Genomic DNA, 98,204 nt, shown 5'->3' with positions numbered 1-98,204 from the left:
TGCGCTTCCGATCTCTCGTTAGCGGGAGGCGAATTCTACAGCGTTACACGCTGCTGTCAACACCTCTTTTTCTCCGCTTTCGACCGAGAAGATCGAAACGTTAATAGGGCCAAACAACACTGCCTTACTAACTCCTTCTGGGCTTCGATGATCTGAAGCAACTCGCTGTCGAAACCTACATAACTCTTTGTTTGCCAAGGAGTTTTCCGTTTCGACTGCGCCGGAAGTGGGGCGAATTATAGACTTCCAGAATCTGCCGTCAACCCTTAATTCAGCTTTTCTATCAAATAGGCATTTCTGGCTAAAAACCGACCAACTTCCCTCTATATAGAGAGCCTCAACAACCCTCTATATAGAAGAGAAGCTTCAGATGACCCCGGCCTCCCTCAAAGCCGACACATTCGCTGGCGTCAAACCCAGCACTTGCTGCAGCACCTGATGGGTATGCTCACCCAACAGCGGAGGTGCGCTGCGGTATTCAACAGGCGTCTTGGACAGGCGCATAGGACTTGCCACCTGGGGCACAGTACCAGCCAACGCATGAGGCAACTGCATCGCCAACCCGCGCGCTTTTACCTGAGGATCGGCAAACACCTGCGCCAGGTCATTGATCGGGCCGCAAGGCACACCTACTCGCTCCAGCTGAGCTACCCATTCAGCCGTGCTCTTGAACACGGTAGCCTGACGGATCAACGGAATCAGCACCGCCCTGTTGGCCACTCGCAGCTTATTAGTTGCAAACCTAGGATCATCCGCCCACTGGGGCTGCCCAGCCACTTCGGCAAATTTGCGGAACTGCCCATCATTACCCACAGTAAGAATGAAGTCGCCATCCGCCGTAGGAAAATCCTGATAGGGAACGATATTCGGATGAGCGTTACCCAGGCGCTTTGGAGAGACGCCCGTCGTCAGGTAGTTCATCGCCTGATTAGCCAGACAAGCCACCTGCACATCCAGCAACGCCATATCGATATGCTGGCCGCCACCATCATGATCCCGGTGAGCCATGGCCGCCAGGATCGCAACTGTCGAGTAAAGCCCCGTAAGAATATCCGTCAGCGCCACGCCAACCTTAACCGGTCCGGCGCCGTCTTCACCCTCCGGGCGGCCAGTCAGGCTCATCAGCCCGCCAAGCCCCTGGATCATGAAGTCGTAGCCCGCCCGCTTCGCATAGGGCCCGGTTTGACCAAACCCGGTAATCGAGCAGTAGATCAACTCCGGATTGATCTCCTTGAGCGACTCATAGTCCAACCCATAGGCCGCCAAGCCGCCTACCTTGAAGTTCTCGATCAGAATGTCGGACTTCGCCGCCAGGTCACGCACCAGCTTCTGGCCCTCCGGCCGCGTGAAGTCGATCGTCACCGATTCCTTGTTGCGATTGGCAGACAGGTAATACGCCGCCTCAGTGGTGTTTTCCCCATACGCATCCTTGAGGAAGGGTGGCCCCCAGGCACGAGTGTCGTCGCCATTCCCGGGCCGCTCGACCTTGATCACTTCAGCGCCAAGGTCTGCAAGTATCTGCCCGGCCCAAGGGCCCGCCAGCACTCGCGACAAATCCAGTACCCGCAGGTGCGAAAGCGCGCCCATGGTCGTTCTCCTATTAATAGAACGCCTGAATACCGGTTTGCGCTCGCCCCAGGATCAATGCATGCACGTCGTGAGTACCCTCATAGGTATTCACCACTTCAAGGTTGACCAGGTGGCGGGCAATGCCGAACTCATCCGAGATGCCGTTACCACCGAGCATGTCACGCGCCATCCGGGCAATGTCGAGCGACTTGCCACACGAGTTACGCTTCATGATCGAGGTGATTTCCACAGCCGCAGTGCCCTCATCCTTCATACGACCCAACCGCAGGCATCCTTGCAGCGCCAGGGTGATTTCAGTCTGCATGTCTGCGAGCTTCTTCTGGATCAGTTGAGTAGCCGCCAAAGGCCGCCCGAACTGCTGGCGATCAAGGGTGTACTGACGCGCGGTATGCCAGCAGAACTCCGCGGCCCCCAAGGCACCCCACGAGATCCCGTAGCGTGCCGAGTTAAGGCAAGTGAACGGTCCTTTCAGGCCACGCACATCCGGGAAGATGTTCTCTTCAGGAACAAACACGTTATCCATGACGATTTCACCGGTGATCGAGGCGCGCAATCCGACCTTGCCGTGGATCGCCGGAGCACTCAGGCCTTTCCAACCCTTTTCCAGCACGAAGCCGCGAATGTCGCCCGCATCGTCCTTGCCCCACACCACGAACACATCCGCAATCGGGCTGTTGGTAATCCACATCTTGCTGCCAGTGAGGCTGTAGCCGCCATCCACTTTGCGCGCGCGGGTAATCATCGCGCCCGGGTCGGAACCATGGTTAGGCTCGGTCAGGCCAAAGCAGCCAATCCATTCACCAGAGGCCAGCTTCGGCAGGTATTTCTGCTTTTGCGCTTCGGTACCGAATTCATTGATAGGCACCATCACCAGTGAGGACTGCACACTCATCATCGAACGGTAGCCAGAGTCCACACGCTCTACTTCACGAGCGATCAGGCCATAGCTGACGTAGTTCAATCCACTGCCACCGTACTGCTCTGGAATCATCGCCCCCAGCAGGCCGGTCTCACCCATTTCGCGGAAGATCGCTGGGTCAGTCTTTTCATGGCGGAAGGCTTCGAGAACACGGGGCGCCAGCTTGTCCTGGGCGAACTGTTGGGCACTGTCGCGCACCATGCGTTCTTCTTCGGTGAGCTGTGAATCCAGCAGCAGTGGATCGATCCAGTTGAAGCTTGCCTTACCGCCCATGAGTGAGTCCTCGCGAAGTAAATCAAAAGTCGTGCATGGAGCCTAGGCCGGGCAGGCGAGGAGGGCAAACGAGGATTTTGCATAGCCTTGTGCTAATTTCTCACTCCGTAACATTCAAAAGCGGCATAGATGCTCTTTACTTGTGAGGTCACGGTACATGCGCAGAAAAATTCCCAGCACCACGGCGCTGGTCAGTTTCGAGGCTGCAGCCCGCCACGAGAGCTTTACCAAGGCGGCACAGGAGCTTTCGATCACCCAGGGCGCAATCTGCCGACAAATCGCCAGTCTTGAGGAGTTTTTAAGTGTCGAGCTGTTTCGACGCTCGCGCCGGGGCGTGAAACTGACAGAAGCAGGGCTTTCCTACAGTCGCCGGGTGGCTACGCAACTTGACGCCGTGGAACGCGACACCCTTTCGATCATGGGACAGCAGGGCACCAACGTTATTGAACTGGCGGTGGTCCCGACCTTCGGCACCCAATGGCTGATCCCACGCCTCAAGGACTTTCAGCACCAGCATCCCGAAGTCACCGTCAACCTGACCAACCGCACACGGCCTTTCCTGTTCGCCGATACCGAATTCGACGCGGCAATCTACTTTGGCGATGCCGACTGGTCCGGTACCGAATCCCACAAACTGATGGGAGAAAACCCGCTCCCGGTATGCAGCCCGCGCTTGCTGGGCGATCGCACGCACTTCACTGCACACGAAATCGCCGAACTGCCCCTGCTGCAACAAACCACTCGACCCTATGCCTGGCGCCAGTGGTTCAACGCGCAACAGCTGGACATACCCCGCGACATGACAGGCCCGCGTTACGAGCTATTCTCCATGTTGTCCCAGGCAGCCATGCACGATATGGGCATTGCACTGATACCGCCGTTCCTTATTCAAAGGGAACTGAGCGATGGGCACTTGGTGATTGCCAGCCCTCAGGTACTGGCGAGCTCAAAGGCTTACTACCTGATGATTCCCGAGAGAAAGGTCGAATCAGCTTCTCTGCATGCGTTCAGAGACTGGCTGATTGATCAGTCGCATCGTTACAACCCCAATATCTAAAGGGTCTTCGTCAATTTATTAACTTTGTAGTCAACAAAATAAAATACCTACATATGTATATATATGTCGCAATTTAGAAGACCGCATCTTTTGACCCTGAAATGGCCTTTAAGCCATGTAGGTATTGGCCTGTAGCCATAAAATTGCAGCGATGCCCAAGCATTCACGTCGGCGATGGAGAAGCGCTGATATTTCGGTAAAAACTCTTTAATCTCCTGTATTTAAACGACTTTAATCTATCCATTGCGACAATCGGTCACGGGGTGACTTGTAGTTAATTTTTCGTCACCCGTCATAATCTCTTGAAGGCCGTAAAGTTCGCCTGCAAAATGCCGCGCCCCGCTGTATTTCAGCGGGATCGTGCTGATCGGCCGCCCAGATTCGCCTGTCGTGGCGCACTGGCCTTTTACAAAAATCAAAGCAAAAAGATCATGCAGGAGATTTGACGTGCACATTGGTGTTCCTCTCGAAACCCAGACCGGTGAAACGCGGGTGGCTGCCACCCCGGAAACCATCAAGAAGCTGATCGGCCAGGGCCACAAGGTCACTGTGCAAAGCGGGGCAGGCATCAATGCCAGTGTCGTCGACAGTGCCTATGAAGCGGCAGGCGCAACCATTGGCAACGCCAGTGATGCATTCGGCGCCGAGCTGATCCTCAAGGTAGTAGCCCCCAATGACAGCGAACTGACGCTGATCAAAAGCGGCGCAGTGCTGGTGGGCATGCTCAATCCGTTCAGCAACGAAACCATCACTCGACTGGCCGAGCATGGCATCACGGCCTTTGCCCTTGAGGCCGCGCCGCGCACCTCCCGCGCGCAGAGCCTGGATGTGCTTTCTTCCCAGGCAAACATTGCCGGCTACAAGGCTGTACTGCTCGCCGCCCATCACTACCCACGCTTCATGCCAATGCTGATGACCGCCGCCGGTACGGTGAAAGCCGCTCGCGTGCTGATTCTTGGAGCTGGTGTAGCAGGGCTGCAGGCGATCGCTACCGCGAAACGCCTGGGTGCGGTCATCGAAGCGTCCGACGTGCGTCCGGCGGTAAAGGAACAGATCGAATCCCTCGGCGCCAAGTTCGTCGACGTGCCATACGAAACTGATGAAGAACGTGAATGCGCGGTTGGCGTGGGCGGTTACGCGCGCCCAATGCCAACAAGCTGGATGCAGCGCCAGGCCCTGGCCGTGCATGAACGTGCCAAGCAAGCCGACATCGTCATCACCACCGCATTGATTCCGGGTCGCAAGGCACCGACCCTGCTCAGCGCCGAGACCGTCGCACAGATGAAGCCAGGCTCGGTGGTCATCGACCTCGCCGCAGCCCAGGGCGGCAACTGCCCGCTGACCGTGGCAGACCAGGTGGTCGTGGAAAACGGTGTGACCATCTGCGGCCCGACCAACCTGGCCGGCGCCGTCGCCGCCGATGCCTCGGCGCTGTACGCACGCAACCTGCTGGACTTCCTGAAGCTGGTCTTCACCAAGGAAGGGCAGTTTGAAATCAACCTCGAAGACGACATCGTCGCCGCGTGCCTGATGTGCCGCGACGGCCAAGTCATCCGCAAAAACGCCTAAGCAGGGATTCAGACGATGGAAGAGCTTATTTCCCCCGGTATCTACAACCTGATCATCTTCGTGCTGGCGATTTATGTCGGCTATCACGTGGTCTGGAACGTCACCCCGGCCCTGCACACCCCGCTGATGGCCGTGACCAATGCGATTTCGGCGATCGTGATCGTCGGCGCCATGCTGGCAGCCGCACTCACCGTGACACCACTGGGCAAGACCATGGGCACCCTGGCCGTAGCCCTCGCGGCGGTCAACGTGTTCGGTGGCTTCCTGGTTACCCGCAGGATGCTTGAGATGTTCAAGAAGAAAGCCCCGAAAGCAAAAGAAGAGGCGCCATCGTCATGAGCATGAATCTGGTCACGACGCTCTACCTGATCGCGTCGATCTGCTTTATTCAGGCCCTTAAAGGCCTGTCACACCCGACGACGTCCCGGCGCGGCAACCTGTTCGGCATGCTCGGCATGGCGCTGGCAGTGCTCACCACCGTGGGCCTCATCTATAAGCTCGGCGCCGAGCTGGCCACTGCCGGAATTGGCTACGTCATCGTTGGCCTGCTGGTCGGCGGCACCGCCGGCTCGATCATGGCCAAGCGCGTGGAAATGACCAAGATGCCGGAGCTGGTGGCGTTCATGCACAGCATGATCGGCCTGGCTGCAGTGTTTATCGCCATCGCCGCAGTCGTGGAACCACAGTCGCTGGGTATCGTGAAACACCTGGGGGATTCGATCCCCGCCGGTAACCGCCTGGAGTTGTTCCTCGGTGCAGCCATCGGTGCAATTACGTTCTCCGGCTCGGTCATCGCCTTCGGCAAGCTGTCGGGTAAGTACAAGTTCCGCCTGTTTCAGGGCGCACCGGTACAGTTCGGCGGTCAGCACAAGCTGAACCTGGTGCTGGGGCTGTTGACACTGGGCCTGGGCCTGGCCTTCATGTTCACCGGCAACCTCAGCGCCTTCGCATTGATGCTGGCCCTGGCGTTCGTGCTGGGCGTGCTGATCATTATCCCGATTGGCGGCGCCGACATGCCGGTGGTCGTCTCGATGCTCAACAGCTACTCCGGCTGGGCTGCGGCGGGGATCGGCTTCTCGCTGAACAACTCGATGCTGATCATCGCCGGTTCGCTGGTGGGTTCAAGCGGTGCGATCCTGTCGTACATCATGTGCAAGGCGATGAACCGCTCCTTCTTTAATGTACTGCTCGGCGGTTTCGGCAACACGGCAGACGCCGCCGGCCCGGCCGGCTCGAAAGAAGCGCGCCCGGTGAAATCCGGCTCGGCTGACGATGCAACCTTCCTGCTGACCAACGCCGATACCGTAATCATCGTACCGGGCTACGGCCTGGCGGTGGCACGGGCACAACATGCACTGAAAGAGCTGACCGAGAAGCTGACCCACCGCGGCGTGACCGTGAAGTACGCGATCCACCCGGTTGCAGGCCGTATGCCTGGTCACATGAACGTATTGCTGGCCGAGGCAGAAGTGCCTTACGACCAGGTGTTCGAGATGGAAGACATCAACTCCGAGTTCGGCCAGGCCGACGTGGTGCTGGTGCTAGGCGCCAACGACGTGGTCAACCCGGCCGCCAAGAACGATCCCAAGTCGCCCATCGCGGGCATGCCGATCCTCGAAGCGTTCAAGGCCAAGACCATCATCGTCAACAAGCGCTCGATGGCCAGCGGCTATGCCGGCCTGGACAACGAACTGTTCTACCTGGACAAGACCATGATGGTCTTCGGCGACGCCAAGAAGGTCATCGAAGACATGGTCAAGGCCGTCGAATAAACACTGCGCCAGCGCAATACCCAAAACCCTGGCCTTTAGTAGGCTGGGGTTTTTTATTGCCGGTAAAAACCGACAAAAGGCTCTAAATCGCTGCCTGGCATTCGACCATGGTAGCGGGACGAAATTTTTTGAAATCACTAGACTGCGCATCTTGCTTCCGTAGCCCGAGATAACAATCCATGTACCGTGATCGTATCCGCTTGCCTTCGTTGTTGAACAAGGTCATGAGCGCGGCTGACGCTGCCGCACTGATCCAGGACGGCATGACCGTCGGCATGAGCGGCTTCACCCGCGCCGGTGAGGCCAAGGCCGTGCCCCACGCCTTGGCCGAACGCGCCAAGACATCACCGCTGAAAATTACCCTGATGACCGGCGCCAGCCTGGGCAACGACCTGGACAAGCAACTGACCGAAGCCGGTGTACTGTCGCGACGCATGCCATTCCAGGTAGATAGCACCCTGCGCAAGGCGATCAACGCCGGCGAGGTGATGTTTATCGACCAGCATTTGTCGGAAACCGTCGAGCAGCTGCGCAACAATCAGCTCAAGCTACCGGACATCGCGGTGATCGAAGCCGTAGCGATCACCGAGCAAGGCCACATTGTGCCAACCACTTCCGTGGGCAACTCCGCCAGTTTCGCGATTTTCGCCAAGCAGGTGATCGTCGAGATCAACATGGCGCATAACCCGAACCTGGAAGGCCTGCACGACATCTATATCCCGAGCTATCGCCCGACCCGCACGCCAATTCCGCTGGTGGCCGTGGACGACCGTATCGGCAGCACCGCGATTCCGATTCCGCCGGAAAAGATCGTCGCGATCGTCATCACCAATCAGGCGGATTCGGCCTCCACCGTGACGCCGCCCGACAGCGACACCCAGTCGATCGCCAATCACCTGATCAACTTCCTTAAAGAAGAAGTCGACGCCGGACGCATGACCAACAAGCTCGGCCCACTGCAGGCAGGCATCGGCAACATTGCCAACGCGGTGATGTGCGGTTTGATCGAGTCGCCCTTCGAAGACCTGACGATGTATTCGGAAGTCCTCCAGGATTCCACATTCGACCTGATCGACGCAGGCAAGCTGAGCTTTGCCTCAGGCAGTTCGATCACATTGTCGGAACGGCGCAACGCCGACGTGTTCGGCAACCTGGAGCGCTACAAAGACAAATTGGTGCTGCGGCCCCAGGAAATCTCCAATCACCCGGAAGTGGTGCGGCGCCTGGGCATCATCGGCATTAACACCGCGCTGGAGTTCGACATCTATGGCAACGTCAACTCCACCCACGTCTGCGGCACCCGGATGATGAACGGAATTGGCGGCTCGGGCGACTTTGCGCGCAACGCGCACCTGGCGATCTTTGTCACCAAGTCGATTGCCAAGGCCGGCGCGATTTCCAGCGTGGTGCCAATGGTCAGCCATGTGGACCATACCGAGCATGACGTCGACATCCTCGTGACCGAGGTCGGCCTGGCGGACCTGCGGGGCCTGGCGCCGCGGGAGCGGGCTCGGGTCATCATCGACAACTGTGTGCACCCGGCGTACCGCGATGCCCTGAACACCTACTTCACCCAAGCCTGTGTGCTGGGCGGGCACACCCCGCATATCCTGCGAGAAGCACTGAGTTGGCACATCAACCTGGAAGAAACCGGGCATATGCTGAAGGCGTGATTGATACAGATTCGGGCTGATGCAAACACAGTTTCATCAGCCCGAGCTTCCGAGCCCAACTTTTATAAAAAACTGTACTGCTGTACCGGTCATTTCCTACCGAAATATCCTACCTCGAACTCCATAAACGCCTAAAACGCACCATAAAAGTGCCGACAGGTACAGTTGCCCCAATTTCGTACAGTACAGCCCCTATAAACAGTTAACTGGCCCCTCACAATACAGGTGAACTGTATCTAGAGAGTCTTGCCTGGGAGGAGGATCATTGGCACCAGTTAAACCACTACCTAATCCCGCCACAAGCGGAAGGATGTCATCATGGAACGTACACTCAGTTCCGATCTGTTCTTCGAAGAAAAAGCTGTAAACACCCAGGCTTCCCTGCCTCTGCGCGTTCTCGCCAACCTGATGTTGTGGCAGCGCCGCATCTCCAGCCGCCATCAACTGGCTCGTCTGGATTCGCGTCTGCTGGCTGACGCCGGTATCAGCGAAGCACAACGCTACGAAGAGCTGAGCAAGCCGTTCTGGCGCTAATTAGCGTCCGCTGGCCCTGACCCACCGGGTCCACCGCCAGCACTCCGAATTGTTAAAACAGAACCCGCCCCGGGTAACCGGCGGCGGGTTCTGCTGTTTCTGGGGTTTGGATTTTCAATGGCGAAAACAGTCGGCTTTCTACAGACCGATACAGTTTAAAAAATATAACAATTAAGCAGTACAATTTAATCCGCGTGTATCTGTACCGGTAGCACCCTCCAGCCCAAGATGGTGTTCCAGGACCTCATGAAAGGCGCGCGTCATGAATACCAAAAACCAGCAACACCCTCGGTTGATACAGCTACTCAAGCGCACCGCTGCAGCACTCGTCTGCTGGGGGCAACGGGCCCGCACACGCAGGCTGCTGGCTCAACTGGATCCGCGGGAATTGTCCGATGCGGGTATCAGTCACGGCGACCGGGCATCTGAGCTGGCCAAATCGTTCTGGCGCGAGTAATCACCGCAGGAAGCTATCCGAACAGATAAGCGGCGGCTAATATCCGGCTACCACGTGGCGAACCCTGTAGAACGGGCGTCTGATGCCCATGGTCTCGCTGCTCAAGCAGTAGCTTTGTGCCACCCTTTCGTTCATTTACAGGAGTCACCCCATGTCCCGTCTTCACCTGCTGAGCGCTGCAGCCCTGCTGGCCCTGGTTGCCAATGCCAACGCCTCCAGCCTGATCGTGACCACGGATTCGATCGTCGGCGCACTGAAAGCCACCTCAGACGCCACCTCCGATGCCACTTCCTCCCTGCGTGACAACAAGGTCGTACGTGCCGCCCGTGACGACGCCGCCAGCTTCGTTGCCAGCGAAGGCGCCATCCGTGGCGTAAAACTGGAAAGCGCCCTGGCCCAGATCCGCCAACAGGCTCCACAACTGAATACCGCGACTGACGCGCAGCTGGCCCAGGCGATCCTGGCCATCTGACCGCAGGTGGGATAAGGGGGGCGCCAGGCGCTCCCCGAACCCTCCGCGCTGGCTCTCGCCCGGGCATTGCGCTAGCCTTGGCGCTCGTTTTCAGTTGTCGAGTCCCATGGCTTTTTCATACCGCCTGTTGATCGCTCCCGTAGTGTTTTGCACCTGCTGGTCCACGCAAGCTCCGGCCTTTGACCTGTCCACCCAGAGCCTCGTTGTCAGTGCGTATGCCACCAGCAAAGTGACCTCCGCACCGTTCGACCATAAACTGATACTGGCCGCCCAGGATGACGCTGCCGCTTTCATTGCCACTGACGGCCAATGGCGGGGAGCCCGACTGGAATCAGCGCTGGATTATCTGCGCCGTACCCAGCCAAAACTTAACGCCAGTGACCTTGAACTGGCGCAAGCAATTCTCGTCCAATAATCATCTTTGTATTTCGGAGTCATTCCATGCGTAGCCCGCTGATCGCCGCCGCTCTCGGCCTGCTGTTGTTGGCCGGTGTTGCCCAGGCACAAACCCTGAAGGCCACCAGTAACATCATCGTCCGAGCCTCGGCCCGTACCATCGATTTCACCTCGGACACCACCACGTCCATCCGCGACTCCAAAGTCGTACGCGAAGCCCACGACGATGCCGCCAGTTTCGTCGCCAGCGATGGCGAGATTCGTGGCGCTCAACTGGAAGCCGCCTTCGACACCCTGCGAACCCGCGTGCCGGAAGCCCGCGACGCCAGCGACCAGGTCCTCGCCGAAGCTATCCTCTCTCTGTGAGGCGCATTGCCGCCTGGCTACTGGCCGGCACCTTGCTGCTGGGCGCCAGCGCGGCTCAGGCCGCCCTGCAACTGCGGCTCAAGACCGATGGCTTGAGCCCGGCCCAGCAGCAGGCGAGCCAGGCATTGCTGGATGAAGCGATGCAGGCGTTGCCGCCGCGCTTCATCGAGCAACTGGACCGGACCATCGACGTCGGCTGGACCGACAAGATGCCCGAGAACGCCTATGGCCAGGCTTCGCTGGTGTCCGAACTGGACCTCAACAGCAACTTGCTGGAAAGCCTTACCGACGGCAGTGCCGCGACGCAAAAAACCAATCGCCCCCACGGCACCGTGCGCCGGGAAATGCTCGCCACCGTGCTGCATGAACTGACCCACATCTATGACCGTGCCCGCCTGTGGTCCAGCGCCGACCGCAAGCTGATCCAGCGTTGCAGCCGCCAGAACAACATCACCGGCCTGATCGGCCTGCCCGATCAATGCCGGGGCCAGAACGACCGCCGCTTTACCCTCAGCGATGACCCACGCCTGCTGGACCTCGCCGGGTGGCCGCAATACGTCGGCCGTCGCGGCGAACGTGAACAGAACAACCATCAGGTCGCCCGCAGCCCGGACATCTACGAAACCACCAGCCCGCTGGAATTCGTCGCCGTCAACATGGAGTACTTCCTCCTCGACCCGAGCTATGCCTGCCGCCGGCCTTCGCTGTACCGCTATTACAAGGAACACTTTGGCTGGGCGCCGCCCGCCAAGGACACCTGTGCCAAAACCTACGCCTTCCTCAACGCCGGCAACGACTTCGCCAAGACTCCACTGGGCCAGGTCGACCCCGAGCGGGTCTACGAAATCGACTACCTGCTGGCCGAAGCCAACCAGAACCTCGTGAGTCGCTGGGGCCACAGCATGCTGCGCCTGGTGATCTGCGCCCCCGGCCGGCCACGGGGCCCGGACTGCCGCCTGGACCTGGACCAGCACCTGGTGTTGTCCTACCGCGCGTTTGTCGGTGACGTACAACTGTCGAGCTGGGACGGCCTGATCGGCAAATACCCGTCGCGGCTGTTCGTGCTGCCGCTGTCTCAGGTCATTGACGAGTACACCAAGACCGAGCTGCGCGGCCTGGCGTCGGTGCCGTTGAAGCTCACGCGCCAGGAGATCAACGATACCGTCGAACACGCCGCCGAAATGCACTGGAGCTACGACGGCAACTACTTCTTCATCTCCAACAACTGCGCAGTCGAGAGCCTGAAACTGTTACGCAGCGGCAGCGCCAACCCGCAGCTGACCGGCCTGGACAACATCACGCCCAATGGCCTGCTGGAAGTCCTCAAGGGCCGAGGCCTGGCCGATACCAGTGTACTGGACGACAAAAAACGCGCGCTGCGCCTCGGCTATCACTTCGACTCCTTCCGCGAGCGCTACCAGGCGATGTTCGAGGTGTTGAAAAAGCGCCTGCCGATCAAACAGGCTGAAGTGGAGGATTGGTTGTCACTGAGTGCCGAAGAGCGCCGCCCATGGTTCGCCGAAGCCGACCTGCGCGCCAGCGCCGCCTTGTTGCTGCTGGAACAGGCGAGCTTCCGCAAGCAGCTCATGCTGGCCCAGGATGAAGTCAAGCAACGCTACCTTGGCGCCCGCGAGCTGAAGAACGGCGGCATGGAAAAGGCCAACGCGACGTTGCAGCAGATCCTCGCCAACAGTGGCTTCCTCAGTCGCCCGGCAGAGCTGCTGGGCACCAGCGGTTACGGCTTGCCACAACCAACAGAATCCAAACGCCTGGAATCAGAAAGCGCCGCGCGCCAGAAGCAGTTGCAGTCGCTGACCGGCGATCTGGACAAAGAGGTGAGGGCGCTGCTGGAACCGGCCCGCGCGGCGGAGATTGCCGCATGTGAAGCCAACCTCAAGCAGCTAGGCGAGCACTTGCGCGCACTGCACAAGGCCTCCGGCGGGTTCGAACTGCCCTAGAGCGCTTCTCCGGCTTCTTCCGGTAGTTGCTCATCCAGGTGTAACCACGGCAATCGGCTCTCTACCCAGATGTGCCGATCTGCCGGGGCCAGCTCCGGGTGATCCAGGGTTGCGATGGTCACATCGATACTCTCGGCACTCAGTTGCATTACCAGCGCCAAATGCGCCCCACAGTTAGAACAGAAATACCGCACGCATGTCGGCGAAGATTCGTACTGCGCCGGCGTTCCCGCCACCCAGGCGAACGCGGAACGGGGCAGGGTGATCCAGGTCGTCACCAAGCCGCCGCTGACCCGCCGGCAAATCGAACAGTGGCAGTGGGCAATATCCACCAACGCCCCGCTGAACTGATAACGCACCCGCCCGCAATGGCAGCCGCCTTGGTGTTGCTCATGCATGCTCTGTCTCCCACATCCTTATTTCACACAGGACCAGTCGTCCATTCAACGTAGCCCGTTTCTCAAGCGAAAGCTGGCTGAAAGCTTCCGGGACTAGGATCGCCCACCACTACCGGCAACAGACCGGTTGTTAACAACAACAATGGTGATTCCCGATGTCCGCTCGTACCCGCCTGTTTGCCCCGACTCCACCCGTACGCCTCGTGCCTTTCGTTCTGCGCTGACCCAACCGGTTCGCCATTCCCTAGCCGCGCTACGCCTGGAGTATTCCTATGCTGACTTTCCTTGGCTTTGCCATGGTCATCACGTTCATGTTCCTGATCATGACCAAGCGCCTGTCTGCGCTGATCGCCCTGATCATCGTACCGATCCTGTTCGCGCTGTTCGGCGGCTTTGCCCCGCAGATCGGCCCGATGATGCTCGCGGGCATCACCAAGCTTGCGCCGACCGGCGTAATGCTGATGTTTGCCATCCTCTATTTCGCCTTGATGATCGACTCCGGCCTGTTCGACCCGGCCGTGCGCAAGATCCTCAAGCTGGTCAAGGGCGACCCGCTGAAGGTCTCGGTCGGCACCGCCGTGCTGGCCCTGGTGGTATCACTGGACGGAGACGGCGCCACCACCTACATGATCTGCGTGGCCGCCATGCTGCCGCTTTACCAGCGCATCGGCATGAGCCCGCGGATCATGGCCGGCCTGATCATCCTCGCCGGTGGGGTGATGAACATGACCCCATGGGGTGGCCCGACCGCCCGCGCCGCCAGTGCATTGCACGTGGACCTATCGGATATTTTCGTACCGATGATTCCAGCCATGGCCGCCGGCGTCGTCGCCATCCTGGTGATTGCCTATATGTACGGCAAGCGCGAACGGGCACGCCTGGGCGAGTTGCACCTGCAAGGCGATGAAATCGACCACAGCGAAATCAGCGTCTCGCAATACCCGGACGCCCGCCGTCCGAAACTGATCTGGTTCAACGGCGCACTGACCTTCGCCCTGATGTGCACCTTGATCGCCGGCCTGTTGCCACTGCCAGTACTGTTCATGGTGGCCTTCAGTATCGCGATGATCGTCAACTACCCATGCCTGCAGATGCAGAAAGACCGGATCGCCGCCCATGCCGGCAGCGTCCTGGCAGTCACAGGCCTGATCTTCGCCGCCGGTATCTTCACCGGCATCCTGTCCGGTACCGGCATGGTCGATGCCATGTCCAAGAGCCTGCTGGCCGTCATCCCTGACGCGCTGGGGCCTTATCTGGCCGTGATCACCGCGCTGGTGAGCATGCCGTTTACCTTCTTCATGTCCAACGATGCCTTCTACTACGGCGTTCTGCCGGTACTGGCCGAAGCCGCCAGCCACTACGGCATCACTGCCGTGGAAATGGCCCGCGCCTCAATCGTTGGCCAGCCTGTGCACTTGTTGAGCCCACTGGTTCCATCGACCTACTTGCTGGTAGCCCTGGCGGGTATCGAATTTGGCGATCACCAGCGCTTCACCCTCAAGTGGGCGGTGCTGGTGTGCCTGTGCATAATGGTCGCCGCTTTGCTGATGGGGATTTTTCCGCTGTTCAGCACTCTATAATCGTACAACTCACTGCGCCGGCTCTTAAGGCTGGCGCGGTCTAACACTCGCTCAAAGGAATACACATGGAATGGCTGACCAATCCGGAAATCTGGATTGCCTTCTTCACCCTGACGGCCCTCGAGATCGTCCTGGGCATCGATAACATCATCATGATTTCGATCCTGGTCAGCCGCATGCCCAAGCACATGCAGGCGCGTACCCGGATCTTCGGCCTGGCGCTGGCGATGGTCACGCGGATCCTGTTGCTGCTGTCGATCACTTGGGTCATGCGCCTCACCGACGATCTGTTCGTGGTGTTCGGCCAAGGCATTTCCGGCCGCGACCTGATCCTGTTCTTCGGTGGCCTGTTCCTGCTGTGGAAAAGCTCCCAGGAGATGTACCACGCCCTGGAAGGTGAAGACGAAACCCACGACGAGCCGAAGGGCGCCGGTGGCAAGTTCATCTACACCATCATCCAGATCGCGATCATCGACATCGTGTTCTCCCTGGACTCGGTGATTACCGCCGTTGGTATGGTTTCCCACGTACCGGTGATGGTGGCCGCGATCATCGTCGCCGTACTGGTGATGATGCTGGCCGCCGGCACCATCAGCGATTTCATCGACAAACACCCGTCGCTGAAGATGCTGGCGCTGTCGTTCCTGCTGGTGGTGGGTACCGTGCTGATCGCCGAAGCCTTCGACGTTCACGTGCCAAAAGGCTACGTTTACTTCGCCATGGCGTTCTCCCTGGCGGTTGAAGCGGTGAACATCAAGATGCGTACCGCCATCGCGAAAAAGAAGAAACAGCAGGATCCTGTGAAACTGCGCAAGGACATTCCGGGTCAATAACCTGGACCCGCTGCTGAAAAAGGGGCTTTAGAGCCCCTTTTTTTCATCTGCAAAAAGCTGATTTCATGACAGTTTTGTTTCAATCCCGACTTTAGCTATGCGATGCTGGCGCCGAGCCCATTCGCCAACTACAGCTTAAGTACAAGACGTAGAACGGCACGCGGCACTATTCACTTGCTCCGATTGGAGCACGACTCAACACAGGGGGCCCAGCATGCTGACCCTGCTCAATCTGCTTTCCGCGGTAACCCTGCTGATCTGGGGCACGCACATCGTCCGTACCGGCATCCTGCGGGTCTACGGCTCCAACTTGCGCCAGGTCATCGGGCAGAACATGTCCAAGCGCTGGCTGGCGTTTATCGCCGGCATCCTGGTGACGGCCATGGTGCAAAGCAGCAACGCCACGGCGATGCTGGTGACTTCGTTTGTCGGCCAGGGCCTGATGGGCCTGATGCCCGCCCTGGCGACCATGCTCGGTGCCGATGTCGGTACCGCGCTGATGGCCCGGGTGCTGACCTTTGACCTGTCGTGGCTGTCGCCGCTGTTGATTTTCCTCGGGGTGATTTTCTTCCTGTCGCGCAAACAGACACGCGCCGGGCAGATGGGCCGTGTCGGGATCGGCCTCGGGCTGATCATCCTTGCGCTGCAACTGATCGTCGAAGCCGCGGGCCCGATCACCCACGCGCAGGGCGTCAAGGTCCTGTTCGCCTCGCTGACCGGCGACATCTTGCTCGATGCCCTGGTCGGCGCACTGTTCGCGATGATTTCCTACTCCAGCCTGGCCGCCGTCCTGCTGACCGCGACCCTCGCCGGTGCCGGCGTGATCGGCCTGCACGTGGCCATCGGCCTGGTGATCGGCGCCAACATCGGCAGCGGCGTGCTGGCCTTCCTCAGCACCAGCATGCAGAACGCCGCCGGGCGCCAGGTGGCCCTGGGCAGCCTGCTGTACAAGCTGATCGGCTTGCTGCTGATCATCCCGGTACTCGACCCGCTGGTCGGCTGGATGGATAACCTGGACTACAGCGCCCAAGGCATGGTGATCACCTTCCACCTGCTCTATAACGTTATTCGCTGCCTGATCTTGCTGCCCACCATCGGCCCGATGTCCCGCTTGTGCGCCTGGTTGCTCCCGGAACGCGAAGAGGTCAACGGCCTGGCCAAGCCGCGCCACCTGGACCTGGCAGCACTCGCCACCCCAAGCCTGGCACTGGCCAACGCCGCCCGCGAAACCCTGCGTCTGGGCGACCTGATCGACAACATGCTGACCTCGATGCTGGAGGTGCTGCGCGGCAAGCAAACCGCCATCACCCAGGAAATGCGCAGCCTGAGCGACGATGTCGAGGCGCTCTACAGCGCGATCAAGCTCTACCTCGCGCAAATGCCCCGGGAAGACCTCAGCGAACAGGACAGCCGACGCTGGGCCGAGATCATCGAACTGTCGATCAATCTGAAACTGGCCGGCGACCTGATCGAACGCATGCTGCGCAAGGTCCAGCAGCAAAAGACCTCCCAGCGCCGCTCATTCTCCGAAGTCGGCCTGGAAGAACTCGCGGGCCTGCAAACCCAACTGATCGCCAACCTGCGCCTGGGGCTCTCGGTGTTCCTCAGTGCCGACCCGGAAAGCGCCCGGCAACTGCTGCGGGAAAAGCGCCGCTTCCGCGCCCAGGAGCGTCGCCTGGCCCACGCCCACGTCAGCCGCTTGCAACGTAAAATCGTACAGAGCCTGGAGACCAGTTCCTTGCACCTGGAGCTGATTGCCGACATGAAGCGTCTCAACTCGCTGTTCTGCAGCAGCGCTTATGTGGTGCTGGAAACCACCGACACCGGCGCCCTCTCGGCGGACGATATTGCCGACATCACCCATTCGCCCTGAACGTACGACGGCGAGTGAAGTCAGTTAACAACGGACCTCACTCGCCAGGAAGCCTGTTATGCGTCGCCTGCTATTCGCCTGCCTGCTCATGGGTTCGGCACACACCTTTGCCTTTGACCGCCTGCAAGTCGAGGGCTACACCCTGCCCAACGGCCTGCAATTGCTGCTCAAGCCGGGCACCGAACGCGGCCACGTGGCAATCCGCCTGGTGGTGGGTGTGGGCCTGGATGACTTCAGTTGCGAAGACAAGGAACTGCCGCACCTGCTGGAGCATTTGCTGTTCAGCGGAATCGACGGTGGCGGCGAAGGTGAGCTGGAAGAACGCATGCAAGCCCTCGGCGGCGACTGGAACGCCTACACCAGCAATGCCGACACCACTTTCGTCATCGAGGCTCCGGCGCAGAACCAGCGCAAGGTGCTCGACCTGCTGCTGGCCATCATCACCCGCACCCAACTGACCGACGCCAACATCAATGCCGCCAAACAGGTGGTGGAGCGCGAAGACGGCGGCCATTACTCACACCTGCAACGGCTGCTGGACCGCCAGGACCTCGGCCACAAGGCCAGCAGTCAGCTTGCCGTCGAACTGGGGCTCAAATGCGCCGAGCGGGCCGAAGTCGAGCACCTGACCCGCGACCAGTTGGAAAAGCTGCGCAAGGCCTGGTACGCCCCCAACAACATGACCCTGATCATCGTCGGCGACCTCGACAAGCTGCTGCCGGCCTATCTCGAACGCACCTACGGCGCACTGGATCCGGTTGACCCCAGCGAACATCGCCCGTTGCCGGAGATTCAACACGCCGCCGCCGTCCGCCGCGACCTGATCCACGGCTGGGTCGGTGACAACGCCAAGCTGCACTGGTTATTCCCCGAGCCGGTGCTGGACGACCAGTACGATGAAACCTTCGACCTGCTCAAGGACTACCTGGATTGGGCGCTGTATCGTCAATTGCGCTTGCAGCACGGCTTGTCCTATGGCCCATGGAGCGAGCGCGAAGTGCTGGGCGGCGTCGGCTTCATGAGCCTCAACGCCGACCTTGAACGCGACAACCTGCCCGAAGCCGAGCACGTGCTGGAAACCCTCAGGGCCCAGTTGCTCAAGGACGGCCTCGACCCGGCCACCTTCGCCCGCCTGCAACAAGCCGCCATTGCCCGCCAGGCGTGGGCCGTTCAAGGCAACAGCGCGTTGGCCGACTATTACTGGAGTGCCTCGGGCGACTACGCCAAAGGGCATTTCAGCGACCCGGCCAAGCGCATCAAGGCTGTAAGCCTGGAGCAAGCCAACCAGGCCATGCGCGAGTTGTTCAAGCAGAACGGCTACTGGCGCATCGAGAAACCGTTGTTCAGCTACGATAGCCTCAACTGGATCGCCGCAGGCGCACTGGGGCTGATTGCGATTGTGTTACTAGGCGTGTGGCGTTATCGCAAAGGGATTGCGTAATCGGGCCCCGAGAAAACGGCTAAAACGTTATTCTGTCTGGGATTTTTCCTACAAAGACTGTGAACTGCCGAATGCCTATCCTGACCCACACCATCCAGCGCATCCTCGAGCTGATGAAGCGCTACCCAGGGGTGATTGCACTCGGCGGTTTCATCTCGGGTGTGGGCAGCTTCATCCTGGTGGATCGCCAGCAAGGCATGGCCAGCTGGATCGCGATCATCATGCTGGTGAGCTGGTTATGGCTGATGCTCGAAAACAGCCTCACCCAGCTGTTCAGCAAAGTCTTCAAACGGGAAATCCCCGAACCGCTGCTGCGCTACGCCACGCAGATGATCCATCAGGAAAGCCTGTTTTTTGTCCTGCCGTTCTTTTTTGTCACCACCACCTGGAACAGCGGCCAGTCGATCTTTACCGGCCTGCTGGGCGCGGCGGCGTTGGTCTCCATCACCGACCCGCTGTACTACAAGTGGCTGGCGCCCAAGCGCTCGCTGTTTCTCGCACTGCACACCCTGACCCTGTTTGCGGCCCTGCTGACCGCGCTGCCGATCATCCTGCACCTGACCACCGCCGAGAGTTACAAACTGGCCCTCGGCGTGGCGATGGCGCTCTCTATCCCGAGCCTGGCCGTGAGCCTGCCGCTGCGTAGCATCAAGGGCTGGGCGATGCTGTTGGGGGTTACCGCAGCGATTGGTTGCGCCGGCTGGTTCCTGCGCACTTGGGTGCCGCCCGCGACGCTGTGGATGACCGAAGTGGCCATCAGCACCCAATTGCAGGACCGCACGCCCGGCGATGACCTGAAAGAAGTCAGCGCCGCCCAACTGCGCAGCAGCGGGCTGTATGCCTACACCGCGATCAACGCGCCGCGCGGCCTGGATGAGCGGATCTACCATGTGTGGAAATTCAACGGCAAGGAAGTCGACCGCATCGCCCTGGACATCCATGGTGGGCGCAAGGAAGGCTATCGGGCCTGGACCCACAAGCAGAACTTCCCCCCCGACTCGGTAGGACGCTGGCAGGTACGGGTGCTGACCGAAGATGGCCAAGTGATCGGCGTGTTGCGCTTCAAGGTGACTGACCCCGGTCAGGGCGCTACAACGCCAGACGCGCCAAAGTAGGCAGGATCGTGCTATTACGTAGGAATTCTGGAATAGCCAAACAAGCTCGGAGCTTATGACCAGTAGCACAACGGCCGGTGCAGCCCATCTGGACACGTCCACCCAGCCTCCATTGCTGAGGATTACAGGGGATTGGACGCTTGCCCACTATGCCAACCTGAAGAAGCTGTCGGAAAAGCTCGACGGCCAGTACGACGCTGGCGCACGTATCGACCTTAACGGCCTCGGCGCCCTGGACACGGCCGGCGCCTCGCTGCTGGTGGAATTGCTCGGCCCCGAGCGCATCGAACAGTCCGCCGAACAGACCGACTGCAGCCTCTCGACCGCCGACCGCGCGTTACTGAAAACTGTCTACCGCTCTCTGAACGACTTCTGTGTGCCGGTCAAGGAACCCGAAGAAGCCGCCGGCATCATGTTGCTGGCGCGCATCGGCGGCGCGGTCTACACCGTCTGGCAAGACGGCATGAAACTGCTGGGCTTTATCGGCCTGATCCTCGAAACCTTCGCCCGTGGCGTATTCCGGCCCAAGCGCTGGCGCGTGACGCCCATGGTTGCGCATATCGAACAAACCGGCCTCGACGCGGCCCCCATCGTGGCCTTGCTGACCTTCCTGGTGGGCGCAGTGGTGGCGTTTCTCGGTGCCACGGTGCTGGCCAGTTTTGGCGCGAGCATCTTCACCGTGGACCTGGTGGCGTTCTCCTTCCTGCGGGAGTTCGGCGTGTTGCTCACCGCGATCCTGATGGCGGGCCGCACTGCCAGTGCCTTCACCGCACAGATCGGCTCGATGAAGGCCAACGAAGAGATCGATGCGATCCGCACCCTGGGCCTCGACCCGATGGAGTTGCTGGTGCTGCCCCGCGTACTGGCATTGCTGGTGGCGCTGCCGATGCTGACGTTCCTGGCAATGCTCTCGGGCATTATCGGCGGCGGTGTGGTGTGTGCCGTGGCCCTGGATATTTCGCCGGCAATGTTCCTGTCGCTGCTGCAATCGGACATTGGCGTGCAGCACTTCCTCGTCGGCATGGTCAAGGCGCCGATCTTCGCGTTCCTGATCGCGGCCATCGGCTGCCTCGAAGGTTTCAAGGTCAGCGGCAGCGCCGAGTCCGTCGGCGCCCACACCACCTCCAGTGTGGTGCAATCGATTTTCGTGGTGATCGTGCTGGATGCGGTCGCCGCACTGTTCTTCATGGAGATGGGCTGGTGAGTCGTCTGCGCCGTGCGCCCACTGAGGCGGTGATCGAAGTCCGCGGGCTGTGCAACCGCTTTGGTTCGCAAAGCGTGCACGAGAACCTCGACCTGGACTTGTACAAGGGTGAAATCCTCGCCGTCGTCGGTGGCTCCGGCAGCGGCAAGTCGGTGCTGCTGCGCAGCATCATCGGTTTGCGCCAGCCCAGCGAAGGCCAGGTGCGGGTGTTCGGGCAGAACTTGCCGAGCCTGTCGGAACACGAGCGGTCACTGGTGGAGCGGCGCTTCGGCGTGCTGTTCCAGAAGGGCGCGCTGTTTTCCTCGCTGACGGTCACCGAGAACGTTGCGTTGCCACTGATAGAGCATGCCGGCCTCAGCCGTCCCGATGCCGAGCACCTGGCGGCAGTGAAACTGGCATTGGCCGGGCTGCCGCTGTCGGCCGCCGACAAATACCCCTCGTCACTCTCCGGCGGCATGATCAAGCGCGCGGCCCTGGCCCGTGCCCTGGCGCTGGACCCGGACATCCTGTTTCTCGACGAACCCACCGCCGGCCTCGACCCGATCGGCGCCGCCGCCTTCGATCAACTGATCCTGACCCTGCGCGATGCGCTGGGCCTGAGCGTGTTCCTGGTCACCCACGACCTCGACACGCTGTACACCATCACCGACCGTGTAGCGGTGTTAGCGCAGAAAAAGGTACTGGTGGCGGATGCCATCGATGTCGTCTCGGAAACCGACGACGCCTGGATTCACGAATACTTCCATGGCCCACGGGGCCGCGCGGCATTGGATGCCGCTCAACTGCTCAACGAGGTATGACATGGAAACCCGAGCCCATCATGTGATGATCGGTCTGTTCAGCGTGATCGTCGTGGTCGGCGCCATGCTGTTTGGCCTGTGGCTGGCCAAGTCCAGCGTCGACAGCGCATTCCAGGATTACGAAGTGGTGTTCAACGAGGCGGTCAGCGGACTGTCCCAAGGCAGTGCCGTGCAGTACAGCGGGATCAAGGTGGGCGACGTCACCAGCCTGCGCCTCGACCCGAAAGACCCGCGCCGGGTGCTGGCGCGCATCCGCCTGGCCGGGCAGACGCCGATCAAGGAAGACACCCAGGCCAAGCTGGCCCTGACCGGCATTACTGGCACCTCGATCATCCAGCTCAGCGGCGGTACGCCCCAAAGCCCTGAGCTCAAGGGCAAGGACGGCAACCTGCCGGAAATCATTGCGTCGCCATCGCCGATCGCGCGACTGCTGAACAACAGCAATGACCTGATGACCAGCATCAACTTGCTGCTGCACAACGCCAATCACATGTTCTCCCGGGAGAACGTCGAGCGCCTCAGCAATACCCTGGACAACCTGCAACAGACCACCGGCGCGATTGCCGATCAGCGCGGCGACATCAAGGTGGTGATGCAGCAATTGATGCAGGTGAGCAAACAGGCCAGCGCCACCCTGGAGCAAACCACCGCGTTGATGCGCAACGCCAACGGTTTGCTCAACGACCAGGGCAAGCAGGTTTTCGGCAGTGCTGAAAAAGCCATGCAGTCCCTTCAACAGAGCACGGCCACGATCGACACCTTGCTGACCAACAACAAGGATTCCCTGAACAGCGGCATGCAGGGTCTCAACGAACTGGCGCCAGCGGTGCGCGAGCTGCGGGAAACCCTGGGTTCGTTGCGCGCCATTTCCCGCCGCCTGGAAGCCAACCCCAGCGGTTACCTGCTGGGCAGCGACAAGAACAAGGAGTTCACGCCATGAAGCGTGCGTACCAAATGATCGCCCCCGTTGCGCTGGTATTGGTCAGTGCGTGTTCCATCCTGCCGAAGGCGGATCCCTCGGACGTGTACCGGTTGCCATCGGCGCAGGCCGCCACGCAGGCCAGCCCGGTGGCCTGGTCGCTGCGGGTGGCGAAGCCGCAGACCAGCGAATTCCTCGACAGCCCGCGGATTGCCGTGGTGCCTAACGGTGACTTGATCAGCAGCTATGCGAATTCCCGCTGGAGCGATCCAGCTCCCGTGCTGTTGCGTAACCGGTTGCTGGACGGGTTCCAGCGGGATGGGCGGGTGACGTTGCTCAGTACCGATGAGACCAATCTGCAGGCGGACTTTGAGTTGGGCGGGCAGCTGCAGGCGTTTCAGAGTGAGTATCGCGGCAGCGCAGTTGAAGTGGTGATACGGCTGGACGCACGGTTGGTGCGCGGCAGTGATCAACGGATTATTGCCAGCAAGCGGTTCGAGGTGAGGCAGCCGGTGGGGGATACCAAGGTGCCGGCGGTGGTGGCCGGGTTTGGTCAGGCTGGGGATGTGCTGAACAGGCAGCTGGTGGATTGGGCCGTCGGCCTGGGAAGCCGCGCTTTTGTGGCGAGGGAGCTTGCTCCCGTTGGGCTGCGCAGCAGCCCCAAAACCAGTCAATGAGCTTTGACTGACACACCTGCGATAACTGACTGGGGCCGCTTCGCGGCCCAACGGGAGCAAGCTCCCTCGCAACAGGAATTCAGGTCTTAGCCGAAGAACCAGTAGCACACCGCAATCGCCGCCACCACACCAGCAAACTCCGCCAACAACGCACACCCCACCGCATGCCGTGCCCGCTGGATTCCCACCGAGCCAAAGTACACCGCCAACACATAGAACGTGGTCTCGGTGCTGCCCTGAATCGTCGCCGCCACCAGCGCCGGGAAGCTGTCCACGCCCTGGGTCTGCATGGTCTCAATCAACATCGCCCGCGCCGCACTGCCGGAGAACGGCTTGACCATCGCGGTCGGCAGCGCATCGACAAAGCGCGTGTCCATGCCGGTCCAGGCCACCACGTGGCGAATGCCTTCCAGGCCGAAATCCAGCGCGCCGGACGCCCGCAACACGCCCACTGCACACAGCATCGCCACCAGGTACGGCAGCAGGTTCTTGGCAACGTCGAAGCCCTCTTTGGCACCTTCGACAAACGCCTCGTAGACCTTGACCTTGCGCAGCGCGCCGATCACCAGGAACAACATGATCAGCCCGAACAGCGTGAGGTTGCCGAGGATCGACGACAGCCCCGCCAGCGCAGTGGCTGAGAGCGTCGCCAGCAAGGCCATGAAGCCACCCAGTACCAGCGCACCCGGAATCAGATACGCCAGCACCACCGGGTCCCACAGCCGCAGGCGTTGCATCACCGCCACCGACAACAGACCCACCAGGGTCGAGGCGCTGGTGGCCAGCAGGATCGGCAGGAACACCAGCGTCGGGTCCGCCGCACCTTGCTGGGCGCGGTACATGAAGATGGTGACCGGCAGCAGGGTCAGGGAAGACGCGTTGAGTACCAGGAACAGGATCTGCGCGTTGCTGGCGGTATTGGGGATAGGGTTGAGCTCTTGCAGCGCCTTCATGGCCTTGAGGCCGATGGGCGTAGCGGCGTTATCGAGGCCCAGTCCGTTGGCGGCGAAGTTGAGCGTGATCAAGCCGATGGCCGGGTGACCGGCAGGCACTTCCGGCATCAGGCGCCGGAACAGTGGCCCCAGGGCCTTGGCCAGCCAGTCGACGATCCCGGCTTTCTCGGCGATACGCAGGAAGCCCAGCCACAAGGTCAGGGTGCCGAACAGCAACACCATCACCTCGACCGACAGCTTGGCCATGGCGAAAATGCTTTCCACCATGGCCGCAAAGATCCCGGCATTCCCGCCGATCAGCCATTGCGCCAGCGCAGACACCATCGCCACGATAAAGAAGCCAAGCCACAGGCCATTGAGCATCAGTTGAATCCCCCGAAAGATGGGGCGAATGATAGCGGGGCTGGCAGAAACGACAAACCCCGGATTTTCCGGGGTTTGTGTAGGAGCCAGTTATGGCGGTCAGCCGCGAGTGGTCTCGCCGGCCGGCAGCACTTGCTTGGTGCGCCAGTGCGGCAGGGAGTTCCAGTAGCGCTCGCCCTTGGCATCGTCGTACATGCCTTCCCAGCGGGAGATGACCAGTACGGCCAGGGCGTTACCGATCACGTTCAGTGCGGTACGGGCCATGTCCATGATGCGGTCGACACCGGCGATGAACGCCAGGCCTTCCAGCGGAATGCCCACGCTGCCCAGGGTCGCCAGCAGCACCACGAAGGACACGCCCGGCACGCCGGCGATGCCTTTGGAGGTGACCATCAGGGTCAGCACCAGCATCAGTTGCTGGCCAATCGACAGGTCGATGCCATACAGCTGGGCGATGAAGATCGCCGCGATGCTCTGGTACAGGGTCGAACCGTCGAGGTTGAACGAGTAGCCGGTCGGTACCACGAAGCTGCAGATCGCCTTCGGCGCGCCGTAGGCTTCCATCTTCTCGATCACACGCGGCAGCACGGTTTCAGAGCTGGCAGTGGAGTAGGCCAGCACCAGCTCATCCTTGAAGATGCGCATCAGCTTGATCACCGAGAAACCGAACAGGCGGGCGATCAGGCCCAGCACCACAAAAGCAAAGAACAGGATGGCGACGTAAACCAGAATCACCAGCTTGGCCAGCGGCAGCAGCGAGGCGAAACCGAAGTTGGCGACGGTCACCGCGATCAGGGCAAATACACCGATCGGGGCGTATTTCATGATCATGTGGGTGACTTTGAACATGCTCTCGGACACGCCCTGGAACATGGTCACCAGGGGCTCGCGCAATTCAGGCTTGAGGCTCGACAAGCCGAGGCCGAACAACACCGAGAAGAAGATGATCGGCAGCATGTCGCCACGGGCCACGGCGGCGAAGATGTTCGACGGGATCAGGTTGAGGATCGTCTCGATGAACGCGTGCTCGTGCTGGACCTCGGCGGCAGTGGCCGTGTATTTGGAAATGTCGACGGTACCCAGGGTACTCATGTCGATGCCGGTACCCGGATGGAACAGGTTGGCCAGCAACAGGCCGACCACAATGGCAATGGTGGTGACCACTTCGAAGTAAAGGATGGTTTTAACGCCGATCCGGCCGAGCTTTTTCGCATCGCCAACACCGGCGATTCCGACAATCAGCGACGAAATCACGATCGGGATAACGATCATCTTGATCAGGCGGATAAAGATATCGCCAGCGGGCTGCAACACGTTGCTGATCCACCAGGCCTTTTCAGCACTGAAATGGTTAAGCACCGCACCGATTGCAATCCCCAGCACCAGACCGATGAGGATCTGCCAGGCGAGGCTTAGCTTTGCCTTCTTCATGTCATTACCCTTACTTCAAGTGGACTCAGGCAGATGCGCCAGCAGCTGGAACGCTCGAGAGCGAAAAAGTGTGTGCATCTGCCCCCGTAGAAGGTCACCGCAGTTGGCCGATATGGCTCACTGGCAGGCGAAAAAAGGCGCAACTATTCCGATGCAAGGAGGCGACGTCTAATGCCGTAAACGCCTACCCTATGCCGAATCGGCATGAGTTTTTTTGAGTTTTTCTGTCTGAACGGTCAGTTCGAATACGACATTTCGGCAGGCATAAATGCCGCGAACCGGCCATTTCAGGCTCGCGCAGGGTTTTTTGAAAATCTACGGTCGCGGTTGAAAACCCCTGAAAATTCCTACGCATACCATCGAAAAACTCGTCTGGCAGGAGACAAACTTTCTCGATAGATGGTCACGCGGAAACACCAAGAAATGGTTGGGCGGACGCAAAAAGGAGAATTGCCGCTATGGGCGGCATGACAGAAGCGGGCATAGGAGCCGCAAGCCCGTCGCAAGTTCCACAAACCATCGGCTTGGGAACTTGCGTCGCAGCTTTTCACCTGACCCGGCCCTTGCGCAGGCACTCCCTGTCCCCGTAGGTCACGCCGATCCAAACGATCAGAGCAACCCGGCCCCCTGGTCATGCACCACCCTTGTCGGGCGATGCAAACAGAAAGAAGCACGGCGCTTCTTTCTATGGACGTTAAGCCGGTAGACGACAGCGTCGTCAGACCGAACCTAGTACCAATTCGGATCTTTCTTGAGCTGTTCCATCAGCAGCTTTTGCATGCCTTCGTCCGGCTTGCCAAGAAAACGGTAGTCGGCGTGCCGCGTTGGCGATTTGTCCGCGGGCAAGCCCGCCGGGACTTCTACCAACATCGCGTAAGCATCTTCCTTGTCGAAGCTGAAAGCGACGATCAGGCGCTTGTTCAGGCATGTGTCTGCGGTTTCACAGAGCGGCCCGACCAAGTACTTGTCACCATCCTCTTCAACGGCATTCATCTGTTCAGCGCTACCCGACAGGTTCATCACCCATTCAGGCAGGCGCTCTTCCTTCTTGACCACGCTCTGCCAGGTCTCGCGGTACTGCGGGTCCGCACTCAGCAGTTCGTTGGCTCGGGACTGGCCATCATTGGCAGCCAGCACCAAGCCGCTGCCGCCCAACAACAGGGCGGCAGCCAGGACTTTAAGGGACGAGTTGAACATGCTTAGCCTCGACCACGACGGCCAAAGAAGAAGGAAGCGATGAACATCACCAGGAAGACCACAAACAGAATCTTGGCGATACCCGTGGCGGTGCCCGCGATACCACCGAAGCCCAGGACTGCAGCCACAATGGCGATGATCAGAAATGTGATTGCCCAACTCAACATGGTGATTCTCCTTACGCTTCTTTTAGGGGTAACAGCGGTAGTGCCTGCGGTCGCTCGATTCGAGGACCGTGTATTGCCTAGAACACCCAGCGTTCCTGCGATGGCAGGTCGCCGAGGGTGGAGTCCTGTTCAACCGCCGCCAATTGCGGGGTTGTCACATCGGCGGCAGTGCTGCCGACGGAGCGGAAATGGGTCTGGGTCATCATCGGACGTTCAAACTGCACGACTTGTTGCTGACTCTGCTGCCAATGCGCCAATTGCTGACCGCCAATCAAGGTCACCATCAGGGCCAGGCTGGCAAACAGCCCTTGTTGCAGGCGCAGTGGCGATACACGCAGTTGGGTCAGGCTTTGGCGAGTCATGCTGTATCTCTCCCGCATTCTGATTATTCGTAGATGAAACTCGTATGAGGTGTATTGCAGCCTGCGTGCCAGTTTTTTAACAAAATAAAACCCAATAAAATCAATAAGTTAAAAACAAAAGCGCTTTGACACCACGAGCATCCTGCACGATGCCCCTATCCTTGCCGTGCGAAATGCACGATGGTCACTGGTCGGATCAAGGGATAGGAAGGCAACGTTCGACTGCCGAAGTGGCAAGAGGGAGACAAAAACGCCTCTTGTGGGAGTCTTTGTAAGAAGAAGCGCAGATAGCTGCGCGGTGACGGCTTTAATCAATCAGAATAAACCATGCAACTTGCCCGATTATTCCGGGACTAAACAACATCATTCATTCTTAAGGGAGCGCGGGACAGATGGAATCAGCCAAGGAACTTCAAGGCCGCATTCTTTTAGTGGATGACGAATCCGCGATCCTTCGCACCTTCCGTTACTGCCTGGAAGATGAAGGCTACACCGTAGCCACCGCCAACAGCGCCGCCCAGGCCGATGCCTTGTTGCAACGCCAGGTGTTTGACCTGTGCTTCCTGGACCTGCGCCTGGGCGAAGACAACGGCCTGGACGTACTGGCGCAAATGCGTATCCAGGCGCCGTGGATGCGCGTGGTGATCGTCACGGCCCACTCGGCCGTCGACACCGCCGTGGATGCGATTCAGGCCGGCGCGGCCGACTACCTGGTAAAGCCTTGCAGCCCCGATCAATTGCGCCTGGCCACGGCCAAACAGCTGGAAGTGCGCCAGCTGTCGGCACGCCTGGAAGCCCTGGAAGGCGCAGTGCGCCAACCCAAGGACGGCCTCGACTCCCATAGCCCGGCGATGATGGTGGTGCTGGAAACCGCACGCCAGGTGGCGGGCACTGATGCCAACATCCTGATTCTCGGCGAGTCCGGCACCGGTAAAGGTGAACTGGCCCGGGCGATCCACGGTTGGAGCAAACGCGCGAAAAAATCCTGTGTCACCATCAACTGCCCGTCCCTGACGGCGGAACTGATGGAAAGCGAGTTGTTCGGTCATAGCCGTGGTGCGTTTACCGGCGCCAGCGAAAGCACCCTGGGCCGCGTCAACCAGGCCGATGGCGGCACCTTGTTTCTCGACGAGATCGGCGACTTTCCGCTTACTTTACAACCCAAGTTGCTGCGCTTTATCCAGGACAAGGAATACGAGCGCGTCGGCGACCCGGTGACTCGCCGTGCCGATGTGCGAATCCTCGCCGCTACCAACCTGAACCTGGAAGACATGGTTCGCGATGGTCGTTTCCGCGAAGACCTGCTGTATCGCCTGAATGTCATCACCTTGCACCTGCCGCCCCTGCGCGAACGCAGCGAAGACATCCTGACCCTGGCCGACCGCTTCCTGGCGCGTTTCGTGAAGGAATATGCGCGGCCGGCGCGCGGCTTCAGCGATGAAGCCCGTGAGGCACTGCTCAACTACCGCTGGCCGGGGAACATCCGCGAGCTGCGCAACGTGGTTGAGCGGGCCAGCATCATCTGCCCGCAGGAAAAAGTTGAGATCAGCCACCTCGGCATGGCCGAGCAGCCGACCAACAATGCCCCGCGTATCGGTGCGGCGTTGAGCCTGGATGAACTGGAAAAGGCGCATATCGGTGCCGTGCTGGCCACCAGCGACACCCTGGACCAGGCGGCCCGAACCCTTGGCATTGATGCGTCGACGCTGTACCGCAAACGCAAACAATACAACCTGTGAGCTGTAACCTATGAAGCTTGCGATGACCCTGCGCACTCGGTTGTTCCTGAGTATTTCCGCGCTGATCACCGTCGCCCTGTTGGGGTTGCTGCTGGGGTTGGTGAGCGTCATGCAAATGGCCAAGACCCAGGAATCGTTGATTCGCAGCAACTTCATCACATTGGACCTGGGGCTCAAGCTTCGGCAGACCCTCGGCGACCAGTTGATGATCATGCTCAATGAACAGCCGAATACCGCTGCGCTGGAAGACTCCAAGCAACGCTATTTCGCCCTGTTGCAGCAAGGTATCGACCACGAACAAAAGGACGCGGTAACCAGCGGTTTTACCCAGGCCAAGACCAATTACCTGAGCTTTCTCGAGGCGTTCGATGAAAAGGAGAATGCTCCGCCGCAACTGCGCAACAACGACGAGCTGACCAAACGCTTCAACATCCTGCGCAACGGCCTGATCGCCGAGCACAAGAAAGCCCTGGATAACATCAACGATACCGAACACAAGTCCCGTGAACGTGCGCTGCTGATTGCCGGCCTGCTGGGCCTGGTCGGCCTGGCGGTGCTGATCATCGGTTTCGTTACCGCCCACGGTATCGCCCGACGCTTCGGCGGGCCGATCGAAGCGCTGGCCAAGGCCGCCGACAAGATCGGCCAGGGCAACTTCGAAGTCACGCTGCCCATTTCATCCGCAGCGGAAATGAACCTGCTGACCCGACGCTTCGGCATCATGGCCGAGGCGTTGCGCCAGCATCAGGCAACCAATGTCGATGAGCTGCTGGCCGGGCAACAACGCCTGCAGGCGGTGCTCGACAGCATCGACGACGGCCTGCTGATGATCGACCGCCAGGGTCGCCTGGAACACCTTAACCCGGTGGCACAACGTCAACTCGGCTGGGACGAGAATCGCCTGGGCCAAGGCCTTGGCGACGCCCTGGGCCGCCCGGAACTGGATGAACAGCTGCAACTGGTACTGCGCGGCGGCAACCTGGAGCGCGCACCTGAAGACCTGGAAGTAGAGGTTGAGGGTGAGCTGCGCCTGCTGACGTACAGCCTGACGCCGGTCAGCCATACCCAGGGGCACATTCTGGGCGCGGTGATGGTGCTGCATGACGTTACCGAGCAGCGTGCCTTTGAACGAGTGCGCAGTGAGTTTGTATTGCGCGCGTCCCATGAATTACGCACGCCGGTGACGGGCATGCACATGGCCTTCGGCTTGTTCCGGGAACGGGCGAAGTTTCCTGCGGAGTCGCGCGAAGCGGACCTGCTGGATACGGTCAACGAGGAAATGCAGCGCCTGATGCAGTTGATCAACGACTTGCTCAACTTCTCGCGCTACCAGAATGGCTTGCAGAAACTCACCCTGGGCCCGTGTGACATCAGCGACCTGCTCGAACATGCCCGCGCCCGCTTCGCGGAGCAGGCGAATGCGCAGAACATCGAGCTGCTGGTTGAGGAACAATCCCCGCTACCGAGGTTGCATGCCGATCGAGCGCAGCTGGAAAGGGTGCTCGACAATTTGCTGGGCAATGCCCTGCGGCACACAGCCGACGGTGGGCAGATCCGCTTGCAGGCGCGTCGTCATGGCGAACGGGTGATTGTCAGCGTTGAAGACAACGGTGAAGGCATTGCCTACGGCCAGCAGGGACGAATCTTCGAACCGTTTGTGCAGGTAGGCCGCAAGAAAGGCGGCGCCGGGCTGGGCCTGGCGCTGTGCAAGGAGATCGTGCAATTGCACGGTGGCCGCATGGGGGTGTATTCGCGGCCGGGGCAGGGGACGCAGTTCTACATGGCGTTGCCCCTGTAGGACCAACGCGCCAACCGTTATTGGTGATTCAACGCCCGCAGGATCGCAGCACTTTCGGCATCCGGTGTCCCGTCAAAAAGCGACGCCCGGAAATGCATCTGGAACGCGGCCACCACATGCCGCGTCGCCACATCCAGCTCGCCCGTCTGCGGCGTCGGATAGCCCAGCTTCGCCAACTCTTCCTGGAACCAGGTAATGCTCGGCAGATCGGCTGCGTACTGCACCTGGTAACGGGCCACCGCCTTGGCGTCCGGCCACATGCCCAGCCCTTCATCCGCCAGGCGCTTCCAGGGGAACAACGGCCCCGGGTCCAGCTTGCGCAGCGGGGCAATGTCGCTATGGCCGATGATGTTTCGCGGGTCGATGCCGTTGCGTTTGCTGATGTCCTTGAGCAGCACCACCAGCGACTGCACCTGCGCTTCGGAATAGGGATACCAGACGCGGCCCGTCGGCAAATCCCGATAACCCGGGTTCACGATCTCGATCCCGATGGAGCTGGAGTTGAGCCAGGTGCGGCCCATCCATTCACTTTCTCCGGCATGCCAGGCGCGCTGGCTTTCATCCACGAGCTTATAGATGGTGGCCGAGGCGTCATCACCGATCAGGTAATGACTGCTGACCTGGCCATGGGTCAACAGCGCCAGGGAGCGCTCAAGGGACGCCGAGGTGTAGTGCACGACGACAAACTGCACACGATTGTCGTGGTTCACCGACGGATGACTGGTGTCCAGGCGAGGGCCGCTCGCGCAACCGGCGAGCAGGAGAAACAGAAAGGCAGAACACAGAAGTTTCATGGCAGCAAATAGTACGCTTAAGACGATAATGCAACAGTGTAACGTACCGTTTGCTGCCAGGCGGCCAAATGCGATGTTTTAAACAAAATGGAACATTTCCGGTCAGGCCGCCTGCACCTGGTTACGCCCCGCCGCCTTGGCACGATATAACGCCTCGTCAGCGCGCTTGAGCGCCAGGTCACTGCGTTCTCCCGGCTGAAACTGTGCCATGCCCATGGACACCGTAATCGTCACAGGCTCGCCCTTGAAGTGAAACGGGCAGGCTTGGATGGCTGCACGCAGGGTTTCGCCCACCGCCAACGCATCGGACAGCGACGAGTTGGGCATCAGCAGCACAAACTCTTCACCGCCAAAACGCGCGATGAAGTCGTTCGGCCGCAGGCGTTTGCGAAGCACCGTGGCGATGATCTTCAGCACCTTGTCGCCCGCCAGATGACCATAGCCGTCGTTGATGCGCTTGAAGTGATCGAGGTCCAGCATCGCCAGTGACAGGTTGTTTCCACGCTGGTGCCAGGCGTTGACCTCCTGCTCCAGGCGCTCGCTCCAGGCAGCGCGGTTGGGTAGTCCGGTGAGCGGATCGATCAGGGCTTTTTGCCGCTGAACCTCAAGGTGTTCACGGTAGCCCTGAGCCTCTTGCTCCATATTGGCGACCCGTTCGGCCAGGCCCTTGAGCCGTGCAGCCACTTCCTGTTCGCGCTGGTCACGCTGGTGGCGGTGTTCATCCATGGTGCCCAGCAACCCTTCGAGATGGCTCTCCAGCACGTGCTTGAGGCTGTCGAGGTCCGCGGCGTCCTGCATGCTGGTTTGCAAACCATCCACTTGTTCGCGGATCTGGGTATCCAGTTCCCTGGCCGCCGAGCGGCTGTCGGCGTGGCCGTCACTGGCGACCTGCAGGTGCCCCTGGAACGCCTCGAGACGATCGTTGAGTTGCTTGAGGTAGGCTTCAAACTCGTGCTGGCCGCTGTCGGTGATCGCCAGCATCAACACCGCCAGGTCATCGAGGATCGGCAGCAATTCGTACCAGTTCAATCCGTGGGCCAGGCGTTCACGCATGGCTTCGGCCTGGGGCCGATGGCGCTCGGGCAGCGAGAGGTCTTCCAGTAAGCCGAGCAGGGTATCTTCGATGTGCTTGGCCACCGAACTGTAAGACGGCTCGGGGGTGTCGGGCAGGGCGTAGGCTTGATCCGCTTGCAGCTCGTCTGGGTTCAGCTCTGCCTGCTCGGGCGATTCTTGCGGTTCATCGGCCAGGACCGGGGGCAGGGAAAGACTGCCGATCTCTGTCCGCTCCGGCTCACGGGCCTGCACCTCTGGCACCTCGACCATGGCGGCAAGAGCGCTCTCGAGCTCAACCTCCGCTTCGATCGGTTGCTCGGGTTCTGGCGTTTCGATAATCGTAGCGGGTGCCTCGACGACAGGCGCTGTGACCGCGACGGCCGGAACAACAGGCACTGCTTCGCTGACAGCGTCGGTAGCCTCTACTGGCGATACCGGCTCAGGGGGCGACCCGATGGGGGCCGGGACCTTCGGCTGCGGTGCAAAAGCCCGCAGCGCCTGGGCCAGTTCTGCCGATTGCGCCGGCGCTTCAACTTCACCCACCGGGCTGGGCTTTGGCGCAGCAGGCGCCGGAGAAGCCGGGCGGGATGGCGTGGGCGCTTCAACCTCCGGCGTGTCGATTGCGTCCTTGGTGCCAAACAGACGCTGCAACAGCCCCGGGCTCGAACGGCTGGTTTCGCCCTCCGGCTCCAGGTTACTCAACGCCTGCCCCTGGAGGCCGCTCAGCTCACTCAGCAACAGCGGGATCTCCCGCGCCTGGCCAACCCGACCGTCCAGCTGCTTGGCGAAAGCCTTCAGCGGGCGACTCACGTCCCGTGGCAAGGGCAGTTTCTGCAACTGAGTGACCAGGGCCGTCAACGCGCTGCCGATCTGGTCAACCCGGGTTTCGCGGCGCTGCTCCGAATCCAGCACGGCCTTTTCCAGGCGCGGCAGCAATGCAGCGAGGGCGGCGTCCATGTCGTCGGTGCGCACCACATCGCGCATTTCCTTCATGCATTGGTCAACCGCCCGGTCGGTCCCTTCTGCCGCCAGGGTGCTGCGCACCAGCCCACGGCGCAGCAGGTCGAGGCGGGCGGCCCAGCGACGCTCGAGCTTTTCTTGTTGCTCGACGCTTTTAAGGTATTTCTCTTTCCAACGCTGGGCGTCGTCGCTCATGCAAGGGGTCCGCGAGGGCCGGGGCTCAACGCGGGCAATGCATCAGCCGTGAGCGAACCCGGCAGACGAATCTCTACCGCGACGGGCAGGTGATCGGAGATGGGCTGCGCCAGTACCTGCACACTTTCGAGTGTCAGGGTCGGGCTGAGCAGGATGTGATCAAGACAACGCTGCGGACGCCAGCTGGGAAACGTGGCTTCGACTTGCGGCGCCAGCAACCCAAGGTCGCGCAACGGGGAATTCTGTAGCAGGTCTGTGGCATGGGTGTTCATGTCACCCATCAGCACCTGATGTTTGTAGCCGCCAATCAACTCACGGATGTAGGCCAACTGCATGGTTCGGGTTCGAGCGCCCAATGCGAGGTGCATCATCACCACGACCAATGCTTCCGGCCCTTCGCCGAACCGTACGAGAATTGCACCGCGGCCTTTCGGGCCAGGCAACGGGTGGTCCTCGATCGCCCACGGTTTCAGACGGCTGAGCACACCATTGCTGTGCTGGCCGAGTTTGCCGAGGTTGCGATTGAGTTGTTGATACCAGTAGGGAAAGGCACCGAGCTGGGCAAGGTGCTCGACCTGGTTGATGTAGCCGGAACGCAGGCTGCCACCATCGGCCTCCTGCAGGGCTACCAGGTCGAAGTCACCCAGCAGGTCGCCGATCTTTTGCAGATTGCCGGCACGCCCATTGTGGGGCAGCAGGTGCTGCCAGCCACGGGTCAGGTAATGCCGGTATTTCTCGGTACTGATACCCACCTGGATATTGAAACTGAGCAGGCGCAACCGACTGTCAGCCGGCAGGCCCGTGGATTCCAGGTGATGTTCGTTGACCTTCGGGTCATGCAGGCCAACGACACGTTCAGTACCCCAGCGACGCATGACGGGCCCCTTACTTGGCTGCGCGCTCTTTGGCGATCAATTGGTCGGCCACGTTCAGCGCCTGCTCTTCGCCGCCGGCACTGCCGATGTCAAAGCGGTATTTGCCGTTGACGATCAGCGTCGGTACGCCTTGCACGCCGTATTTCTGGGCCAGTTCCTTGTATTGGGCCATCTTGCCCTTCACAGCGAACGAGTTGAATGTCTCCAGGAACTTGGTTTTGTCGACGCCTTGAGTGGCGACGAAATCGGCCATGTCTTCAGGCTTCACAAGGCGCTTGCCTTCTTTCTGGATGGCATTGAACACAGCCGCGTGAACCTTGTGTTCTACACCCATGGTGTCCAGGGTAATGAACAGCTGGCCGTGGGCGTCCCATGGGCCGCCGAACAGGGCAGGAATACGTTTGAAGTTCACGTCCTGAGGCAGCTTATCGACCCACGGATTGATGACTGGCTCAAAAGCGTAGCAATGCGGGCAGCCATACCAGAACAGCTCCACCACTTCGATCTTGCCCGGTACGGAAACCGGCACAGGATTGGCCAGCTCAACGTAGGTTTTACCGGCTTCAAGCGGCACATTATCGGCAGCTTGTGCGGTCATGCCGAAAAGGCTGGCAGTGACGAGAGCGGCGCTGAGGATCAGATTACGCATGCTTTACTCCTGGACAAATAAAGTCGCCTCACGCGACCTTTGTTGTGACAGGTCTACGCGGGCATGAGTTCGTTAGTGTAACGGCACCGGCCACAAAAAAGGGCGGCCTGGGCCACCCTTTTTATGCTTGCATCGACGGATTAATCGAGCGTTAACGTAGCCGGGGCACTTAGTGCAGGCCCTGGATGTATTGGGACACGGCTTCGATGTCCTTGTTGCTGAGTTTCGCGGCGATGCTCTGCATGATCTTGGTATCGCCGTCGTTGGTGCGATTGCCTTCGCGGAAGTCTGTCAGCTGTTTGCCGATGTACTGGGCATGCTGCCCGCTCAAGTGCGGGAAGCCCGCAGCAGCAAGGCCTGCGCCGTTAGGCGAGTGGCAACCGATGCAGGAAGGCATGCCTTTTTCCAGGTTGCCGCCGCGGAACAATTCTTCACCGCGGGTCACCAGTTTCGCATCAGCAGCTCCCACACTGCCTTTCTGGCTGGCAAAATACGCCGCGATATCCGCCAGGTCCTGATCGCTGAGGTTGGTCAACAAGCCGGTCATTTCCAGGACCGTACGCTTGCCGTCCTTGATGTCGTGCATCTGCTTGGTCAGGTAACGCTCACCCTGGCCGGCCAGTTTTGGAAAGTTAGGCGCCGGGCTATTACCGTCCGGTCCATGGCAAGCACCACATACGGCGGCTTTCGCCTGGCCAGCAGTGGCGTCGCCTGCGGCATGGGCAACACCGGTGATGCCCAGGGTCAACAGCAGACTCACGATCAGTTTGTTCATCAGCTAATCCAACTACGGCTAAGGGTTAAAGAGTTATGGACCGGGTTCACTCACCATCAACTGAATGACGGCATGGTAATCCTCGGTACTGCAGTCCATGCACAAACCACGCGGCGGCATCGCCTTGAAACCCTGGGTCACGTGTTGCACCAGCGTGTCCATACCTTGAGCCAATCTTGGCTTCCAGGCTGCCTGGTCACCCCGTCCAGGGGCGTTGGGCAGCTGTCCGGCATGGCAGGCCCCGCAAAAGCGGTTGTACACAGCCTCCGGTTCCTGTGTAGCCTGCGCACTGTAAAGTGGCATCAAGAAACCGAAGGCCAGCAGCCACTTGGTCATACATCGACCTTTTCAGGGTTTGAGAGCGTTTTGCGTTCTAATGCGCAATAAAGGTCTATCGCTCCCGTGAACTTCATCCTTCGCTGGGACAAAGCACACACAAAATCTGCGGCATTATATACTGGCGCTACTGAAACGGAAACGACACCGCTTGCCGCACCTATTCCCGGCACCGCCCACATCGGAAAACTCATGCAACTCAAGAATCCCATCCTCGGCCTGTGCCAACAGTCCACCTTCATGCTCAGCGCCGCCAAAGTCGACCAATGCCCCGATGACGAAGGCTTCGAAGTCGCATTCGCCGGCCGTTCCAACGCCGGCAAATCCAGCGCGCTGAACACCCTGACCCACGCCAGCCTGGCCCGCACCTCGAAAACCCCGGGGCGCACACAGCTCCTCAACTTCTTCAAGCTAGACGATGATCGGCGTCTGGTCGACCTGCCGGGCTACGGTTATGCAAAAGTACCTATCCCGCTGAAGCTGCACTGGCAGCGTCACCTCGAAGCGTATCTGGGTGGCCGGGAGAGTTTGAAGGGTTTGATTCTGATGATGGACATCCGTCATCCAATGACCGACTTCGACCTGTTGATGCTCGATTGGGCCGTCGCCAGCGGCATGCCGATGCACGTCTTGCTGACCAAGGCCGACAAATTGACCTACGGCGCAGCGAAAAACACCCTGCTCAAAGTGCAGGCAGAAATCCGTAAGGGTTGGGGTGATGCGGTGACTATCCAGTTGTTCTCGGCGCCAAAACGCATGGGCCTGGAAGATGCCTACACTGTATTGGCAGGTTGGATGGAACTGGCTGACAAGGGTTCGGAAGCCGCCGAGTAAAAACTCGGGGCAAAAAAAACCCCGGACTTCGTATGGGGAGGGGAAGTTCGGGGTCCAAGTTCCGGACCGCTAGGGCGGGGTCCAGATATCTGCCAACACTTAACACAACATAGGAGCATTGAAGGGCTTCACCACCCATTCAGTAACTCTGAGTAGCAATTCACGGGTTAAGTTCCGGCACGTTCAAAAAACTATTGGAAATAACCCGCCGCGTTTTCCGATCTAAAGCGCTGCCGCGGCATGATGCCGCGGCCCAGGCCCCAGGCTTAGTGCGCTTCGTCCCAGTTGTCGCCCACGCCGACGTCTACCACCAGCGGCACATCCAGCTTTGCCGCCTCGCTCATGTGTTCACGAATCCTCGCGCTGACTTCAGCCACCAGGTCCTCACGCACCTCCAGCACCAATTCATCGTGCACCTGAAGGATGACCTTGGCGTCCAGGCCCGAGTCCGTCAGCCAGTTGTCGACCTTGACCATGGCCTTCTTGATGATATCGGCCGCAGTGCCCTGCATCGGCGCGTTGATTGCCGTACGCTCGGCGCCAGCACGCTCCTGAGGCTTGTTGGAATTGATCTCCGGCAGGTACAGGCGGCGCCCGAACAGGGTTTCCACATAACCCTGATCAGCCGCCTGGGCACGGGTGCGCTCCATGTACTCGCGCACCCCCGGGTAACGGGCGAAGTACACATCGATGTAAGCCTTGGCAGTCTTGGTGTCGACGCCGATGTCCTTGCCCAGCTTTTGGGCGCCCATGCCGTAGATCAGGCCAAAGTTGATCGCCTTGGCACTGCGACGCTGATTGGACGTGACCTCGGTCAACTCAACCTTGAACACTTCGGCCGCCGTGGCGGTGTGCACGTCCAGGTCGTCGCGGAACGCATTCAGCAAGCCTTCGTCCTTGGACAAATGCGCCATGATGCGCAGCTCGATCTGCGAGTAGTCCGCCGCCAGCAGCTTGTAGCCCTTGGGCGCGACAAATGCCTGGCGGATACGCCGGCCTTCAGCGGTACGCACCGGAATGTTCTGCAGGTTTGGATCGCTGGAGGACAGGCGCCCGGTTGCTGCTACGGCCTGGTGATAGGAGGTGTGCACGCGACCGGTGCGCGGATTGATCTGCTCCGGCAAACGGTCGGTGTAGGTGCTTTTCAACTTGCTCATGCTGCGGTACTGCATCAGCACTTTCGGCAGTGGGTAGTCATCTTCAGCCAATTTGGCCAAGACTTCCTCGGCCGTCGAGGCCTGGCCCTTGCCGGTCTTCTTCAACACCGGCAGCCCGAGTTTCTCGTAGAGAATCGCACCCAACTGCTTGGGCGAGCCCAGGTTGAATTCCTCGCCGGCGATTTCATACGCCTGGCGCTCGAGGTCTACCATCTTGTTGCCCAGCTCGATGCTCTGGATGCCCAGCAAGGCGGCATCCACCAGGGCGCCCTGACGCTCAATGCGCGCCAGCACGGGCACCAGCGGCATCTCGATGTCGGACAATACGCTGGCCAGGGAAGGAATAGCGGCAAGCTGCTTGTGCAGTTCCTGGTGCAAACGCAGGGTCACATCCGCGTCTTCCGCCGCGTAAGGGCCGGCTTGCTCCAGGGCAATCTGGTCAAAGGTCAGCTGCTTGGCGCCTTTGCCGGCGATGTCCTGGAAGCTGACGGTGTCGTGGTCCAGGTACTTCTTCGCCAGGCTGTCCATGTCGTGGCGCGTCGCCACGGAGTTCAGCACATAAGATTCAAGCATGGTGTCGAAGGCAATGCCGCGTACAGTGATGCCGTGTGCCGGGTCACCACCGATGGCGCAGTTGGCCAGGATGTTCATGTCGAACTTGGCGTGCTGGCCGACCTTGAGTTTTTCCGGGTCTTCGAGCAACGGCTTCAGGGCCAGCAGCACGGTGTCCCGATCCAGCTGTTCCGGCGCGCCGATGTAGGAGTGGGTCAGCGGAATGTAGGCTGCTTCATGGGCCTGCACGGCAAACGACACACCCACCAGTTGCGCTTTCTGGGCGTCGATCCCGGTGGTCTCGGTATCGAAGGCGAACAGCTTGGCGTCGTTGAGCTTCTTCAGCCAGACATCGAACTGGGCCTGGGTGAGGATGGTTTCGTACACCGGCTCCACAGAAACCGGCGCGACCACCTCAACCGCTTCCTCGGCGACCGCGGCCGAAGGAGCAGCGCTCAACTCGACGCGCTTGGCATCGCGTTGAATCTCGTCAATCCAGCTCTTGAACTCCAGCAGCGTATACAGCTCCAGCAGCTTCTCGCGATCCGGCTCGATCAGGTGCAAATCATCCAGGCCCACGTCCAGCGGCACGTCGATCTTGATCGTCGCCAGCTCGTAGGACAGGAACGCACTCGCCTTATGCTCTTCCAGTTTGGCAACCAGGGTCTTGGCACCACGAATCGGCAAGGTCGGCACGATATCGAGCTGCTCGTAGAGCTCTTTCAAACCGCCATTTACACCAACCAACAGGCCGGAAGCCGTCTTCGGACCAATGCCCGGAACGCCCGGGATGTTGTCGGACGAATCGCCCATCAACGCGAGGTAATCGATGATCTGCTCGGGAGCGACACCGAATTTCTCCTTCACGCCCTCAACGTCCATGGCGCTACCGGTCATGGTGTTGACCAAGGTAATGTGCCCGTCGACCAGCTGCGCCATGTCCTTGTCGCCGGTGGAAATCACCACCGGACGGTCGGCGGCCGCGCTGCTGCGGGCCAGGGTGCCGATCACGTCGTCCGCTTCGACGCCTTCGACGCACAGCAGCGGGAAGCCCAGGGCGATCACGCTCTGGTGCAGCGGCTCGATCTGCACGCGCATGTCATCGGGCATGCTCGCGCGGTTGGCCTTGTATTCGGCGTACAGCTCATCGCGAAATGTCCCGCCCTTGGCGTCGAACACTACCGCGAACGGGCTGTTCGGGTATTGCCTGCGCAGGCTTTTGAGCATGTTCAACACGCCCTTGACCGCGCCGGTAGGCAGGCCTTTGGAAGTGGTGAGCGGCGGCAGCGCGTGAAAGGCGCGGTACAGGTAAGAAGAACCGTCCACCAGGACGAGGGGGGCTTGGCTCATGAGCAGGATCAACCTTTTCGGCGGGTCAGGCGCTAGAATAGCCGGACCAATGACGACAAAGGGACAAGGTTATCATGCGTACAGTAAATCGCCTGTTGTTGACCGGCTTGATTGCACTCACTCCGATGGTGGCCATGGCGGCAGATACTGCCCCTTCGGGCGACCCGGAAGTCACCATTCGCACGGAAGGCGACAAGACCATTCAGGAATACCGCCAGAATGGTTTCCTGTACGCGATCAAGGTGACCCAGAAAGGCTTTCCGCCTTACTTCCTGGTGCGCGCGGACGGAACCGATGCGAACTTCATCCGCTCTGACCAGCCGGATATGCTGATCCCGTCATGGAAGATCTTCGAATGGAAATGATTTCTTAACTTTAATCGGCGCTGCTCCCCGCAGCGCCCGTAACGGCAGTTTTAACCATGTCTGTGTTCACCCCCCTGGCTCGGCCCGAGCTGGAAACCTTTCTTGCCCCTTACGGGCTCGGCCGCCTGCTTGATTTCCAGGGGATTGCCGCTGGTAGTGAAAACACCAATTTCTTTATCAGCCTGGAACAGGGCGAATTTGTCCTGACCCTGGTCGAGCGCGGCCCCGTGCAGGAAATGCCGTTCTTCATCGAACTGCTGGACGTGCTCCACGACGCTGATTTGCCAGTGCCTTACGCCCTGCGTACCACCGACGGCGTGGCCTTGCGCGAGTTGGCGGGCAAACCGGCGCTGCTGCAACCGCGCCTGGCGGGCAAGCACATCAAGGACGCCAACGCCCAGCATTGCGTGCAAGTGGGCGAATTGCTCGGCCACCTGCACCTCGCCACCCAAGGCGAGAAGGTGCTGGAACGCAAGACCGATCGCGGGCTGGACTGGATGCTCAGCGAAGGCGCGCAACTGATTTCGCACCTCGACACAGAACAACAGCGCCTGCTGCAAGCCGCGCTGGACGAGATCGAGGCGCACAAGGCGCAGATCCTCACGCTGCCCCGGGCAAACATCCACGCCGACCTGTTTCGCGACAACGCGATGTTCGAAGGCACGCACCTGACCGGGCTGATCGACTTCTACAACGCCTGCTCGGGGCCGATGCTGTACGACGTGGCGATCGCCCTGAACGACTGGTGCTCGGACGCCGACGGCGTGATCGACGGCCAACGGGCACGGGCGTTGCTGGGGGCTTATGCGGGCTTGCGGCCGTTCACCGCCAAGGAAGCAGAGCTGTGGCCGACCATGCTGCGTGTGGCCTGTGTGCGGTTCTGGCTGTCACGCCTGATTGCGGCTGAATCGTTCGCCGGGCAGGACGTGCTGATTCACGACCCGCGCGAGTTTCAGGTGCGCCTGGCGCAACGCCAGCAGGTCAAGACCCCGCTGCCGTTCGCGCTGTAAAGATCGTACGCGATCAAAATGTGAGAGCGGGCTTGCTCGCGAATGCGGAGTTTCAGTCACCAGATGCGCTGACTGATCCACCGCATTCGCGAGCAAGCCCGCTCCCACAGTGGTTATGCGGCGTCTGTCAGAGCGACTCCAGGCACCCAGCCAGGTCATTCCCCAGCTTCTCCAGCACCTGCTCATACCCCTGGGCGGAGGCCGGCGTGTAGCCGCCCAACGCATCCAGCTCCGCCAGCTTCACCGGCAAACCCGCCACCAGCGTTTCCGCAAGGCGCGGGCGCAACGGCGGCTCGCTGAACACACAAGTCTTGCCCACTTCCTGCAAACGCGTACGCATCGCTGCCACATGCTGGGCACCCGGCTGCACTTCTGCGGCCACGCTGAACACTCCGGTGTGCTTGAGCCCGTAGGCATCTTCGAAGTAATCGAAGGCTTCATGGAACACGAAGTACGGCTTGCCGGCGACGTCCGCCATACGTGCCTTCAAGCGCGCGTCCAGTGCATCCATACGGCCATCAAAGGCCTTCACGTTGCTCTGGTAACGCTCGGCGTTCGCCGGGTCGGCAGCGCTGAGATCCGCCGCCATGCGGTTCGCAATCACCCGGGCGTTGACCGTCGACAGCCACAAATGCGCATCCAGGCTGCCCGGGCGATGGTCATGATCATGTTCGTCGGCATCTTCAGCATGGGAGTGGCTATCTTCGGCGAACCGACGCAGTTTCATTCCCGGAAGGTCCTGCACCGCCACCGTAGGCAAGCTGCGGCCTTTCAAGACACGCGGCAGAAAGCTTTCCATGTCCGGGCCGATCCAATACAGCAGGTCCACCGACTGCACGCGCCGTACGTCGGAAGGGCGCAACGCATAGTTATGCGGCGAAGCGCCCGGCGGCAGCAATACCTCGGGAATCGCCACGCCATCCTGCACAGCAGCAGCAATCAGTTGTAACGGTTTGATACTGGTCAGCACCCGAACCTCCGCCTGAGCGGCACCGGCAAGCAGCAAACTGGTGACAAATACGACAAAAACGGGAAAAAGTCTGGACACGATGACCACTCAAGGAGGCAGGAACAGGTAACATAATAACGTCTCTCACAAATATCTGTCGCCGCTCATGCCTAAAACACCGCTTGCCAGCCGTCCCCATGACCACTCTCACTGCGTGCACAGCGCACTGTCAGAGGCCGACGCACTGTGCGCGCGCCAAGGGCTGCGCCTGACCGCCCTGCGTCGCCGGGTGCTGGAGCTGGTGTGGCAAAGCCACAAGCCGCTGGGTGCCTACGACATCCTCGGCGTGCTCAGCGAGCAGGACGGCCGCCGCGCCGCGCCGCCCACGGTTTACCGCGCGCTGGACTTCCTGCTGGACAACGGCCTGGTGCACCGCATCTCATCGCTCAACGCCTTTGTCGGCTGTAACCACCCGGAACACGCGCACCAGGGCCAGTTCCTGATTTGCCGCGAGTGCCACGCCGCCATCGAACTTGAGCAAAAAAGCATCAGCGACAGCATCATCAAGAGCGCCGGCGACGTCGGCTTCAAGGTCGAAGGGCAAACCGTCGAAGTCGTCGGTGTGTGCTCGGGCTGCCAGGGGGCTTGATGAGCACTGCGTTAATCCGCCTGGAGCAGGTCGGGGTCACGTTTGCCGGGCAAAACGTGCTGGACAACATCGCCCTGAGCGTCGAGCCAGGTCAGATCGTCACGCTGATCGGCCCCAACGGTGCCGGCAAGACCACGCTGGTGCGCGCCGTACTCGGCCTGCTCAAGCCCGACAGCGGCAGCGTGTGGCGCAAGCCGAGGCTGCGGGTCGGCTACATGCCGCAGAAGCTGCATGTGGACCCGACCTTGCCCCTCTCGGTGCTGCGCTTCCTGCGCCTGGTGCCCGGTGTCGACCGTGCCCGCGCACAGTCCGCCCTCAAGGAAGTGGGCGCCGAACAGGTGATCGACAGCCCGGTGCAAAGCATCTCCGGCGGCGAAATGCAGCGAGTGCTGCTGGCCCGCGCCCTGCTGCGCGAGCCGGAATTGCTGGTACTGGATGAACCCGTACAGGGCGTCGACGTCGCCGGCCAGGCCGAGCTGTACAGCCTGATCACCCGCCTGCGGGACCGTCATGGTTGCGGCGTGCTGATGGTCTCCCACGACCTGCACCTGGTGATGAGCACCACCGACCAGGTGGTGTGCCTCAATCGTCACGTGTGCTGTTCCGGCCACCCGGAACAGGTCAGCGGCGATCCGGCTTTTGTCGAGCTGTTCGGCAAGAACGCCCAGAGCCTGGCGATCTACCACCACCATCACGACCACGCCCATGACCTGCATGGCGCTGTAGTCGATGACTCCACCGCATCCCACACCCACGTTCATGGAGATAGCTGCAAGCATGGCTGATTTTCTGCTCTACGCCCTGCTGGCAGGCTTGGCTCTGGCGCTGGTGGCGGGCCCACTGGGCTCGTTCGTGGTCTGGCGGCGCATGGCCTATTTTGGCGACACCCTGTCCCACGCTGCGCTGCTGGGCGTGGCCATGGGATTTCTGCTGGATGTGAGCCCGACCATTGCCGTCACCGTCGGCTGCCTGCTGCTGGCTGTGCTGCTGGTGACCCTGCAACAGCGTCAGCCGCTGGCCTCCGATACCCTGCTGGGCATCCTGGCCCCAAGCACCTTGTCCCTGGGCCTGGTGGTGCTGAGCTTCATGCATGAAGTGCGCATCGACCTGATGGCCTACCTGTTCGGCGACCTGCTGGCAATCAGCCCCACCGACCTGGCGTGGATTCTAGGTGGCAGCGCGGCAGTGCTGGTGCTGCTGGTGACGCTGTGGCGCCCGCTGCTGGCGATCACCGTTCACGAAGAACTGGCCACCGTCGAAGGCTTGCCCGTGGCGGCGCTGCGCATGACCCTGATGCTGCTGATCGCAGTGGTGATCGCTGTCGCGATGAAGATTGTCGGCGTATTGTTGATCACATCGCTGCTGATCATCCCGGCTGCTGCGGCCCAGCGTCACGCCCGCTCGCCGGAGCAAATGGCGCTCGGCGCCAGCCTTCTGGGGATGCTCGCGGTGTGTGGTGGCCTGGCGCTGTCCTGGTTCAAGGACACCCCGGCCGGGCCGTCGATTGTGGTCACGGCGGCCGCCCTGTTTCTGCTGAGTTTTGTCCTGCCCCGTCGTGGGGTGTAGACTTGCTCGCTTTTTGCGCAATTAGAGAGTCGCAGGAATGAAGCTGTTCAACGCCCGTTATCTGCTCCTTGCCGCATTTTCCTTGCTGCTGGGCGCCTGCCAAAGCACCCCGCCCGCCGCCCCCCAGGCGCCGGACGCACGTGCTGCGGCCATCGCACAGCTGGAGCAAAACCTCGCCAGCAGTGAACTGGCCACCGCCGAAGACGAACTGGCCGCCTTGCAGGCCCAGTCGCCCAACGACCCGGCGCTGGAGCCTTATCAGCGCCAACTGGCCGAAGCCTACTTGCAGCGCAGCCAGATCGTTCTGCAAAAGGGTGATGTCAACGCTGCCGCGACGGCCCTGAGCCGCGCACGGGCATTGATGCCCAAGGCTCCGGCGCTGACCGGTGGCGTCAACAGTGCGATCGCCCATGCCCGTAAAGTCGAGCTGGACAAAGCCGAGGCCGCCCTGAAAGCCGCCGAAGCCAAGCCGCCGGCCAAGGTCATCGACCCGGCAGCGCCAAGCACTACGGTTGCGCTGAACCTCACCGATATCGAGGCGCTGCGCCATCAACTGGATGAGATCGCCACCGATGTGGTGAATTACCAGTGCGATGTGAGCATCCAGGCACCGCGCACCGAAGATTACCCATGGCTGGCCACGTTGCTGACCAAACGGGTGAAGCGCATCGATTCGGGGTATGACCTGAAGATTCACCGGCAGATCCTGAAGAAGGTTCCGGCGCAGGTCGTGCTGATTCCGCGTAAGACTGAATAACGCCATTCGCGAGCAAGCCCGCTCCCACATTTAACCGAGTTCCAACTTTGGAATGCGGTCAAATGTGGGAGCGGGCTTGCTCGCGAAGGCGATCTAACAAACGACCGATACCTTAAGCCGGAACAGCTTTAGCCTTCGGCTCCCGATCCCAGACCCGATGCTGGGCAATCGCCGCAAAGAACGCCTTAAACGCCTTCGCATCGCCGCCCACAATCAAGCCCGCATCCGCCTCAAGCTTCAGCACATCCAGCAACTGCTTCGCCTCACCGGCCAGGGCAATTGCTTTCAAGTGCTTGTAGGCCTCCAGCAGGTAATGCAACGCCACACCATCAGCGCTCAACGCCTGAACCGACTTGGCGCCACCCGGCACAAACACCGCATCGAACGCCACCGAAGGCAAGCCTTCCATGGAAGCATCCACCGGCAGGCTCTTGCCATCCGCCGTCGTTACCGGCGCCGAGGTAGGCCCCAGCAACTTCGCATGCGCACCTGCAGCCTCAAGCGCCTTCTTCAAGGCATCAATCGCCGCACCATCAACACCGTTCGCCGCCAGAATCGCCACCTTGCGGGTCTTGATATCACCCGACAGCAAATTGGCCTGGCTCAACGCTGGCGAGCGTTCCGGAGACGTCTTGCGCTCTGGCACCGTACCTTTAGTCGGTGCTGGCAAGCCCAGGTTCTGCGCCACACGCTTGGCCAGTTCCAAGTCGATGTTGGCGAGGATCTCGTTCACCTGGCGAGCGCGAATAAATTCACGCTCCACCTTGCCCAGTTCAAAGCTGTAGGCGGCGATGATGTGCTCCTGCTCGTGCTTGCTCATGCTGCGGAAAAACAGGCGCGCCTGGGAGAAGTGATCACCGAACGACTCGCTGCGCTCACGGATCTTGTGGGCATCAATGCGCTCCGGATACGTCTCAAAACCACCGTCCTGCGCCGCAGGCGGAGTTTCTTTCGGCCAGCCGCCATCAATCGAGTTCGGCTCGTAGGACGCGCGGCCCTTGTCGATGGTGGTGCGGTGCATGGCATCGCGCTGGCCGTTATGGAACGGCGCTACCGGACGGTTGATCGGCAACTCGTGAAAGTTCGGCCCGCCGAGTCGGCTGATCTGCGTATCGGTGTAGGAAAACAGACGGCCTTGCAGCAGCGGGTCATTGGAAAAGTCGATGCCCGGCACGATATGCCCCGGGCAGAACGCCACTTGCTCGGTCTCGGCAAAGTAGTTGTCCGGGTTGCGGTTGAGCACCATCTTGCCCAGCGGCGTGATGGGCACCAGCTCTTCGGGGATCAGCTTGGTCGGGTCGAGAATATCGAAGTCGAACTTATGCTCGTCTTCTTCGGCGATGATCTGCACGCCCAATTCCCACTCCGGGTAATCGCCACTTTCAATGGATTCCCACAGGTCACGACGGTGGAAGTCCGTGTCTTTGCCCGCCAGCTTCTGCGCCTCGTCCCACACCAGGGAGCAGGTGCCGACGGTAGGCCGCCAGTGGAATTTGACGAAGTTGGATTTGCCCTCGGCGTTCACCAGGCGGAAGGTGTGCACGCCAAACCCCTGCATGGTTCGCAGGCTTTTCGGAATGGCCCGGTCAGACATGGCCCAGATCACCATGTGCGCCGACTCCGGCTGCAGCGAGACAAAATCCCAGAACGTATCGTGGGCTGAGCCGCCGGTAGGAATCTCGTTGTGGGGCTCAGGTTTTACCGCATGCACGAAGTCAGGAAACTTGATCGCGTCCTGAATGAAAAACACCGGCATGTTGTTACCCACCAGGTCGAAGTTGCCCTCATCGGTGAAGAACTTCACGGCAAAGCCACGCACGTCACGCACGGTATCACCCGAGCCGCGAGGGCCCTGCACCGTAGAGAAACGCGCAAATACCGGGGTTTTGTGTTCGGGGTTACGCAGGAATCCGGCCTTGGTCAGCGCCGAGTGGTTTTCGTAGGTCTGGAAATAACCATGGGCACCGGTACCCCGAGCATGAACGATACGTTCCGGGATCCGCTCATGGTCAAAGTGCGTGATTTTTTCACGCATGATGAAGTCTTCCAGCAGCGATGGGCCACGGGAGCCGACCTTCAAGCTGTTCTGGTTATCGGAAACCTTCACGCCCTGGTTGGTGCGCAGTGCCTGGCCCGTCGCGTCGGAGCGGAATGTTTCCAGGCTTTGCAGCTTGGCGTTGGTGTTGCCACGGTCCAGAGTGTCGGTGCCCGCAAGTTCGCTCTTGGGCGGGGTAACTGGCTTTTTAGTACTCATCAGACAAAAACTCCTCGTTTGCGTAGGCCAGAGCGATCCCCGGCTCTTCTTGAGCAAAACCCCAGGCACGGCACCTGGGAGTTTCGAGTTGCTTATGTAGTGACTGACACGGTTTTGTACCGTTCCTTTTTTATGACCTTTGATCGCGTTATTGCCAAATCGCTGGTCGGATGAGAAATAAATGCTAAGAAACGCTATACGGACAGGCTAAAATGCGCGCCCGGCTAACCGCTGATCCCTTTTTAATGCGCCCCACAAGGTTCGCTACGTGATCGAGTTTCATAACGTCCATAAAACCTACCGGGTCGCCGGTAAGGATATCCCCGCACTGCATCCCACCAACCTGCGCGTCGAAAATGGCCAGGTGTTTGGTCTGATCGGCCATTCCGGTGCGGGAAAAAGTACTTTGCTGCGTCTGATCAACCGCCTGGAGCAACCCAGCGGCGGCCAGATCAAGGTCGATGACGAAGAAGTCACCGCCCTCGACGCCAACGGCCTGCGCCGTTTCCGGCAACAGGTCGGGATGATCTTCCAGCACTTCAACCTGCTGGCATCCAAGACCGTTGCCGACAACGTGGCGCTGCCGCTGACTCTCGCGGGCGAACTTTCCCGCAAGGAAATCGACCTGCGCGTGGCCGAATTGCTGGCGCGGGTCGGCCTGTCCGACCATGCCAAGAAGTACCCGGCGCAGTTGTCTGGCGGCCAGAAGCAGCGCGTCGGTATCGCCCGCGCCCTGGCCACCAAGCCGAAAATCCTGCTGTGCGACGAAGCCACCAGCGCCCTCGACCCGCAGACCACGGCCTCGGTCCTGCAACTGCTGGCCGAGATCAACCGCGAGCTGAAGCTGACTATCGTGCTGATCACTCATGAAATGGACGTGATCCGCCGCGTGTGCGACCACGTGGCCGTGATGGACGCCGGCGTGATCGTCGAGCAAGGCACCGTCGCCGACGTATTCCTGCACCCCAAGCACCCGACCACCAAGCGCTTCGTGCAGGAATCCGAGCAAGTCGACGAAGGCGAACAGCGTGATGACTTCGCCCATGTACCGGGGCGCATCGTGCGACTGACGTTCCAGGGCGAAGCGACCTACGCGCCGCTGCTGGGTACCGTCGCCCGCGACACGGGTGTGGACTACAGCATCCTCGCCGGTCGTATCGACCGCATCAAAGACATTCCCTACGGGCAACTGACCCTCGCCGTCACCGGCGGTGACATGGAGGCCGCCTTCGCCGCCTTCACCGCGGCAGACGTCCATATGGAGGTGCTGCGCTAATGGAAATCCTCTTGAGCTTTTTCTCGAACATCGACTGGTCGGAAATCCTGCTCGCCACCGGCGACACCATGACCATGCTGTTCGGCTCGCTGCTGTTCACCGTATTGCTGGGCTTGCCGTTGGGCGTGCTGCTGTTCCTGTGCAGCCCGCGTCAGCTGTTCGAGCAAAAGAATGTTTATGCGCTGTTGTCGCTGGTGGTGAACATCCTGCGTTCGCTGCCATTCATTATCCTGTTGATCGTAATGATCCCGTTCACGGTGCTGATCACCGGCACCTCGCTGGGTGTTGCCGGTGCAATTCCGCCACTGGTGGTGGGTGCCACGCCGTTCTTTGCGCGCCTGGTGGAAACCGCGCTGCGTGAAGTGGACCGCGGGATTATCGAAGCGACCCAGGCCATGGGCGCGACCACTCGCCAGATCATTACCAACGCGTTGCTGCCCGAAGCCCGCCCCGGCATCTTCGCGGCGATTACGGTGACGGCGATTACACTGGTTTCCTACACGGCCATGGCCGGTGTAGTGGGTGCCGGTGGCCTGGGTGACTTGGCGATCCGCTTCGGTTATCAGCGCTTCCAGACCGACGTGATGGTGGTCACCGTGGTGCTGCTGCTGATCCTGGTACAAATTCTGCAAACCGTCGGCGACAAGCTGGTGGTGCACTTTTCTCGAAAATAACGGCTATTGCCGGCGTTAAGCCGGCCAATTCCCGAACAAGGAGCTTGTTGAATGAAAAAACTACTGGTTGCTTTCGCCGCCGTTGCCGCGTTCTCCGCCCACGCCGCCGAAACCCTCACCGTGGCCGCGTCCCCGGTGCCGCACGCTGAAATCCTCGAATTCGTGAAGCCGGCTCTGGCCAAGGAAGGCGTGGACCTGCAGGTCAAAGTCTTCACCGACTACGTTCAGCCAAACGTACAGGTAGCCGAAAAGCGCCTGGACGCCAACTTCTTCCAGCACCAGCCGTACCTGGATGAGTTCAACAAAGCCAAGGGCACTCACCTGGTGAGCGTTGGCGCTGTGCACCTGGAGCCTCTGGGCGCCTACTCCAGCAAGTACAAGAAGCTGGAAGACCTGCCAAGCGGCGCCAACGTCGTGATCCCGAACGACGCCACCAACGGCGGCCGTGCGCTGTTGCTGCTGGCCAAGCACAACCTGATCACCCTGAAGGACCCGACCAACATCCTGTCGACCATCAAGGACATCACTGAAAACCCGAAAGGCCTGAAATTCCGCGAACTGGAAGCCGCCACCCTGCCGCGCGTGCTGACCCAGGTCGACCTGGCGCTGATCAACACCAACTACGCCCTGGAAGCCAAGCTGGACCCGTCCAAGGACGCACTGGTGATCGAAGGCAACGACTCGCCTTACGTGAACATCCTGGTGACCCGCGAAGACAACAAGGATTCGGACGCGGTGAAGAAGCTGGTAGCAGCCCTGCACACCCCGGAAGTGAAAGCGTTCATTCTTGAGAAGTACAAAGGCGCGATCCTGCCGGCGTTCTGATCCAAGGCCGAAACCCCGATCGATCGTTCCCACGCTCTGCGTGGGAACGCATCCTGTGACGCTCCGCGTCACGACCTCAAAAGCGGACGCAGAGCGTCCAGTGCGGCATTCCCACGCAGAGCGTGGGAACGATCTAATGATCTAAACCAATGTGGGAGCGGGCTTGCTCCCACATTTGATTTGTGTCGCTCAGAAAATGGTCGGCAGGCTTATTTACGCTGCAACAACCCCGGGAACTGCGCCACCAGCTTCTGGTTGTTCAACGGCGCCCGGATAAACCCGCGTTGCGTTCCATCCGGACCGATCAGCGCGAGGTTGCCGCTGTGGTCGACGGTGTAGTTGGGCTTGCTGGTGTCTGCCGGAATAAACGGAATGCTCACCGCATTCGAAACCTTCTGCACATCGTCCACATTCGCACCGGTCAAGCCCTCGAACTGTGGATCGAAGTAGCCCAGGTACTGCTTGAGCTGCGCCGGTGTATCGCGGTTCGGGTCAACGCTGACCAAAATCACCTGCAACTTATCCACAACGTCCTTGGGCAGCTCGCTCTTGATCTGCCGCAGCTGGGCGAGGGTGGTCGGACAGATGTCCGGGCAGAAGGTGTAGCCGAAGAACAGCACGCTCCACTTGCCTTTCAGCTCGTTGACCACCACCGGCTGGCCGTCCTGGTTGGTCATGGTCACCGGCGGCAACTGGCGGCTTTGCGGCAGCAGGATGATGCCGGCATCGATCAAGGCCGTCGGGTCGCCCTGGCCTTTGCCACTCAGGACTTTGTTGACGGTCAGGCCCATGATCAACGCGACAATGGCCACCAGAATGAAGACAGTTTTTTGAGTTCGAGTCATAGGTTCAACAATAGGTAATGGTCTACGAGCAGGGCGATAAACAGCGCGAACAAGTACCAGATAGAGTACTTGAAGGTGTTGATCGCCGCGTGCGGCCGACTGCCACGGTACAGCACCCAGGCCCATTGCAGAAAGCGCCCGCCCAGAACCAGTGCGCACACCAGGTACAGCATGCCGCTCATGTGGATGACATAGGGCATCAGGCTGACCGCCAGCAAGGCGAAGGTGTAGAGCAGGATATGCACCTTGGTGTAGTGCTCGCCGTGAGTCACGGGCAGCATCGGGATGTCGGCCTTGGCGTATTCCTCCTTGCGGTGAATCGCCAGGGCCCAGAAGTGCGGCGGGGTCCAGGCGAAGATGATCAGCACCAGCAGCAACGGCTCGGCGCTGACGTGGCCAGTGACGGCAACCCAACCCAGCAACGGCGGCGCGGCGCCAGCCAGCCCACCGATGACGATGTTCTGCGGCGTCGCACGCTTGAGAAAACCGGTGTAGATCACGGCGTAGCCCAACAGTGAAGCCAGCGTCAGCCAGGCGGCCAGCGGATTGGTGAACGCCAGCAACAGCGCCAGCCCGGCCACCGCCAGCACCATCGCAAAAACAAGCGCCGCCACAGGCGATACGCGCCCTTCCGCCAGCGGGCGCTTATGGGTACGCGCCATCAGCGCATCGATGCGCCGGTCCACCACATGGTTGACCGCCGCCGCGCCGCCGGCACACAGCGCGATCCCCAGGTTGCCGAAAATCAGCACCGGCCACGGTACCCCGGCGCGGGTGGCGAGGAACATGCCCACCAGCGAGGTGATGAGCATCAGCACCACCACTTTTGGCTTGGTCAGCTCCAGATAGTCACGCCAGATCGCCTGGCTGTGACGCTCGCTGATCAAGGTCGCCATGGCATCTCTCCTTTAATGGTTATGAGGCCCGACACGTGTTTACGCGGGCTGAAGCGCCAGCCGAACGGCAACTGATGTCGCACCCGAACCAGGCTGGTGCGGGCGTGGTAATTGACCAGCACCAGCGTCAGCAGCAACGCCGCGCCGCCGGCGTTATGCGCGACCGCAACCGGCAGCGGCAGGTGGAAGTACACGTTGCTCAGGCCCAGGCAGATTTGCGCCGCCAGGGCGATCAGCAACAGGCCGGCCAGGCGGGTCATGCCGACCACCTTGAGCTGCCAGGCCAGGCCCAGCAACACGACAGTGACCAGCAGCGCGCCAATCCGGTGGGTGAGGTGAATCGCCGTGCGCGCATCACTGTCCAGTTGCCCGCCGAGGTAATTGGGGCCGATATGCTGGGTCAGGTGAAAGCCATTGGCGAAATCCGCCGCCGGCCACCATTGCCCGTGACAGGTCGGCAGGTCGATACACGCCACGGCTGCGTAGTTGGAGCTGACCCATCCACCCAGCGCGATCTGGCCGATCACCAGCACCAGCCCGGCCGTGGCCCAATACTGCAAACGCCTGGGCACGATCAGCGCCGGCAATACGCCGGACAATCGCAGCGTCAGCAAGAACAGCAGGCTCAACGTCGCAAACCCGCCCAATAAATGCCCGGTGACCACTTGCGGCCAGAGCTTCAGCGTCACCGTCCACATGCCAAACGCTGCCTGGGCGAACACCACTGCCAACAGGAACAACGGCAGCTTCAACGGCTGGCCCGGATGATGCCGATGGGTCCACGCGCGCGCCGCCAGCAGCACGATCAACAGCCCGAGGGTGCCGGCGAAGTAACGGTGGGTCATCTCGTTCCAGCCCTTGTCCGCCTCGACCGGCGTGTCCGGGTAATGCAGTTCGGCATGGGCCAACTGGGCTTCGCTTTTTGGCACGCTGATAAAGCCATAACAACCCGGCCAATCCGGGCAACCGAGGCCCGCGTGGGTGAGGCGGGTATAGGCGCCCAGCAGCACCACGATCAGGGCCAGCAGGGTGGCAAACAGCGCGAGGCGAAATCCAGGTTTGGCCATGACGGTGTCCTTATCCGATGTTCGACAGTTTCAGCAGCAGGCGCAGGTCGTTGAGCAGGTCCTTGCCCTTGACCCGGGCGTCGTAGCGCAGCACCAGGTTGCCGTGGGGGTCGACGATCCACAGCTGGGCATCGCCGCTGCCTTGGGCGGCGGCGTCTTTGTTGAAGGTCGACAGGTCCAGGGAATAGCGTTGCAGTTGCGGGTATTCGGCCTTGAGTTTGGCGTCATACGCGGTGCTGACCGGCTGCGCACTGGCCAGGGCGTGGCTGGCGCGGGAGGCATCACGGCCCAGGCCGATCTGGAGTTGGCGTGCGAGGTACACCAGTTGCTGGCAGTCGGCGGCGCAGGCGGTGGGCGCGGTGACCAGCAGTTGCCAGCGGTCTTCGTCAGCCTGCACGCCAATGTCGGCACGGGTCTGGCCATTGCCGATCATCTCGCCGTGGTAGCTGCGGCTGTCCGGCACCCAGAACTGCAATTTGTACATAAAGGTGGCGAGCACCATCGGGCCGACCACCATCAGCAGGATCAGGATCAGTTGCCAGCGGCCCTTGCGCCGATTGGGCGCTGCCGGCGTGTCAGACATGTTGAGTGGATTCATGGCCGCTCCCATGGCGCTTCTCCTTTTTTGTGTTGTGCCATCCGAGGTAGAGGTAAAGGCCGAACAGCGCCACCGCCATGGCGAACCACTGCACGGCATAGCCCAGGTGTTTTTCCGGGCCCATGGCGACCACGGGCCAGTTGGTTTCGAAAGTGCCAGGGCCCGCTTCAGCCCGCACTTCATAGGCGAATCCGCTGCGGCCCAACTCGGTCCACAGCGCTGCGGGATGCAGTGCGGTCAACAATCGTGGCCACTGTGCGCCCGCCGGATCGGCATGCAACTGGAAGGTCTCGCCAGGCGCCACATAGACCCAGGCGTCGAGATTCAACAGTTGTTCGGGAGTGGTGAAAACCGGCGGTGCACGGCGGTCCGGCCAGGGCAGCCAGCCACGATTGAGCAACAGCCACTCGCCGCTGGCCTGATCATGGAAAGGTTGCAGTAGCTCCACACCGACCTTGCCGTCGCGAAAGCGGTTATCCAGCAACACGCTGTGCTCGGCATCGAACTGCCCGCGCAAATGCACACGACGGAACGCCGGATCTTCGGTGGCCTGCAGTTGCGTACTGCTCATGGGCTCGGCAGCGCGGCGCTCGGCGTAAGTGTCCAGCAGCGCCTGTTTTTCGTGACCGCGAGACAGCTGCCAAAAGCCGAGAAATACCAGTAACGGCAGCAGCACGAGTACCACCAGCGTCGGCGCAATACCGGGGCGAAAGGGTTTCATGGCATTGCCGCAGAGGTCGGTGCTGCGCTGGCTATACTGAATCTCATTGCTCGCCCCCTCCAAAAAAGAGCCCCGGAGCCCACCATGCTCAAAGCAGCCATTGCCCTGATGCTGATTGCTACCGTCGTGAGCCTGTTCAGTGGCTTGTTCTTCCTGGTCAAGGACGAGGGCAACTCCAACCGCCTCGTCACTGCCTTGACCGTGCGTGTGGTGCTGGCCGTGATCACCCTGGGGTTGATCACCTGGGGTTTCTTCAGCGGCCAGCTGGTATCTCATGCGCCCTGGTGAAACACCTCAAAGCACGTAAACGAAGAAAAACAGCCCGATCCACACCACGTCCACAAAGTGCCAATACCAACTGGCCGCCTCGAACCCGAACTGGTGTTCGTTGTTGAAATGCCCTTTCAGGATGCGCATCAGCATCACAAACAAAATGATCGTGCCGATGGTCACGTGGGCACCGTGGAAGCCGGTGAGCATGAAGAAGGTCGCGCCGTACACGCCGGAACCCAGGGTCAGGCCCAACTCCTTATAGGCATGGATGTATTCCTCGGCCTGGAACCCGAGAAACGCCCAACCCAGCAACACGGTGATCGCCAGCCAGATCTTCAGTGCGCCGCGATGGCCTTTGCGCAAGGCATGGTGGGCGATAGTGATGGTCACGCTGGAGCTGACCAGCAAGATCGTGTTGATCAGCGGCAAGCCCCACGGGCTGATGGTGCCCTTGGGCGCCGGAAACATTTTCGGGTCGGGATTGTTCAGCAGCGGCCAGGCAAATTCGAAGTTCGGCCACAGCATGTGCGCGATGCCCTTGTGGCCTTCGCCCGCCAGCCACGGCGCCGACATGTGCCGCACATAAAACAGCGCACCGAAAAAAGCGATGAAGAACATCACTTCGGAAAAGATGAACCAGGTCATGCCCCAGCGAAAGGAGCGGTCCATCTGCGAACTGTACAAACCGGCGCGACTTTCCTTGATCACCGCGCCGAACCAGCCAAACATCATGTAGGCCAGCAGCAGGCCACCGACGAAAAATATCAGCGGGCCGTGGGATTCCGGGCGTGCGGCCTTCAAATCGTTGAACCAGGTCGCCAATCCGAACACCGTGATCAGCATCCCCAACGTAGCAATTATGGGCCACTTGCTTTGCGCTGGTACGTAGTACGTATCATGAGTCGACATGTATTCGTTCTCCTAATCGAGCCCGCAAGCAACGCCTAGCCGCCGGTATGGACAGCCACGGGCGGTTGGCGCGCGGTGATATCGAACAGCGTGTACGCCAGGGTCAAATGCTTCACATCCTTGGGCATGTCGCGGTCGACAATGAAGCGCACCGGCATCTCTATGCGCTGACCTGGCTGTAGCACTTGCTGGGTGAAGCAAAAACACTCGGTCTTGTGGAAGTACATCGCCGCCTCGGCCGGCGAAATGCTCGGCACCGCCTGGGCGGTCATCGGCTTGTCGGTGGGGTTGTAGGCCACGAACAGCATCTCGGTGACTGCGCCGGGATTGACCACCACCTCGTCGGCCTTGGAGTGAAATTCCCAGACCATATCGATGGCATTGGTGGACAGGAACTGCACCCGCACCTGCCGCGTCGGGTCCACCACCTGCTCGCCTTCGTACTGCCCGGCGGTCTTGCCGTTGATGCCGAACGCCTTGCACATCACGTCGTAGATCGGCACCAGGGCAAAGCCGAAGGCGAACATCGCCACCACCAGGATCAGCAGGCGCGTGACCAGGCGCTTGATAGGCACGGACTCAAGCATGGCGGCCACCTGCGAATGAATGTTCTGCGAATGGCCTTTCTGTGGGAGCTGGCTTGCCTGCGATGCTGGCAACTCGGTCTTTCAGGTACACCGAAGTGATGCCATCGCAGGCAAGCCAGCTCCCACAGGATAGGGAGGTGTTCATTTGACCTCCGGTGGCGTGGTGAAGGTGTGGTACGGCGCGGGCGAAGGAATGCTCCACTCCAGCCCTTCGGCGCCATCCCACGGCTTGGCCGGCGCAGGCGGGCCGCCACGAATGCACTTGATGACGATGAACAGGAAGAAGATCTGCGTCGCGCCAAAGGTGAAGGCACCGATGGAAGAGACCATGTTGAAGTCGGCGAACTGCAGGTTGTAGTCCGGCACCCGACGCGGCATGCCGGCAAGCCCTACGAAGTGCATCGGGAAGAACGCCATGTTCATCCCCACGAACGACAGCCAGAAGTGCAGCTTGCCCAGGGTTTCGTCGTACATGTGGCCGGTCCATTTCGGCAGCCAGTAGTAGGCCGAGGCGAAGATCCCGAAGATCGCCCCAGGCACCAGTACGTAATGGAAGTGCGCCACCACGAAGTAGGTGTCGTGGTACTGGAAGTCCGCCGGGGCGATGGCCAGCATCAGCCCGGAGAAACCGCCGATGGTGAACAGAATCACGAAGGCCACTGCGAACAGCATCGGCGTCTCGAAGGTCAGCGAGCCTTGCCACATGGTGCTGACCCAGTTGAACACTTTCACGCCCGTGGGCACCGCGATCAGCAGCGTGGCGTACATGAAGAACAGCTCGCCCACCAGCGGGATGCCCACCACGAACATGTGGTGCGCCCACACGATGAACGACAGGAACGCGATGCTCGCCGTGGCGTACACCATCGAGGTGTAGCCGAACAGCGGCTTGCGCGAGAAGGTCGGGATGATCGAGCTGACGGCACCGAACGCCGGCAGGATCATGATGTACACCTCGGGGTGGCCGAAGAACCAGAACACATGCTGGAACAGCACGGGGTCACCACCACCGGCGGCACTGAAGAAGCTGGTGCCGAAGTGGATGTCCATCAGCATCATGGTCACGCAGCCCGCCAGCACCGGCATCACCGCGATCAGCAGGAACGCGGTGATCAGCCAGGTCCAGACGAACAGCGGCATTTTCATCAACGTCATGCCGGGAGCGCGCAGGTTGAGGATGGTGGCGATGACGTTGATCGCGCCCATGATCGAACTGATGCCCATCAAGTGGATGGCGAAGATGAAGAACGTCACGCTTTCCGGCGCGTAGGTGGTGGAGAGCGGGGCGTAGAAGGTCCAGCCGAAGTTCGGCCCGCCGCCGGGCATGAACAGGGTGGAAACCAGCATCAGGAACGCCGCCGGCAACAGCCAGAAACTGAAGTTGTTCATGCGCGGCAGGGCCATGTCGGGCGCGCCGATCATCAACGGGATCATCCAGTTGGCCAGGCCGACAAACGCTGGCATCACCGCACCGAACACCATCACCAAGCCGTGCATGGTGGTCATCTGATTGAAGAACGCCGGCTCGACGATCTGCAAACCCGGCTGGAACAGCTCGGCACGGATCACCATGGCAAACGAGCCACCAAGCAGGAACATACAGAAGCTGAACCACAGGTACATCGTGCCGATGTCTTTGTGGTTGGTGGTCAGCACCCAACGCATCAGGCCCTTGGCGGGGCCGTGAGCGTGGTCACCGGTATGACCGTGGTCATCGATCACAGCGCTCATGGCCTTTCTCCTGCGAACGAGTGGGCGGGACGGTTCAGGGAATATGCAATGAAGGAAGTCATTTGCTTTCCGCCTGTTTCAGAGCCAGCACGTCTTTAGGCGTGACCATGTCGCCTTTGTTGTTGCCCCAGGCGTTACGTTCATAGGTCACGACCGCCGCGATATCGACTTCCGACAGTTGCTTGCCGAACGCCGCCATGGCGGTGCCGGGCTTGCCGAAGTACACGCGGTGCAGGTGGTCTTCCTTGGGCCCGGTGGCAATAGGTGAGCCCTTGAGCGCCGGGAACATCGGCGGCAGGCCCTGGCCTTCGGCCTGGTGACAGGCGACGCAGGTGGTGTGGTAGATCTTGTCGCCACGGGCCACCAGCTCATCCAGGGTCCATTCCTTGGAGGTCAGCTCCTTGAGCTTGGCCGCCTCTTCCTTACGCTCGCCGAGCCAGGTGTCGTAGTCGGCCTTGGATTTGACCTCCACCACGATGGGCATGAAGCCGTGGTCCTTGCCGCACAGTTCAGCGCACTGGCCGCGATAGATGCCGGGCTTTTCGATGCGGGTCCAGGCCTCGTTGACGAAGCCGGGAATCGCATCACGCTTCACCGCAAACGCCGGCACCCACCAGGAGTGAATCACGTCCGCAGCGGTCACCAGGAAACGCACTTTGGCGCCCACCGGCAGCACCAGCGGCTGGTCGACTTCCAACAGGTAATGCTCGCCTTTGACGGCCTGGTTATGGATCTGCTCGGCGGGCGTGGCCAGGTTGCTGAAGAACTCGACATCCTGGCCCAGGTATTTGTAATGCCACTTCCACTGGTAGCCGGTGACCTGGATATCGATATCCGACTCAGTGCTGTCGTAGATGTTGATCAGCGTCTTGGTGGCCGGAATGGCCATCGCCACCAGGATCAGCAAGGGCACCACGGTCCAGAGAATCTCCACCGTCGTACTCTCGTGGAACTTGGCTGCCACCTGTCCCGTGGAGCGCCGGTGAACGATCATCGACCAGAACATCGCGCCAAACACGACGATGCCAATCGCCACACAAATCCAGAAAATGGTCATGTGCAGGTCAAACACGGCGTGACTGACTTCAGTGGCCCCTGGCGCCATATTCGTTGTCCAGGCGGCTTGCGCCTGGCCGAATACTGACCACAACAGGAGGCCCATCCAAACATGTGGATGTCGCGTCATTGCGGGTTCCCCTTATCATTCTTGTTATCCCGCCGGTTTGCACCTGCGGCCAAGGGAGCGGCTTCCATACTGCTTACAACCGCCAGGCCTTGCCTGCTCATGCAGTCGGGCGTCATCAGCTAATTGCGTACAAAATCGAGTATAGACAGCGACCGCCACCCCGCAATGTGATCGGGCAAATGAACGAAAATGAGGAAACGGACCACACAACAGGACCGGTGGCGCGCGTTATCCGACGAACGATGGCAATTTGATATAACGCCAGCGCATAACCATGAAATAATTATGACAAATGCGTCTTAGGCTCTCGTATAAACGAGCTACCTTATGCTCTCCCTATTTCCTACGCCTGCATCACTGGAGCTTTCATGAACACCGCCGCATTGCGCGAGCAGATTTCCCGTGCCCATCAACACGAATCCAGCACTGGCCAGCTTGCTCAGCAGCTGGAAGTCCAGTTACCGCACCTGCACCCGGCGATTTCCGTGCCTGACGTCGACGCCAAGGGCGTGATGACGCGTTTTGTAAGCGCCTACATCGACCAGGTCCCCGATCTGCTGGACGCGGCCAACGATGTTGCCCGCGAAGCCGGTATTGAAAGCCAGATCAAACCGGTGCTTAAAATCGCCGAGCATTTCTTCCTGCAGCCGCCGGCGATCCTGGCCGGGCATGAAGGCCTGGACGGTTTGCTGGATGAGGCTTACCTGGCGCATCGCCTGGTGGAAGAGGTCAACGATCTGTATATCAAGCACTTCGGCCAGCCGTTGATTCCGCTGGATACCACTGTGGCGAACGTGATTGCGCACCAATTGATCGGCGAGGCGTTTGCCAATCAGCTGGATGAGGCGGTGCACCACGCGGTGGATGAGATGCTTAACGAAGAGAGTTTTGCGCTGGAGTCGGTCGAAGCCTACCGCGACAAGCTCAAGAGCCCGGACACGGAAGCGGCGTGGAAGCGCTGGCCGTGCCTGTCGCGGCAGTTGGGCGTGGGTCTTGAGCTGGACCAGCCAGCTTAGATTTGCCGGCTTGCAAAGATCCAATGTGGGAGCGGGCTTGCTCGCGAAAGCGGTGTATCAGAAACACATTCAGTGACTGACACTGCGCCTTCGCGAGCAAGCCCGCTCCCACATTTTGATCCGGTTTCGTCAGCCAACAGACGGCGCCGAGCCTATTCCGGTCGTCGTTCTTACCCGCCCCTCCAACCTGCGCTTCAACCCCCGCGCCTCGATCATCAGCTTCGAGCCCTTGGCCGCATTGGCCCGACCCCATTCCTCCAATAGCTCAAGGCAGGAGTGGTCGATATAACTCAGGTTACTGAGCGGCACATGCAAGGTGGTCCCGGCGGGTACCGTCGACAGCACCTGGGTCAATGCAGGCACCTTGAGAAAGGTCCCGGCCCCCGTCAATCGCAGCTCCATCTCGCCCTCCTGCGGCAGGTCGATCAGGCTTATCTTCAAGCGTGAGGCCTTGAACGCCAGCTTCACCAGCGTCAACCCGAAGCCCACCAACACACCCGTCAGCAGGTCGGTAAAGATGATCGCCAGCGCCGTCGCCGCGTAGGTAAACATCGGCATTCGCCCGTAGCGCGCCAGGCCACGAAACGCCTTCATGTCCACGAGCTTGATCCCGGTGTACACCAGCACACCCGCCAGGCTTGCCACCGGAATGCTTTGCAGCACACTGGACAGCAACAGCACGAACGCCAGCAGCCATAAGCCGTGGAACATCGCCGACAAACGCGTGGTAGCGCCGGCCTGGACGTTGGCCGAACTGCGCACGATCACACCGGTCATCGGCAGGGCGCCGACCAGGCCACACAGCATGTTGCCCACACCTTGTGCCGACAATTCCTTGTCGAAGTCGGAACGCTGGCCACTGTGCATACGGTCGACTGCCGCCGCCGAAAGCAGCGTTTCAGCGCTGGCGATAAATGCCACGGCGAAGGCCGCGATCAACAGATTGGGATCCGCCAGGTTCAGCAGGTCGCTGGGGCGCAGCCAATCGATGGCATCCGCGAGGTTTTCCGGCACCTCCACCCGCTTGACCTGCAACGCCAGCACCAGGCTGGTGACTGTCGCCAAACCCACGCCGAGCAGGGCGCCGGGGACGAAGCGCAGTTTTTGCGGGCGGAACTTGTCCCACAGCCACATCACCATAATCGTCGACAGCCCGAGCAAACCGGCCTGCCAGCCGAGCCCGCCGCCCAATGTGGGGATCGCCTGGATCAGTGCCGCAGGGAAGCCGGCAAGGTTATCCAGCCCCGAGGGCTTTGGCACACCGTCGAGCATCACGTGTACTTGCGACAGGACAATCAGCACCCCGATCCCCGCCAGCATCCCGTACACCACTGCAGGCGCAGTCACGCGGAACCAGCAGCCCAGGCGCAAACGCCCGGCCACCAATTGCAGGAAGCCCGCCAGCAACAGGATCGGCCCGAGCATGGCCATGCCATGCTGGCGAACCAGTTCGAACACCAACACCGCCAAACCTGCCGCCGGACCGCTGACTTGCAACGGCGACCCCGCCAGCCAACCGACCACCAGGCCACCGATGATGCCGGTGATCAAGCCTTTGGCCGGAGGCATTCCGGACGCGATGGCGATCCCCATGCACAGCGGCAGGGCGACCAGAAACACAACCACGGAAGCCAGCAGCTCCCGTGGCAGCACAGCTTTCAATTGAGCAGCACGCATAATGACTCTCCCGAGGCATTCGCCGGGCGTGGCAAGGCCTGGCTGCTCGAACGGCAGCCATCGCGTTACCCGACAGGGGATTGTTTTAGAAGCGCGCTTTAGGCGTCGCGGATGGAATCGGCTGGGTACCGTTCAAGGGCAGGAACGCTGCCTGATCCGCATCGTAGGCCCTGATTTCGCTGGTCTCGATGTCGTAGACCCAGCCATGGATAAACAAATGCCCGTTGGCCATGCGCGAGGCCACGGAGGGATGAGTGCGCAGGTGCTGCAGTTGGGCGATCACGTTTTCTTCGGTCAGCACGTGCATGCTTTCGTGTTCGTTGGCGCAATCGCAGTTGTCCTGGACCATGGTCTTGGCGACCTCGGCGTGGCGCAGCCAGGCCTTTACCGTGGGCATTTTTTCCAGGCTTTGGGGGTTGAGCACCGCGCGCATGGCGCCGCAGTCGGAGTGGCCGCAAATGATGATGTGCTGCACACCAAGGGCCATTACCGCGTACTCGATAGCCGTTGAAACACCGCCGTTCATCTGCCCATAAGGCGGCACGACGTTACCGACGTTACGGGTCACGAACAAATCCCCAGGGGAGCTATGGGTGATCAGCTCGGGAACGATGCGCGAGTCGGCGCAGGTAATGAACATCGCCCGCGGGCTCTGGGCCGTGGCGAGTTTTTTGAAGAGCTCTTCCTGCTGGGGGAAGATCTCGTTATGGAAATGCAAAAAGCCTTCAACGATGTGCTGCAGCGCTGCATCGGCGGATTCCGCCTCGTGAGGGGCTGAAGCCGACGCAGCCAACGGCTGTTTATCCTTGTCACTCATAATTCATCCTCTTGATTGGAGCAGGGGAGTTTTCCAGTGCGGCCGGCGCCCAAACTGAAGCGCCGACTCATTAGTCACTCGATGAACAAGGTACCCGCCGAAACTTAACTCAAACTGAATGAACCGCTCTAGATCAGGGCTTTCAGTGATATCAAAACGCGACTATTCCTACAGAAAAGTACGCTTATCCAGCAGTTTACAATAATGCCATCTGTCTGCCCGGCGGACAAAACGCCGTGCAATCCAGATTAAACCCTTCCCGCCGGTTGAGCCCCAATCGTTTGATCGCCTTGGCGAAACGTTGCGCCAGCAAATCGGCAAACGGCCCTTCGCCACGCATGCGTACACCGAAGCGGCTGTCGTAGACCTCACCGCCGCGCACCTGCCGCACCAGGCTCATCACATGGGCCGCGCGCTGCGGGTAATGGGCCGCCAGCCATTCCTCAAACAGCGGCGCCACCTCCAGAGGCAAACGCAGCATCATGTACGCCGCGCTCTGTGCCCCCGCGGCATGAGCTTCGGCCAGCAGGCTTTCCAGCTCGCTGTCGTTGATCATCGGGATCATCGGCGAACACAGCACGCCCACCGGGATCCCCGCCTCACGCATCACCCGGATCGCCCGCAGCCGGGCCTTGGGCGCAGCCGTGCGCGGTTCGAGGATGCGCTTGAGTTCATCGTCCAGGCTGGTGAGGCTGATCATCACCGCCACCAGCCGCTGCTGCGCCAACTCGGTCAGCAGGTCGAGGTCCCGCAGGATCAGCGAGCCCTTGGTAATGATCGTCACCGGATGACGGTAGCGCAGCAGCACTTCGAGGGTTTGCCGGGTGATCTTGTACTCGCGCTCGATGGGCTGGTACGGGTCGGTGTTGGAGCCCAGGTTGATCGGCGCGCAGGTGTAGCCCGGTTTCGACAGTTGCTGCTCAAGCACGTCGGCGGCGTTGGTCTTGGCGATCAGCTTGGTTTCGAAGTCCAGCCCCGGCGACAGGTCCCAATACGCGTGGCTGGGCCGCGCATAGCAGTAGATACAACCATGCTCGCAGCCGCGATACGGGTTGATCGCCCGGTCAAACGGGATATCCGGCGAGCTGTTGCGGGTAATGATGGTTTTCGCGGTTTCGATACGGACTTCGGTGCCCTGGGTCTGTGGCACTTCCTGATACCAACCGTCGTCTTCCGCCACGCTGACGGTGGGCGCAAAACGGTTGTGCAGGTTGGTGGCCGTGCCGCGCCCGCGAGGCGGCAAAGGGACATTCATAGTCAGACCTCATAAACTGTATCCATATACAGTATTCGAGAAGATCGCTTTTCACCAGCACCACTGGGCGGCGCGGTCTAGCATCGACCTTCGCACGAACGGAATGACACCTTCCTACATGTAACCAAACAAGAAATAAATCGCGACATATGTGACATGGATAAAGTTATTAACACATCGCTATGATCACAACTTAACTCATTACCACCTACAGGATATTTATGTCTCAGGATGAACTACGCTTTACATGCGAAGACTTTGAAAAAGATAACAGCCCGGAAGTATTAATGGAGCGCTTTACCGACGGTAAACTGTCCTACGCCATGTATGCCTCTTCCTCCAACAGGGACGGGCACTACGACACCACCTCCACCACCACCGACCTGGATAACGACGGCGACTTCGATGAACAGGACAAGACCATCTTCCTGAACATGGCGAATAGCTTTGTAAAAACCTGCGCCCCTCGATAATTGATCGGCTAGTTGCCAGGCTTATATATAAAACTATAAACCTGGCAACTGACACTACTTCTCTGAAGTTTGATCAGCTTCGGTAGTTACTGCATCTTTTCGCAAGTCTTTCACTTGCGAAGCCTTTACAGGCTCTCCCTTATTACCCCAACTGTCCCGAACGAAACTGACGACATCCGCCACTTCCTGATCCGACAGCCGCCAGGCAAACGCCGGCATGGTGAAGGTCGAAGGTGCCGTATGCGTCGCCGGCAACGTGCCGCCGTTCAACACGATGTTGATCAGCGACGTCGCATCCGCCGTCTGTAGCACCGGGTTGCCCGCCAGCGCCGGGAACACGCGGGTGTAGCCGTGGCCGTCGGTACGGTGGCACGCCGCGCAGTTGTCGATGTACACCGAGGCCCCCGGCTTGCTGTCATCGCCCTTCCACAGCGCGTCGGCGACTTGTTTGTCGTACTGGTGCGGCTGGTCCTTGGGATCCACCGCCGGCAGGGTCTTGAGGTAACGGGCGATAGCCGTCAGGTCCTCTTCCGACATGTACTGCATGCTGTGGACCACAACGTCGCTCATGCCGCCAAACACCGCACTGCGATCACTGCGCCCGGTCTTGAGGAATTGCACCAGTTGCTCCTCGCTCCAGCTACCCAGGCCGTCCTTGTGGTCGCCCCGCAGGCTCTTGGCAATCCAGCCTTCCAGCGGCGCACTGCCGGACAGGAAAGCGCTGCCATCCGACGCACTCAGGGATTTTTCCTGCATGGTCAGGGCCCGTGGCGTATGGCAGGCACCGCAGTGGCCAAGGCCCTCTACCAGATAAGCGCCACGGCTGATCACCGGGTCGGCGCCCGCCTGGGCCTGGTAGTCCTCGACCTTGGGGGCGAACATCCAGCGCCACCCGGCCAACGGCCAACGCATGCTCAACGGCCAGGGAATGTCGCTGTCCTTGTTCACCTGCGCCACCGGCTCCACGCCCTTCATGAAGTACGCGTACAGCGCCTGCATGTCGCTTTCGCTGACCCGCGCGTAAGACGGGTAGGGCATCGCCGGGTAAAGCGTACTACCGTTCTTGGCGACGCCATGGCGCACGGCCTGGTCGAAGTCTTCGAAGCTGTAGTCGCCCAGGCCGGTTTTATCCGGGGTGATGTTGGTGGAGTAGATGGTGCCGATCGGGGTTTCCATCGGCAGGCCACCGGCGAACGGTTTTCCGCCCTTGGCGGTGTGGCAGGCCACGCAGTCACCGGCGCGCGCCAGGTATTCACCCTGTTTGACCAGATCGGTTTCAGCCGCACTCACCGAGCAGTTGCTGAACAAAGCCAGGGACGCGATAACAAATGCTTTCATGGTCATCGCTCCTTATGCCTGAACCAGTGGGCCGGGGTTTTTCAGGTACTGCTCGCGAATTGCCCGCGCCGACCAGTAGGTCAATGCCGCCACCAGGCCCGTAGGGTTGTAGCCCAAGCCTTGTGGGAACGCGGAAGCGCCCGGGACAAACACGTTGTGTACGTCCCAGCACTGCAGGTAGCGGTTCAAGGCACTGGTTTTCGGGTCGGTGCCCATGATCGCGCCACCGTTGAGGTGGGTGGTCTGGTAAGACGCGGTGTTGAAGTGCTCGCCCACCTTTTTGCCCAGCAAGGCAATCGCCTTGGGGTTCATCGCTTCGGCGATCTTGCTCATTTTTTCGACCATGAAGCGGTTCATCTTGATGTCGTTTTCCTGCCAGTCGAAGGTCATGCGCAGCAGCGGCAGGCCGTAGGCATCGCGGTAAACCGGGTCCAGGTCGAGGTAGTTGCCACGGTAGGATTGGTGGGCGCCATGGGCATCCATCGACACCTGATGGGTGTAGTAATCAGCCGTGGCGCGCTTCCACGCGCTGCCCCAGGCCGGCGTGCCCGGCGGGTTGGAGGTACCCGCAATCGGCCGGCTGCCCGCCTGGTTGACCCACATCGGCGAGCCGCCCACAAAGCCGTGAGGCCCATGGTCGAAGTTGTCGGCGTTGAAGTCATCGACCGCCACGCCATTGCCGCCGGCACCGATAAAGTTGTTGGTGTGCACGTCCTTGTCGAAGAACGCCTTGATGGTGGCCATGTTCTGGTAGGCGAAGTTGCGACCCACCACGCCCTCACCGGAGATCGGGTCGTAGGGTTTGCCGATGCCCGACAGCAGCATCAGGCGCACGTTGTTGAACTGGAAGGAACCGAGGATCACCAGGTCCGCCGGCTGCTCGCATTCCCGCCCCTGGGCGTCGACATACGTCACGCCGGTCGCCTTGCTCCTGGTGCTGTCGAGATTGACCTTCAGCACGTGGGAATTGGGCCGCAGTTCGAACTTGGGTTCCTGGCGCAAGGCCGGCAGGATGTTCACGTTCGGCGAAGCCTTGGAATACATGTAGCAGACATAACCGCTGCAGAAGCCGCAGAAGTTGCACGGGCCCATCTGGGCGCCGTAAGGGTTGGTGTACGGCCCCGATGTATTCGCGGAAGGCAGGTTGTAGGGCTTGTACCCCACGGCCGTGGCGGCCTTCTGGAACAGCTGTGCAGAGACGGTGTTCTTCTGCGATTCCAGCGGGAAGTGATTGGAGCGATCCGGTGCGTAAGGGTTGCCGCCCTTGCCTTCGCCCACCAACTGGCCTTTCACCGTCCAGGCTTGCCCGGAGGTGCCGAAGACTTTCTCGGCATAGTCGAAGAATGGTTCCAGCTCTTCATAGCTGACGCCGAAATCCTGGATGGTCATGTCCTTGGGAATGAAGTTTTTCCCGTAGCGCTCTTCGTAATGGCTGCGCATGCGCAACTCGATCGGGTCCACCCGAAAGTGCACGCCGGACCAGTGCAGGCCTGCACCGCCGACACCGTTGCCAGGCAGGAAAGCGCCCAGTTGGCGGTTGGGCATCGCCACGTCATTCACGCTATGGCGAATGGTCACGGTTTCCTTGGAGATGTCCTGGAAGAGCTTTTTACGCACGCTGTAGGTCAGTTCGTCGATGACCTGGGGATAGTTGCCGTCCGGGTAGGTGTCCTGCATCGGGCCGCGCTCCAGCGCTACCACGTTGAGGCCAGCTTCCGTCAGCTCCTTGGCCATGATCGCGCCGGTCCAGCCAAAGCCGACAATCACTGCATCCACTTTCTTCATGATGGTCGCCACGTTTACGCCCTCTCGCCACGGATCGAAACAGCCGGGAAGGGGTATTGCTCGTTGCGTTCAACCCAATCCATGAAATCGGCGCGGGCGCCGGGGAAGCCGATCATGGTCCAGCCGACCATGCCTTTGTTGCCACCGTGGACCGGGTCGCAAAAGAACCCTTCCTTGGTGTTTTGCAGCAACAGATTGAAGAAAATCTTCGGCGGGACGCTGTCGAACTGCGCGTCGCCGGCCTCCAGGCGCTGCAACAACTTTTCCTGGGTAGCGCTGTCTTGCTCGGCAAATAGCTTACCGTTCATCGCTTTCGACCAGGCATCCGTGGCAGCGATGCCCAGGCGATAGATCTCCTTGGGCACCAATTTGCTCTGCCAGCCCATTTCAGGCGGCGCGTCGGCATTGAACGGGCCTTGCATGAACCACAGGGCACCCGCCGCGTACGGCGTGTTCATCTGACGGTCGATGTATTCCGGCGCGCCGGCTTCCAGGGCGCCTGGGCCCTGGTCGTCCGCCGGGATCAGGCGCGCAACGGCCGCGTTGATAAAGGCCCATTCCTCGGCAGTGAAATAGCTCGGCTCATAGGCCTTGCTGCTGACGGGCGCCTTCTCCGGGCTGGCTTGAGCCGGTTCGGGAACCGCCATCAGCATCGAACCGCCCAGGCCCGTGCTGGCGACAGTGACCACGGGGATCAAGGTCAAGGATTTGCGTAAAAACTCACGCCGGGGGTTGTCTTGATCTTGATCAGACATGGTGGCACCTCATCATGTGGTCACGGATTTATCAGCCGCTTCGAGGAACGACTTATAGTTTTGGCAGTAAATGGGATCCAAAGGACCCAAGGGGATAGAACACAGCAGCAATCAATAGTTACAAAGGATAGCAGGCTAAGGATTGGGGAAAATCGTTTCAGCGCGAAAAAATCTGCCCGGAGCCGGCTTATTCACGATTCTTTGACGAGTACCTCACACGGCATTGACCCCCTGTAGGCGAATCTGGGCCCCATCAGCCCCTTCCCTATTCGGTTACATCGCGCATGTTCAAGAATCAATTGCTGCCTGCCGTCAGCCTCGTGTTCATGGCGCTGTTCACCACCGCACCGTCCCAGGCCGAAGAGCTCACGCCCATTCGTTCGTTGGAATGGGCCCAGCCGGTGGGCAATCAATACAACCTGTATCAAATGACGCCCACGCTCTATCGCAGCGCGCTGCCGGATAGCGGTGCTGTTCCTGTATTGGAAAAGCTCAAGATCGGTACGGTGATCAACTTTCTGCCCGAGTCCGATGCCAAGTGGCTGAAATCACCCGGTATCAACCAAGTGCAATTGTCTTATCGCACCAACCATGTCGATGACGCCGATGTGCTCGCAGCGTTGCGTGCGATTCAGGATGCCGAAGCCAACGGCCCGGTGCTGATGCACTGCAAACACGGCTCCGACCGCACGGGCCTGATGGCGGCGATGTATCGGGTGGTGATTCAGGGATGGAGCAAGGAAGACGCGCTGAACGAAATGACCTTGGGCGGCTTCGGCGCCAGTAGCGGCTTCAAGGACGGCGTTCGCTACATGATGAAGGCGGATGTCGACAAGTTACGCACTGCACTGGCCAACGGCGAGTGCAGCACCAGCGCCTTTGCGCTGTGCTCGATGAAAAGCTGGCTGAATACCGCGGACAACGCCAAAGACCCGGCCGAGGAAAAAACCGCCTGGGTGGTCGCTCCCTGAGCCATCAACCCAGGGAGCGCTTCTCGGTCAGTCTTTTTTCAGCTTCGGATTAGGGAAGAACTGCACCGCCTGCACCTTGGGGTCCGGTGCTTTCAACGCCGACGTATTGACCCGCGTACCCAATTCCTTGGGCACTGACAGACCTTGTTCATTCAGCGTGTCGGAATAGCCGCAAGCCACGCATTCGCGGTGCGGAACATCGTCCTCGCTCCACATCATCAACTTGTCCGGCTCGCTGCACGCCGGGCAGACTGCCCCGGCGATAAAGCGTTTTTTGGTTTTCACAGGTGCTTCACTCATGCTGCCGCGTCCTCACTCAGGCCGCTGTGGCGCAAGAGTGCGTCAATCGACGGCGCCCGTCCGCGGAAATCGACGAACAGCACCATCGGTGCCTGGGAACCGCCACGGGCCAGGATCGCCTCGCGGAACGCCCGGCCAGTCTCGGCATTGAGCACGCCATCTTCTTCGAACTTGGAGAAGGCATCGGCCGACAGCACTTCCGCCCACTTGTAGCTGTAGTAACCCGCAGCGTAACCGCCAGCGAAGATATGCGCGAAGCTGTTGGGGAAGCGGTTGTAGGCGGGCGGACGCATCACCGACACCTCATCACGCACGCCTTCCAGCACCTGCAGCACGCTGCGGCCATCGCCATGGGTAGCGTGCAGCTCAAAGTCGAACAGCGAGAACTCCAACTGGCGAACCATCATCAGGCCGGACTGGAAGTTCTTCGCCGCGAGCATTTTTTCCAGCAGGTCCTGTGGCAGCGGCTCACCGGTTTCATAGTGACCGGAAATCAGCGCCAGGCCTTCCGGCTCCCAGCACCAGTTTTCCATGAACTGGCTCGGCAACTCCACCGCATCCCAGGCCACGCCGTTGATGCCGGACACGCCGGCGTGTTCGACACGGGTCAACAGGTGGTGCAGGCCGTGGCCGAATTCGTGGAACAGCGTGGTCACTTCATTGTGGGTCAGCAGGGCAGGCTTGCCGCTGTCGGCCGGGGTGAAGTTGCACACCAGGTTGGCCACCGGGCTTTGCAGCACGCCATCAACCTTGCGGCGACGGTCTCGGGCGCCGTCCATCCAGGCACCCCCACGCTTGTTGGCGCGGGCATACAGGTCGAAGAAGAAGCGGCCGACGTGCTGGCCGTTTTCCTTGATTTCAAACAGGCGAACATCCGGGTGCCAGGTGTCGAAGCCTTTCTGCTCGGCGATCTCGATGCCATACAGGCGTTGCACGATGGCGAACAGGCCGCTGAGTACCTTGTCGATCGGGAAGTAGGCGCGCAGGGCTTCCTGGGAAACGCTGTAACGCTGCTCACGCAGTTTTTCGCCGTAGAAACCGCTGTCCCAGCTTTGCAGGTCCGCGCAGCCTTGTTCGGCGGCATAGGCCTTGAGCTGTTGCAGGTCCTGGGTGGCAAACGGCTTGCTGCGCTTGGCCAGGTCCCGCAGGAAGCTCAGCACCTGGTCGCTGGACTCGGCCATTTTGGTGGCCAGGCTCAGCTCGGAGAACGAGGCGAAGCCCAGCAGTTGCGCCAGCTCCTGACGCAGGTCGAGGATCTGTTCCATGACCGGGCCATTATCATTCTGACCGGCATTCGGGCCTTGGTCCGACGCGCGGGTGCAGTAGGCTGCGTAGATTTCTTCACGCAGGGCGCGGTCGTGGGCGTAGGTCATCACCGCGTAGTAGCTCGGGAATTCCAGGGTGATCAGCCAGCCGTCGAGGCCCTTGGCCTGGGCAGCCGCAGCCATTTGCGCCTTGGAGGAATCGGTCAGGCCGGCGAGGGTTGCTTCGTCAGTGACGTGCTTGGTCCAGGCCTGGGTGGCATCGAGCAATTGGTTGGAGAACTTGCTGCCCAGTTCGGAGAGCTTGCTCTGCACTTCGGCATAACGCTTTTGCTGCTCAGGCGGCAAATCGATACCCGACAGACGGAAGTCCCGCAGGGAGTGTTCCAGGATGGTTTTTTGCGCCACGTCGAAGCCGGCGGCTTCCGGGCTGTTGGCCAGGGCGTCGAAGGCCTGGAACAACTCGCGGTTCTGGCCCATCTCGGTGGAGTAGGCGCTCAGTGCCGGCAGGCACGCCTCGTAGGCTTCCCGCAGTTCGGCGCTGTTGCACACGGCATTCAGGTGGCTGACCGGGCTCCAGGCGGCACCCAGGCGGTCATTGAGTTCGTCCATGGCCAGGACCAGCCCGGCCCAGGTCGGATTTTTACCCTGGCTTTGCAGGATGCCTTCGATGGCGACGCGGTTGTCGGCGAGGATCTGTTCAATGGCCGGCTGCACGTGCTCGGCACGGATCGCCGAGAACGGCGGCAGGTCGTAGGACTGCAGAAGAGGGTTGTTCGCGCTCACGGTTGGCACCTTGGCTGAAGAAACATGTAAGAACAAAGATGGGGCCATCTTAATTACAATCAACGCCCACCGCAGCTATCAGCAGAAGAGAGAGAGCCTATCGTGACCCTTCGCACCTACCAGAATCACACGCCGGCCCTGGCCGCCGGGGCTTTCGTCGATGCATCGGCGGTGGTGATCGGCGACGTCGAAATCGGCACCGACAGCTCGGTATGGCCGCTGACGGTGATTCGCGGCGACATGCACCGCATCCGCATCGGTGCGCGCACCAGCGTGCAGGACGGCTGCGTGCTGCACATTACCCACGCAGGCCCCTTCAATCCTGATGGTTTCCCGCTGCTGATCGGCGACGATGTGACCATTGCCCACAAGGTCATGCTGCATGGCTGCACGGTAGGCAGCCGGATCCTGATCGGCATGGGCAGCATTGTGATGGACGGCGCCGTGGTGGAAGACGAGGTGATCATCGGCGCCGGCAGCCTGGTGCCGCCGGGCAAGAAACTTGAGAGCGGTTTTTTATATGTTGGCAGCCCGGTTAAACAAATCCGCCCGCTGACTGACAAGGAACGGGCATTTTTCACCTACAGCGCCGCGAACTACGTAAAGCTCAAAGACCTGCACCTGGCCGAAGGCTTCGACCAATGACAAGGACACCCATGCATTACCAGACCGTTTTGTTCGACCTCGATGGCACCCTCACCGACCCCCGCGAAGGCATCACCCGCTCGATCCAGTACGCCCTCGCCAAACTGGGGATCGATGAGCCGGACCTGACCAAACTTGAGCACTTTATCGGCCCGCCGCTGCTGCAAGCGTTCATGCAGTTTTATGGCTTCGACGAAGCCAAGGCCTGGGAGGCGGTGAATTTCTACCGCGAGCGCTTCAAGGTCACCGGCCTGTACGAAAACCGCGTGTTCGACGGCGTGATGCCGCTGCTTGAGGAATTGAATGGCCAGGGCCGTCAGCTGTATGTAGCCACGTCCAAGCCTTGGGTATTTGCCCGGGAAATCGCCCGGCATTTTGATTTCGCCAAGCACTTCAAAGTGATCTACGGCAGCGAGCTGGACGGCACGCGCACCAACAAGGTCGAGTTGATCGCCCACCTGATGGCGCAAGAAAGCCTGGACCCGGCCAGCACCTTGATGATTGGCGACCGCAAGCACGACCTGATCGGGGCCCGCAGCAATGGGCTGGACTCGGCGGCGGTAGGTTATGGGTTTGGCAGCCATGAAGAGCTGAGTGCCGAGGCGCCGACCTGGCATTTCGAAACGTTGGCCGAGATGCATCAGGCGTTTTTGCAACGGCCTTGAATGCGCTATCGCAGGCAAGCCAGCTCCCACATTTGATCACGGTCGGCCAAGACAACTCAGTCAAATGTGGGAGCCGGGCTTGCCCGCGATGAGGCCCTACCGGCCAACCACTTGCCCGGATCCCTCCAACGCCCTCAGGGCCGCCTTGCGCTGATCCACCGGCAACCCGCCCAGCTTCTCCACCGCCGCAAAGAACTTCGGCCAATCCCCGCCTTCCTGCCGGAACAACGCGACGAACGCCGGCACCCACTGGTCATACAGCCCAAACGGCAGCAACCTTGCGTTGTTCATCGGCAGGTTGACCCAGGCGTCATAACGCTTGTCGCCACCCCACTGGCTATCGCGCATGTGCCGGTAGTCACGGCGCAGGCGCTCGAATTCAGCGGCCTTGGCCTGGCGCATGGCATCTGCCGTCAGCGGCTGCGCATACAACTGCTCCAGGCGTTTGCGGGTATCGAGCACCAGCCGGGTGAACTGGTCGCGCTGTTTCAGCGCTGACTCGCTGGCAGGCGGCAAGCCTTGGGCGGCGCGCCATTGCCGGGTACCTTCCTGCTCGACGAAGGTGGCGTACGACTCGTTGAACTCGGTGTCGTCCTTCACATAAAACCGCTGGTGCGCCAGCTCATGAAAAATCAGCGTGGCCAGGCGCTCGTCCCCCCAGCTCATCATCGAACTCATGATCGGGTCGTTGAACCAGCCGAGGGTGGAATAGGCCTCCACGCCGCCAATCGACACATCCATCCCTTGCTGCTTCAACAAAGCCGCCTGGCCGCGTGCGGCGCCCTGGTTGTAGTAGCCGCGATAGGCCACGCAACCGGCAATCGGGAAGCAGTGGGTTTGCGGGGACAGGGAAAATTCAGGCGTGGCGAACACGTTCCAGACCACGTAAGGGCGGCCGATATCGGCATACAGCCGGTAACTCTGGTTATCCGGCAGGTGCAGGTGTTCGCTGGCGAAGGTGCGGGCTTTCTGCGATTGCGCCAAGTGCTCGCGCAGCACCTGTGGCCGGGACGGGTCGGCGACGACCGCGGAGACCGGCTCCCGGGCACGCAGCAATTGCCATTGGCCGTCTGCCAGTTGGCTGTAATAACTGACGCTGGAACAGCCGCTGAGCAACAGCAGCATCAAGCCGGGAAGCAAACGCCTGACCATTCAAACCTCTCGCCGGTAACCATCCCGCCAGACTATCTCGCCTGTGGGGAATTTTTCCATGGCGTGGCGTGTTTATACTCATAGGGAGCGTGCTGCCGAACGCAGCCGTTCAAAAAACCATTCCTACAGTTGAGTGCTTAACATGCGTCAGCTACTGCTTCCCGTCGCCGCGATTTTTCTCAGTGCCTGTGCGTCGACGCCACTACCGCCGGTTGATCCACTCCAAGCCTGGGTCGACTTCGCTACCCCGACACCCGGCGCCAAGCTGGTAATGGCGCAACGCCTGGACGGGAAAAACCTGAACGACGGGCGCTTCTTCCAAATGCCGCCTGGCAGCCATGAGCTGATGGTACGTTTTGATTTCGAGGTGCCTACCGGCGGCAGTTTCGGCGGGTTTGGCCAAACCACTGACCGTACCTGCTTCATGACCCTGCAATACGACCGTTTCGAGGCGGGCCAGCGCTATCGCCTGGAAGGGCGCTCACTGGGCTACAACCCGAATATCCGGCTGTACAACAAAGCGGGTCAATTGCTGGCCGAAGAACGTAGCGTCAACTGCATCTGATCAGTCGTTGTTCTTCTGGTAGACGATGGCTTTGGTGCCATTCTCACAGCTGCCGACAACCATGGCGCTGTCGTGCTTGTCAGCTTCTTCCTTGGTGACGATTTCGAGGGTGTAGGACGGAACGGCATTCGCCTGGATTTTGACCTCAATCTCCTTCCTGAGCTCTTCACAATCTTTTGGCGCCGCCAGCGCCGACGTGGCCAGTGCACAGCAGATAACCGCCAAGGCAATACGTTTCATGTGTGAAGCTCCCTGAATGCACGCGCACGGGTGTGCGCTGAGTCTGCAATCGGCTATTCGACCACATTTGCACCTGCAGGGGCGAGCAAGCTCACCCCTGCAAGGGGGTTGCATCAACTAACCAGCGTGCCATCCAGGGTAATGGTTGCATTCAGTACCTTGGACACGGGGCATCCTTCCTTGGCCTTTTTGCTCAGCTCATCGAACTGCGCCTGGCTGGCGCCCGGGATCTTTGCCTTGAGGGTCAGGTGCACGGCCGTAATCGCAAAGCCACCGTCCACTTGGTCCAGGGTCACTTCGGCCTGGGTGTCGATGCTGTCGGCCTTGAGCCCGGCATCGCCGAGAATCATGGAAAACGCCATGGAGAAACAACCAGCATGGGCTGCGCCGATCAGTTCTTCAGGGTTGGTGCCCTTGCCACCTTCGAAACGGGCCTTGAAGCCGTAAGGCGCTTCACGCAGAACGCCGGTTTCGGTGGAAATGGAACCCAGGCCAGTCTTCAGGTCGCCTTCCCAATGCGCGGATGCTTTTTTAACAATACTCATAGCGGTCTCCTCGAACGGTGGTTTTGCGTCAGTAAGGGTTCTGAGGATAGACGCCACGGCAAAGTTCATCTTGTCGGAGAAACCTAGCGATTAAGTAGGAAATTTCACCATCGCTATTGAATCTCGGGTATATGCCCTCATTGCATAGGACATGCACATGAAGCGGCAGGTTTTGGTTCGTCTAAGAAGCCTGCGCCCCCATTGGAGAAGCAGGCTTATGAAATCGCTGTCCGACGTAAAGTTCTCGACCCTCGACCTCGTGCCCGTGCGTGCCAACGGCAGCCCGGCGCAGTCGCTGCGCAATTCCCTGGACCTGGCCCAGCACGTGGAAAAATTCGGCTACAACCGTTTCTGGGTCGCCGAACACCACAATATGGACGGCATCGCCAGCTCGGCGACCTCGGTATTGCTGGGTTACCTGGCCGGTGGCACCTCGACGATCCGTGTCGGTTCAGGTGGGGTGATGCTGCCCAACCACGCACCGCTGGTGATCGCCGAGCAGTTCGGCACCCTGGAAAGCCTGTACCCGGGCCGCATCGACCTGGGCCTTGGCCGCGCACCAGGCTCCGACCAGATGACCGCCCGCGCGCTGCGCCGTGAACGCTCCGGCAGCGCTGATGATTTCCCGGAAGACGTGGCAGAACTGATGGCCTACCTCGGCCCGCGCACTCCGGACCAACGAGTGATCGCCGTACCCGGCACCGGCACCAACGTCCCTGTGTGGCTATTGGGCTCCAGCCTGTTCAGTGCGCAGCTGGCAGGCGAGCGCGGTTTGCCTTACGCCTTTGCCTCACATTTCGCACCGCGCCTGATGCATGAAGCGATTCGCGTCTATCGCAACCACTTCAAGCCTTCGGCCGTGCTGGACAAGCCCTACGTGATGCTCGGCATCCCGCTGGTGGCCGCCGACACCGATGAGCAAGCCGACTACCTGGCCACCTCGGTGTACCAGCGAATTCTCGCGCTGATGCGTGGGCAAAGCCTGGTGCAGCGCCCGCCGGTCAAGACCATGGACGGCCTGTGGCTGCCCCATGAGAAAGACGCCGTGGGCAGTTTCCTCGGCCTGGCCATGGTGGGCAGCCCGCAGAAGATCCGCGCCAAGCTGGAGGTGCTGGTGGAGCAGACCGGCGCTGATGAGCTGATCTTTACCTGTGACCTGTACGAACATGCCGACCGGATTCATTCCTACGAGCTGCTGGCGCAGGTCATGAAGGGCTGAATCCAGGAGTGAGGCGGGACGCAGAGCATCCCAGGCTTCATTCCCACGCGGAGCGAGGGATCGCAGGCATAAAAAAACCGACGCACTTGCGTCGGTTTTTTACGTCTGCAACACGGGATCACCCGCGCTTGTAGGCGATTTCCTTGGTACCGGCTTCACAGCTGCCGACAACCGTGTGGTCACTAGGTGCAGCACCTTTGTCCACGATTTCCAGGGAGTAGCCCGAAGCGCCTTTAGCGTCGATTTTCGCCGCAATCTCGCTTTTCAGCTCTTCACAAGGCTTGCCCGCCGCCAGGGCCGTGCCCGCAATGCTCAACAAACCTACCGCCAACAAAAAGTTCTTCATCCGTCACTTCCTTGGGTTGATCGAAAGGAAGCACGCCGACGCTCGTCACGTCGACGTGCCTAAAGGTTGTAGCGGAGTTTATGGCAATCGGCCAGCGCGCAAGTTCAACCGGCTCAATCAACTACTGGCAATTCGGAACCCCACCTTGAGGGTGACCTGGAAATGCGCAGCCTTGCCGTCCTTGATGTGGCCACGGGTTTCGGTCACTTCAAACCACTCCAAGTGCTTGATGCTCTTGCTGGCTTCAGCCAGGGCATTGTTGATGGCCTCCTCGATGCTGGTCGCGGAAGAGCCCACCAGTTCGACTTTCTTGTAGGTGTGATGATCACTCATAAGTTTTTCTCCTGGGGTCGTTAATCAAGACTAGCAGTGAATTCTCGTACTGCTTCTGGCGGCTATTGCGATGTGAAAGTTCAGATTTACTGCACTTTCTGAAACCGCCGCAGTCGGAAACAACACACGCCACTCAATCACTCCAGGAGAGCCCACATGGCCAACACCTCTTTACGCAAAGCGTCATTGGAAAGCATGGAAGCCGAGATTTCGAGCCTGCTCAAGTCTTTGGAAAGCCTCAAGGACGATGCGTCTGACGAGTCGCGCAAAACCCTGAAGGCCCTGAAAAGCAATGCCGAGAACGCCCTCAAGCATTCTCGCCACCTGATCAGCGATGCCTACGAAGAAAGCAAAGTCAAAATCCGCGAAACCGGTGTTGCAACACGGGACTACGCGCAAGAGCATCCATGGACTACCGCCGGTGTTGCCGTCGGCGCGCTGGGTCTGCTGGCGGCCTACTTGCTGTGCAAACGCGGCGATTAAACGTCCTGGCGCGCAAGCTCAGCCTTGAGCCACTGCGCCAGTTGCCCGGCGCGCCCATCTGCGGCGCGCTTGGGTAGCCACAACGCCAGTTGCGCCGGGGTTTCACTGAAACCCCACGGCGCAACCAGGCGACCCGCTCGCAGGTCCTCTGCCACCAGCGGCTCAGGCGCAATTGCTACCCCCAGCCCGGCCACCGCCGCCTCCAGCAAATAATACAAATGCTCAAACCCCTGACCGTACTTCAACGCGCCAGCGTCGATCCCATGGTGCTGCGCCCAGCTGGGCCAGGCTTGCGGGCGTGAGGTAGTGTGCAACAGGGCCTCACTCAGCAGCGCCTCGGGAGGCGCCTGGCGCAATCGCTCGTAATGGGCAAAACGCGGGCTCATGACCGGGCCGATGCGTTCGCTGGCCAATTCGTACACCTGCATATCCGCCGGCCATGGAGGTTCGGCGAACACCAGCAGCGCGTCCAGGCCGGGGCGGCGTGGGTCAAGATCGCCTTCACCCGCCGACAGATGCAGGCGCAAATCCGGCAACTCGGCGTTCAGGCGCCCCAGACGCGGAATAAACCAGCGCGCCAGCAGGCTGCCGGAGCAGCCGAGCACAAACGGCGCATCGGCACTGCTTTGCGTGAGCTCGGCGCAAGTGTCCCTCAGTCGCTCGAAGGCCTCGAAACTCGCATCTCGCAGGCGAATACCGGCATCTGTGAGTTTGAGGCCGCGCCCGTCCTTGGCGAACAGGCTTACACCAAGGTGTTCTTCCAACACCTTCAGCTGCCGGCTGACCGCACCATGGGTCACGTGCAGTTGCTCAGCGGCCTGGCTAACGCTGTTCAGGCGCGCAGTCGCCTCAAAAGCGCGCAAGGCATTCAGCGGTGGGAGGTCTCGGCTCATCTGTGAGTTTTCCTGACAGGTTGTGGCGATCTTATCGGTTTTCACGTGGAAGCGTCAGGGGTAGAGTGACCGTCATTGCCTCTTACACATTTTCTACCTGGAGCGTCCCATGACTCAGACCCAGACCGATTTACGCAACGGCCCGGATGCCAATGGCCTGTTTGGTTCGTTCGGCGGCCGCTACGTGGCGGAAACCCTGATGCCGTTGATCCTTGACCTGGCCCGCGAATACGAAGCGGCCAAGATCGATCCGGCCTTCAACGAAGAACTGGCCTACTTCCAGCGCGACTACGTCGGACGCCCAAGCCCGCTGTACTTCGCCGAGCGCCTGACCGAGTTCTGCGGTGGCGCCAAGATCTACCTCAAACGCGAAGAGCTGAACCACACCGGCGCCCACAAGATCAACAACTGCATCGGCCAGATCCTGCTGGCGCGGCGCATGGGTAAAAAACGCATCATCGCCGAGACCGGCGCCGGCATGCACGGTGTGGCCACTGCCACCGTCGCCGCGCGTTTCGGCCTGCAATGCGTCATCTACATGGGCACCACCGACATCGAGCGCCAGCAGGCCAACGTATTTCGCATGAAGCTGCTGGGCGCTGAAGTGATCCCGGTAGTCGCCGGTACCGGCACCCTGAAAGACGCGATGAACGAAGCGCTGCGTGACTGGGTCACCAACGTCGACAGCACCTTCTACCTGATCGGCACCGTGGCCGGTCCGCACCCGTACCCAGCCATGGTTCGCGACTTCCAGGCCGTGATCGGCAAGGAAACCCGTACCCAGCTGCAAGCCCAGGAAGGCCGTCTGCCCGACAGCCTGGTGGCGTGCATCGGCGGCGGTTCCAATGCCATGGGCCTGTTCCACCCGTTCCTGGATGACACCAGCGTCGAAATCATCGGCGTTGAAGCGGCCGGCTACGGCATCGAGACCGGCAAACACGCGGCCAGCCTCAACGGCGGCGTACCGGGCGTACTGCACGGCAACCGTACCTTCCTGCTGCAGGACGACGATGGCCAGATCATCGACGCCCACTCGATCTCCGCGGGCCTCGACTACCCGGGCATCGGCCCTGAACACGCCTGGTTGCACGACATCGGCCGCGTCCAGTACACCTCGGTGACCGACGACGAAGCCCTCGACGCCTTTCACAAATGCTGCCGCCTGGAAGGGATTATTCCTGCACTGGAAAGCGCCCACGCCCTGGCCGAAGTGTTCAAACGCGCACCGACCCTGCCGAAAGATCACCTGATGGTGGTCAACCTGTCCGGCCGTGGCGACAAAGACATGCAAACCGTGATGCACCACATGGAACAGTCCAAGCAGGAGAAACACTAAATGAGCCGCCTGCAAACACGTTTTGCGCAACTGAAAGAACAAAACCGCGCCGCCCTGGTGACCTTCGTCACCGCTGGCGACCCGGGCTATGACACCTCGCTGGCGATCCTCAAGGGCTTGCCGGCGGCCGGCGCCGATGTGATCGAACTGGGCATGCCGTTCACTGACCCGATGGCTGACGGCCCGGCCATTCAACTGGCCAACATCCGCGCGCTGACCGCCAAGCAGAACCTCACGAAAACCCTGCAAATGGTTCGCGAGTTCCGCGAGGGCAACAGCGACACGCCGCTGGTGCTGATGGGCTACTTCAACCCGATCCACATGTACGGCGTGCCACGCTTTATCAGCGATGCGAAAGAAGCCGGCGTCGACGGCCTGATCGTGGTCGACATGCCGCCGGAACATAACGGCGAGCTGTGCGACCCGGCCCAGGCTGCCGGTATCGACTTTATCCGCCTGACCACGCCGACCACCGACGACGCGCGCCTGCCGACCGTGCTCAACGGCAGCTCAGGGTTTGTGTACTACGTGTCGGTGGCCGGTGTGACCGGTGCCGGTGCCGCGACCCTGGAACACGTCGAAGAGGCCGTGACCCGTCTGCGTCGGCATACCGACCTGCCGATCAGCATCGGTTTCGGCATCCGCACCCCGGAGCAGGCCGCTGCAATCGCCCGCCTGGCAGACGGTGTGGTGGTGGGGTCGGCACTGATCGACCACATCGCCAACGCCAGCAATGATCAACAGGCCATCGACGGTGTATTGACCCTGTGCTCTGCGCTGTCGGAAGGTGTACGCAACGCCCGTAAGTAAGCGGCTCGTAAGCGGTAGGTAAAGTTCCTGATACAGAGGAATCATGCTGGCAAATCAGTACCTAAGCTAACAAGACCAAGGGATTTCGAACCCGGTTCGAAATCCCTTTTTTGTTCGTGCAGTACTGAGGAAACAGCCCCATGAAAATCCCCAAACGTTTGATTGCAGGTGTAGGTGTGCTGGTGCTTGGCGCCAGCGCCCTGGTCCAAGCTGCGCCCTATGATCAGGGTGGCGGACCTGACCGTGGTGGCCCACAGGGCCAGCACGATCAACGTGGCGATGACCATCGCGGGCCGCAGGACAACCACCGTGGTGGGCCGCCTCAGGACTTTGGTCCTGTGAGACAGGTCATCCGCGACAACCATGGCGACTTCCGCCGTGGCGCGCCGCCGCCTCCCGGCATCCACCTGGTGCGCGGCCAGCGCCTGCCGCCAAACTACTATGGTGAGCGTCTGGACCCACGGGCGCTGGGCCATCTGCCGCAATACCCTGGTTATGAATGGCGCCGTTCGGGTGGGGACATCGTATTGATCGCCGTTGGCACCAGCATCGTCTATCAGATTCTGGATGGCGCGCTGTACTAGAGCCGCACTGCTTTTGTGGTGAGGGAGCTTGCTGTGGCGAGGGAGCTTGCTCCCGCTGGGCTGCGCAGCGGCCCCAAAATCCTGGGAGCGCTGCGCACTCCAGCGGGAGCAAGTTCCCTCGCCACAGCAAGCTCCCTCGCCGCAGTAGTCGCCTAAATCTCGATACGCTCGACCTTGCCGACCAGCAAGATGTAAGACAACGCACCCAACAACGCCAGCACCGCGATGTACGTAATCGCCGGCGCAAACGAATCCCCGGTGGCCAGAAAGCCAATCACGATCGGCGTGGTAATCGCCGACAGATTGCCGATGAAGTTGAACACCCCTCCGGTCAGCCCCAGCAGCCTTGCCGGCGCCAGGGTCGACACCAGCGACCAGGTGATCGACGCCAGGCCATTGCCGAAAAACGCCACCGCCAGAAACGCAATCACCCACGCCGTGGAATCAACAAAGTTGGCGCCGATGATCGCCGTGGAAATCAACAGCCCGCCAATGATCGGCAACTTGCGCGCAAACCCCACGGACGCTCCCCGGCGAATCAGCCAATCGGAAAACAGCCCCGAACACAGCACCCCGACAAACGCCGCCAGAAACGGCAGCGACGCCAACAGGCCGGACTTGATGAAGTCCATGCCACGATATTTCACCAGGTAGGTCGGAAACCACGTCAGGAAAAACCACAACGTGGAATTCAGGCAGAACTGCCCCAGGTAGATCCCCCACAGTTTGCGCTTGCTCAACACGATGCCGAGGTCGACCCAGCTGAACGGCGCCTTGGCCGCCTGCGCCTGGATGTCCACCAACCCGCCGCCTTCGCGGATCAGCTCGATTTCCGCCGCATTCGCGCCTTTGAAATCCCGTGGCTCGCGGTACACCGCGTACCAGATCAACGCCCACACAATGCCCACGCCGCCGGTGGCGACAAACACCATGTGCCAGCCAAAGGTGTGTTGCAGCCAGGCCAACACCGGCGTGAGAAACGCCAGCCCGACAAATTGCCCGGAGGTATAAACGCCGATCGCCGTGGCCCGTTCACGCTCGGGGAACCAGGTGGTGACCACGCGGCTGTTGATCGGGTAGGCCGGGGCCTCCAGGGCGCCCACCGCCATGCGCAATACGAACAGCGCGATGAAGCTGGCGGCGAAACCGAGCATCACCGTGGCCACCGACCACAGCAGCAGGGCGACGCTGTAGAGAATGCGCGGCGGCACCCGGTCCACCAGCCAGCCGCCGGGAATCTGCATGGCCGCGTAGGTCCAGCCGAACGCGGAGAAGATCAACCCGACATGCACCGGGTCGATCCCCAGCTCGCTGGTCAGGGCCGGAGCGGCAATCGACAGGTTGCTGCGGTCCAGGTAGTTGATCACCACGGTGATGAACAGCAGCACCATGATGAAGAAACGCTTTCGGCTGGGCGTGACTAAAGAAGCCTGCCCGGTGAAGGACTCGGATTGCATGGGGGTTGCCTCTTCTTATGGTTATTGAGGACAGGTCTTACTGACGAAACCGAATCAAATGTGGGAGCGGGCTTGCTCGCGAAAGCGGTCTACCAGCAGCGGAGGTGTTGACTGACACTCCGCCTTCGCGAGCAAGCCCGCTCCCACATTGATCGGGTTTTCATCTCAAATTCGCGGTGTTTACCACTCCGCAAAACTGCCGTCGGCATGCCGCCAGATCGGATTGCGCCAGCGATGCCCGATGGCCGCGCGTTCGATCACGTATTCCTCGTTGATCTCGATGCCCAGGCCTGGCCCGTTGGGGATTTTCACAAAGCCCTGGTCGTAGTCGAAAACACCCGGATCGCGCACGTAATCCAGCAGGTCATTGCTCTCGTTGTAGTGAATGCCCAGGCTCTGTTCCTGGATGAACGCGTTGTAGCAAACCGCATCCAGCTGCAGGCACGCTGCCAGGGCAATCGGGCCGAGCGGGCAGTGCAGGGCAAGGGCCACGTCGTAGGCTTCGGCCATGTTGGCAATCTTGCGGGTTTCGGTGATACCGCCGGCGTGGGAAGCATCCGGCTGGATGATGTCGACGTAGCCTTCGCTGAGCACGCGCTTGAAGTCCCAGCGCGAGAACAGGCGCTCGCCGAGGGCAATCGGGGTGCTGGTGAGCGGCGCCAGTTCTTTCAGCGCTTCGTAGTTTTCGCTGAGCACCGGTTCTTCGATAAACATCAGTTTGTAGGGGTCGAGTTCCTTCATCAGCACCTTGGCCATGGGTTTGTGCACCCGGCCATGGAAGTCGACGCCGATGCCGACGTTCGGCCCGACCGCATCCCGCACGGCGGCGACGTTGGCCAGGGCCTGGTCGACTTTTTCGAAGCTGTCGAGAAATTGCAGCTCTTCGGTGCCGTTCATTTTCACCGCAGTGAAACCACGGGCCACGGCTTCCTTGGCGGCGCGGGCAGTGTCGGCCGGGCGGTCGCCACCGATCCACGAATACACGCGGATCTTGTCGCGCACCTGGCCACCCAGCAAGTCGCTGACCGACACGCCGAGGGCCTTGCCCTTGATGTCCCACAGCGCCTGGTCGATACCGGCGAGAGCGCTCATATGGATCGCGCCGCCACGGTAGAAACCGCCGCGATAGAGCACGGTCCAGATGTCTTCGATATTGCGTGGGTCCTTGCCGATCAAGTAGTCGGACAATTCCTCGACGGCGGCAGCCACGGTATGGGCGCGGCCCTCGACAACGGGCTCGCCCCAACCGGTCACGCCCTGGTCGGTTTCAACCTTGAGGAAGCACCAGCGCGGCGGGACGATGAAGGTGGTCAGTTTGGTGATTTTCATCTTCTTATCTCTCTTGTAGATGGAGAACGCTGATCAGCCCAAGGCATGCCAGGCGGCGACGTAGGCCTGGGCGTTGCTCGCCACTTGGGCGACGCTCATACCCGGCTTGAATAACCCGGAGCCCAGGCCGAAGCCCTTGACGCCCGCGTCGAAAAATACCTGCATGTTGTCCGGGGTGATGCCGCCCACCGGCAGCAGCACCGTGCCCGCGGGCAGTACCGCGAGCCAGGCCTTGACCACCGCCGGGCCCATTTGCTCGGCCGGGAACAGCTTCAGCACGTCGGCGCCTTCGGCCAGCGCGGCAAACGCTTCGGTGGGCGTGGCCACACCCGGCGACAGATACAGGCCCGCGGCCTTGGCGGCTCGCAGCACCTTGGCATCGCTATGGGGCATGACGATCACCTGGCCGCCGGCGGCTTTGACTTGATCGACCTGTTCCGGGGTCAGCACGGTGCCGGCGCCGATCAGGCAATCGGCGGGCAGGCTGTCCCGCAGGATGCGGATGCTGGAATAAGGATCCGGCGAGTTCAGCGGCACTTCGATCACCCTGAAGCCCGCCGTGTACAACACCTCGCCGATCGCCAGCGCCTCCTCCGGTCGCAGGCCGCGCAGGATCGCGATCAAACCGTTGTGTGTCAGTGCTTGCTTGAGCATGTCGGGCCTCTCGTCAGGTTGCAGGCAGCAGCCCCGCCGCCATGGCCAGCTGCCAAAGGCCACGCTCGGTAGCCTCCTGCGCCAGGGTCACGTGGGGGAAGCCACAGAGTTGGAGTGCACGCTGGTAGCGGGTGCAGAGTTGGGGTGTGCCGACCAGGACGATGTCGCGCTGCTGGCTGGGCTTGCGAGTGCGCAGGCCGGTCAGTTCGTGGCCGATCAACAGCCCGGACAGATAGTCCGGTTGCTCGTCAGGCGCCAGCTCGCCGGTCAATCCCAGGGAGCGTGCGCTGAACAAGTTCGACAACAGGCCCGTTTGGCCGTCTGCCGACAGCGCAACCTGAACACCGCGATCAAAAGCGACCACCTGGAACTGTTCGGAAGGGCGCTGGGTGCGCCCCAGAATGCTGTGCTGACTGAGCACGGCGAACAACTCGCCGGTCATGAAAGTATCGAAGTGAGTGATGCAGCCTTCCACCACCTCCACCCACTTGGAATGGCTGCCCGGCAGGCCGATCAATACGTCGCGCCCGGTATGGGCAGCCAGGCTTTGCAGCACGCCGAGCACCTGGGTTTCTTCACCGCGCATCACATTGGGCAACGCGCCGCGTTGAATCACGCCGGGCACGATGTGCACCGCTGCGCCCCGCAGGCTGCGCACCACATGCAGCGCCTGGCCGAGGGTAGAAACGTCGGCCGGGGTGTCGCGGTAAGCCGCTTCGCTCCAGCCCTGGGCGCTGCCGACCATGCCGCAAGCGATAACGGGAAGGTCGGGCTGGGTGTCGAGCCAGTCACCGCAGGCTGCGTCGAATGCCAGCTCGAACCCGTTGCTGCAGCGAACACCGGCTATTTCCCGGGCTTCAGTGGGCAGGTGCATGATCCCCGACGCCAAGGTGCGCCGTTCGATCACGACGCCTGCCGGGCCGAGCTTGTAAGCACGAAGGGAACTGGTTCCCCAATCGAGCGCGATCAATTGCGCCTGCATCGCTTCACCTGAGTGTTCTGAGCGGATGAGGCGAATATAAACCCAAGACCGGCAAAGTCTCAATATATAAATATCAGTCCCATATATAGGGAAATTGAAAGTTTAAAATATTGACAGATCCAGCGTGCGCATCGCCCCCATCCAGATCGCGTGTTCGGTGTGGTCCTTGAGGTCATCACCGGTGGTCGGGTGCAGGAACACCACCAGGCCGTTGCGGTTGAGGGCCAGCCAAGGCAGCACGACGCCGATGTATTCAGGTTCGAATGCCAGCTGGCAGCTCCAGTCCGGGTGCGGGCCCACCGGGCGTTCATGCACGCGGCCCATGCGCAGCGGAAACAATTGCGCGGCGTCTTCGCAGAGTTTGCGCGCCTGGTCGATGGTGTTGGCGTCGAAATAGATATGGGCGTGGTAGCCCTTGATACGTTGCATGACAGGCTCCGGGCTCATTGATCGGCAAATCCTAGACCGCAATGGACGGCAGGGCCAGACCGGTCAGCGATTGTGCGCTGCTGGCCTGTTCGGTCATCAGCCAGTCGACGAAACGCTCGATCAACTGGCTGCGGCGTTTGCGCTGGGGCAGCACCACGTAATAGCCGAAGCGCGAGATCACCGTGTCGCCAATCGGCCGGCACAGCCATTTTTGCTCCAGCAGGTTATCCACAAGGTGACGCCAGCCGATGGCCACGCCCTGGCCCGCGATCGCGGCCTGGATCAACAGCGTGTAATTGTCGAAACGCAGTTGGCCCGGGGTGGGCGCGGTGGTGATGCCCAGTTCGCGAAACACCCCGCTCCAGTCGAACCACTGGTTGTTGTTTTGCTGGCGCAGGTGCAGCAAGGGGAACTCCAGCAGGCTCTGCACCGACAGTGGCGCGACTCGGTCCTGGAGTAGCTGCGGGCTGCACACCGGGAACACTTCCTCGTTGAACAGCCACAGGCTGTCGCCCTGTTTGAAGCGGCCGTCACCGAACAGCACCGCTACATCGATATCGCTGCGCAACGTGGCGTGGTTACGCTCGCTGGTGACCAGGCTCACGTCCACCTGCGGGTTGGCTTCATGGAAACGATGCAGGCGTGGCATCAGCCAATACGCGGCGAAGGCAAAGTCGGTCGCCACCTGCAGGACTTCATGCTGGTCCTGCTCGGCAATCGCGCTCAGGCCCTGGTTGATGCTCTGCAAACCGGCCTGTACCTGCTCGAATAACAAGGCGCCCGCGTCGGTCAGCTCGATGCCACGGTAGATGCGATCAAACAGGCGCACCTTCAGCTGTTCTTCCAGGCGCTTGATCTGCTGGCTGATGGCCGGCTGGGTGGTGCCCAACTCCATCGCCGCTGCCGTAAAGCTGCGTTGGCGCGCTGCGGATTCAAAGGCACGCAGCAGGTCGAGTGACAGGTGACCGAGGGATTCATACATAAGCTGGGCTTATCCTAGACATTGCTTCTCATGGGCTTTACCACGATTTCCATGGCCTGCATGCTCATTCGCATAAACATCGACTATGGAATGCCGCGAAACCATGAAGCGCAAGAACATTCTTTTTATCATGGCCGATCAAATGGCCGCGCCGATGCTTCCGTTCTACGGTCCTTCGCCTATCAAACTGCCGAACTTGAGTCGCCTCGCCGCTGAGGGCGTGGTGTTCGACGCCGCTTACTGCAACAGTCCGCTGTGTGCGCCATCGCGCTTTACCCTGGTGAGTGGGCAGTTGCCGAGCAAGATCGGCGCCTACGACAACGCGGCCGATTTCCCCGCCGACGTGCCGACCTATGCCCACTACCTGCGCCGCCTCGGCTACCGCACCGCGCTGTCGGGCAAGATGCATTTTTGCGGCCCCGACCAGCTCCACGGCTATGAAGAACGCCTGACCAGTGACATCTACCCCGCCGACTATGGCTGGGCGGTGAACTGGGATGAGCCGGACGTGCGCCCTACCTGGTACCACAACATGGCGTCGGTGCTGCAAGCCGGGCCGTGCGTGCGCACCAACCAGCTGGATTTCGACGAAGAGGTGGTGTTCAAGGCCCAGCAGTACCTGTTCGACCATATCCGCGAAGATGGCGACCAGCCGTTCTGCCTGACCGTGTCGATGACTCACCCACACGACCCGTACACGATTCCCAAGCCGTTCTGGGACCTGTACGACGACAACGACATCCCGCTGCCTGCAACACCGCCACAGGCTGACCTCGACCCTCACTCCCAGCGCCTGCTCAAGGTCTATGACCTGTGGGACAAGCCGCTGCCGCTGAACAAGATCCGCGATGCACGCCGCGCCTACTTCGGCGCGTGCAGCTACATTGACAGTAACGTCGGCAAGCTCCTGCAAACCCTGGAAGACACGGGCCTGGCCGACGACACCATCATCATCTTCTCCGGCGACCACGGCGACATGCTCGGCGAACGCGGGCTCTGGTACAAAATGCACTGGTTTGAAATGGCCGCCCGGGTGCCGCTGCTGATCAGCGCGCCGGGGCAGTTTGCCGCCGGCCGGGTGACCGCCGCCGTGTCCACCGCCGACCTGCTGCCTACCCTGGTGGAACTGGCCGGCGGCGAGCTGGACCCGAGGCTGGCGCTGGACGGCCGCTCGCTGGTGTCTCACCTGCAAGGGCAGGGCGGGCACGACGAAGTGTTCGGTGAGTACATGGCCGAGGGCACCATCAGCCCGCTGATGATGATTCGCCGTGGCGCCTACAAGTTCATCTACAGCGAGGACGATCCTTGCCTATTGTTCGATGTGCACAACGACCCGCACGAGCGGGAGGACCTCAGCCAGTCACCGGAACACCGGCCACTGTTCGAGGCGTTTTTGCATGAAGCGCGGGCCAAATGGGACATCCCGGCGATCCACCAGCAGGTGCTCGCCAGCCAACGCCGTCGCCGCTTGGTGTTCGAGGCGCTGACCCAGGGCAAGCTGAAGAGCTGGGACCACCAGCCACTGGTAGACGCCAGTCAGCAATACATGCGCAACCACATCGACCTCGACGATCTGGAGCGCAAGGCACGTTTTCCACAACCCTGCCAAAACCAATAAAACTGAGGGGAAGGCCATGCAAAAGTTATCCACCGTGTTGAGCGTTGCGCTGCTGGCATTGAGCAGTGCCGGCGTCTACGCGGACACCAGCTGCGACACCGTGAAGATGGCCGATCCGGGCTGGAGCGATATCGCCGCCACCAATGCCATTACCGGTTTCCTGTTGAACGGCATGGGCTACAAGGCCAAGGTCGACACCCTTGCGGTGCCGATCACCTTTGGCGGGCTCAAGGACGGCCAGGTGGACGTGTTCCTGGGTAACTGGATGCCGGCGCAGCAAGGCTTCTACGACAAGTTCGTGGCCAATGGCGATGTGGTGCAACTGGCGAAGAACCTCGACGGCACCGAGTTCACCCTGGCCGTGCCGGACTATGTCTGGGACGCCGGGGTGCATGACTTTGCCGACCTGAACAAGTTTGCCGACAAGTTCGACAAGAAGATCTACGGCATCGGTTCGGGTGCGCCGGCGAATCTCTCGTTGCAGGAAATCATCAAGAAGAACGACTTCGACCTGGGCCAGTGGAAGCTGATCGAGTCCAGTGAACAGGCGATGCTGGCCGAAGTGTCCCGGGCGGTGAAGAAGCAGAAGTTCGTGACCTTCCTCGGCTGGACGCCGCACCCGATGAACGTGCAGTTGAAGATGCATTACCTCAAGGGTGGGGAGAAGTACTTTGGTGACACCGGCAGCGTGTATACGTTGACCCGCAAGGGCTATGCACAGGCGTGCCCGAATGTGGGGAAATTGCTGACCAACCTGAGTTTCACCCAGGAGATGGAGAACGCCATCATGGCTGAGGTGGTGAACAAGAAGGTCAGTAATGCGGACGCGGCGAAGGCGTGGATCAAGGCGAACCCGGCGGTGCTGGACAAGTGGCTGGACGGGGTTAAAACCGTGGACGGTCAAGATGCGCTGGCCGCTGTAAAAGCCAAACTCTGATGCACTGATCGTTCCCACGCTCTGCGTGGGAACGCATCCGGTGACGCTGCGCGTCACGACTCAAGAGCGGACGCAGAGCGTCCAAGACGGCATTCCCACGCAGAGCGTGGGAACGATCATCATGAGCCTGATACTCTGATTCAAACCTCTTCAACCGAGTTTCCAATGCCCTGGCCCAACCGCCATACACTCTTTCCCTTCCTCAGCTGGCTCCCGCGCCAAACCCGCGCCAGCGTCGGAAGGGACGCGGTCGTCGGCCTGAGCGGTGCAGTCCTGGCATTACCCCAGTCCATTGCCTACGCGCTGATCGCCGGTCTCCCACCGGAGTACGGCCTGTACGCCGCGATCATTCCGGTACTGATCGCCTGCTTATGGGGTTCTTCCTGGCACCTGATCTGCGGCCCCACGGCAGCCATCTCTATCGTGCTGTACGCCAGCGTCAGCCCGTTGGCCGTGCCCGGCTCCCAGGACTACATCACACTCATCCTGTTGCTGACATTCCTGGCCGGCGTCTTCCAATGGCTGTTGGGCATGCTGCGCTTCGGCGCCCTGGTGAATTTCGTCTCGCATTCAGTGGTGCTCGGCTTCACCCTCGGCGCTGCGGTGGTGATCGCCCTGGGCCAACTGCCCAACCTGCTGGGGCTGGACCTGCCCAGCCAGGCCACGGCGATCAACAGTCTGCTGGCGCTGATCAACCATGCCGGGGAGTGGAATCGTCCTTCACTGGTGCTCGGGCTCGGCACCTTGCTGGTGGGGGTGCTGCTGAAACTCTGGGTACCGCGCTGGCCAACCCTGTTGATCGCGCTGGCCCTGGGCAGCCTCATCCCGTGGCTGTGGCCGGCGATGTTCGGGGAGGTGGCGCGGGTCAGTTCATTTGTCGGCAAGCTGCCACCGTTCAGCCCGCTGCCGATGGACCTGGACATGGTCCTGCGCCTGCTGCCGAGTGCCGTGGCGGTAGGCATGCTGGGGCTGGTGACCAGCCTGTCGATTGCGCGCTCACTGTCGGCCCGCTCCCAACAGTTGCTCGATGCAAATCAGGAAGTGCGCGCCCAGGGTTTATCCAACATAGTCGGTGGATTTTTCTCCGGGTACTTGTCGGCGGGTTCCTTCACACGGTCGGGCCTGAGTTATGAGGCAGGCGCCTGTTCGCCGCTGGCGGGGGTGTTTTCCGCATTGTGGGTGGCGTTGTTCGCGCTGTTCGGTGCGGCATTGATCGCGCATATCCCGATCCCGAGCATGGCCGCCAGCATCCTGCTGATTTGCTGGGGGTTGGTCGACCATCGCGGTATTCGGGCGCTGTTCCGGGTCAGCCGCGCAGAGTTCGTGGTGATGACCCTGACCTGCATCGCCACGCTGTTGCTGGAGTTGCAAACGGCCATTTACGCCGGGGTGCTGGCGTCGCTGTTTTTCTACCTCAAGCGCACCTCACAGCCGCGGGTCCAGCAATGGCGTGACGGAGAGGACGATGTGCTGCGGGTCGGCGGGTCGATCTTTTTCGGCGCCAGCCATTACCTGCAGGTGCGGCTGCAAAGCCTGCACGGCCAGCGGGTGGTGATCGAGGCGCAGCAGATCAACTTCATCGACTATTCCGGGGTGGAGATGCTGCACCAGGAAGCGCGCCGATTGAATGGAGTGGGGCGCAGCCTGGCGTTGCGCAAGGCCCGGCCACAGGTGGTGGAAGAGTTGAGGAAACTGGAAGGGGCCGACCAATGCCCCATCCATTTCGAAGACTGAATGCGGTTAAAACTGTGGGAGCGGGCTTGCTCGCGAATGCGGTGTGACAGTCGCCGTATGTATCGACTGATCCACTGCATTCGCGAGCAAGCCCGCTCCCACATTTGGATTGCGTCAGGCCAGTTGGCTACGCAATTCAGCCAGCACCGGCGCCGAATCCGGGCGCACACCGCGCCACAGGAAGAACGCTTCCGCGGCCTGTTCCACCAGCATCCCCAGGCCATCCATTGCCACCGCCGCGCCCTGCTCACCGGCCCAGCGGCAGAAAGCCGTAGGCTCTTTGCCGTACATCATGTCGTAGCAAAAAGTCTTTCCGGGTTCGATCAGGCTGCCGGCAATCGGCGGTACATCGCCTGACAGGCTGGCGGACGTGGCATTGATGATCAGATCCACCGGTTCACGCAGCCAGTCGAAACCGCTGGCGGACACCGGGCCGAGATCGTCGAACAGCTCGGCGAGCAATTCGGCTTTTTCCACGGTGCGATTGGCAATGATCAGCGAAGCCGGCTGCTCAGCCAGCAATGGCTCCAACGCGCCGCGCACCGCACCACCGGCGCCCAGCAGCAGGATGCGTTTGCCTTGCAGGCTGAACCCGGCATTCACCGTCAAATCCCGCACCAGGCCGGCGCCGTCAGTGTTGTCTCCCAACAGGCTGCCATCGCCGAGCTTGCTCAGGGTATTCACCGCGCCGGCCCGTTGGGCGCGTTCGGTCAGGGTATTGGCCAGGCGATAGGCCTCTTCCTTGAACGGTACGGTGACGTTGGCGCCACGGCCTTGTGCGAAAAATGCTTTTGCACAGCCGGTGAAATCCTCCAACGGCGCGAGCAAGGTGCTGTAGTCCAGTTGCTCGCCGGTCTGTTCGGCGAACAGACGGTGAATCAGCGGCGACTTGCTGTGGCCGATGGGGTTGCCGAAGACGACATAACGATCCATCAGACCGCCGCCTTGGGCAGCACACCCAGCCAGTCGCGGTCTTGCAGGAAGTAGTCGGTTAGGCGCGCTTCTTCGCTGTCGGGGGCGGCTTTCCAGTCATAGCTCCAGCGCACTTGGGGTGGCAGCGACATCAGGATCGACTCGGTACGCCCGCCCGATTGCAGGCCAAACAAAGTGCCACGGTCGTAGACCAGGTTGAACTCGACGTAGCGGCCACGGCGGAATTCCTGGAATTCGCGCTGCTGCTCGGTATAGGCCATGGCCTTGCGGCGCTGGACGATTGGCAGGTAGGCGTCGATGTAGGCGTCGCCGATGGCGCGCATGAAGGCGAAGCTGGTGTCGAAGTCCCACTCGTTCAAATCATCGAAGAACAAACCGCCGATGCCCCGCGGTTCGTTGCGGTGCTTGATGTGGAAGTAGGTGTCGCACCAGGCCTTGTAGTGCGAGTACACGTCCGGGCCAAACGGCGCGCAGGCCTGTTCGGCGACGCGGTGCCAGTGGATGCAGTCTTCTTCGTTGCCGTAGTAGGGCGTCAGGTCGAAGCCGCCGCCAAACCACCACACCGGCTCTTCGCCTTCTTTTTCAGCGATGAAAAAACGCACATTGGCGTGGGAAGTCGGCACATGCGGGTTGTGCGGGTGGATCACCAGCGACACGCCGAGGGCCTCAAAACCGCGACCGGCCAATTCCGGGCGATGGGCACTGGCGGACGGTGGGAGGCCGCTGCCAAACACGTGGGAAAAGTTAACGCCGCCTTTCTCGATTACCGAACCGTTTTCGATCACACGGGTGCGACCGCCGCCGCCGGCAGGCCGGGTCCAGGCGTCTTCGATGAAGCGAGTGTCCGTCTCGAAGGTTTCCAGGGCGCTGCAAATGCGGTCTTGCAGGTCAAGCAGGTAGGCTTTGACAGCCTCGGTGCGGGTAGTCATGACATCACCTTGAATCGGGCAACGCTACACGAGGCCATTGGGCATCGGCGGCAAATGGGCGCACAGGATACCACTGCACCCACTGCTGCCACAGTTGACGAAGATCAAGCTTAGGAGTCCGATAGGGGGCTACGCGAAATGACTTAAGGAGAGTGCAGATGGCCAAACGTATCCAGTTCCGTGCCCATGGCGGCCCCGAAGTGCTTGAGTATGTGGACTACACCCCGGCAGAACCCGGCCCGCAGCAGGTTCGCGTGCAGAACAAGGCCATTGGCCTGAACTTCATCGACACCTATTTCCGCAGCGGCCTGTATGCACCACCGGCCTTGCCGTCGGGCCTGGGCGCAGAAGGTGCCGGCGTGGTTGATGCGGTGGGCAGCGAAGTCACTCAATTCAAGGTCGGCGATCGCGTGGCCTACGGCAGCGGCCCGCTGGGCGCCTACAGCGAATTGCATGTGTTGCCGGCTGCCAACCTGGTGCACCTGCCGGACGACATCAGCTTCGAACAGGCCGCCGGCGCGATGCTCAAGGGCCTGACGGTGCAGTACCTGTTGCGCCAGACCTATGAGCTGAAAGGCGGTGAAACCATCCTGTTCCACGCCGCCGCCGGTGGTGTGGGCTCGCTGGCGTGTCAATGGGCCAAGGCCTTGGGCGTGAAGCTGATCGGTACCGTCAGTTCGCCGGAAAAGGCAGCGCTGGCAAAATCCCTCGGCGCCTGGGAAACCATCGACTACAGCAAGGAAAATGTCGCACAGCGCGTGTTGGAACTGACTGACGGCAAGAAATGCCCGGTGGTGTACGACGGCGTAGGCAAGGACACCTGGCTCACCTCGCTGGACAGCGTTGCGCCACGCGGATTGGTGGTGAGTTTCGGTAATGCTTCGGGGGCGGTGGATGGGGTCAACCTGGGGATTCTGGCGGCCAAGGGCTCGCTGTATGTGACCCGGCCGACATTGGCGACCTATGCCAACAACCCGGAAAACCTGCAGGCGATGGCGGATGATCTGTTTTCGATGATCATCAGTGGCAAGTTGCAGATTGATATTAATCAGCGGTTTTCGCTGGGGGATGCGGCGAAGGCTCAGGCAGAGTTGTCGGCGCGGCGCACGACTGGGTCGACCATTCTGTTGCCATAGGGCGTTGGATTTTCAGCGGCTTTGAGGGCCTCTTCGCGAGCAAGTCGAATCGTCGCACCGCCGCTCCCACATTTGTCCGCGTTCCAAAAGTTGGACTCGGTCAAATGTGGGAGCGGGCTTGCTCGCGAAAGCAGGCGGCTCGGTCTCAGGAAGGCCGCACAACCTCACCCGTCGCCAGATCCCGAATCAGACTCGGGTTCTTGCGCCCCCCCAGATTCCCACCCAATACCAGATCCACCTGCCCACGGAAATACTGCTCCACACGAATACGCGTGCGCGCCGCCGGGCGGCCCTGCGGGTTGGCCGAGGTGGAAATCAGTGGCCCGACGAGCGAGCACAGATCCCGCACTTGCGGATGATCAGTCACCCGCAACGCCACCGTGTCATGCACCCCGGTAATCCACTCGGGCAGCAAGTCCTGATGGGGCACCAGCCACGTATTCGGGCCAGGCCAGGTACTGGCCATGCGGTCCATCCACTCATCGGGAAAGTCTTCGAAGAGAAAATCGAACTGACGGATATTGTCGGCAATCAGGATCAGCCCCTTATCCACAGACCGGCCCTTGATCGCCAGCAACCGATCCACCGCTTCTTCGTTCCAAGGGTCACAGCCCAGGCCCCAGACCGCCTCGGTTGGATAGGCAATCACTGCGCCTGCGCGAATTTCTCGTGCGGCTTCTCGCACCCGCCACCTGTTGACCATTACTCACTCTCCGGACTAAAGCTCTGCGCAGTTTACCGATCTTCGTTACAAAACCTAGCCGCGCGCAAGCCAGCGCCCGCTTTCGCAGATCACCCGGCCTTCCAGTTCCAGCTCCGTCAGGCTGGCCAGCACCTCGGACAAGGCCCTGCCACTGGCAATCGCCAGGGCTTCACTGGTGTGGGGCGCCGCGTGCAACAGCGCCACCAGCGGATGATTGACCGCAATCGGCGCCGGGCGGGAGAGGGCCTGCCAGCCACGTAGGTTTTCGAGAATGTGCTCGATGGTTTCCACCAGCACCGCGCCATCGCGGATCAGTTGATGGCAGCCTTTGGCCCCGGGGTGATGGATGGAGCCGGGGATGGCGTATACCTCGCGCCCTTGCTCCGCCGCCAGCCGAGCGGTGATCAGCGAACCACTGGCCATGCTGGCCTCCACCACCAGTACCCCAAGCGACAGGCCACTGATAATACGGTTGCGGCGCGGGAAGTTGCCGGCCTGGGGCGCGGCGTCCAACGGAAACTCGGAAACAACGGCGCTGCCTTGGGCAATCATCGCCTCGGCCAAGCGTCGATGGCGCTGTGGATAAAAATTTTCGAGCCCGGTGCCCAGCACGCCGATTGTATGTCCTCCAACATCCAAAGCCGCCTGGTGAGCAGCACCGTCGATACCCAGGGCAAGGCCACTGGTGATGACAAAACCGGCACTCGCCAGGCTGCGGGAAAACGCGGCGGCGGTATCCATTCCTGGCCTGGAGGCGCGACGGCTGCCGACCATCGCCAGCTGCGGTTTCTCCAGAATCTCCGGGTTGCCGGCGACGAATAATAGCGGGGGTGCATCATCCAATTCTGCAAGCAATGCCGGGTAGTCGGGTTGGTCCCACATCAGCAAATGCTGGGCCGGACGCTCCAACCAGGCCAATGCCGCACTGGCACCATCACGTACTTCCTCGCAACGCCGGGCATCGGCGCTGGCCACCTTGAGCCCCAGGGAGCGCCAGGCACTGGCCGGTGCGCTGATGGCTTTTGACGCAGAACCAAAGGCCTCGATAAGTTTTTTAAAGCCCTTGGGACCCAGTTCCGGCAGCCTGTGCAAGCGTAGTCGGGCTTCCAGTTCTGCCGGGGAAATTTCACGGTCATTCGTCGGTAACATTTGATCGTCCTTGATCGGAACAAGCTGTGGATAACTCTGTTGGTAACTTATTTAGCAACCTAATTATTGTCTTCGTTCAGGCGCCTCAAAACGGTCCATTACCGCCAGCGAACGCGACGCGCTGAGCACCAGGCCGTAGCTGAGCTTTTCGTAGGTACGGAACACCAATAGCGTCCCGGCCGGCTCGTCGGGCATCTTCACCAGAGCACCGGTCACTCGGTCCCGAACGGTTTCCCCGGTTTTCACCACGGCCAGCAAATGGCCTTCCGTCAGGCCGTCACGACGGCCCTTGTTCAGCGTCACCGCGTCCAGCACGCCGATCTGCGTCACGCCCCGTGGCACGTCGATGATGTGTCCGGCAGTGGCGCGAGCAGGCATCTGAATCACCAGGCTGGCGAGGTCGGTGGGCGCTTGCTGGCTGAGCAAT

At 60.7% G+C, this 98,204-nt stretch carries 99 protein-coding genes (1 of these 99 only partly in view); 48 read left to right on the top strand and 51 right to left on the bottom strand.

Annotated features, from left to right (window positions below; genetic code table 11):
* Positions 1-366: 366 nt before the first annotated feature.
* Together AC3WKX_RS07470 and AC3WKX_RS07465 are read right to left on the bottom strand one after the other, a co-directional pair.
* On the bottom strand, positions 367-1,587 hold the full coding sequence (locus AC3WKX_RS07470) for a CaiB/BaiF CoA transferase family protein (RefSeq protein WP_102604417.1): 1,221 nt from the start codon (positions 1,585-1,587) through the stop codon (positions 367-369).
* A gap of 13 nt (positions 1,588-1,600) precedes the next feature.
* The gene (locus tag AC3WKX_RS07465; protein ID WP_003214743.1) at positions 1,601-2,782 is read right to left on the bottom strand and encodes an acyl-CoA dehydrogenase; all 1,182 of its coding nucleotides are present in this window, start codon (positions 2,780-2,782) and stop codon (positions 1,601-1,603) included.
* A 157-nt stretch (positions 2,783-2,939) separates the two neighbouring features.
* Here AC3WKX_RS07465 and AC3WKX_RS07460 point away from each other — a divergent pair, with 157 nt between their 5' ends.
* From AC3WKX_RS07460 to AC3WKX_RS07410, 11 genes are all read left to right on the top strand, one after another.
* On the top strand, positions 2,940-3,839 hold the full coding sequence (locus AC3WKX_RS07460) for a LysR family transcriptional regulator (protein ID WP_003214745.1): 900 nt from the start codon (positions 2,940-2,942) through the stop codon (positions 3,837-3,839).
* 447 nt (positions 3,840-4,286) lie between these two features.
* Entirely contained in the window at positions 4,287-5,408 is a 1,122-nt protein-coding gene (locus tag AC3WKX_RS07455; protein ID WP_003214747.1) for a Re/Si-specific NAD(P)(+) transhydrogenase subunit alpha, read from the top strand.
* Positions 5,409-5,423: 15 nt separating this feature from the next.
* Positions 5,424-5,747, top strand: a complete 324-nt coding sequence (locus tag AC3WKX_RS07450) for an NAD(P) transhydrogenase subunit alpha part 2 (protein ID WP_008439664.1) — start codon at positions 5,424-5,426, stop codon at positions 5,745-5,747.
* Positions 5,744-7,180 carry an NAD(P)(+) transhydrogenase (Re/Si-specific) subunit beta gene (locus tag AC3WKX_RS07445; protein ID WP_003214748.1) on the top strand — a complete coding sequence of 479 codons (1,437 nt, stop codon included), beginning with the start codon at positions 5,744-5,746 and terminating at the stop codon, positions 7,178-7,180. Before AC3WKX_RS07450 ends, AC3WKX_RS07445 begins: the two co-directional genes overlap by 4 nt.
* Positions 7,181-7,359: 179 nt before the next feature.
* Positions 7,360-8,853, top strand: a complete 1,494-nt coding sequence (gene scpC / locus AC3WKX_RS07440; protein WP_087694539.1) for a succinyl-CoA:acetate CoA-transferase ScpC — start codon at positions 7,360-7,362, stop codon at positions 8,851-8,853.
* Between the two features lie 318 nt (positions 8,854-9,171).
* Positions 9,172-9,387 carry a DUF1127 domain-containing protein gene (locus AC3WKX_RS07435; RefSeq protein WP_003214752.1) on the top strand — a complete coding sequence of 72 codons (216 nt, stop codon included), beginning with the start codon at positions 9,172-9,174 and terminating at the stop codon, positions 9,385-9,387.
* Between the two features lie 262 nt (positions 9,388-9,649).
* Positions 9,650-9,844, top strand: a complete 195-nt coding sequence (locus AC3WKX_RS07430) for a DUF1127 domain-containing protein (RefSeq protein WP_003214754.1) — start codon at positions 9,650-9,652, stop codon at positions 9,842-9,844.
* Between the two features lie 151 nt (positions 9,845-9,995).
* Entirely contained in the window at positions 9,996-10,316 is a 321-nt protein-coding gene (locus AC3WKX_RS07425) for a DUF2388 domain-containing protein (protein ID WP_003214756.1), read from the top strand.
* Between the two features lie 106 nt (positions 10,317-10,422).
* Entirely contained in the window at positions 10,423-10,731 is a 309-nt protein-coding gene (locus AC3WKX_RS07420) for a DUF2388 domain-containing protein (RefSeq protein ID WP_003214758.1), read from the top strand.
* Between the two features lie 26 nt (positions 10,732-10,757).
* Positions 10,758-11,078: a DUF2388 domain-containing protein gene (locus tag AC3WKX_RS07415; RefSeq protein ID WP_076013343.1), complete on the top strand. Its 321-nt coding sequence runs from the start codon at positions 10,758-10,760 to the stop codon at positions 11,076-11,078.
* A complete protein-coding gene (locus AC3WKX_RS07410) occupies positions 11,075-13,036 on the top strand; it encodes a DUF7844 domain-containing protein (protein WP_003214762.1) in 1,962 nt (653 codons plus the stop codon). Before AC3WKX_RS07415 ends, AC3WKX_RS07410 begins: the two co-directional genes overlap by 4 nt.
* Here AC3WKX_RS07410 and AC3WKX_RS07405 read toward each other — a convergent pair.
* Positions 13,033-13,434, bottom strand: a complete 402-nt coding sequence (locus AC3WKX_RS07405) for a GFA family protein (protein ID WP_102604419.1) — start codon at positions 13,432-13,434, stop codon at positions 13,033-13,035. The genes AC3WKX_RS07410 and AC3WKX_RS07405 overlap by 4 nt on opposite strands.
* Before the next feature lie 272 nt (positions 13,435-13,706).
* Between AC3WKX_RS07405 and AC3WKX_RS07400 the strand changes: the two genes are divergently transcribed.
* The 9 genes from AC3WKX_RS07400 (at position 13,707) to AC3WKX_RS07360 (ending at position 23,876) form a co-directional block, all read left to right on the top strand.
* On the top strand, positions 13,707-15,014 hold the full coding sequence (locus AC3WKX_RS07400) for a CitMHS family transporter (protein WP_102604420.1): 1,308 nt from the start codon (positions 13,707-13,709) through the stop codon (positions 15,012-15,014).
* Between the two features lie 65 nt (positions 15,015-15,079).
* A complete protein-coding gene (locus AC3WKX_RS07395) occupies positions 15,080-15,847 on the top strand; it encodes a TerC family protein (RefSeq protein ID WP_003214768.1) in 768 nt (255 codons plus the stop codon).
* A 214-nt stretch (positions 15,848-16,061) separates the two neighbouring features.
* The gene (locus tag AC3WKX_RS07390; protein WP_003214770.1) at positions 16,062-17,720 is read left to right on the top strand and encodes a Na/Pi cotransporter family protein; all 1,659 of its coding nucleotides are present in this window, start codon (positions 16,062-16,064) and stop codon (positions 17,718-17,720) included.
* A 58-nt stretch (positions 17,721-17,778) separates the two neighbouring features.
* Positions 17,779-19,161, top strand: a complete 1,383-nt coding sequence (locus AC3WKX_RS07385; RefSeq protein WP_003214772.1) for a M16 family metallopeptidase — start codon at positions 17,779-17,781, stop codon at positions 19,159-19,161.
* 71 nt (positions 19,162-19,232) lie between these two features.
* Positions 19,233-20,276 (top strand): DUF5924 family protein, encoded by a 1,044-nt coding sequence (locus AC3WKX_RS07380; RefSeq protein ID WP_003214774.1) that lies wholly within the window; start codon positions 19,233-19,235, stop codon positions 20,274-20,276.
* Between the two features lie 55 nt (positions 20,277-20,331).
* Positions 20,332-21,480 (top strand): ABC transporter permease, encoded by a 1,149-nt coding sequence (locus tag AC3WKX_RS07375; protein WP_032899919.1) that lies wholly within the window; start codon positions 20,332-20,334, stop codon positions 21,478-21,480.
* Complete coding sequence (locus tag AC3WKX_RS07370; protein ID WP_003214778.1) at positions 21,477-22,280, top strand: ABC transporter ATP-binding protein; 804 nt, start codon at positions 21,477-21,479, stop codon at positions 22,278-22,280. The genes AC3WKX_RS07375 and AC3WKX_RS07370 overlap by 4 nt, the downstream gene beginning before the upstream one ends.
* 1 nt (position 22,281) lies before the next feature.
* Entirely contained in the window at positions 22,282-23,220 is a 939-nt protein-coding gene (locus tag AC3WKX_RS07365; protein WP_003214780.1) for an MlaD family protein, read from the top strand.
* The gene (locus tag AC3WKX_RS07360; RefSeq protein WP_008439645.1) at positions 23,217-23,876 is read left to right on the top strand and encodes an ABC-type transport auxiliary lipoprotein family protein; all 660 of its coding nucleotides are present in this window, start codon (positions 23,217-23,219) and stop codon (positions 23,874-23,876) included. The genes AC3WKX_RS07365 and AC3WKX_RS07360 overlap by 4 nt, the downstream gene beginning before the upstream one ends.
* Positions 23,877-23,962: 86 nt before the next feature.
* On the opposite strand, the gene AC3WKX_RS07355 is transcribed toward AC3WKX_RS07360, so the two are convergent.
* The 5 genes from AC3WKX_RS07355 to AC3WKX_RS07335 form a co-directional block, all read right to left on the bottom strand.
* Positions 23,963-25,192 carry a nucleoside recognition domain-containing protein gene (locus AC3WKX_RS07355; protein WP_003214785.1) on the bottom strand — a complete coding sequence of 410 codons (1,230 nt, stop codon included), beginning with the start codon at positions 25,190-25,192 and terminating at the stop codon, positions 23,963-23,965.
* Between the two features lie 99 nt (positions 25,193-25,291).
* Entirely contained in the window at positions 25,292-26,623 is a 1,332-nt protein-coding gene (gltP, locus tag AC3WKX_RS07350) for a glutamate/aspartate:proton symporter GltP (RefSeq protein ID WP_017477988.1), read from the bottom strand.
* A 729-nt stretch (positions 26,624-27,352) separates the two neighbouring features.
* On the bottom strand, positions 27,353-27,820 hold the full coding sequence (locus AC3WKX_RS07345; protein WP_102604421.1) for an inhibitor of vertebrate lysozyme family protein: 468 nt from the start codon (positions 27,818-27,820) through the stop codon (positions 27,353-27,355).
* 2 nt (positions 27,821-27,822) lie between these two features.
* Complete coding sequence (locus tag AC3WKX_RS07340) at positions 27,823-27,987, bottom strand: DUF1328 domain-containing protein (RefSeq protein WP_003170804.1); 165 nt, start codon at positions 27,985-27,987, stop codon at positions 27,823-27,825.
* 77 nt (positions 27,988-28,064) lie between these two features.
* Positions 28,065-28,349 (bottom strand): hypothetical protein, encoded by a 285-nt coding sequence (locus tag AC3WKX_RS07335; RefSeq protein WP_087694545.1) that lies wholly within the window; start codon positions 28,347-28,349, stop codon positions 28,065-28,067.
* Positions 28,350-28,741: 392 nt separating this feature from the next.
* Between AC3WKX_RS07335 and algB the strand changes: the two genes are divergently transcribed.
* Entirely contained in the window at positions 28,742-30,088 is a 1,347-nt protein-coding gene (gene algB / locus AC3WKX_RS07330; RefSeq protein WP_003214793.1) for a sigma-54-dependent response regulator transcription factor AlgB, read from the top strand.
* Positions 30,089-30,098: 10 nt separating this feature from the next.
* Complete coding sequence (locus tag AC3WKX_RS07325; protein WP_008439641.1) at positions 30,099-31,886, top strand: KinB sensor domain-containing domain; 1,788 nt, start codon at positions 30,099-30,101, stop codon at positions 31,884-31,886.
* A 17-nt stretch (positions 31,887-31,903) separates the two neighbouring features.
* On the opposite strand, the gene AC3WKX_RS07320 is transcribed toward AC3WKX_RS07325, so the two are convergent.
* From AC3WKX_RS07320 to AC3WKX_RS07295, 6 genes are all read right to left on the bottom strand, one after another.
* Entirely contained in the window at positions 31,904-32,680 is a 777-nt protein-coding gene (locus AC3WKX_RS07320; RefSeq protein ID WP_003214798.1) for an N-acetylmuramoyl-L-alanine amidase, read from the bottom strand.
* A gap of 102 nt (positions 32,681-32,782) precedes the next feature.
* Positions 32,783-34,888 carry a GGDEF domain-containing protein gene (locus AC3WKX_RS07315; RefSeq protein WP_102604422.1) on the bottom strand — a complete coding sequence of 702 codons (2,106 nt, stop codon included), beginning with the start codon at positions 34,886-34,888 and terminating at the stop codon, positions 32,783-32,785.
* A complete protein-coding gene (locus tag AC3WKX_RS07310; protein ID WP_087694547.1) occupies positions 34,885-35,763 on the bottom strand; it encodes an endonuclease/exonuclease/phosphatase family protein in 879 nt (292 codons plus the stop codon). The genes AC3WKX_RS07315 and AC3WKX_RS07310 overlap by 4 nt, the downstream gene beginning before the upstream one ends.
* A 10-nt stretch (positions 35,764-35,773) precedes the next feature.
* Positions 35,774-36,412: a thiol:disulfide interchange protein DsbA/DsbL gene (locus AC3WKX_RS07305; protein ID WP_063033700.1), complete on the bottom strand. Its 639-nt coding sequence runs from the start codon at positions 36,410-36,412 to the stop codon at positions 35,774-35,776.
* 169 nt (positions 36,413-36,581) lie between these two features.
* Positions 36,582-37,187, bottom strand: a complete 606-nt coding sequence (locus AC3WKX_RS07300; protein ID WP_102604423.1) for a c-type cytochrome — start codon at positions 37,185-37,187, stop codon at positions 36,582-36,584.
* Positions 37,188-37,220: 33 nt separating this feature from the next.
* Entirely contained in the window at positions 37,221-37,523 is a 303-nt protein-coding gene (locus AC3WKX_RS07295) for a c-type cytochrome (protein ID WP_003214809.1), read from the bottom strand.
* 192 nt (positions 37,524-37,715) lie between these two features.
* Here AC3WKX_RS07295 and yihA point away from each other — a divergent pair, with 192 nt between their 5' ends.
* On the top strand, positions 37,716-38,357 hold the full coding sequence (gene yihA, locus AC3WKX_RS07290) for a ribosome biogenesis GTP-binding protein YihA/YsxC (protein WP_003214811.1): 642 nt from the start codon (positions 37,716-37,718) through the stop codon (positions 38,355-38,357).
* 266 nt (positions 38,358-38,623) lie between these two features.
* Here yihA and polA read toward each other — a convergent pair whose 3' ends face one another.
* Positions 38,624-41,416 carry a DNA polymerase I gene (polA, locus tag AC3WKX_RS07285; RefSeq protein ID WP_102604424.1) on the bottom strand — a complete coding sequence of 931 codons (2,793 nt, stop codon included), beginning with the start codon at positions 41,414-41,416 and terminating at the stop codon, positions 38,624-38,626.
* Positions 41,417-41,490: 74 nt separating this feature from the next.
* Between polA and AC3WKX_RS07280 the strand changes: the two genes are divergently transcribed.
* Both AC3WKX_RS07280 and AC3WKX_RS07275 read left to right on the top strand, forming a co-directional pair.
* Positions 41,491-41,781, top strand: a complete 291-nt coding sequence (locus tag AC3WKX_RS07280) for a DUF2782 domain-containing protein (protein WP_003214814.1) — start codon at positions 41,491-41,493, stop codon at positions 41,779-41,781.
* Positions 41,782-41,837: 56 nt separating this feature from the next.
* Positions 41,838-42,791: a homoserine kinase gene (locus tag AC3WKX_RS07275; protein WP_008439633.1), complete on the top strand. Its 954-nt coding sequence runs from the start codon at positions 41,838-41,840 to the stop codon at positions 42,789-42,791.
* Between the two features lie 127 nt (positions 42,792-42,918).
* Here the strand turns inward: AC3WKX_RS07275 and AC3WKX_RS07270 are convergent, their stop codons facing one another.
* Complete coding sequence (locus tag AC3WKX_RS07270; protein ID WP_008439631.1) at positions 42,919-43,848, bottom strand: zinc ABC transporter substrate-binding protein; 930 nt, start codon at positions 43,846-43,848, stop codon at positions 42,919-42,921.
* Positions 43,849-43,906: 58 nt separating this feature from the next.
* Here AC3WKX_RS07270 and AC3WKX_RS07265 point away from each other — a divergent pair, with 58 nt between their 5' ends.
* The 4 genes from AC3WKX_RS07265 to AC3WKX_RS07250 are packed head-to-tail and all read left to right on the top strand — an operon-like array spanning position 43,907 to position 46,712.
* Positions 43,907-44,389: a Fur family transcriptional regulator gene (locus tag AC3WKX_RS07265; protein ID WP_003214819.1), complete on the top strand. Its 483-nt coding sequence runs from the start codon at positions 43,907-43,909 to the stop codon at positions 44,387-44,389.
* On the top strand, positions 44,389-45,174 hold the full coding sequence (znuC, locus tag AC3WKX_RS07260) for a zinc ABC transporter ATP-binding protein ZnuC (protein ID WP_008439630.1): 786 nt from the start codon (positions 44,389-44,391) through the stop codon (positions 45,172-45,174). The genes AC3WKX_RS07265 and znuC overlap by 1 nt, the downstream gene beginning before the upstream one ends.
* Positions 45,167-45,955, top strand: a complete 789-nt coding sequence (gene znuB, locus AC3WKX_RS07255; protein WP_003214823.1) for a zinc ABC transporter permease subunit ZnuB — start codon at positions 45,167-45,169, stop codon at positions 45,953-45,955. Before znuC ends, znuB begins: the two co-directional genes overlap by 8 nt.
* A 37-nt stretch (positions 45,956-45,992) precedes the next feature.
* Positions 45,993-46,712: a PA5502 family lipoprotein gene (locus tag AC3WKX_RS07250; RefSeq protein WP_003214825.1), complete on the top strand. Its 720-nt coding sequence runs from the start codon at positions 45,993-45,995 to the stop codon at positions 46,710-46,712.
* 112 nt (positions 46,713-46,824) lie between these two features.
* Here the strand turns inward: AC3WKX_RS07250 and katE are convergent, their stop codons facing one another.
* Entirely contained in the window at positions 46,825-48,966 is a 2,142-nt protein-coding gene (katE, locus tag AC3WKX_RS07245) for a catalase HPII (RefSeq protein ID WP_003214827.1), read from the bottom strand.
* Positions 48,967-49,234: 268 nt separating this feature from the next.
* On the opposite strand from katE, the gene AC3WKX_RS07240 reads away from it, so the two are divergent.
* Genes AC3WKX_RS07240 through AC3WKX_RS07230 form a run of 3 tightly spaced genes read left to right on the top strand, consistent with a single transcriptional unit; the run spans position 49,235 to position 51,741 of the window.
* Positions 49,235-50,242 (top strand): methionine ABC transporter ATP-binding protein, encoded by a 1,008-nt coding sequence (locus AC3WKX_RS07240; protein ID WP_003214829.1) that lies wholly within the window; start codon positions 49,235-49,237, stop codon positions 50,240-50,242.
* Positions 50,242-50,916, top strand: coding sequence for a methionine ABC transporter permease (locus tag AC3WKX_RS07235; RefSeq protein WP_003214831.1), 675 nt, complete (start codon positions 50,242-50,244; stop codon positions 50,914-50,916). Before AC3WKX_RS07240 ends, AC3WKX_RS07235 begins: the two co-directional genes overlap by 1 nt.
* A gap of 51 nt (positions 50,917-50,967) precedes the next feature.
* Positions 50,968-51,741: a MetQ/NlpA family ABC transporter substrate-binding protein gene (locus AC3WKX_RS07230; protein WP_003214835.1), complete on the top strand. Its 774-nt coding sequence runs from the start codon at positions 50,968-50,970 to the stop codon at positions 51,739-51,741.
* 209 nt (positions 51,742-51,950) lie between these two features.
* On the opposite strand, the gene AC3WKX_RS07225 is transcribed toward AC3WKX_RS07230, so the two are convergent.
* Genes AC3WKX_RS07225 through AC3WKX_RS07205 form a run of 5 tightly spaced genes read right to left on the bottom strand, consistent with a single transcriptional unit; the run spans position 51,951 to position 55,868 of the window.
* The gene (locus AC3WKX_RS07225) at positions 51,951-52,586 is read right to left on the bottom strand and encodes an SCO family protein (RefSeq protein ID WP_003214837.1); all 636 of its coding nucleotides are present in this window, start codon (positions 52,584-52,586) and stop codon (positions 51,951-51,953) included.
* Complete coding sequence (gene cyoE / locus AC3WKX_RS07220) at positions 52,583-53,482, bottom strand: heme o synthase (RefSeq protein ID WP_008439626.1); 900 nt, start codon at positions 53,480-53,482, stop codon at positions 52,583-52,585. Before cyoE ends, AC3WKX_RS07225 begins: the two co-directional genes overlap by 4 nt.
* Positions 53,470-54,549, bottom strand: a complete 1,080-nt coding sequence (locus AC3WKX_RS07215; RefSeq protein WP_102367831.1) for a COX15/CtaA family protein — start codon at positions 54,547-54,549, stop codon at positions 53,470-53,472. The genes cyoE and AC3WKX_RS07215 overlap by 13 nt, the downstream gene beginning before the upstream one ends.
* Before the next feature lie 10 nt (positions 54,550-54,559).
* Positions 54,560-55,159 (bottom strand): PA_0111/PP_0108 family redox-active disulfide protein, encoded by a 600-nt coding sequence (locus AC3WKX_RS07210; protein ID WP_023659276.1) that lies wholly within the window; start codon positions 55,157-55,159, stop codon positions 54,560-54,562.
* Positions 55,125-55,868: an SURF1 family protein gene (locus AC3WKX_RS07205; RefSeq protein ID WP_102370206.1), complete on the bottom strand. Its 744-nt coding sequence runs from the start codon at positions 55,866-55,868 to the stop codon at positions 55,125-55,127. Before AC3WKX_RS07205 ends, AC3WKX_RS07210 begins: the two co-directional genes overlap by 35 nt.
* Positions 55,869-55,952: 84 nt before the next feature.
* Here AC3WKX_RS07205 and AC3WKX_RS07200 point away from each other — a divergent pair, with 84 nt between their 5' ends.
* Positions 55,953-56,156: a twin transmembrane helix small protein gene (locus AC3WKX_RS07200; RefSeq protein ID WP_010168612.1), complete on the top strand. Its 204-nt coding sequence runs from the start codon at positions 55,953-55,955 to the stop codon at positions 56,154-56,156.
* A 6-nt stretch (positions 56,157-56,162) separates the two neighbouring features.
* Here the strand turns inward: AC3WKX_RS07200 and AC3WKX_RS07195 are convergent, their stop codons facing one another.
* The 4 genes from AC3WKX_RS07195 to coxB all read right to left on the bottom strand — a co-directional run bounded on the left by AC3WKX_RS07195 (position 56,163) and on the right by coxB (position 60,554).
* Complete coding sequence (locus AC3WKX_RS07195) at positions 56,163-57,050, bottom strand: cytochrome c oxidase subunit 3 (RefSeq protein WP_003214849.1); 888 nt, start codon at positions 57,048-57,050, stop codon at positions 56,163-56,165.
* 35 nt (positions 57,051-57,085) lie between these two features.
* Positions 57,086-57,637, bottom strand: coding sequence for a cytochrome c oxidase assembly protein (locus AC3WKX_RS07190; protein ID WP_008439615.1), 552 nt, complete (start codon positions 57,635-57,637; stop codon positions 57,086-57,088).
* A gap of 141 nt (positions 57,638-57,778) precedes the next feature.
* Complete coding sequence (gene ctaD / locus AC3WKX_RS07185) at positions 57,779-59,368, bottom strand: cytochrome c oxidase subunit I (RefSeq protein WP_102604425.1); 1,590 nt, start codon at positions 59,366-59,368, stop codon at positions 57,779-57,781.
* Between the two features lie 58 nt (positions 59,369-59,426).
* A complete protein-coding gene (gene coxB, locus AC3WKX_RS07180) occupies positions 59,427-60,554 on the bottom strand; it encodes a cytochrome c oxidase subunit II (protein ID WP_003214854.1) in 1,128 nt (375 codons plus the stop codon).
* A 368-nt stretch (positions 60,555-60,922) separates the two neighbouring features.
* Here coxB and AC3WKX_RS07175 point away from each other — a divergent pair, with 368 nt between their 5' ends.
* The gene (locus AC3WKX_RS07175; RefSeq protein ID WP_003214855.1) at positions 60,923-61,570 is read left to right on the top strand and encodes a hypothetical protein; all 648 of its coding nucleotides are present in this window, start codon (positions 60,923-60,925) and stop codon (positions 61,568-61,570) included.
* A 129-nt stretch (positions 61,571-61,699) separates the two neighbouring features.
* Here the strand turns inward: AC3WKX_RS07175 and AC3WKX_RS07170 are convergent, their stop codons facing one another.
* From AC3WKX_RS07170 to AC3WKX_RS07160, 3 genes are all read right to left on the bottom strand, one after another.
* Complete coding sequence (locus AC3WKX_RS07170; protein WP_008439613.1) at positions 61,700-63,247, bottom strand: SulP family inorganic anion transporter; 1,548 nt, start codon at positions 63,245-63,247, stop codon at positions 61,700-61,702.
* A gap of 85 nt (positions 63,248-63,332) precedes the next feature.
* Positions 63,333-64,064 (bottom strand): carbonic anhydrase, encoded by a 732-nt coding sequence (locus tag AC3WKX_RS07165; protein WP_102604426.1) that lies wholly within the window; start codon positions 64,062-64,064, stop codon positions 63,333-63,335.
* 196 nt (positions 64,065-64,260) lie between these two features.
* Entirely contained in the window at positions 64,261-65,319 is a 1,059-nt protein-coding gene (locus tag AC3WKX_RS07160; protein WP_003214861.1) for a PA0069 family radical SAM protein, read from the bottom strand.
* 287 nt (positions 65,320-65,606) lie between these two features.
* On the opposite strand from AC3WKX_RS07160, the gene AC3WKX_RS07155 reads away from it, so the two are divergent.
* Positions 65,607-65,792, top strand: coding sequence for a hypothetical protein (locus AC3WKX_RS07155; RefSeq protein ID WP_173406106.1), 186 nt, complete (start codon positions 65,607-65,609; stop codon positions 65,790-65,792).
* 54 nt (positions 65,793-65,846) lie between these two features.
* Here the strand turns inward: AC3WKX_RS07155 and AC3WKX_RS07150 are convergent, their stop codons facing one another.
* The 3 genes from AC3WKX_RS07150 to AC3WKX_RS07140 are packed head-to-tail and all read right to left on the bottom strand — an operon-like array spanning position 65,847 to position 69,670.
* Complete coding sequence (locus AC3WKX_RS07150; protein WP_102604427.1) at positions 65,847-67,130, bottom strand: cytochrome c; 1,284 nt, start codon at positions 67,128-67,130, stop codon at positions 65,847-65,849.
* 12 nt (positions 67,131-67,142) lie between these two features.
* Positions 67,143-68,927, bottom strand: a complete 1,785-nt coding sequence (locus tag AC3WKX_RS07145; RefSeq protein ID WP_003214867.1) for a GMC family oxidoreductase — start codon at positions 68,925-68,927, stop codon at positions 67,143-67,145.
* Between the two features lie 2 nt (positions 68,928-68,929).
* Positions 68,930-69,670: a gluconate 2-dehydrogenase subunit 3 family protein gene (locus AC3WKX_RS07140; RefSeq protein WP_003214869.1), complete on the bottom strand. Its 741-nt coding sequence runs from the start codon at positions 69,668-69,670 to the stop codon at positions 68,930-68,932.
* 284 nt (positions 69,671-69,954) lie between these two features.
* Between AC3WKX_RS07140 and AC3WKX_RS07135 the strand changes: the two genes are divergently transcribed.
* Positions 69,955-70,641: a phosphatase domain-containing protein gene (locus AC3WKX_RS07135; RefSeq protein ID WP_102604429.1), complete on the top strand. Its 687-nt coding sequence runs from the start codon at positions 69,955-69,957 to the stop codon at positions 70,639-70,641.
* Between the two features lie 27 nt (positions 70,642-70,668).
* Here the strand turns inward: AC3WKX_RS07135 and AC3WKX_RS07130 are convergent, their stop codons facing one another.
* Both AC3WKX_RS07130 and prlC read right to left on the bottom strand, forming a co-directional pair.
* Positions 70,669-70,941 (bottom strand): YheV family putative zinc ribbon protein, encoded by a 273-nt coding sequence (locus AC3WKX_RS07130; protein ID WP_003214872.1) that lies wholly within the window; start codon positions 70,939-70,941, stop codon positions 70,669-70,671.
* Entirely contained in the window at positions 70,938-73,037 is a 2,100-nt protein-coding gene (gene prlC, locus AC3WKX_RS07125) for an oligopeptidase A (RefSeq protein ID WP_173882998.1), read from the bottom strand. The genes AC3WKX_RS07130 and prlC overlap by 4 nt, the downstream gene beginning before the upstream one ends.
* 54 nt (positions 73,038-73,091) lie before the next feature.
* On the opposite strand from prlC, the gene AC3WKX_RS07120 reads away from it, so the two are divergent.
* A complete protein-coding gene (locus AC3WKX_RS07120) occupies positions 73,092-73,634 on the top strand; it encodes a gamma carbonic anhydrase family protein (RefSeq protein WP_003214876.1) in 543 nt (180 codons plus the stop codon).
* A gap of 11 nt (positions 73,635-73,645) precedes the next feature.
* Positions 73,646-74,299, top strand: a complete 654-nt coding sequence (locus AC3WKX_RS07115; RefSeq protein ID WP_003214881.1) for an HAD family hydrolase — start codon at positions 73,646-73,648, stop codon at positions 74,297-74,299.
* Positions 74,300-74,395: 96 nt separating this feature from the next.
* On the opposite strand, the gene AC3WKX_RS07110 is transcribed toward AC3WKX_RS07115, so the two are convergent.
* The gene (locus tag AC3WKX_RS07110) at positions 74,396-75,451 is read right to left on the bottom strand and encodes an aminopeptidase (protein WP_102367819.1); all 1,056 of its coding nucleotides are present in this window, start codon (positions 75,449-75,451) and stop codon (positions 74,396-74,398) included.
* Between the two features lie 142 nt (positions 75,452-75,593).
* Between AC3WKX_RS07110 and AC3WKX_RS07105 the strand changes: the two genes are divergently transcribed.
* Positions 75,594-76,016 carry a PA0061/PA0062 family lipoprotein gene (locus AC3WKX_RS07105; protein WP_102367818.1) on the top strand — a complete coding sequence of 141 codons (423 nt, stop codon included), beginning with the start codon at positions 75,594-75,596 and terminating at the stop codon, positions 76,014-76,016.
* Here AC3WKX_RS07105 and AC3WKX_RS07100 read toward each other — a convergent pair whose 3' ends face one another.
* Positions 76,017-76,256 (bottom strand): DUF1161 domain-containing protein, encoded by a 240-nt coding sequence (locus tag AC3WKX_RS07100; RefSeq protein WP_003214887.1) that lies wholly within the window; start codon positions 76,254-76,256, stop codon positions 76,017-76,019.
* Between the two features lie 113 nt (positions 76,257-76,369).
* Complete coding sequence (locus AC3WKX_RS07095) at positions 76,370-76,801, bottom strand: OsmC family protein (RefSeq protein ID WP_008439587.1); 432 nt, start codon at positions 76,799-76,801, stop codon at positions 76,370-76,372.
* 217 nt (positions 76,802-77,018) lie between these two features.
* On the opposite strand from AC3WKX_RS07095, the gene AC3WKX_RS07090 reads away from it, so the two are divergent.
* Positions 77,019-78,020, top strand: coding sequence for an LLM class flavin-dependent oxidoreductase (locus AC3WKX_RS07090; RefSeq protein ID WP_087694564.1), 1,002 nt, complete (start codon positions 77,019-77,021; stop codon positions 78,018-78,020).
* A 118-nt stretch (positions 78,021-78,138) separates the two neighbouring features.
* On the opposite strand, the gene AC3WKX_RS07085 is transcribed toward AC3WKX_RS07090, so the two are convergent.
* Positions 78,139-78,366: a DUF1161 domain-containing protein gene (locus AC3WKX_RS07085; protein ID WP_003214893.1), complete on the bottom strand. Its 228-nt coding sequence runs from the start codon at positions 78,364-78,366 to the stop codon at positions 78,139-78,141.
* Between the two features lie 117 nt (positions 78,367-78,483).
* Positions 78,484-78,699, bottom strand: a complete 216-nt coding sequence (locus AC3WKX_RS07080) for a dodecin (RefSeq protein ID WP_008439585.1) — start codon at positions 78,697-78,699, stop codon at positions 78,484-78,486.
* A gap of 156 nt (positions 78,700-78,855) precedes the next feature.
* Between AC3WKX_RS07080 and AC3WKX_RS07075 the strand changes: the two genes are divergently transcribed.
* Complete coding sequence (locus AC3WKX_RS07075; protein WP_003170746.1) at positions 78,856-79,182, top strand: ElaB/YgaM/YqjD family protein; 327 nt, start codon at positions 78,856-78,858, stop codon at positions 79,180-79,182.
* On the opposite strand, the gene AC3WKX_RS07070 is transcribed toward AC3WKX_RS07075, so the two are convergent.
* Entirely contained in the window at positions 79,179-80,075 is an 897-nt protein-coding gene (locus AC3WKX_RS07070) for a LysR family transcriptional regulator (RefSeq protein WP_008439584.1), read from the bottom strand. The two genes, AC3WKX_RS07075 and AC3WKX_RS07070, sit on opposite strands and share 4 nt — an antisense overlap.
* Before the next feature lie 109 nt (positions 80,076-80,184).
* Between AC3WKX_RS07070 and trpB the strand changes: the two genes are divergently transcribed.
* The 3 genes from trpB (at position 80,185) to AC3WKX_RS07055 (ending at position 82,805) form a co-directional block, all read left to right on the top strand.
* A complete protein-coding gene (trpB, locus tag AC3WKX_RS07065; RefSeq protein ID WP_003214899.1) occupies positions 80,185-81,411 on the top strand; it encodes a tryptophan synthase subunit beta in 1,227 nt (408 codons plus the stop codon).
* Positions 81,412-82,221 (top strand): tryptophan synthase subunit alpha, encoded by an 810-nt coding sequence (gene trpA / locus AC3WKX_RS07060; protein WP_003214901.1) that lies wholly within the window; start codon positions 81,412-81,414, stop codon positions 82,219-82,221.
* Positions 82,222-82,361: 140 nt separating this feature from the next.
* Complete coding sequence (locus AC3WKX_RS07055; protein WP_003214903.1) at positions 82,362-82,805, top strand: anti-virulence regulator CigR family protein; 444 nt, start codon at positions 82,362-82,364, stop codon at positions 82,803-82,805.
* 152 nt (positions 82,806-82,957) lie between these two features.
* Here AC3WKX_RS07055 and AC3WKX_RS07050 read toward each other — a convergent pair whose 3' ends face one another.
* The 6 genes from AC3WKX_RS07050 to AC3WKX_RS07025 all read right to left on the bottom strand — a co-directional run bounded on the left by AC3WKX_RS07050 (position 82,958) and on the right by AC3WKX_RS07025 (position 88,638).
* Positions 82,958-84,262, bottom strand: a complete 1,305-nt coding sequence (locus tag AC3WKX_RS07050) for an MFS transporter (RefSeq protein WP_003213647.1) — start codon at positions 84,260-84,262, stop codon at positions 82,958-82,960.
* Positions 84,263-84,442: 180 nt separating this feature from the next.
* Positions 84,443-85,591, bottom strand: coding sequence for a galactonate dehydratase (dgoD, locus tag AC3WKX_RS07045; RefSeq protein ID WP_003213645.1), 1,149 nt, complete (start codon positions 85,589-85,591; stop codon positions 84,443-84,445).
* A gap of 33 nt (positions 85,592-85,624) precedes the next feature.
* Entirely contained in the window at positions 85,625-86,245 is a 621-nt protein-coding gene (locus AC3WKX_RS07040; RefSeq protein ID WP_003213643.1) for a 2-dehydro-3-deoxy-6-phosphogalactonate aldolase, read from the bottom strand.
* A gap of 13 nt (positions 86,246-86,258) precedes the next feature.
* A complete protein-coding gene (locus AC3WKX_RS07035) occupies positions 86,259-87,227 on the bottom strand; it encodes a 2-dehydro-3-deoxygalactonokinase (protein ID WP_102604431.1) in 969 nt (322 codons plus the stop codon).
* Positions 87,228-87,329: 102 nt separating this feature from the next.
* Positions 87,330-87,656 (bottom strand): DOPA 4,5-dioxygenase family protein, encoded by a 327-nt coding sequence (locus tag AC3WKX_RS07030; RefSeq protein ID WP_003213639.1) that lies wholly within the window; start codon positions 87,654-87,656, stop codon positions 87,330-87,332.
* Between the two features lie 31 nt (positions 87,657-87,687).
* Positions 87,688-88,638 (bottom strand): choline sulfate utilization transcriptional regulator, encoded by a 951-nt coding sequence (locus AC3WKX_RS07025; RefSeq protein ID WP_008439576.1) that lies wholly within the window; start codon positions 88,636-88,638, stop codon positions 87,688-87,690.
* Between the two features lie 103 nt (positions 88,639-88,741).
* Between AC3WKX_RS07025 and betC the strand changes: the two genes are divergently transcribed.
* The 3 genes from betC (at position 88,742) to AC3WKX_RS07010 (ending at position 92,927) form a co-directional block, all read left to right on the top strand.
* A complete protein-coding gene (gene betC / locus AC3WKX_RS07020; RefSeq protein ID WP_102604432.1) occupies positions 88,742-90,256 on the top strand; it encodes a choline-sulfatase in 1,515 nt (504 codons plus the stop codon).
* Positions 90,257-90,272: 16 nt separating this feature from the next.
* Complete coding sequence (choX, locus tag AC3WKX_RS07015; protein WP_102604433.1) at positions 90,273-91,193, top strand: choline ABC transporter substrate-binding protein; 921 nt, start codon at positions 90,273-90,275, stop codon at positions 91,191-91,193.
* A 165-nt stretch (positions 91,194-91,358) separates the two neighbouring features.
* Complete coding sequence (locus AC3WKX_RS07010) at positions 91,359-92,927, top strand: SulP family inorganic anion transporter (RefSeq protein ID WP_102604434.1); 1,569 nt, start codon at positions 91,359-91,361, stop codon at positions 92,925-92,927.
* Positions 92,928-93,041: 114 nt separating this feature from the next.
* On the opposite strand, the gene aroE is transcribed toward AC3WKX_RS07010, so the two are convergent.
* The gene (aroE, locus tag AC3WKX_RS07005) at positions 93,042-93,860 is read right to left on the bottom strand and encodes a shikimate dehydrogenase (protein WP_003213626.1); all 819 of its coding nucleotides are present in this window, start codon (positions 93,858-93,860) and stop codon (positions 93,042-93,044) included.
* Positions 93,860-94,789 (bottom strand): oxygen-dependent coproporphyrinogen oxidase, encoded by a 930-nt coding sequence (gene hemF / locus AC3WKX_RS07000; RefSeq protein ID WP_102604435.1) that lies wholly within the window; start codon positions 94,787-94,789, stop codon positions 93,860-93,862. The genes aroE and hemF overlap by 1 nt, the downstream gene beginning before the upstream one ends.
* Positions 94,790-94,947: 158 nt before the next feature.
* On the opposite strand from hemF, the gene AC3WKX_RS06995 reads away from it, so the two are divergent.
* Positions 94,948-95,925, top strand: a complete 978-nt coding sequence (locus AC3WKX_RS06995; RefSeq protein WP_008439566.1) for an NADPH:quinone reductase — start codon at positions 94,948-94,950, stop codon at positions 95,923-95,925.
* Between the two features lie 145 nt (positions 95,926-96,070).
* On the opposite strand, the gene tsaC is transcribed toward AC3WKX_RS06995, so the two are convergent.
* The 3 genes from tsaC to AC3WKX_RS06980 form a co-directional block, all read right to left on the bottom strand.
* A complete protein-coding gene (gene tsaC / locus AC3WKX_RS06990; protein WP_003213622.1) occupies positions 96,071-96,628 on the bottom strand; it encodes an L-threonylcarbamoyladenylate synthase type 1 TsaC in 558 nt (185 codons plus the stop codon).
* Between the two features lie 54 nt (positions 96,629-96,682).
* Entirely contained in the window at positions 96,683-97,777 is a 1,095-nt protein-coding gene (dprA, locus tag AC3WKX_RS06985) for a DNA-processing protein DprA (RefSeq protein ID WP_102604436.1), read from the bottom strand.
* A 63-nt stretch (positions 97,778-97,840) separates the two neighbouring features.
* Positions 97,841-98,204: the 3' end of a peptidoglycan-binding protein gene (locus AC3WKX_RS06980; protein WP_102604437.1), read on the bottom strand. Its footprint extends 425 nt past the window's final position; the window shows 364 of its 789 coding nt (coding positions 426-789); its start codon lies beyond the right edge, outside the window; its stop codon occupies positions 97,841-97,843.

It is taken from the genome of Pseudomonas sp. GP01-A4 (assembly GCF_058780865.1).
Note: the sequence above shows the minus strand (reverse complement) of the source record. Positions and strands in the feature narration are given on the sequence as shown.

Coding starts and splice junctions, on each gene's coding strand:
- AC3WKX_RS07470 (WP_102604417.1), bottom strand. CDS start 1,587: ATGGGCGCGCTTTCGCACCTGCGGGTACTGGATTTGTCGCGAGTGCTG.
- AC3WKX_RS07465 (WP_003214743.1), bottom strand. CDS start 2,782: ATGGGCGGTAAGGCAAGCTTCAACTGGATCGATCCACTGCTGCTGGAT.
- AC3WKX_RS07460 (WP_003214745.1), top strand. CDS start 2,940: ATGCGCAGAAAAATTCCCAGCACCACGGCGCTGGTCAGTTTCGAGGCT.
- AC3WKX_RS07450 (WP_008439664.1), top strand. CDS start 5,424: ATGGAAGAGCTTATTTCCCCCGGTATCTACAACCTGATCATCTTCGTG.
- AC3WKX_RS07445 (WP_003214748.1), top strand. CDS start 5,744: ATGAGCATGAATCTGGTCACGACGCTCTACCTGATCGCGTCGATCTGC.
- scpC (WP_087694539.1), top strand. CDS start 7,360: ATGTACCGTGATCGTATCCGCTTGCCTTCGTTGTTGAACAAGGTCATG.
- AC3WKX_RS07435 (WP_003214752.1), top strand. CDS start 9,172: ATGGAACGTACACTCAGTTCCGATCTGTTCTTCGAAGAAAAAGCTGTA.
- AC3WKX_RS07430 (WP_003214754.1), top strand. CDS start 9,650: ATGAATACCAAAAACCAGCAACACCCTCGGTTGATACAGCTACTCAAG.
- AC3WKX_RS07425 (WP_003214756.1), top strand. CDS start 9,996: ATGTCCCGTCTTCACCTGCTGAGCGCTGCAGCCCTGCTGGCCCTGGTT.
- AC3WKX_RS07420 (WP_003214758.1), top strand. CDS start 10,423: ATGGCTTTTTCATACCGCCTGTTGATCGCTCCCGTAGTGTTTTGCACC.
- AC3WKX_RS07415 (WP_076013343.1), top strand. CDS start 10,758: ATGCGTAGCCCGCTGATCGCCGCCGCTCTCGGCCTGCTGTTGTTGGCC.
- AC3WKX_RS07405 (WP_102604419.1), bottom strand. CDS start 13,434: ATGCATGAGCAACACCAAGGCGGCTGCCATTGCGGGCGGGTGCGTTAT.
- AC3WKX_RS07400 (WP_102604420.1), top strand. CDS start 13,707: ATGCTGACTTTCCTTGGCTTTGCCATGGTCATCACGTTCATGTTCCTG.
- AC3WKX_RS07395 (WP_003214768.1), top strand. CDS start 15,080: ATGGAATGGCTGACCAATCCGGAAATCTGGATTGCCTTCTTCACCCTG.
- AC3WKX_RS07390 (WP_003214770.1), top strand. CDS start 16,062: ATGCTGACCCTGCTCAATCTGCTTTCCGCGGTAACCCTGCTGATCTGG.
- AC3WKX_RS07385 (WP_003214772.1), top strand. CDS start 17,779: ATGCGTCGCCTGCTATTCGCCTGCCTGCTCATGGGTTCGGCACACACC.
- AC3WKX_RS07380 (WP_003214774.1), top strand. CDS start 19,233: ATGCCTATCCTGACCCACACCATCCAGCGCATCCTCGAGCTGATGAAG.
- AC3WKX_RS07375 (WP_032899919.1), top strand. CDS start 20,332: ATGACCAGTAGCACAACGGCCGGTGCAGCCCATCTGGACACGTCCACC.
- AC3WKX_RS07365 (WP_003214780.1), top strand. CDS start 22,282: ATGGAAACCCGAGCCCATCATGTGATGATCGGTCTGTTCAGCGTGATC.
- AC3WKX_RS07360 (WP_008439645.1), top strand. CDS start 23,217: ATGAAGCGTGCGTACCAAATGATCGCCCCCGTTGCGCTGGTATTGGTC.
- AC3WKX_RS07355 (WP_003214785.1), bottom strand. CDS start 25,192: ATGCTCAATGGCCTGTGGCTTGGCTTCTTTATCGTGGCGATGGTGTCT.
- gltP (WP_017477988.1), bottom strand. CDS start 26,623: ATGAAGAAGGCAAAGCTAAGCCTCGCCTGGCAGATCCTCATCGGTCTG.
- AC3WKX_RS07345 (WP_102604421.1), bottom strand. CDS start 27,820: ATGTTCAACTCGTCCCTTAAAGTCCTGGCTGCCGCCCTGTTGTTGGGC.
- AC3WKX_RS07340 (WP_003170804.1), bottom strand. CDS start 27,987: ATGTTGAGTTGGGCAATCACATTTCTGATCATCGCCATTGTGGCTGCA.
- AC3WKX_RS07335 (WP_087694545.1), bottom strand. CDS start 28,349: ATGACTCGCCAAAGCCTGACCCAACTGCGTGTATCGCCACTGCGCCTG.
- algB (WP_003214793.1), top strand. CDS start 28,742: ATGGAATCAGCCAAGGAACTTCAAGGCCGCATTCTTTTAGTGGATGAC.
- AC3WKX_RS07325 (WP_008439641.1), top strand. CDS start 30,099: ATGAAGCTTGCGATGACCCTGCGCACTCGGTTGTTCCTGAGTATTTCC.
- AC3WKX_RS07320 (WP_003214798.1), bottom strand. CDS start 32,680: ATGAAACTTCTGTGTTCTGCCTTTCTGTTTCTCCTGCTCGCCGGTTGC.
- AC3WKX_RS07315 (WP_102604422.1), bottom strand. CDS start 34,888: ATGAGCGACGACGCCCAGCGTTGGAAAGAGAAATACCTTAAAAGCGTC.
- AC3WKX_RS07310 (WP_087694547.1), bottom strand. CDS start 35,763: ATGCGTCGCTGGGGTACTGAACGTGTCGTTGGCCTGCATGACCCGAAG.
- AC3WKX_RS07305 (WP_063033700.1), bottom strand. CDS start 36,412: ATGCGTAATCTGATCCTCAGCGCCGCTCTCGTCACTGCCAGCCTTTTC.
- AC3WKX_RS07300 (WP_102604423.1), bottom strand. CDS start 37,187: ATGAACAAACTGATCGTGAGTCTGCTGTTGACCCTGGGCATCACCGGT.
- AC3WKX_RS07295 (WP_003214809.1), bottom strand. CDS start 37,523: ATGACCAAGTGGCTGCTGGCCTTCGGTTTCTTGATGCCACTTTACAGT.
- yihA (WP_003214811.1), top strand. CDS start 37,716: ATGCAACTCAAGAATCCCATCCTCGGCCTGTGCCAACAGTCCACCTTC.
- polA (WP_102604424.1), bottom strand. CDS start 41,416: ATGAGCCAAGCCCCCCTCGTCCTGGTGGACGGTTCTTCTTACCTGTAC.
- AC3WKX_RS07280 (WP_003214814.1), top strand. CDS start 41,491: ATGCGTACAGTAAATCGCCTGTTGTTGACCGGCTTGATTGCACTCACT.
- AC3WKX_RS07275 (WP_008439633.1), top strand. CDS start 41,838: ATGTCTGTGTTCACCCCCCTGGCTCGGCCCGAGCTGGAAACCTTTCTT.
- AC3WKX_RS07265 (WP_003214819.1), top strand. CDS start 43,907: ATGCCTAAAACACCGCTTGCCAGCCGTCCCCATGACCACTCTCACTGC.
- znuC (WP_008439630.1), top strand. CDS start 44,389: ATGAGCACTGCGTTAATCCGCCTGGAGCAGGTCGGGGTCACGTTTGCC.
- znuB (WP_003214823.1), top strand. CDS start 45,167: ATGGCTGATTTTCTGCTCTACGCCCTGCTGGCAGGCTTGGCTCTGGCG.
- AC3WKX_RS07250 (WP_003214825.1), top strand. CDS start 45,993: ATGAAGCTGTTCAACGCCCGTTATCTGCTCCTTGCCGCATTTTCCTTG.
- katE (WP_003214827.1), bottom strand. CDS start 48,966: ATGAGTACTAAAAAGCCAGTTACCCCGCCCAAGAGCGAACTTGCGGGC.
- AC3WKX_RS07235 (WP_003214831.1), top strand. CDS start 50,242: ATGGAAATCCTCTTGAGCTTTTTCTCGAACATCGACTGGTCGGAAATC.
- AC3WKX_RS07230 (WP_003214835.1), top strand. CDS start 50,968: ATGAAAAAACTACTGGTTGCTTTCGCCGCCGTTGCCGCGTTCTCCGCC.
- AC3WKX_RS07225 (WP_003214837.1), bottom strand. CDS start 52,586: ATGACTCGAACTCAAAAAACTGTCTTCATTCTGGTGGCCATTGTCGCG.
- cyoE (WP_008439626.1), bottom strand. CDS start 53,482: ATGGCGACCTTGATCAGCGAGCGTCACAGCCAGGCGATCTGGCGTGAC.
- AC3WKX_RS07215 (WP_102367831.1), bottom strand. CDS start 54,549: ATGGCCAAACCTGGATTTCGCCTCGCGCTGTTTGCCACCCTGCTGGCC.
- AC3WKX_RS07210 (WP_023659276.1), bottom strand. CDS start 55,159: ATGGGAGCGGCCATGAATCCACTCAACATGTCTGACACGCCGGCAGCG.
- AC3WKX_RS07205 (WP_102370206.1), bottom strand. CDS start 55,868: ATGAAACCCTTTCGCCCCGGTATTGCGCCGACGCTGGTGGTACTCGTG.
- AC3WKX_RS07200 (WP_010168612.1), top strand. CDS start 55,953: ATGCTCAAAGCAGCCATTGCCCTGATGCTGATTGCTACCGTCGTGAGC.
- AC3WKX_RS07195 (WP_003214849.1), bottom strand. CDS start 57,050: ATGTCGACTCATGATACGTACTACGTACCAGCGCAAAGCAAGTGGCCC.
- AC3WKX_RS07190 (WP_008439615.1), bottom strand. CDS start 57,637: ATGCTTGAGTCCGTGCCTATCAAGCGCCTGGTCACGCGCCTGCTGATC.
- ctaD (WP_102604425.1), bottom strand. CDS start 59,368: ATGAGCGCTGTGATCGATGACCACGGTCATACCGGTGACCACGCTCAC.
- coxB (WP_003214854.1), bottom strand. CDS start 60,554: ATGACGCGACATCCACATGTTTGGATGGGCCTCCTGTTGTGGTCAGTA.
- AC3WKX_RS07175 (WP_003214855.1), top strand. CDS start 60,923: ATGAACACCGCCGCATTGCGCGAGCAGATTTCCCGTGCCCATCAACAC.
- AC3WKX_RS07170 (WP_008439613.1), bottom strand. CDS start 63,247: ATGCGTGCTGCTCAATTGAAAGCTGTGCTGCCACGGGAGCTGCTGGCT.
- AC3WKX_RS07165 (WP_102604426.1), bottom strand. CDS start 64,064: ATGAGTGACAAGGATAAACAGCCGTTGGCTGCGTCGGCTTCAGCCCCT.
- AC3WKX_RS07160 (WP_003214861.1), bottom strand. CDS start 65,319: ATGAATGTCCCTTTGCCGCCTCGCGGGCGCGGCACGGCCACCAACCTG.
- AC3WKX_RS07155 (WP_173406106.1), top strand. CDS start 65,607: ATGGAGCGCTTTACCGACGGTAAACTGTCCTACGCCATGTATGCCTCT.
- AC3WKX_RS07150 (WP_102604427.1), bottom strand. CDS start 67,130: ATGAAAGCATTTGTTATCGCGTCCCTGGCTTTGTTCAGCAACTGCTCG.
- AC3WKX_RS07140 (WP_003214869.1), bottom strand. CDS start 69,670: ATGTCTGATCAAGATCAAGACAACCCCCGGCGTGAGTTTTTACGCAAA.
- AC3WKX_RS07135 (WP_102604429.1), top strand. CDS start 69,955: ATGTTCAAGAATCAATTGCTGCCTGCCGTCAGCCTCGTGTTCATGGCG.
- AC3WKX_RS07130 (WP_003214872.1), bottom strand. CDS start 70,941: ATGAGTGAAGCACCTGTGAAAACCAAAAAACGCTTTATCGCCGGGGCA.
- prlC (WP_173882998.1), bottom strand. CDS start 73,037: ATGGCCCCATCTTTGTTCTTACATGTTTCTTCAGCCAAGGTGCCAACC.
- AC3WKX_RS07115 (WP_003214881.1), top strand. CDS start 73,646: ATGCATTACCAGACCGTTTTGTTCGACCTCGATGGCACCCTCACCGAC.
- AC3WKX_RS07110 (WP_102367819.1), bottom strand. CDS start 75,451: ATGGTCAGGCGTTTGCTTCCCGGCTTGATGCTGCTGTTGCTCAGCGGC.
- AC3WKX_RS07105 (WP_102367818.1), top strand. CDS start 75,594: ATGCGTCAGCTACTGCTTCCCGTCGCCGCGATTTTTCTCAGTGCCTGT.
- AC3WKX_RS07100 (WP_003214887.1), bottom strand. CDS start 76,256: ATGAAACGTATTGCCTTGGCGGTTATCTGCTGTGCACTGGCCACGTCG.
- AC3WKX_RS07095 (WP_008439587.1), bottom strand. CDS start 76,801: ATGAGTATTGTTAAAAAAGCATCCGCGCATTGGGAAGGCGACCTGAAG.
- AC3WKX_RS07090 (WP_087694564.1), top strand. CDS start 77,019: ATGAAATCGCTGTCCGACGTAAAGTTCTCGACCCTCGACCTCGTGCCC.
- AC3WKX_RS07085 (WP_003214893.1), bottom strand. CDS start 78,366: ATGAAGAACTTTTTGTTGGCGGTAGGTTTGTTGAGCATTGCGGGCACG.
- AC3WKX_RS07080 (WP_008439585.1), bottom strand. CDS start 78,699: ATGAGTGATCATCACACCTACAAGAAAGTCGAACTGGTGGGCTCTTCC.
- AC3WKX_RS07075 (WP_003170746.1), top strand. CDS start 78,856: ATGGCCAACACCTCTTTACGCAAAGCGTCATTGGAAAGCATGGAAGCC.
- AC3WKX_RS07070 (WP_008439584.1), bottom strand. CDS start 80,075: ATGAGCCGAGACCTCCCACCGCTGAATGCCTTGCGCGCTTTTGAGGCG.
- trpB (WP_003214899.1), top strand. CDS start 80,185: ATGACTCAGACCCAGACCGATTTACGCAACGGCCCGGATGCCAATGGC.
- trpA (WP_003214901.1), top strand. CDS start 81,412: ATGAGCCGCCTGCAAACACGTTTTGCGCAACTGAAAGAACAAAACCGC.
- AC3WKX_RS07055 (WP_003214903.1), top strand. CDS start 82,362: ATGAAAATCCCCAAACGTTTGATTGCAGGTGTAGGTGTGCTGGTGCTT.
- AC3WKX_RS07050 (WP_003213647.1), bottom strand. CDS start 84,262: ATGCAATCCGAGTCCTTCACCGGGCAGGCTTCTTTAGTCACGCCCAGC.
- dgoD (WP_003213645.1), bottom strand. CDS start 85,591: ATGAAAATCACCAAACTGACCACCTTCATCGTCCCGCCGCGCTGGTGC.
- AC3WKX_RS07040 (WP_003213643.1), bottom strand. CDS start 86,245: ATGCTCAAGCAAGCACTGACACACAACGGTTTGATCGCGATCCTGCGC.
- AC3WKX_RS07035 (WP_102604431.1), bottom strand. CDS start 87,227: ATGCAGGCGCAATTGATCGCGCTCGATTGGGGAACCAGTTCCCTTCGT.
- AC3WKX_RS07030 (WP_003213639.1), bottom strand. CDS start 87,656: ATGCAACGTATCAAGGGCTACCACGCCCATATCTATTTCGACGCCAAC.
- AC3WKX_RS07025 (WP_008439576.1), bottom strand. CDS start 88,638: ATGTATGAATCCCTCGGTCACCTGTCACTCGACCTGCTGCGTGCCTTT.
- betC (WP_102604432.1), top strand. CDS start 88,742: ATGAAGCGCAAGAACATTCTTTTTATCATGGCCGATCAAATGGCCGCG.
- choX (WP_102604433.1), top strand. CDS start 90,273: ATGCAAAAGTTATCCACCGTGTTGAGCGTTGCGCTGCTGGCATTGAGC.
- AC3WKX_RS07010 (WP_102604434.1), top strand. CDS start 91,359: ATGCCCTGGCCCAACCGCCATACACTCTTTCCCTTCCTCAGCTGGCTC.
- aroE (WP_003213626.1), bottom strand. CDS start 93,860: ATGGATCGTTATGTCGTCTTCGGCAACCCCATCGGCCACAGCAAGTCG.
- hemF (WP_102604435.1), bottom strand. CDS start 94,789: ATGACTACCCGCACCGAGGCTGTCAAAGCCTACCTGCTTGACCTGCAA.
- AC3WKX_RS06995 (WP_008439566.1), top strand. CDS start 94,948: ATGGCCAAACGTATCCAGTTCCGTGCCCATGGCGGCCCCGAAGTGCTT.
- tsaC (WP_003213622.1), bottom strand. CDS start 96,628: ATGGTCAACAGGTGGCGGGTGCGAGAAGCCGCACGAGAAATTCGCGCA.
- dprA (WP_102604436.1), bottom strand. CDS start 97,777: ATGTTACCGACGAATGACCGTGAAATTTCCCCGGCAGAACTGGAAGCC.